Source organism: Methylorubrum salsuginis, assembly GCF_900114375.1.
Taxonomy (GTDB): domain Bacteria; phylum Pseudomonadota; class Alphaproteobacteria; order Rhizobiales; family Beijerinckiaceae; genus Methylobacterium; species Methylobacterium salsuginis.
The window spans coordinates 279,794-392,759 of sequence record NZ_FOSV01000002.1; the positions used below are offsets into that span (position 1 = coordinate 279,794).

A 112,966-nucleotide genomic window follows, 5' to 3' on the forward strand; every position below is an offset into this window, starting at 1 on the left:
TGCATCGAATCGGTCCCGTCCGGCACGTCAATCCACGCCGTCTATGCGCGATCCGTGCCCAATGCGCGAGCCGCCCGTCGGTTCAGGCGTCGAGCCGGTCCGCGACCGCCTCGGCCAGCGACAGCGACGCCGTCAGCCCCGGACTCTCGATGCCGAAGAGGTGAACGAGGCCGGGCAGGCCGTGCTCGGCCGGGCCGTCGATGCGGAAATCGGCGGCCGGCTCGCCGGGACCGGTCAGCTTGGGGCGGATGCCGGCATAGTCCGGCGTCAGGCGGTCCTCGGTCAGCGCCGGCCAATAGCGCCGGATCGCCTCGGCGAAGGTTCGGGCGCGGCCGGGATCGACCGTGTAATCCTCGGCTTCGACCCACGCGACATCGGGGCCGAACCGCATGCGGCCGGCGAGATCGAGGGTGAGGTGGATGCCCAAGCCCCCCTCGACCGGCGCCGGGTAGATCAGCCGCGAGAAGGCGGGCCGCCCGGTGCAGCCGAAATAGCTGCCCTTGGCGAGCACCTGACGCGGCACCCGCTCCGGCGCAAAGCCTTCGATCCGGCGGGCCAGCGCCTGCGCCCCGAGCCCGGCGGCGTTCACGAGCACGTCGACGATGAGCCTGTCCGGCGCCGCGCCGCCGAAGTGGACCTGCCAGCGCCCGTCGCGGCGCTCGGCCGAGAGAATCGGTGTGCGCAGCGCCAGCGCCCCGCCCGCATCCTCGATCTCGCCGAGCAGCGCCAGCATCAACGCATGGCTGTCGACGATGCCGGTGGCGGGCGAATGCAGGGCCGCGACGCACGACAAAGCCGGCTCCAGCGCGAGGGCCTCTCGGCGTTCCAGGAAGGCCAGATCTTCGACGCCGTTGGCCCGACCGCGTGAAAAGATGCCCTCCAAGGCGGCCCGCTCGTCCTCGCCCGTGGCGACGATCAGCTTGCCGCAGAGGCGGTGCGGCACGCCGTGGCTCGCGCAGAAGGCGACGAGGCGGCGGCGCCCCTCGACGCAGTGGCGGGCGCGCAGCGAATCCGGCGGGTAGTACATGCCGCCATGGATCACCTCCGAGCTTCGGGCCGAGACGCCGGTGCCGAACGCGTCCGCCGCCTCGGCGACGATGACGGAGGCCCCGCGAAGGGCGAGCGCCCGCCCGACCGCGAGGCCCACCACTCCGGCCCCGACGACGAGCGCCTCCATCGGCCGCTCAGTTCTTGGTGTCGAGCGGGCGGCCGAGCAGGCGGGCGAACTCGGCCTCGATCTCCTCGACCGAGAACGGGTTCTGCGCCGAGGTCGAGGCGGCCTCGGGCTTCGCGGCGTCCGGCTTCGGAGCCTCGGGCTTCGGGGCCTCGGACTTGGGCGGCGTCGCCTGGGATGCGGGTTTGGTATCCGCGGGCCTCGCTTCCGGCTTGGGCGCGGCCTCGGCCGGCTTGGCGGGTGCAGGAAGCACCGGAGCGGGCTTGGGCGGAGCGGGCGGCGCGGCGGGGACCGGCTCCGCCGGGGCGGGCTTCGGCGCGGCCTCGGATTTCGTCTCCGGAGCGGGGTTCGCGTCCGCGGTGGGCTTGGGTGCGGTGGCCAGCTTGGCGGGGGGCGGCGCAGGCGCGGGAGCCGGCGGCTCGGCCTGGGCGGCGGCCATCGCGGCGGCGAGCGGGTCGGGCCGCAGGTCCGGAGCGGGCGGCAGCGGCGGCGCCTCGGCGCCGCCCGGCGGCGGCGTCACCGCGGAAGACGGGCGCTTGAGCGCGACCTGAAGCTGGCGGGCCATGTCGGACAGGACCGCCGGATCGACCGGCCGCGGCCCGCGCCCGGCGATGACCGGCGGCGTCTCGGGGACCGGCTCGGAGGCCGGCGGCACGGCGGGTTCCGGATCGGCGGGAGCGGGGCTCGGCACGGCCGGCGCGGCCTCCGGCTGCGTTCCGCCGAGCGGGGGCAGCGTGCGCCGGATCAGGCGGCTCACCGGCGAGGCCGGGCGGGTGCGAGCCGGCGCGGAAGCCGGGGCGATGACCTCCGGTTCGAACAGGCCGGGATCGAGCGGCGGCGTGCGCTCGGGATGGGGCGGCTCGGCGCCGGGCATCGCGGGAGGTACGACTTCCGGCATCGCGAAGGCGGGCGGTGCGGGGCTGTCGAGGAATTTGTCCGCCCGCCGGGTTTCCTGGGCGGCCTCGAGGCCGGGGTCGACGGCGTGGTCGGGCTCGGGGGCGTAGCGGGCGCCCGCGCCGCGCTGGATGTTGCGCTCGATCACAACGTCGTTGGGGCCGCCGACGAGGAGCAGGTGCTCCACGTTGTCCCGCCGCAGCAGGATGAGCTGTCGCTGCCGGTCGAGCTCGTAAATGTCGACGATGCCGAGCCGGGGCTGGCGCCCGCGCCCGTTCGCCCCCGCCGTCAACGACAGGCCGCGCCCGGCGAACCGCCGGTACAGCAGAACCGCCCCGATCATCAGAACGAGGATGACGAGGAAGATCACCAAGAACTGGACGACGACCGAACCGTCGGAACCGAAGAACGCTTGCAAGACTCGTGTCTTTCGCCGTCGGGGCCTGGTCCGAGCTTGCTCTTGCCCGGCCCGCTCGTGAGACCGCGCGATTATCGCTGCCGTCGGTTGCGCCCGCAACAAATCCGAATCGTTCGTTAACAGGCCCGTGCGGTCCATCCTGTCCCATTCCGGTGCAGGGCCGGCGGTCACCGGGCAGGATTTGCCGGATTAACGGGTTTTTAACCATGGCGGCGGCATTTTCTGCCGGGTCCGGATCCCGCGTCCCCACACCGCGTGCCGCCGGATTCTTCGGCCGGATTCCAGGGCACGTCCTCCCCATGTCCCTCACCGACCTGCCCATCCTCGGCATGCTGCGCACCCGGATGCACTGGCATCAGGCCCGCCAGGCGCTGCTCGCCGAGAACGTCGCCAACGCCGACCTGCCGGGCTTTCGCCCGCGCGACCTCGCCGAGCCCGCCGGCAACGGCTCCGCCGCCGGGCTCGCGGCCCCGCTCGGCGCCTCGGTCGGCGGCGACGGGCTGGCCCGCACCGAGCCGGCCCATTTCGGGCTCTCGACCCAGGACGGGCCGAATGCCGACCCGCGCCGCTTCAAGGGCTTCGAGGTGCGTCCCTCGGGCAACGGCGTGAATCTCGAGGAGGAGATGATGAAGGCCGGCGACAACCAGTCGGACTATCAGCTCGTCGCCTCGCTCTACCAGAAGAGCCTCGACGCCCTGAAGATCGCCGTCGGCAAACGTTGATAGGGGTTAGGCCATGGACTTCCTGAAGAGCCTCGGCATCGCCGCCTCCGGCCTCAAGGCGCAGTCCGGGCGGATGCGCATCATCGCCGAGAACATCGCCAATGCGGATTCCACCGCCTCGACCGCGGGCGGCGAGCCCTATCGCCGCAAGATCCCGACCTTTTCGAGCCGCCTCGACCGGGAGCTGAACGCCCACGTCGTCGAGGCCGGGCGCGTGCGGCGCGACCCTTCCCCGTTCCGCACCAAGTACGACCCCGGCAATCCGGCGGCCGACGCCCGCGGCGAGGTGCGCCTGCCCAACGTCAACGGCCTGATCGAGAACATGGACATGCGCGAGGCCCAGCGCTCCTACGAGGCCAACCTCAACATGGTCACCGCAACCCGGCGGATGATCTCCAAGACCCTCGAGATCCTGAAGGCCTGACCATGCCGAGTTCCGCCTTCGCCGCGGGCGCCTACGCCGCCGCTCAAGGGATCGCGCGTCCGACCGGCCCCAAGCCGGTCCAGGCGACGGGCGCCTCCGGGTTCACCGGCCTCCTCCAGCAGACCTTGGACAGCGTCGCCCAGTCCGGCGAGAAGGCCGACCGCGCCGCCCTCTCGGCCGCCGCCGGCAAGGCCAACGTGGTCGATGTCGTCACCGCGGTCGCCGAGAGCGAGACCGCGCTCCAGACCCTGGTGGCCGTGCGCGACCGGGTGATCTCGGCCTACGAAGAGATCATGCGGATGCCGATCTAGTTTTTTGTCCCCTCTCCCCGCCCGCGGGGAGGGGGGATGCGCGCTCCGACGATCTGATCTCCGGCAAAGCGAAGTCCCGAAAAACATGACCGGCCTCGCCATCCTCGACGTCGCCCGCGACGGCATCTTCGTCTTCCTCAAGGTGGCCGGGCCCCTGATGCTGGTGGCCCTGCTGGTCGGCCTCGTCGTGTCGCTGTTCCAGGCGCTGACGCAGATCCAGGAACAGACGCTGATCTACGTGCCCAAGATCGTCACCGTGTTCGGCGTGCTGCTGCTGATGCTGCCCTTCATGGGCGATGCCATGGCGGCCTACATGGCCCGCATCGCCGCCCGCATCGCGGCGGGCGGCTGATGCCCCGCGCGGAGCGGTGTAGGGTGGAGGCGCATGAACGCCTCGCTCAACCTGCTGCTGCCGGGCCTCGCCGCGGCCTTCATCCTCACCTTCGCCCGGGTCGGCACGCTGATCATGCTGATGCCGGGGGTGGGCGAACAGCTCGTCTCGGCACGGGTCCGGCTGGCGCTCGCGCTCCTCGTCACGCTGGTGCTGTTTCCCGTGGTGCGGCCGATGCTGCCGGCGGTGAACGGCACGCTCGCCCCGCCGGTGCTGATCGGGCTGCTGTTCAGCGAAATCCTGATCGGGCTGATGCTCGGCCTGTGCGTGCGGATGGTGCTCGCCGCGCTGACGACCGCGGGCAACGTCATCTCGCAGCAACTCGGCCTGTCCTACGCCATGACGGTGGACCCGACGATGGGCGGGCAGCAGGCGGCGGTCGGCAATTTCCTGTCGCTCCTCGGCATCACGCTCGTGATGGCGACCGACCTGCACCACCTCGCCCTGGAGGGGATCGCCCGCAGCTACGTCGTGCTGCCGCCGACCGGCCTGCCGGCGATGGGGGACGCGGCCAAGCTCGCGCTGGACGCCTTCGCCCGCAGCTTCGCGCTCGGCGTGCGGATCGCCGGCCCGTTCATCGTCTTCGCGATCCTGTTCAATCTCGGGCTCGGCGTGCTGTCGCGGCTGATGCCGCAATTGCAGGTGTTCTTCCTCGCGGTGCCGGCCTCGGTGATCATCGGGATGCTGCTGCTCGCTGGGGCGCTGGGGCTGCTCATGAGCCTGTTTCTGGACGATCTCGGCCGCTATCTCGGCCAACTCGTCGGGCGGTGAGGCGCTAGGGCCATGGCCGAGGAGACCGACCAGGAAGACAAGACCGAAGAACCGACCTTCCGCCGCATCGAACAGGCGATCGAGCGCGGCGACGTGCCGAACAGTTCGGAAATCTACACCTTCTTCATCCTGGCGGCGCTGACGCTGGCCCTGATCCTCTCGGCCAAGCCCATTGCGGAAGGGTTGTCGCGGGACATGCGCGGCTTCCTGCTCCATGCCGGCGAGGTGCCGGCCGATCCCGGTACGTTCCTGGGGGTCGCCATGCGCGCCGCCTGGATCGGGCTGAAGGCGCTTGCCGTGCCGCTCGGCCTCGCCGTGGTCGCCGCGCTCGCCGCGGGCTTCCTCCAGCACCGGCCGATCCTGACGGCGCAGAGCCTGGTGCCGCAATTCTCGCGCATCTCGCCGATGGCCGGCATGAAGCGGCTGTTCGGGATGGAGTCCTGGATCAATTTCGGCAAGGGCCTGGCCAAGCTCATCCTCGTCGGCGTCGTGGCCGGCGCCATCCTCTGGGCCGAGCACGACCGGGCGGAATCCTTCGCGCAGCTGGAGCCCGGCGCGGCGCTCGCCGCGACGCTTTCGCTCGCCGTGAAGATGATGGGCGGGATGCTGGCGATCTACGCGGCCATCGCGCTCGCCGACGCCCTCTACCAGCGCCACCGCTGGAAGGCGCGCCTGCGCATGTCCAAGGAGGAGCTGAAGCAGGAGCACAAGGAGAGCGAGGGCAGCCCCGAGGTGAAGGCCCGCCAGCGCCAGCTGCGCCAGGCGAAGGTCAAGAAGCGGATGATGGCCGCCGTGCCCACCGCCACCGTGGTGGTGACGAACCCGACCCACTTCGCCGTGGCTCTGCGCTACGAGGCCGGCATGGCCGCGCCGGTCTGCGTCGCCAAGGGCGTGGACTCCCTGGCCCTTCGCATCCGCGCGGTCGCCAAGGACCACGACGTGCCGGTGATGGAGAACCCGCCGCTGGCCCGCGCCCTCTACGCCACCGTCGAGGTCGACGACGAGATTCCGGCCGAGCATTATCGCGCGGTTGCGGAGGTGATCGGTTTCGTGCTTCGCCTGCGCCGCCGGGCGGCGTAAGGAGACGCTTCGTCCCGAGACGGCGAAGTCCCTCAAATGCCACGGTTTATGCACCATTGTCCGGCACATCTGGCCCCACGGCGCGCCGGAGACGGGCGTGAGGGAATGGGTAGGGCCTGATGGCTGAGGTCAGCGGACCAGCGGTGCCGGCGTCGGGCTCGATCGACCGCTCGGAGCGCCCGGGCCGGGTCGGGCTCCTGCTGATGCTGGCCGGGCTCCTCGTGGGGGCGGCCGTCGGCCTGTCGTTCGTGGCGAACGAACAGGCCCAGCCGCTCATCCTCGGCCTCCTGGCGCTGCTCGCCATGGCCGGCGTGTTCTTCCTGTTCGCGCTCGCCATCGGGGCGATCCAGCTCGCGGGCCCGGCCTCGCGCGACGACATCACCCGCGCCATCGTCGATGCCGCCCCCGAGGGCAAGCTCGTCGTCGAGGACGGCGGGCGGATGATCTACGCCAACGAGGCCTATATGCGCCTCGCGGGCGGTGACAGCTTTTCGAACCTGCGGCCGATCGAGCGGATTTTCGTCGGCGCCCCCGAGGTGTCCGAGGCAGTCTACCGCTTGGCGCAGGCCGCCCGCGACGAGCGCGCCTACACCGAAGAGATCCGCATGTCGCCGCCGCCCGGTGGGGCCGCCGAGCGCGACTTCGCGTGGTACCGCATCGCCGTGCGGCCGATCCCGCGCCCCCGCGGCGCGGCGGCGCTCTGGACGGTGAGCGACATCACCCACGAGCGCGAGCGCCAGGAAAACGTCTTCCAAGAGCTCCAGCACGCGATCGACTATCTCGACCACGCCCCCGCGGGCTTCCTGTCGATCGATGCCGCGGGCGCGATCGTCTACATGAACGCCACGCTGGCCTCCTGGCTCGGCTACGACCTCGCCACCGTCGGATCGGGCGGCTTGAAGCTCCTCGAGATCGCCCCCGGCGCCGACGTGCTGTCGGCCGCCCCCGGCCTCCCCGGCGAGGTCCGCACCGACCGCTTCGACATCGACCTGCGCCGCCGCAACGGCCAGCCGCTGCCGACGCGGCTCTACCATCGCGTCGCCTACGGCCAGGACGGCGCGCCGGGCCCGTCGCGCACCTTCGTGCTCAACCGCTCGGCGGGTTCGGATTCCGACGAGCCGCAGCGCGCGGCGGAGGTGCGGCTCGCCCGCTTCCTCAACACCAGCCCGATCGCCATCGCGACGCTGGACGGCGACGGCCGCGTCATCCGCGCCAACGCCTCGTTCGTGCGCCTGTTCTCCGGCATGCCGCGCCAGCCCTCGGCCGAGGCCGGCCGCGACGCGCACGAGCCGCTGATGCGCGAGGCCGTGCTGGAGCGCGACCGCCACGCCATCGAGGCGGCTTTGGCGCGGGCCGCCAACGGCTTCGGCGGACTCGACCCGATCGAGGTCGGCCTGTCGGGCGAGGGCGAGCGCTCGGCCCGCGTCTGGATGAGCCCGGCCGACGCCGACGGGACGCAACGCGCCGAGTCGGACGCCGACCGCGAGCGGGTGATCCTCTACGCCCTCGACACCACGGCCCAGCGCCAGCTGGAGCAGCAGATCGCCCAGACCCAGAAGATGGACACGGTGGGCCAGCTCGCGGGCGGCATCGCCCACGACTTCAACAACGTGCTCCAGGCGATCATCGGCTACTCGGACCTCCTGCTCGCGAGCCACCGGCCGACCGACCACGCCTTCCAAGACATCATGCAGATCAAGCAGAACGCGAACCGGGCGGCCTCGCTCGTTCGCCAGCTGCTGGCCTTCTCCCGCCGCCAGACCCTGCGGCCGGAGGTGATGGATGTCGGCGAGGCCCTGTCCGACCTGACGCTGCTCTTGAAGCGGCTCCTCGGCGAGCGGGTGCAGCTCGATTTCCGCCACGGCCGCGAGATCTGGCCGATCAAGGCCGACGTGAACCAGTTCGAGCAGGTGATCGTGAACCTCGCGGTCAACGCCCGCGACGCCATGCCCGGCGGCGGGCGCCTGTCGATCCGCACGACGAACTGCGCGGCCGATGCCGAGCGCCCCGTCGGCATCCCGCCGGGCGACCACGTGATGATCGAGGTCGCCGATACCGGCGAGGGCATCCCGCCCGCGGTGCTGCAGAAGATCTTCGAGCCGTTCTTCACCACGAAGGAGATCGGCAAGGGCACGGGCCTCGGCCTCTCGACGGTGTTCGGCATCGTCAACCAGTCGGGCGGGGCCATCGACGTGCAGTCGACGGTGGGGGAGGGCACGACCTTCCGCATCTACCTGCCGCGCCACGTGCCCGGCGTCGAGACCCTGCCGGAGCCGGAGCCCGTCGCGGCCCTGCCCAAGCCCGAGCGGACAACCTCCGAGCCGAGCGAGGCGACGCCGACCGTGGGCGAGCCCGCCGCGCTGGAGGCCAAGCCGGAGCCGAAGCCGGCCCCCAAGCCGGAACCCCAGAAACCCGCCGCCGACCATACCGGCCAGGGCACGGTGCTGCTCGTCGAGGACGAGGATCCGGTGCGCGCGGTCAATTCCCGCGCCCTCTCGGCCCGCGGCTACACGGTGCTGGAGGCCGCCTCCGGCGTCGAGGCGCTGCGGCTCATCGAGGAGCATGCCGACGGCATCGACGTCGTCGTCTCCGACGTGGTCATGCCCGAGATGGACGGGCCGACCCTGCTGCGGGAGCTGCGCAAGCACCGGCCCGACCTGAAGGTGATCTTCGTCTCCGGCTATGCCGAAGACGCCTTCCGCAAGAACCTGCCCGAGGGCGAGGCCTTCAACTTCCTGCCCAAGCCCTTCAGCCTAAAGCAGTTGGTGGAGACGGTGAAGACCACGATGGCGGGGTAGGGCGAGGCCCTCACACCCGCCCGTGCACGAGGTCGTGGATGAAGCCGAGCTTGCGGACCACCGGCGGGGCGATGACGAAGGGGTAGAGGTCGCCCTCGCCCATCGCCCGGTTCATGCTGTTGAGGGCGAAGACCAGCGGCAGCCACGCATCCACGATCTGCTCGACGGTCTGCGCCGCGTAGGGATCGAAGGTGATCTGCGCGGAGATCTCGCCGGAGCGGTCGACATCGGGCTTCACCTGCATCCCGAAGGCCGAGGCCATCTCCAGCGTGTCGACGATGTGGAGATAGTGGGCCCAGGTCTCGGCGAAATCCTCCCAGGGGTGGGTGGTGGCGTAGGCGGAGACGAAGTTCTCCTGCCAGTTGCCGGGCGGGCCCTGGTCGTAGTGGCGTTGGAGCGCCGCGCCGTAATCCTGCGAATCGTCGCCGAACATCGCCCGGCAGGCATCGAGCTTCCCGCCGTCGCGCACGAGGATGTCCCAGTAATGATGGCCGACCTCGTGACGGAAATGGCCGAGCAGCGTCCGGTAGGGCTCGCCCATGCTGGTCCGGCGCTTCTCGCGTTCGGCCGGGTCGGCCTCGATCAGCGCGATGGTGACGACGCCGTTCTCGTGGCCGGTCATCACCTTCGGGCCCTCGGTCGCGGGCGGGTCGGCCAGGAAATTGAAGATCAGGCCGTGCTCGGGGTCCTCGGCACGGGTCTTCAGCGGCAGGTTCCAGCGCAACAGCGTGTAGAACAGCCGATGCTTGGCCAGTTCCATCTCCTGCCAGAAATGCAGGTTCTTCGGGTCGGACACGTCCGGCACCGTGCCGTTGTGGCGGCAGGCGAGGCAGAAGGCGTCGGTCGAGCCCGGCGGCACCAGCCAATTGCAGGTATCGTGCGCCGCGTTGGTGCAGAGGAAGCTCCGGCTCTCCGGCAGCGCCAGCGGGGTCCAGGCGTTGTTGTCGCCCGCGGGCTCCAGCGCCGAGAGCGTGCCGGCCTGCGGCAGGTAGCCGAGCCGATGGCCGCAGCGCTGACAGGTACGGTTCTCGAAATACAGGATGTTGTCGCAGGACTGGCAGCGGAAGAGCTTCATCGAGGCGCGGTTCTCGGCGGAAGGTCGGAAGGCTCCGCCATGCAACGGGCGTGCAATGGCTTGGCCGGACAGGGGAGACGGCCGGCCAACCATGCGCGACCGGGCGTGTTCCCGCCGAGGTGGATTTTCCTTTGCGCGCCGCGCCGCCTCAGCGCGCCGCCTGCCACAGGCTGATCACCCGCGTCCCCTCGCCGGTCTCGTTGCGGGCCTGGCGGGTCAGGGTCTCGATGTCCTCCTTCGGCGCAAGGCGGCGGGCCTTGGCGAGCGCCTTGCGGGCCTCCTCGGCCGGCATCGCGCCGTGGGGGACCATCATGGCGAGGAGCTGCTTGCGGGTCTTCGAGTCGAGGGAGCGGGCGTTGCGCACGTCCTCGAAGTCGCTCATCCGGTGGCGGGCGGCCTTGGCGCCGCGTCCGCGCTCCTCGTGGCCCATGAAGACCTTCGGGCCGGTCGGCATCACCACGATGTCGCCGGGGCGCAGGGTCTCGTCGCGTAAGATGGCGGCGGTGGGGTTGGCCGCGATCGCCTTCTGATCGACCGGCTGCTTGCCGCTGACCCCGGAGACGTCCTCGGCCTTGGGCAGCGCCGCGTAGCGCACCTTGGGCTTGGCGCGACGCTCGGCCCCGCGGGCGTTGCGGCGCCAGCGGTAGCGCTCGTTCACTTCGGCCCCGCCGTAATAAGCGGGGGGCGCCGCCTGCGTCTGGACGGGCGCCGGCGCGGCCTGCCGCGGGGTGCCGCCGAACAGATGTCCGAACAGGCCGCCGAGGCCGGCCTCCTGGGCATGGACGCCGACGACGGTCGACAGCACGAGGGCGGAGGAAGCCAGGACGAGCGCGGCACGCCGTCCGGAGCGGGGCAGGATCGAGGGCATCGGCGGCTCCTGAAGCTGCTTCACGACGCTCCCGGGCCTCGGGAGTCCGTTTTCCGCCGTGGGCGGAAAAGTCGTGAAAGACACTCGGCGAGGTTGGTCGCGTTCGACCGATGCGCACTCAACATGGGGCCGAGCTATGCGGTTCCGGCGGAACGGTGACTGAATTGTGAATTTTTCAAGGCACCGATTTTCCGGTCTCACGCCGATGTGAACCGGGTGCCGCGAGGGCCGGTTGCCTCGTCGCGCCGCCCATCCGCAGCGGCCGGAGCCGACCGATGCCGACGCCAGAGCCCGCCCTCCCGGTGCCCCAGCCCGATCCGCGCCACGCCACCTTGTGGACGCTCGCCGTCTCGGCGGCCTTGTTGGGCCTCGTCGCCCTGCCGCGCCGGCCCGCCCCGCGAGCGGGCGGGGCCTCGCCGACCGGAGACGCGGACAGCGCGCGCCAAGAGTCTCCCTCGCACGAGGGCGCGGACGCGCACCGGGTGGCGCGGGCCGAAAAGCATCGGGGGCGCACGGCCGACAGCCCGGAACAAATCCCGGCCGTCGGCTGGTGGGACATCCTCAAGCGGGCCTATCGCGATGTCGGCGAGAACCGGCTGATGCTGGTCTCGGCGGGCGTGACCTTCTTCGTGCTGCTGGCGATCTTCCCGGCGATTGCCGCCCTGGTCTCGGTCTACGGACTGATCGCCGACGTCTCGACCATCAACGAGCAGATCGAGGCGTTGCGCGGCATCCTGCCCTCGGGCGGACTCGACATCGTCGCCGAGCAGGTCAAGCGCGTGACCGAGAAGGGCGACACCACCCTCGGGCTCACCGCATTCACCGGCATCGCGCTCTCGGTCTGGAGCGCCAACGGCGGCGTGAAACACGTCTTCGACGCGCTCAACCTCGTCTACAACGAGCGGGAGCGGCGGGGCTTCTTCCGGCTCAACCTCGTCTCGCTCGCCTTCACGGCCGGCGCCCTGCTCTTCGTCGTGCTGGCGCTCGTCGGCATCGTCGCCGTGCCGGTGGCGATCCAGACGCTCGGCCTCAGCGCCGAGGGCTGGTGGCTGGCGCTGCTGCGCTGGCCCGCGCTCTTCGTCGTCGTGCTCGGCATGCTCGCCGTGCTCTACCGCTACGGCCCGAGCCGCGACGCGCCGCGCTGGCGCTGGGTCACGCCCGGCGGCACGCTGGCCGCCTTCCTGTGGCTCGCCGGTTCGCTGCTGTTCTCGTGGTACGTCTCGAATTTCGGCTCGTACGACAAGACCTACGGCTCGCTGGGCGCCGCCATCGGCTTCATGACGTGGATCTGGCTCTCGACCACGATCGTGCTGCTCGGCGCCCAGATCAATGCCGAGACCGAGCACCAGACCGCCCAGGACACCACCGTCGGCGCGCCCAAGCCCCTGGGTGAGCGCGACGCGAAGATGGCCGATACGGTCGGCGCGGCGGCCTGAGATCCGAAAAATTCAGTTCCCGGCGCGGCTCGGATCGTCGGCGGGGTTGATGTAATCGACGCCGAACGGCCCGCTGCCGTTGACCTGCAGCACCACTTCCTCGTCGGTGGTCCAGAGCGCGTGCGGCATGGCTTCCGGCAGATAGACGAAGCCGCCGGCCCTCAGGGGCTCGCCCTTGCTCTTGTCCATCGTCGTGCCGTGCTGGTGATAGATCGAGCCCGACAGGATCGTCAGCGTCTCGTCCTTGGAGTGGGTGTGCGGCGCGATCACGGTGTTGGCCGGAAACCTCACCCGCAGGACGAACGGGCCGGGTTTGGCCGGATCGCCCGCCAGCGCTGCGATCTGCGTGCCCTGGGGCAGGTTCGGCGGCCCCGGCTGCCACGGCACGGCGCTGCCCTCCGGTAGGGTCACGGCGGCGGGATGCGCGTGCTCGCCCGCCGCGATGGCGGGAGCGGCGAGCAGTGCGGAGAGACCCGCGATGGCCAGAGGGATTCGAACGGGCATTCCACAGCCTCGGACTGGATTGAGCGACGGGGTCGGGCAGTTTCGCGGCCCAACGCCCGGTCGTCCGCATCGTTGCCGGAGCGCCCGCCGTTCACGCAAAAGGGAACGGCGAGGCTGATCGCCCCGCCGCTCCCCCGTTGGTCGCTCAGGACCAATGGACCTGTTCCGTGCGTCCGGCGGACGCCCGCCGCCCCGCCATTGCGGAGGTAAGTCGCAGTCGCGGGCGCAATCGGCGATGCGTCGGGATCCTCGCCGATCGGTATTAGTAGGCCGGGCCGCCGCTCACGCGGCCGTACTGCGGTACGGTGCGGTCGAGCTGCTCGGCGTTGCCGGCGCGGGCCGAGTAATCGGTGTAGCGGCCGGGGCGCGCGTTGACCGAGCCGGTGACGATGTCGTCGGTCGCGCGGACCGTGCCGCCGACCACGCCGCCCACGACGTTGCCCGCCGCGCCCACGGTGCCGGTGACGATGGTTCCGGCCGCGTTGGTCACGCCGCCGACCACGGAGCCGACGCCGCCGAGGAGGCCGGTGCCCGGACGGGTCGGCTCGATATGCGCGCCCCATACGTTGAGCGTGCCGTCGCGGTTGTAGCTGGGGCTGTCGTAGACGTTGCCGTAGGTGCCGCCGTAGACGCCCTGGGCCAGCGACGGGGTGGCGGCCATGCCGAGCGAGAGGGCGGCAGCGGCGGTGATCTTGGTCAGGGTGTTCATGATCGATCCTTTGACTAAGGGCCTTGAGCGGATCGTCTGGTGCAGTCTGCGTAATCGCGTCCGCATCATCACCGCTCGTTTGCGATGAGCCAGATCTGGTATCGATCGTCGGCCGGGCAATGCACGGTTTGTCGCACCGCACCATCACTATGTTTCGAAATCAACTTGAGACAATGAACTTTGATGCCGCGACAGGATGCGCGTCGAAAATTATGAAGCATTATCAGCTGGTTGCGGGATTGCTGCGTCGCACTTTCGGTGCGTGCGCCGGCGCACAGGGTTGGGGGGACGCCGCACATTTCTCGCCGGCACGGCCGCCCGGGTAGTGGGGTGCGTGTGAGAAGCGGTGGCCTGCGGCATTTCCGGTGGCCCCGGCGATGGCCGGGGACGGCGAAAATGCTTTATGGCTTCGCCCTCCCGTTCCGCCTCGCCGATGATGGCCCGCCCGATGACCGACGAGAACCAGCCTCAAGCGGCCAAGCCCGTCGGAGCCGACGACCGGGTGATTCTTGTCGATGGCTCGTCCTTCATCTTCCGGGCCTATTTCCAGTCGATCAACCAGGACCAGAAGTACAACACCCGGCCCTCCGACGGCCTGCCGACCGGGGCGGTGCGGCTGTTCTGCACCAAGATCGCGCAGTTCCTGCAGGACGGCGCGGCCGGCGTGAAGCCGACCCATCTCGGCATCGTCTTCGACAAGTCCGAGGGCTCGTTCCGCAAGGAGCTGTTTCCGGACTACAAGGGCCACCGCCCCGACGCGCCCGACGACCTGAAGCGGCAGATGCCGCTGATGCGCGACGCGGTGCGCGCCTTCGGCCTGCATGCGGTCGAGCTGATCCGCTACGAGGCCGACGACCTGATCGCCACCTACGCGCGGCAGGCCGAGGCGCGGGGCGCCGAGGTGATCATCGTGTCCTCCGACAAGGACCTGATGCAGCTCGTCTCGGACAAGATCCGGTTCTACGACTTCGAATCCGGCGCCAAGGGCAAGCCCGGCTACCGGCCCGAGCGCAACCTCGACCGCGACGCGATCATCGCCAAGTGGGAGGGGCTGGCGCCGGAGCAGATCGGCGACGCCCTGGCGCTGATCGGCGACACCTCGGACAACGTGCCGGGCGTGCCGGGCATCGGCCTCAAGACTGCCGCCGCGCTGATCAAGGAATACGGCAGCCTCGCCCAGCTTCTGGAGCGGGCCGCCGAGATCAAGCAGCCCAAGCGCCGCGAGACGCTTCTGGCCAACATCGATCAGGCCAAGCTCTCCCGCCGCCTCGTCGCGCTGGAAGAGAGCGTGCCGGTGCCGGTGCCGCTCGACGATCTCGGCGTGCCGAAGCCCGACCCGCAAAAACTCGTCGGCTTCCTCAAGGCGATGGAGTTCAACACCCTGACGCGGCGCATCGCCCAGATGCTCCATGTCGATCCGGAAGCCGTGAAGCCGGATCCCGCGCTGCTGCCGGGCGCACAGCCCCACGCCTACACCAACGCGGCGGGCGGCTCGGACGCGGTGCCGTTCTTCGGCGACGACACCTTGCCCATTGATCCGGAGACGGAAGCTGCCCCCGAGCGCAGGGACGGGGCGGCGCCCCCTGAGTCGGGCGAAGCCGATCCGTTCGCCGATTTCGATCTTCCGGACGCGAGTACGAAAAAAAAGCGCGGTCCCTCGGAGCCCACCCCCTCGACGCTGGTCGCCGCCCGCGCGGCGGAAGCCGTCAAGCCGTTCGATACGGCGGCCTACGAGACCGTCACCACGCTCGCCCAACTGGAAGCCTGGATCGCCGAGAGCTACGAGGCGGGAACAATCGCGGTCGACACCGAGACCGACGCGCTCGACGCCGCCAAGGCCGGGCTGGTGGGCGTCTCGCTCGCCACCGCGCCGGGGCGGGCCTGCTACATCCCGCTGGCCCACGTGGCGGCCGAAGGGAAGGGCGGCGACCTGTTCGGCGACGGTGCGGAGGCCGCCAAGGCACCGGAGCAGATCCCGCTCGACACGGCCCTCAGGCTGCTCAAGCCGCTGTTGGAGGATGCCGGCACGCTCAAAGTGGGCCAGAACCTCAAATACGATCTCTCGGTGCTGCATCGCTACGGCATCGACGTGACGCCGTTCGACGACACGATGCTGATCTCCTACGTGCTCGATGCCGGCAAGGGCGGGCACGGCATGGACGAGCTGGCGCGGCGCCATCTCGGCCACCAGCCCATCACCTTCACGGACGTGTGCGGCACCGGCCGCAACAAGATCACCTTCGAGCGGGTGGCGCTGGATCGTGCCACCGCCTACGCGGCCGAGGACGCCGACGTGACGCTGCGGCTGTGGCGGATGATGAAGCCGCGCCTCGTCGCCGAGCGCCGCGTCACCGTCTACGAGACCCTGGAGCGCCCGCTGGTGCCGGTGCTGGCCCGGATGGAGCGGGCCGGCATCCGCATCGACCGCGAGATGCTGAGCCGCCTCTCGGGCGATTTCTCGCAAATCCTGGCGCGGCTCGAAGAGGAAATTCAGGAGGACGCCGGGGAGAAATTCCAGGTCTCCTCGCCCAAGCAGATCGGCGACGTCCTGTTCGGCAAGATGGGCCTGCCCGGCGCGAAGAAGACGCCCTCCGGCCAATGGGCCACGCCCGCCACGCTGCTGGAGGAACTGGCGCAAAGCGGCCACGAGCTCCCCAAGAAAATCCTGAACTGGCGCCAGCTCGCGAAGCTGAAATCGACCTATACCGACTCGCTCCAGGAACACGCCGACCGCGAGACCAACCGGGTCCACACCTCGTTCGCCCTCGCCGCCACCACCACGGGCCGGCTCTCCTCCTCGGACCCGAACCTGCAGAACATCCCGATCCGCACCGAGGAGGGCCGGCGCATCCGCCGCGCCTTCGTGGCGCCGGAGGGCAAGAAGCTGATCTCGGCCGATTATTCGCAGATCGAGCTGCGGCTGCTCGCCCACATCGCCGACATCCCGCAGCTGCGGGAGGCCTTCGAGCAGGGGCTCGACATTCACGCGGCGACCGCTTCGGCCATGTTCGGCGTGCCGCTCGACCAGATGACCGGGGATCTCAGGCGCCGGGCCAAGACCATCAATTTCGGCATCATCTACGGCATCTCGGCCTTCGGGCTGGCCGACCGCCTCGGCATCGGCCGCGAGGAGGCGTCCGCCTTCATCAAGCAGTATTTCGAGCGCTTTCCCGGCATCCGCGACTACATCGACACGACGAAGCGCGCGTGCCGCGACAAGGGCTACGTCACGACCCTGTTCGGCCGCGTCTGCCACTATCCGCAGATCCGCTCGAACAACCCGTCCGAGCGGGCGAGCGTCGAGCGCCAGGCCATCAATGCCCCGATCCAGGGCACCGCCGCCGACATCATCCGCCGCGCCATGACGCGGATGGAGGATGCGCTCACGGCCGAACGGCTCGACGTGAAGATGCTGCTGCAGGTGCACGACGAACTGGTGTTCGAGGTCCACGACGACGAGGTCGAGCGGGCGATCCCCGTCATCGCCCGGGTGATGGAAGAGGCGCCCGCGCCGGCGCTCACGCTCAGCGTGCCGCTGGTGGTGGAGGCGCGGGCGGCGGGCAATTGGGAGGAGGCGCATTGAGGGCGCCGCCGTCGGCCGCCCCCATTCGCGTCCCCGCCGCGTTTCGCCTCACCGCCCGAGATGCGGCACTTCCGACAGCGGCAGCGGGCTCCAGCGGGTGAGCAGCACGTAGCCGTCGCGGGCGGCGATCACGACCTGGCGGCGGTGACGATGGATCACCGTCCCCGGCGCGTGGCGGTGGGCCTCGCACCAGCCTTCCGCCTCCGCGACGAAGACCCGGTTGTCGCCGAGCTTGGCGATCGTCTCGATCCGGCCGAAGGCGCGGATGCGGCGCAGCACCGCCTCCACGTCCTGGCGGAAGTCGAGGGTGCGGTCGGCATCGGACACCCGCGGCCAGTAGGAGCCGTCGCCCTGCGGCTCGGGCCGGCGCCAGCGCTCCGTGAGGTCTCGGCCGATCGGCCCGAGGGCGAGGCGGCGCGCCGCCATCTGGCACTTGATCAGCAGGGTCTCATGGCTCTCCCGCGGGTCGGTCGGGAAGAGGTCCTGGGCCAGGATGTCGCCGGTGTCGAAGCCCTGCTCGGCCAGCACGTGGGCGGTCACGCCCCAGCTCTCGTAGCGGTCGAGCACGGCGCGAAACAGCGGGTAGGGGCCCCGTCCGGTCGGCAGCGGTGAGGGATGGATGTTGAGGGCGTAGCGAACCCGCCCGTGCCAGCCCCGCACCAGCCAGGGATAGCCCGCCACGACGAGGGCCACGTCGCGCCCGTGTTCCTTGGCCAGACGCTCGATGTCGTCGGGCAGGATGCGCGAGAGCTGGATCGGGATGCGGTGGCGCCGGGCCTGGGCGACGACGACGTCGTTGTGATCGTAGATCGCGTCGCAGGGCCGCGTGAACAGCTTGACCGGCGTCCAGCCCGCCTCGACCAGCCCGTCGAACACGGAGCCGAGGAAGTCGATGCCGGCAAACGCGAATTTCATCTCGGGTCTCGCCTCTTCCGTCCGCCTGCGACCTTACGTGCCGGGGCGGAGCGGCTCCATCCAACTCCACGGCGGGCCGCCGGACCTTAGCTAGCCGATCCGGAACAGAGGTGAAGTCGGAAAGGTGGGCGTCAGATGGATCGCGTGGTGATCTACGGGGGGACGGGCGGCATCGGCGGCGCCACGGCTCGGCTGCTGCGGGCCCGCGGCGTGCCGCTCCACCTCGTCGGCCGCGATGCCGGGCGCCTGGAGCGGGCGGCCTCCGAACTCGGCGAGACCGGCTTCACCGCCGGCGACGTGACGGATCCGGGCCTGTTCGCCCGCGTGGCGCAGGAGGCGGGGGATCGCCTGAGCGGCCTCGTCTACGCGGTCGGCACGATCCAGCTCGCGCCCGTCGCCAAGCTCGCTCCGGAGCGGATCGAGGCGGATTTCCGCATCAATGCGCTCGGCGCCTTCCTGGCGGTGCAGGCCTCGGCCAAAGCGCTCAAGGCCGGAGTCGGGGAGGGGACGGCGGGCGTCGTGCTGTTCTCCACGGTCGCGGCCGCGCAGGGTTTTGCCAACCACGCCTCCGTCGCCATGGCCAAGGGGGCCGTCGAGGGGCTCGCCCTGTCGCTGGCGGCCGAACTCGCGCCTACGATCCGGGTCAACGTGGTCGCGCCCTCCCTCACCCGCACGCCGCTCTCCGAGGCCATCACCCGCAACGAGGCGCTGGCCTCAGGGATTGCCGGCATGCACGCCCTCCAGCGCATCGGCGAGCCGGAGGACGTCGCCGAACTCGCCGCCTTCCTGGTCGGCCCGCAGGCCGGCTACGTCACCGGTCAGGTCATCGGTGTCGATGGCGGGCGCTCGCGCCTGCGCACCAAGGGCTGAGGGGGCGTGGGAACCCTTCGCCTGATCCTCGGCGACCAGCTTCACCGCCGCATCGCGACGCTCTCCGACCTCGATCCCGAGGCCGACATCGTCCTGATGGTCGAGGTCCGGGCGGAGGCGACCTATGTCCGCCATCACAAGCAGAAGATCGCCTTCCTGTTCGCGGCGATGCGCCACTTCGCCCAAGATCTCGAGGCGGAGGGCGTCGGCGTCGATTACGTCCGCCTCGACGATCCCGCCAATACCGGCTCGTTCACGGGCGAGCTGGAGCGGGCCTTCGACCGGCACAAGCCGGATCGCGTCGTCGTCACCGAGCCCGGCGAGTGGCGGGTCTGGGAGATGATGCAGGACTGGCGCGAAAGCCTGCCCCTGGAGATCCGCGAGGACAACCGCTTCCTCTGCTCGCGTGCCCGGTTCGAGGCCTGGGCGGAGGGGCGCAAGAGCCTGCGGATGGAGACGTTCTACCGCGACATGCGCAAGCGCACCGGTCTGCTGATGGAGGGGGCCGAGCCCGAGGGCGGGCGCTGGAACTTTGATACGGAGAACCGCAAGGCTCTGCCGAAATCGCTGGAGCCGCCGGAACGCCTCGCCTTCCCGCCGGACGCGATCACGCGAGAGGTGATCGAACTGGTCGAGGCCGAATTCGGCGCGCATTTCGGCCGGCTCGACGGTTTTGCCTGGCCCGTCACCCGCGCCGACGCGCTGACCGTCCTGGCCGGCTTCCTGAAAGAAGGGCTGCCGCGCTTCGGCGACTATCAGGACGCCATGCGTGACGGCGAGCCGTTCCTCTACCATTCGCTGATCTCGCCGATGCTCAACGCCGGCCTCCTCGACGCGGACGAGGTCTGCCGCGCCGCCGAGCGTGCCTATCGGGAGGGCGGGGTGCCGCTGAACTGCGCCGAGGGCTTCATCCGCCAGATCCTCGGTTGGCGCGAATACGTGCGCGGCCTCTACTGGGCGCGCATGCCCGACTACGCCCGCACCAACGCGCTCTCGGCGAAACGCGACCTGCCGTGGTTCTACTGGTCGGGCGAGACCGAGATGGCCTGCCTGAAGGCCTGCGTCGGTCAGACCCGCGACCACGCCTACGCCCACCACATCCAGCGCCTGATGGTGCTCGGCAACTTCGCCCTGATCGCCGGGATCGCGCCGGCGCAGGTCGAGGAATGGTACCTCGTGGTCTATGCCGACGCCTACGAATGGGTCGAGCTGCCCAACGTCCACGGCATGGTGCTGTGGGCCGATGGCGGGGTGATGGGCTCGAAACCCTACGCGGCGTCCGGCGCCTATATCGACCGGATGTCGGATTACTGCCGGGGATGCGCCTACGACGTGAAGGCCAAGGCGGGGCCGACGGCGTGCCCGTTCAATTATCTCTACTGGAATTTTCTGATCGAGAACGCGGAGCGCCTGTCGGGCAATCCCCGGATGAGCATGCCCTACCGCACCCTGGAGCGGTTCGGACCCAAGCGCCGGGCCGAGATCGCGGCGGATGCGGGCCGCTTCCTCGATTCGCTGGCGACGAGTTAGAGCATCGTCCCGAAAGGTGGTTTCCGGCTTTCGGAAAAAGACGATGCGGCCCAATGACGGAGAGCGTCGTCGTGGATCCGATATCCAGGACGATGCTCTACAGAGCGTTCCAGATCGCCAAGCCGAGATAGGGGCCGGGGCGGGCCCGCCCGTTCGCCTGCCCCTCGAACTGGCAGCCCGCCGACAGGCGGAATCGGTAGCCGCCGAGCGCGTAGTCCGTGGCGTGGAGCCCGAAACTCCATTTGCGGTAGCCGGTGCGGTCGAGGGAGAGGGCGGCCTCGGGGCCGATATAGGCGCCGAACAGGGCATAGCCCCAGGACAGGCGGCCCCAGGCGTCGCCCCGGCCCGAGCCGAGGATCACGGTCGCGGTGGCCAGCGTGGATTCGGTGGGCCGCGCCCAGACTTCGCCGTGCAGACGCAACCCGCTGCGCAGCGGCAGCAGCGCCGCGCCGCTCCCGGTCGTGAGCATCTCGACCGAGAGTTCGGGCCCGGCCAGGATCGTCACCACGCCCCAGGGCTGCACGAACTGGTAGCCGCCGAGTGCCGCGCCAAGCAGCGTGGTCCGCACCAGCACCGGCAGGCGGCCGCCCCCCTCCAGGCGCATCCCGCTGCCGCCGCTCACCAGCACGACCGGCCCATCGCGGTCGAACCGGTCGAAGGCGACCTTGGCGCCGCTGGTCGAGAAGGTCGAGGCGCCGGCCTCTAGGCTGCTGAACAGGATGCTGCGCAGGCCCGCATCCTCGGCGGCGGCCGGGCTCGCGGCTGCGGTCAGGGTCAGCGCCGACAGCCATCGGCGAACGAAGCCTCCGGCCACGCGCCGCGCCCTCGGCGGCGCGCCGTCTCCCCGCCCTGTCTCGGTGCCCCTCCCCATCGGTCGTCGCATGGGTTCGTGTCGAAGGGGCCAATCTCTGGCGCAATCTCAGGCTGTGGCCACAAGTTTATCAAATATTCGATGTTTTTCCTGCGCGGATCATCTTGAGGTTTGTCAATCGAAGGGGCGGCCAACCTCAGGGTTTCGACTGAGAATCGAACCGTCGCTCATGTGATTCGCCGCACGCGGGCAAGGGGCCACAAGGGGGACCCGCATTCGCACCCGCTTGGCGGAACCTTCCGGTTGGGCTAGAGCCGCGCCTGTCCGAAGCCAATGGCCGAGCCGGTTTGTCCTCCGCTGCGCGCACCTCCGATGTTCTCACCTTGCTTGCGAGCCAGGAGAGCGAGCGGCTGACGGTCGGCGATATCATCGCCGTCCTGCGCGACCGGGCGTTCGCGCTGCTCGTGGTGCTGCTCGGCCTGCCCAACTGCCTGCCGATGCCGCCGCCGATCCCGCTGGTCTGCGGCCTGCTGCTGCTGCTCATCGCGGTGCAGATCGTGGCCGGCATGTCCTCGCCCTGGCTGCCCCAGCGCGTGCTCGGCCAGTCGGTCGCCCGCGCGACGGTGGCCAAGGCGGTCACCCGCGCGGTGCCGCTGCTGCGGCGGCTGGAGCGCTGGTCGAAGCCGCGCATGAGCGTGTTCGAGACCGCCATCGGCATGCGCAGCACCGGCGTGCTGATCCTGGCGATGGCGCTGGCCCTGATCGTGGCGCCGCCCTTCTTCGGTCAGATCCCCCTCGGACTCGCCGTCTCACTGATCGGGCTCGGCTTGGTGGAGCGCGACGGCATCGTCGTCCTGATCGGCGTCGCCATCGGCGGCGTCGGCGTCGGCATCTCGATCGGTTTCGTCTACACCCTGTTCGCCAGCGTGATGAGCGCGCTGCACTGGCTCAGCCAGGCGATCCCGGGGCTGGCTTCGTAAGACGATCGGCGATGCCTCATCGCCCCCGCGACTGCGTGGCGGCGGGCGTCCGCCGAGTGCGTAAATCGATGGCCGTCGGACGGCGATTTACGCAACCCAAGAATGCTGTTCACGCCTCCAGATGCCGCCGCCGGACGAGGCGGTGGAGCAGCCCGCCACGGGGGCCGATCAGCATCGAGACGAGATAGAGCGCGCCCGCCGCCAGCACGATCGCCGGCCCGGTCGGGAGGCGGATGCCAGCGTGGTAGGAGACCAGCAGCCCCGTCACGCTCGCCAGCATCGAGATCAGCATCGAGACCGGGATCAGCCCCGAGAGGTCGGCGGCCCAGAACCGGGCGGCGATGGCCGGCAGCAGCATCAGCCCGACGGCGAGCAGCGTGCCGAGCGCCTGGAAGCCGCCGACGAGGTTGATCACCACGAGCGCCAGGAAAGCCGAGTGGACCGGCCCGCCGACCCGTCCGACGCTGCGCAGGAACAGCGGATCGACGCATTCGATCACGAGCGGCCGGTAGAGGACGGCGAGCGCCGCCAGCGTCAGGCTCGCGATGCCGCCGAGCAGCACCAGGGCGTCGTCGTCGAGCGCCAGCACGGTGCCGAACAGGATGTGCAGCAGGTCGATCTGCGAGCCGCGCAGCGACACGAGAAAGACGCCGCCGGCCAGGGAGATCAGATAGAAGGCGGCCAGACTCGCATCCTCCTTCAGCACCGTCGAGCGGGTGACGAAGCCCGCGGCCAGTGCGACCGCGAGGCCGGCGATCAACCCGCCCAGCGTCATCGCCGGCAGGGACAGGCCGGCGACGAGGAAGCCCGCGGCGGCGCCGGGCAGGATGGCGTGGCTCATCGCCTCGCTCATCAGGCTCATCCGGCGCAGCATCAGGAAGACCCCGAGGGGGGGCGCCGACAGCGACAGGGCGAGGCATCCCGCCAGGGCCCGTCGCATGAAGCCGAATTCGACGAAGGGGCCGACGAGAAGATCGGACAGGCCGGCGAGCGTCACGGGGCGGCTCCATGGCCGGCATGGCCGTGAGAGGGGCTGTGGGCGTGAGCGTGGTCATGCCCGTCGTCATGCCGGTGGCCGTGATGATCGTGCGCCGCCGCGGAGGCGGCCTCATCCCCGGTCCCAGCCCTGGTCCCATGCCGGCAGATCGCGGCGGCCTCGTCCCAGGCTTCCGACAGGGCGAGCGCGCGGGCGAGCACCGGCGGCGTCAGCACCTCCGCGGTCGAGCCCCAGGCGATGGGGCGTCGGGCCAGCACCAGGGTCGAGGGGAAATGCGCGCGCACCTGATGCAGGTCGTGCAGGGCCGCCACCACGGTGCGGCCTTCCCCGTGCCAGCCGCGGATCAGGGCCAAAAGGTCGGCGGTGGTGCGCTCGTCGATGCCGGTGAAGGGCTCGTCGAGCAGGATCAGCCGCGCGTCCTGCAGGATCAGCCGGGCGAACAGCGCCCGCTGGAACTGGCCGCCCGAGAGCGTGCCGATCGGCCGGTCCTCGAAGCCGGAGAGGCCGACCGCGGCGAGGGCGTCGAGCAGTCTCGGGCGGTGGCGCTTGAGGCTCGCCCAGGCGCCGAAGGGCCGCCAAAGGCCCATCGCGGCGAGGTCCAGCACGCTGACCGGGAAGCTGCGGTCGATCTCGGCGGCCTGGGGCAGGTAGGCGATGGCCTTGGTGCCCGTCTCGACCGCGCCGTCCAGAGCCCCGACCTCGCCGACGATGCCCTTGAGCAGGGTCGACTTGCCGGCCCCGTTCGGCCCCACCAGCGCCAGCAGGTCGCCGGAGGCGACCGTGCCGTCGAGATGATGGACGGCCGGATGCCGGTCGTAGCCGAGCGTCAGGCCGCGGAAGCGGATTGCGCTCACGCGGCCATCGCCCACAGGATCACGGCCCAGAGCAGCCCCGCCAGAACGAGGGCCGCGGCGAGCCGTAAGGACGCCCCGCTGCGGAACAGGGAGCGGCGCGGGAGACGGTCGGCCCCGCCGGCACGGATCATGGGGCTTTCCCGGACATGTGAGCGGTGTCGAAGCGGGCGCCGCGCCGTCGTTGCCCGATGGCGGGCGGGCGCCTATCTTGAGGCGGCTGATACACTGTAACACGGCCTCGTTTCAATCGGGCCGGATGAGGAGGCCGGGATGCGCGCAGACGCGCAGCACGACCCACGTCACGATCCTCTGCATGAGCATCATCACCACGAGGGGTCGCACGGCCGGCACGGCTGCGGGCAATGCGCCGAGGGCGCGACCGAGCGGGCCGAGCGGCTGTGCCGGCAGCGCGGCCTGCAATTCACGCCGCTGCGCCGCGACGTGCTGGCGGTGGTGGCGGCGGAAGGGCGCCCGCTCGGCGCCTACGACATCGCCGAGCGGATGAGCGGGCAGGGGGGGCGGCGCGTCGCGGCGGTTTCGGTCTACCGGGCGCTCGACTTCCTGACCGAGCAGGGGCTCGTTCACCGCATTTCCAGCCGCAACGCCTTCGTCTCCTGCGGGCACGACCACGGCGAAGGCGCGAGCCTCGTCTTCCTGATCTGCCGCCAGTGCGGCGGCATCGACGAGATGACCGCGCCCGCGGTCGAGAGCGCGCTCGACAAGACGCTCGCGCAGGCCGGCTTCACCCCGACGAGCCGCATCCTGGAGGTCGAGGGGGAGTGCGGAGCTTGTCGGGAGCGCGCGGGCGCGCCGGGGAGCTGACGTTTCGACGGGGCTCTGTTCTTCCGCGCCGTTATCCTGGGGCCGCGCAGCGGAACTCGGGATCCACCCGTGATGCGCGGCCTCACGAAGCGTCGCGCCCCGTCGCCGGATTTCACGCCTCCGGCGCGCCCCTCCGGGGCCGGGTTCGCCCGCGGCGACCCGGAATGACGGGTGGTGAGCTGCGTCTCAAAAGGCGTTGCGGTAGGCGCGCGGCGAGATCACCGTCTGGATGATGATGCTGATGTCGAGCCAGATCGACCAGTTGTCGATGTAGTGCAGGTCGGCCTGGACCCGGGCCTCCATCGCCGCGTCCGTGCGGGTCTCGCCGCGGAAGCCGTTGACCTGGGCCCAGCCGGTGATGCCCGGCTTCACGTTGTGGCGCCGCGCATAGAGGGCGATGCGCCGCTCGAAGCTGCGGTCGTGGGCGAGCGCGTGCGGGCGGGGGCCGACCAGCGACATGTCGCCGAGGATCACGTTGAGGAGCTGGGGCAACTCGTCGATGTTGGTCTTGCGCAGGAGCGCGCCGATGCGGGTGATGCGGTCGTCGCCGCGCGAGGCCTGCCGGAACGGCGCGTCGGCCTGCACCTTCATGCTGCGGAACTTGTAGACCCCGAAGGCCTGCTGGTTGAAGCCGTAGCGGCGCTGCCGGAAGAAGACCGGGCCGGGGCTGTCGAGCTTGATCAGGACGGCGACCGCGAGGAACAGCGGCGCCAGCAGCACCAGCGCGATGCCGGCCAGCGTCACGTCGAAGGCGCGCTTGAGCATCACCTCGCCCGTCGAGAGGGGGCGGCGGCCGATATTGATGCCCGACAGGCGTCCGACGCGGGCGACCTGCAGGTCGGGGAAGCGGTCCATCATCACGCCGGGGCGCAGGTGCAGGGCGGCGGGCACCCGCAGGAAGGCGTCGATGCAGCGCTCGATGTCGGCGGTCTCCGACCACGGCACCAGAACGAACACGTCGTCGGGCCGCAGGAAGCGCACCACCGAGACGGCGAGGTCGAGGTCTTCCCCGAGCAGGGCCTCGGCGCTGGCCGCGCCGGTGCTGGCGTTGAAGCGGCGCAGGTAGCTCGTGCCGACGACCCTGAGCCCCAGGGCCTCGACGTCGTTGTTGGCGTAGAAATTGGCGATGTCCTCCTCGTAGCCGACGAGGTGGACCCGGCTCGCCGAGGCGGAGGCCGGCGTCACGTGGCGGCGCACCAGCGCCACCATCCGGGCACGCACGAACAGGATGGCGGGCAGGCCGACGACGAAGAAGGCCGCCGAGGCGACGCGGGAGAAGTCCGTCGAGACCTTGGTGGCGAAGCCGATCAGCAGGGCGATCGCCCAGGCCAGGAGCCACAGGGTCGCGGTGCGCCGCCGGAGGGGAACCGGCGCGAGGCAGTGCTCGATGCTGTACTCGCCGCGGACGACGTTGGTCAGCAGGACGATCAGGGCCAGAACGCCCGCGGTCTGCAGGTTGCGGCTGGCTGCGAGCGGCAGCAACGCGCCGCCCGTGCTGTAGGCGTAATAGGCGGCGTCCACCGCGTAGCCCGTCGCCAGGATCGCCAGCAGGTCGGCGGCGAGCAGGGCCGAGGAGATGGCGAGGCGCAGGGCCGTGCGCTCGCGCCGCGGCATCAGGGCCGCCCAGACGGCACGCCGCGCCCGCGCCAGGGGGAGGCGCTGGAACTTCTCGGGAGGACGCTCGTGAAACATGTGTCTCGCGCGGGTTTTGCCCGAGGCGGCGCCGAAGTGCCGGCCTGGGCGAAGTCTGTCCCGAAGCGGAACGCCTTACGGCCGTCCCGCCCCTTCTGAGGGGCATCGGCGCAAGCGACGCACCGATCGGCCGTACCGAAAGCGAGACGGCGATTGCCCAGCCCCGGCCGGGCTGCCATGGAGCGCGGCGGGGAGCGGAGGCGGGACGGACGGAGAGCGCGATGGGGGCGGGGGCCGAGGCGCCGGAGGCGGAAGCAGTCTCATCTCGACGGGGTTCGACCGTGCCGGGAGGCGATGCGGCAGTGCCGGGCACGGGGCCGGCGCTCGCCGTGCTCATGGGACTCAGTCTATCGCATCTCTTGAACGATCTCGTACAGTCGCTGCTACCGGCGATCTACCCGTTGCTCAAGCAGAGCTTCCACCTCGATTTCGGGCAGATCGGGCTCCTCACCCTCGCGTTCCAGGCGACCGCCTCGCTGCTCCAGCCCCTGGTCGGGCTCTACACCGACCGGCACCCGCTGCCCTTCTCCCTTGCCGGCGGCATGGTGCTGTCGCTCTTCGGTCTGGCGCTGCTCGCCGCCGCCCCGACCTACGGTGCCTTGCTCGCGGCGGCCGCCCTCGTCGGGCTCGGCTCCGCGATCTTCCATCCCGAGGCCAGCCGGGTGGCGCGCCTCGCCTCCGGCGGGCGCTACGGCTTGGCGCAATCGGTGTTCCAGGTCGGCGGCAATGCCGGCACCGCGCTCGGGCCGCTGCTCGCCGCTTTCGTGGTGGTGCCCCACGGCCAGGGCAGCGTCGCGTGGTTCGGCCTCGCCGCGCTCGTCGGCCTCGCCGTGCTCGGCCTCGTCGGTCGCTGGTACGCGGGCCGGCTCGCCGCAGCGCCGCGGGCGGCCCGTCCGCGCAGCGGTGCCGCCGCCGGGGGGCTCGGCCGGGCGCGGGTCGTGGCCACCATCGCGATCCTGCTGGCCCTGATCTTCTCCAAATTCTTCTACACCGCGAGTTTCTCGTCCTACTACACGTTCTACCTGATCCACCGCTTCGGCGTGCCGGTGGCGCAGTCGCAGCTCTACCTGTTCGTGTTCCTCGGCTCCGTGGCGGCCGGAACGCTGCTCGGTGGGCCGATCGGCGACCGGTTCGGCCGCAAGCTGGTGATCTGGGGCTCGATCCTGGGAGTGCTGCCCTTCACCCTGGCCCTGCCGCATGCCGACCTGTTCTGGACGGTGGCGCTCTCGGTGCCGATCGGCCTGATCCTGGCCTCGGCGATGCCGGCGATCCTGGTCTACGCGCAGGATCTGCTGCCGGGACGGGTCGGGCTCGTGGGCGGGCTGTTCTTCGGCTTCGCCTTCGGCATGGGCGGCCTCGGCGCGGCCCTGCTCGGCGAACTCGCCGACCGGGTCGGCATCGAGCAGGTCTACGCGATTTGCGCCTACCTGCCCTTCATCGGGCTCCTGGCCGTCTTCCTGCCGCGGCTGCGCTGAGGCCGCCGCGGCGGAGGCACGATCAGGCCGCCTGCTCGGCGTCCGGGCGCGCCACGGTCTGGATCGATTCGAAGCCCTCGAACTGGGGATGGCCGAGATAGAGCGGCTTGGTGCCCGGCACCCGGCCATGGGCCTTGCGGAACTGCTCCGAGCGCGTCCAGGCCTCGAAATCGGCCTTCGAGCGCCAGATCGTGTGCGAGGCGTAGAGGATGTGGTCCTCGGCCTCCGGCCCCTTCAGGAGATGGAACTCGACGAAGCCGTCCATCTCGCCGAGATGGCTGTCGCGTCCGAGCCAGACCTGCTCGAAATCCTGCGCCGCGTCCTTCACCACCTTGAAGCGGTTCATCGCGATGAACATGCTCGATCAACTCCCGATCCGTTGGGGCGCCGGCCCGGCGCCGTCTCGCTTCCGTGTCCTGCCGCCGTTCGCGTCCCGGTTGGAACGCCGCCGTCACGCCTGTGACGACCGGCCGAGGGACGCATTCAATCCGACTCTACGTAGTCTTGCCCGAAGGCTGAAGCCCGGAGCCGGCGGTTCATCGCCGCGCCCTGCGCGAGGAGGGGGAATGTACGATATTGGCGAAATCATGCCGCGCCGCATGATTTCGCCATAGGTACATTTCGTGAACGTAGCGTCGGCAATTGCTGAAAACTCCCGGCCATCAACAACGAAGCCCTTGCATTCAACATGCATCTCATGGTGAAGCTAAGCCGAGGCTGCTCCACAGCGATACGATTGTCTCCCGATCTGCAAACCCGGTCCGCTCCGGCGCTGAGACCCGAGATGAGACGTCGCGGAATTGCTGCCGGGAGTCCGAGCGCGGTCCACCTGAGGTCCTTGGGCTGGCCGCGATATCGTCAGGGGACCGTACCGTAAGATGATGCCCAAACAGACCACCGATGTTGACCGCCTCGTCGGCCTCCGGATCACCGCGCTCAGGAAGGCGCGAGGCCTGAGCCAGACCGCTCTGGGCACCGCCGTCGGCGTGACCTTCCAGCAGGTCCAGAAGTACGAGAAGGGTCAGAACCGCGTCGGCGCCGGCCGCCTGCGCGAGATCGCCCGCCTCCTCGAAGTGCCGGTCTCCGCCTTCTTCGACGAGGACAACGCGGCCGGGGGGCAGGAACAGGCCGAGGTGTTCGGCTTCCTGCGCGCCCACGGCGCCGTGGACCTGCTGCGCGCCTTCGCCTCGATCGAGGACGACCAAGTCCGCCGCGAGGTCCTGGCGATCGTGCGCAGCGCCGCCCGCCTCGGCCGCAAGAAGGACGCGCCCCTCGACGCCTGAGGCCGAGGGTCGTCCTCCCGAGAATGAGAGCCGTGCCGGACCCGTCGGGTCGGGCACGGCTTTCGTCTTTTGTGCTGGGTCGGCGTTTCGCGACGGGCCCGCCGCCACCTTCGGCTGAGGCCGCCGGGCCTCCATCCCGGCCTCCCTCCTGGCCCCCGGATGACGGCGGCTGAGAGGATCGTCCTGGATGCCGGATCCAGGACGATCCTCTCCGTCCCTGTGCCGCGTCGTCTGTTTCCGAAAACCGGAAACCACCTTTCGGGACGAGGCTCTAGGCGCCGTCCGCCTCGGCGATGAGGTGGAAGAAGGTCCCGGTCACGCGCCCGCGGCGATGGCCGGCGAAGCCCAGCGGCGTGCCCTCCGCATCCGTCACCCGCGCCAGCGCGTTCGCCGCGTCGGGGGGCGGCGTCAGTTCGCTGGCGTAGTGGAATTCGTGGCCGACGAGCCGCGTGCCCGCCGCGCCGAGGAGCCCCGCCTCGACCACGCGCGCCACCCGGTAGCCGAGATGGAGCCGACGCTTCGCGTATGAGGTCGCCACCGGCAGCAGTCCCGCCATCGGGTGGGTGATCCCGTCGGCATCCTCCAGGCTTTCCCCGAGCACCATGTAGCCGCCGCACTCGCCGTGGACCGGCCGATCTTCCGCGAAACGCCGCAGGCCCTCGCGGAAACGGGATGCGGCGGCGAGGCGCCCGGCATGGAGTTCGGGATAGCCGCCGGGCAGCCAGCAGGCACCGCAGGACAGGTCGGGGGCTTCGTCGGCCAGGGGCGAGAACGGCACGATCTCGGCGCCCGCCGCGCGCCAGCCCGCCAGCATGTGCGGATAGAGAAACGAGAAGGCGGCGTCCCGCGCCACCGCGACCCGCTGGGCCGGCGGGGAGGGGAGGGCGCCCGTGCCGGCTTCCGCGCGTCCGCCCGCGGCGGCCACGATCCCGTCGAGGTCGAGGGAGGCCTCCGCCAGGTCGGCGAGCCGGTCGAGCCGGGCTTCCAGATCGGCGGTCTCGCCGGCCTGGACGAGGCCGAGATGGCGCTCGGGCAGGACGAGCCCGGCCTCGCGGGGAAAGGCTCCGAGCACCTTCATGCCGATTCGACTGAGGCCCGCCTCGACGAGGCGGCGATGGCGCGGGCTCGCGACCTTGTTCAGCACCACGCCGGCCACGCGGATGCGGGGATCGTAGGCGGCGCAGCCCAGAGCGACCGCGGCGGCCGATTGCGCCGCCCCCGACACGTCGAGCACGAGCAGCACCGGCCAGCCGTAACGCGCGGCGATGTCGGCGTTGGCCCCCGTGCGGCCTTCGCCCGCCACGATCCCGTCATGCAGGCCCATCGAGCCTTCCGCGATCACCAGGGCGGCGTCCCGGGTGCTCAGCCCGGCGCAGGCGTCGAGCAGCGGGTCGGGCATCGCGAAGCTGTCGAGGTTGAGGCTCGGATGGCCCGTCGCGGCCTCGTGGAAGGCCGGATCGATGTAATCCGGCCCGCATTTCGCGCCGCGCACGACCATGCCCCGCCGCCGCAGCGCCCGCATGAGCGCCAGCGTCACCGTGGTCTTGCCCGAGCCGGAGCGGGGCGCCGCGATGAGGAGGCCGGGGGCGCTCACGACGCGTCTCCCGGCGCGTTGACGGCACCGTGGGGCCGGAAGCGGCGATCGTAATCGGGAGCGTAGAGGGCGCTCTCGCGGAAATCCGACGGGTCGAGCGCCGGCCCGACCAGGATCAGCGCGGTCCGCTCGATCTTCTCCGTCTTCACCCGCTCGGGGAGCGAGGCGAGGGGGCCGGTCAGCACCCGCTCGTCGGGCCATGTGGCGCGGAACACCACCGCCGCCGGGCAATCGGCGCCGTAGAAGGGCGCGAGTTCGGCCGCGACCGCCTCGATCACGTGGATCGACAGGTGCAGCGCCAGCGTCGCTCCCGTGGCCGCGAAGGCCGCGAGCCGCTCCCGTTCCGGCATCGGGCTGGCCCGGCCGGAGGTGCGGGTCAGGACCAGCGATTGCGCCAGCCCCGGCACGGTCAGCTCGCGGCCCAGCACCGCGGCGGCGGCGGCGAAGGAGGGCACGCCCGGCGTCACCGTGTAGGGGATGCCGAGCGCATCGAGCCGCCGGGTCTGCTCGGCGAGCGCGCTCCAGATCGACAGGTCGCCCGAATGCAGCCGCGCCACGTCGTGGCCGCGCTCATGGGCGGCGGAGATCTCGGCCATGATCGCGTCGAGATCGAGGGGCGCCGTGTCGACGATGCGGGCGCCCTCCGGGCACCACGACAGGATCTCGGGGGCGACGAGGGACCCCGCATAGAGGCAGACCGGGCAGGCGGCGACGCGGTCGCGCCCGCGCACGGTGATGAGGTCGGCCGCACCGGGGCCGGCGCCGATGAAATGGACGGTCATGACGGCCCGCTTACAGCATCGGACCCGGCATTGGGGAGTATCACGCCACGCGCACCCGGTTCCGCCCCGCCGCCTTGGCCGCGTAGAGGGCCGCGTCGGCGCGCTCCAGGGCGGCGTCCAGGCTCTCGCCGCGGCGGCGCATCGCCACGCCGAGGCTGACCGTCACCGGGATCGCCGCCGCCTTCCAGGGAACGGGGGCGCGGCCGACGCCGTGGCGCAGGCGCTCGGCGAGCGCCTCCGTTGCGGATCGATCGTGGTCGGGCAGCAGGATCGCGAATTCCTCGCCCCCGAGCCGGGCGAGATGGCCGCCTCCGGGCAGGACGGTGCCCGCCCGCCGGGCGAATTCCCGGAGCACGGCGTCACCGCCGGCATGGCCGAACCGGTCGTTGACCGCCTTGAAGTGATCGAGATCGGCCAGGATCACCCCGCCTGCGGCCCCGGTCTCGGCCAGCGACAGGCCCTCCCGGTTGAGGGCGCCGGTCAGCGGGTCGGTGCGGGCCATCCGGGCGACGACGGCATGCGCCTTCTCGGCCTCCAGCGCCAGGATCGAAGTCGTCAGGATGATCGAGGCGACGTGATCGACGACGAAGATGAGGACGATGGTGGATTGGGTCCCCGCCTCGCTCAACGGCAGCACGGGCAGGACGATCGCCACCGCCGTCGCCAGCAGGGCGAGGCCGATCAGGCGGCGCAGAGGCGAGCGCGGGGCCGGGAGCGTGCGGGCATGCACGAACACGTCGAGGGCCATCGCGCCCTCGTGCAGGGCGTAGGTGAGCGTGCTGCCGACATTGACCGCGACCGGTCCGAACCCGGCGAGCGAGAGCAGGATATGCGTGGCGGTCGGCAGCACGAACAGGGCGAGCATCGGCCCCGTCGTCCCCCGGCGGCCGTCGAACAGCCGCAGCCCAACCCAGAAGGTCGAGCCGGCAAGCGACCAGCCGAGCGGCGACCAGACGCTGCCATAGGCGCCGAAATCGACGAACCAGACGGCCATGAACGCGCAGACGGCGTAGCTCAGGCCAAACAGCAGGAAATAGGTTTTCTGCCGCTGCAGCCACCACGCGCAGAGGAAGATCGCCCCACAGGAGCCGAACACCAGGAAGTCGGTGAATTGGAGGGTGGGGACCGAGAAATCCATCGTAGTCGCGGGCCGGCGGGAGCGGCGACGCTGGGCTCCGCAGCCTGAAAGGTTCCCTTCGTTTCCCGGACAATGAAGAAACGAGGTGAACGAAGCCTCACCGTCGACCGTCCTGGTCGGGAACCCGAGCGAGGGCGCAGGTCGCGCCCGCGCTGGCGATGCGGGGCAGGACGAGCCGCGCGCCCGGCCCCGCGGCGGCGAGCGCGGCGGCCTCGGCGACCGAGCCGACGCCCCGGCTCGCCGCGATCCGGGCCGAGCGGGTGACGACCTGCGCATCGGCGGCGGCGAGCGCCGTCGGCTCGATCCCGACGGGGGCCAGGTCGAGGGCTGCCGCAACGTCCAGAAAATTCGGCGCGCCGGCCCGGTCGGCCGCGGTGGCGAGCGCGGTGAGGGCATCCGGGGCGAGCCCGGCCTCGTGAAGGGCCCGGCGCACCAGGGCGACGATTTCTTCCGGTGTCGTGGCGGCGCGAAAGCCGACGCCCGCGACGAGGCCGGTCACGGCTTGGTCCAGACCCACTGCGTCACCGGCATGGCCGGGCGCCAGCCGGTGAGCCCGCCGACCGGCGCGGCATGGGCGACCGAGAGCCGCCGCAGGCGTCCGCCGGTCTCGGCATGGGCCGCGAGGAGAGCCGCCTCGCCTTCGAGGGTCACGGCGTTGGCCACGAGTCGACCGGCCGGAGGCAGCGCCGCGCGGCAGGCGGCGAGCAGGCCGGACTCGGCCACGCCGCCGCCGACGAACACCGCCTGCGGGGCGGGCAGATTGGCGAGGGACGCCGCGGAAGCGCCGCGCACCACCGTGACCCGCGCCCCGACGCCGAGATGCCGGGCGTTGCGCCCGATCCGCTCGGCGCGGTCGTCGCGCCGCTCGACCGCGACCGCGCGGTTGGCCGGATGGCGCAGGCACCACTCGATCGAGATCGAGCCGGCGCCGGCTCCGAGATCCCACAGGGTTTCGCCCGCCCGCGGGCGCAGGGCCGCAAGCGTCACGGCGCGAATCTCCGCCTTGGTGAGCTGCCCATCGTTCTCGAACCACGCATCGTCGAGGCCGGGGCTCAGGGAGACGATCCGGGCCTCGGGCGTCGCCTCGACCTCGATCGCGAGGGTGTTGAGCGGATCGATGTCGGAGAGTGCGAAGGTTTTGGCGACCGCCCTGCGCAGCCGTTCGCGCGGGCCGCCCATGGCTTCGAGCACCGTCAGGCGCGAGGCGCCCATGCCCCGCTCGGTCAGCAGGGCCGCGACCGTGGCGGGCGTCGACCCGTCCCAGGAGAGAGCCAGGATCCGCGCGCCGGGCTGGAGATGGGGGACAAGTCCAAGAGAATCGCGGCCGTGCAGGGTGATGCACGCGGTCTCGGGCAGCGACCAGCCCAGCCGAGCCGCAGCGAGGCTGAAGGCTGAGGGCTGGAGGAAGGCGCGGATTTCCGCCGCCGGTACCAGCCGGGCGATCTCGGCGCCGATGCCGAAATGGAAGGGATCGCCGGTGGCGATGAGGCAGGTCGGCCGTCCGCGCCGGGCGAGGATGCCGGGATAGGCTTGCCCGATGGGGCTCGGCCAGGGCCGTTCCTCCGCCGTCAGCGGTGCGGCCAGGGCGAAATGGCGCCGCCCGCCATAGACCACCTCCGCGGCGTCGAGGGCGGCGGCGGCGGCGGGCGAGAGCCCGGCGCGGCCGTCCTCGCCGATGCCGACGATGGTGAGCCAGGGGGCAAGGGCCGGCTCGGGCGCGAGGGGGTCCGTCATGGCCGGAACTGTGCGGGAGGGAGGATCGGGGCGTCCTCCCTGCCGCGAACCGATCCGGCCCGTCAAATCGGCGCGAGGCGAAGTGGCGGGCCGGCACCGGGGCCGGCCCGCCTCCTCGTTACATCGCCGTCCGGACGGTCAGCGGGGCGGCGACGGCCGGCACGGCCGGGCCTTCGACGCCGAGATAGGCGCGGCGGGCGGGCTTCAGGACGAACCACGCGAGCGCCGCCACGACCAGATCGAGGACGATGGCGATGCCGAAGACCGGCACCCAGCTGCCCACCGCGTCGTGGATCAGCGCCGCCACGGGGCCGCCGAGCAGCGAGCCGACGCCCTGCGCCATGTAGAGGAAGCCGTAATTGGTCGTGGCGTGCTTGGTCCCAAAGGTGTCGGTCAGCGTCGAGGGGAAGAGCGAAAAGATCTCGCCCCAGGCGAAGAACACGACGCCCGACAGGAGCGCGAAGGCGTAGGCGTTCTCGCGGAACATCAGCAGCAGGCCGATTGCCACCGCCTCGAGCGCGAAGGCGACCGCCATGGTGTTCTCGCGGCCGACATGGTCCGAGACCCAGCCGAAGAACGGGCGGGTCAGGCCGTTGGTGATGCGGTCGAAGGTGAGGGCGAAGGGCAGCGCGGCGAAGCCGAACACCATCGCGTCGGCGACGCCGAATTCCTTGGCGAAGGCTGCGAACTGCGCCACCACCATCAGGCCGCCGGTCGACATCATCGCCATCATGGCGAACATCAGCCAGAACAGCGGGGTCTTGAGCATCGCGGAAGGGGCGACGTCGCGGGCCGCGCTCGCGACCTTGTGGGCGGGGATCGCGGGCGTCTCGCCGGCCTTCGGGCTGCGCAGGCCCAGCGCCGCCACGACGCCGACGACCGCCATGATCGCACCGAACACGAAGAGCGTGTGGCGGTAGCCGGAGGCCGCCATCATGTCGGTGATCGGGAAGGTGGTGGCGATGGCGCCCATGCCGTAGCCCGCCGCGACGACGCCCGCCGCGAAGCCGCGCCGCTCGGGAAACCAGCGCACCACGAGGCCGACCACGCCGACATAGACGATGCCGGTGCCGAGCCCGCAGAGCAGGCCGTAGGTGGCGTAGAGGCCCCACAGGCTATCGACCTTCGAGGCCGCGACCCAGCCGAGGCCGGACAGCGCGGCGCCGAGCGCGATCATCGCCTTGGCGCTGAACCGCTCGATCAGCCAGCCCTGGACCGGCGAGAAGAAGGTCTGGAGCACGATGAGCAGCGTGAAGGCGACCTGCACGGCGGGCAGGCTCGCCCCGGTGGTCGCCTGGAACGGCTTCACGAAGAGCGTCCAGACATATTGCGGGCTGGAGATCGTCATCATCACGATCAGGCCCAGCGCGAGCTGGATCCAGCGGGTCCGATTGGATTTCGTATCCATCATTCACTCCTTGACGGCTCCGGGCCTGAGCAAGGGGTGTGCCAAACTCTACGTTCGCATCGTCCTCCGTCATCTTGGGTGAGGCTGCGGTTTGACCTGTGTTGCCTCGGGTCTCGGTTCCAGGGCCGGGCAAGACTTGGCCGTTGAGGTTCAAGCCCGCGCCGAGACCAGCCAGCAGGCGGCACCGAGTTCGACGGGGCCGCCGCCCGAGAGCTTCGCGAACAGATCGACGACGGTCCGCAGGGCCGCCTCCTGCACGGCCGGGTCGCGCTCGCGCAGCAGCCGGGCGATGGGCCCGCGCGTGACGACGAACCCGGCGGCCTCCTCCGGTGTCCGGCCCACCCGCATGGTGCGGTTGACCGGCTCGAAGACGATGTCGCGAAAGCCCGCGCCCTCCAGGAGCGGCCGCAGGGTCTCGCGCAGGGCGAAGCGGAACGGGCCCGGCGCGTCGGGCGAAGGGGCCTCGGAGTCGGGCAGGAGCGGCATCACCGCCGCCCGGGGCAGGGCGACCCAGGGGTTCTCGGCCATGGCCCGCCAGCAGAGGAAGCGCAGCCGCCCGCCCTCGACGAGATTCGCCCGGATATTGGCGAAGGCGGCGGCCGAATCGTCGAAGAACATCACGCCGAAGCGCGACAGGGCGTGGTCGAACCGCGCCTCGAAGGCGTGGCTCTGCACGTCGGCCTTGAGCCATTCGATCGCCGCTCCGACCGGTTCCGCCGCCTCCCGCGCTCGGGCCGCGTCGAGCAGCGGCTCGGACACGTCGGCCCCGGTGACGCGGCCCGAAGGGGCGACCTGCCGCGCGGCGAGAAGCGTCGTCTCGCCCGCGCCGCAGCCGATATCGAGCACGCGGTCGCCGGGTGCGAGGCCGGAGGCCGCGAACAGGGCCTGGGTGAGCGGCGCGAACGCGGCGTCGAGCGCGCCGCGATGCTCGGCCCAGCGCTGCCCGACCTCGCCGTTCCAGTAATCGATCTGGGGTTGGTTGCCGGTTTCCATGGAAAGCGTCCTGTTTCCTCAAGGGCTCTGCCCTGGGCCTGCCGGAGGGCTCGGGCACGATGCGGAAACGTAGAGCCGGCTTTCCGAGAGCATCGTGCGAAGACAGGGAGATAGAGCGTGCTGTTTCCGCAGAAGCAGCACGCCCTTGTCCTTCGAGACCCCGTTACAGGCCCTCGGCGCCGCCGTCGGAGCGCGGATCGTGGGCGGCCTCGATGCGGCGGTTGCCCGGGTGGCGCACCAGCATGCCGGCGTGGCCGAGGGAGTCGATATAGGCGCCGCCCAACTCCTCGATGTCGTGGCCCATGCGCTTGAGCGCGCTGATGCAGGCCGGATCGAACCGGTCCTCAACCTTCACCGAGAGCGATTCCGCGCCCCAGGTCCGGCCGTAGAGCAGGCGCGGGGCATCCACCGCGTCGGCGACCGACATCCCGTAATCGGCGTAGCGCGTGAAGATCTGCGCCTGGAATTGCGGCTGCCCGTCGCCCCCCATCGAGCCGTAGGACATGATGCGCCCATCGTCGAAGGCGGCCAGAGCCGGGATCAGGGTGTGGAACGGGCGGCGCCCCGGCTCCAGCGGGTTCACCGCGTTCGGATCGAGCGAGAACGACATGCCGCGGTTCTGCCAGCAGATGCCGGTCGCGGGTAGGACGCAGCCCGAGCCGTATTCCCAATAGACCGATTGGATGAAGGACACGGCCATCCCGTCCGCATCGATGGCGCCCATCCACACCGTGTCGCCTTCGCCAGAGCGCACCGGGATGCTGGCGGCACGATTCATGTCGATCAGCGCCGCCTCGCGGTCGAGCCGGCGCGGGTCGAGGAAGGCGGACGGATCGCCCTTGAGGCGGTCGAAATCGGTCACGAACCGGTCGCGGATCGCGAAGGCCCGCTTCGTCGCCTCGATCAGCCCGTGGTAATGCGCCGTGCTCTCGGCCTGCCGCACGTTGAGCCGCTCGAAGAGCCCGAGGATGATCAAAGCCGCGAGCCCCTGGGTGGGCGGGGGGAAGTTGTAGAGCGTGGCGTCGCGCCGCCGCAGCGACAGGGGCGCCCGCTCCCGCGCCGCGTAGGCCTGGAGGTCGGCCCGCGTCACCGGCGCGCCGAGACGCTCCAGGTCGGCGGCGATCTCGCGGGCGATGTCGCCGCGGTAGAAGTCGGCCAGGCCCGCATGGGCCAGCTGCGCCAGCGTGTCGGCGAGCTTGGGCTGGCGCCGCAGCGCGCCGACCGCGTGGGGCTTGCCCTCGGTGAGGTAGGTCGCGGCAAAATTCGGCTGGTCGTGGAGCGTGTCGAGTTCCTTCGGCACGTAGCGGGCCTCGGAGGCCGAGACCGGGCAGCCCTCGCGGGCATGGCGGATCGCGTCGCCGAGGATCGCGTCGAGCGGCAGCCGCCCGCCGAAGGCGCGCGACATGGCGAGCGCCAGCTCCCAGCCGCCGATCGTGCCGGCCACCGTCACGGCGGCGTCCGGGCCGCGGGAAGGGATCGCCTCGAGTTCCCGCTCGCGGTAGCGCGCCCGCGTCGCGAGGCTACCCGCCGGGCCGCAGGCCTCGATGCCGCGCACCCGCCCGCTCTTCTCGCGGATCAGCCAGAAGCCGTCGCCGCCGATGCCATTCATGTGCGGGTAGACCACGGCGATGGTGGACGCCATCGCGACCATCGCCTCGATGGCGTTGCCGCCCTGGGCCAGCACGCTCTGGCCCGCCTTGGCCGCGAGCGCGTGGGGCGCGGCGACGGCCGCGTGGGCGAAGACGGGGGTCTCAGGCATGAACGGAACTCGGGGTGTCGATACGGGAACGGCACGGAAGGCAGGATCAGGACCACGGGGCGGCCGCGACGGCAACAACCTTCGCGGCATCGCCGCCGTGCCGGCTGGCTTGCACGAGGCTTGGGAAAGGTTCCGCGCAAGCCTCGCGATTTTCGCCGTGTGGCGGAAATGGGACTGTGCAACAGCCCGCCGAATGACATGATGATTCGCGGCGAATCGGCGGGCACTTCCCCACATGAAGCAGAATGAGCGGGCGCTTCTTCAGGAGCGCGTGAGAACACTTGTCTTGCGTCACGCACTCGAAGCAGCGCTTCAGCGTGTTGCCGAACTGTCCGGCTTTCGCGCCGAGGAAGACCTTTTGAAACTCGAACACGCCATCGTCGGCGCGACCCGCCGGGTGGGCGAGATGCCGGGCGACGTGAAGCTCGCCACCCTGGTCGCGGTCGAGGATGCCGTCGCGGTCGTCCGCGCCGCCTTCGATACGGTGCATCAGGCCGTCGAGGTCGCGCCGGCCCCGGCCCTCGCGGCCTGAGGCGTCCGAAACTTTCCATCGCTCCATCCGCGCGCGGCGATTGAATTGCCGCGCCGTCATGCGCATATCGCCCCCGCTTTTTTTGCGAAGCGGGAGGCATCTGCGTGAGCGAGACGGTGGAGCGGCACGAGTTCGGTGCCGAGGTCGGGCGCCTGTTGGATCTGGTCGTCCACGCGCTCTATTCCGACCGCGAGATCTTTCTGCGCGAACTCGTCGCCAACGCGGCGGACGCGACCGACCGGCGCCGGTTCGAGGCGCTGACCAACGAGGCCCTGGCGCTTCCCTCCGACGCCAAGGTGCTGATCGCCCCCGACAAGGCGGCGCGCACCCTGACCATTTCCGATGCCGGCATCGGCATGGCCAAGGAGGATCTTGCCCAAAACTTGGGCACCATCGCCCGTTCCGGCACCCGCGCCTTCTCGCAGGCGCTCGGCGAGAAGGCGGGTGAGGGCGAGGACCTGCGCCCGAGCCTGATCGGCCAGTTCGGCGTCGGCTTCTACTCGGCCTTCATGGTGGCCGACCGGGTCACCGTCACCTCGCGCCGCGCCGGCACCGACGAGGCCTGGACCTGGGCCTCCGACGGCAAGGGCAGCTACACCCTGGAACCCGCCGCCCGCGAACAGGCCGGCACCGACATCGTCCTCCACATGAAGGACGACGCCGACGAGTATCTGGAGAGCTACCGGCTCGACCACGTCGTGCGCAAATGGGCCGACAACATCGCCGTGCCGATCGCGATCCGCGACGAGGAGGGCAAGGAGGAGGCGGCCAACCGCGGCACCGCGCTCTGGCGCAAGCCCAAGTCCGAGGTGACGGACGAGCAGTACAAGGAATTCTACCGCACCGTCAGCCACGGCTTCGACGAGCCCTGGGCGACCCTGCACTGGCGGGCCGAGGGCGCGCTGGAATTCACCGGCCTCCTGTTCGTGCCGAGCATGAAGCCGTTCATGGCGGTGGAGGACGACCGCCGGTCCAAGGTGCGGCTGCACGTGCGCCGCATGTTCATCACCGACGAGGCCGAGCTGCTGCCGAACTGGCTGCGCTTCGTCCACGGCGTGGTCGACACCGACGACCTGCCGCTCAACGTCTCGCGCGAGATGCTGCAATCGACGCCGACGCTGCAGAAGATTCGCCGCGCGGTGACGACCCGCGTCATCAACGAGCTGTCGAACCGCTCCAAGAACGCCGAGAAGGCCGAGGACTACCAGAAATTCTTCGAGAATTTCGGCCCGATCCTCAAGGAGGGCATCTACGAGGATTACGAGCGCCGGGCCGAGATCGCGCCGCTGCTGCGCTTCCGCTCGTCCACGGAAGCCGGCTGGACCTCGCTGCCCGACTACGTGTCGCGGATGAAGCCCGAGCAGGAGGCGATCTACTACCTCGTCGCCGACGACGTGGAGGCGCTCAAGAACTCCGCCCAGCTCGAAGGTTTTCGCGCCCGCGGCGTGGAGGTGCTCTTGCTCTCCGACCACGTGGATGCGTTCTGGCCCGAGCAACTCGGTAAGTTCGAGGACAAGCCGCTGCGCTCGGTCACGCAGGGCGCGGCCGACCTGTCGAAGTTCAAGCCCGAGGGTGAGACCGGCGAGGCGCCGGCCGCCGACAAGCTGGTGGCCGCGCTCAAGCTCGCGCTCGGCGCCGACGTGTCGGACGTGCGCACGACCGACCGCCTCGTCGACAGCGCGGTGGTGCTCGCCGCCTCTGGTTCGGGGCCCGACCTTCAGATGCAGCGTCTGCTGCGCCGGGCCGGGCGCGGCTTCGGGGGCGGCGCGCCGATCCTGGAGATCAACCCGCGCCACGCCCTGATCCGCGCGCTCGACGCCCGCGCCGAGGCCGGCGACGACCTCGCCTCCGAGGCCGGCACCCTGCTCGACCTCGCCCGCGTGCAGGACGGCGACACCCCACGCGATCCGGTCGCCTTCGCCCGCGCGGTCGCGGCCGCGCTCGCGGGGACATCGGTACCGTCGGCGTGAGGAAGGATGGGGCGCGGATCAGATCCGCGTCCCGTCGTCCCTCGGCGGGGAGCCGCAGCGAAAGCGGGCGACCCGCCAGCGGTCGCCGTGCTGGTTCTGCCACGCCGCCATCTGCGGCTGGGCCACCGCGAGGCATTGCTGCGGCGTGACGATGTCTTCGTTGAAGCGGTGGACCCGCATCACGCAATGGGTGGGGTTGGCGACCATGCAGGTCATGAAGTAGAGGCCGTAGAGCATGCGGTGAGGCTCCGTGACGTCGTGAGCATCGCCTCCCGGGCCGTGTCGTTTCTTGATGGTTTGCCGAGAAAGCACATCGCAATCGGCGTGCCGAAGGTTCCGCTGCACCTTGCCGGAATTGCACTGGTGGATTGCTGTTGTCGCGCTGCAACATCTCGGATGATGCAACCGGCTCCGGCGCCCGACGTTGACAGCCTCGCTCTCCTCAAGCGAACAGCGACGCATGACCGCCGACCCTTCCCGCGATCCGCAGACCGCCCGCCGCGACAAGCGGATCGCCCTCGGCATCCTCGGCCTCGTCGGCGCGACCGTGCTGATCGGTGCGCTCGCGCCGATGGGACAGTCCGCGGGGCATAAGGCCGCCGTGCTGGCGCCCGCCGACGATCCGGCCTGCGCCGAGTGGGGCGACGGCTGCAAGGTCTGCCGCCGCCTCGAGACCGGACCCGCCTGCTCGCTGCCGGGCATTGCCTGCACGCCGGGAAAGGTCGCCTGCCTGCGCGGCACCGGAGAGCCGTGAGCCGGCCGACCCTTCGCTTCGCGCCGAGCCCGAACGGTCGTCTCCATCTCGGCCATGCCTTCTCCGCCCTGACCAACGCCCGCATCGCCCAAAATCTCGGCGGAAGGCTCCTGCTGCGGATCGAGGACATCGATCTCGGCCGGACCCGACCCGAATTCGTGCAGGCGATCTTCGACGACCTGGCGTGGCTCGGCCTGAACTTCGACGGCCCGGTGCGGCGCCAGTCCGGGCATTTTTCGGAATATGTTCGGGCGCGGGATGCGCTCGCCGTGCGAAAACTCCTTTATCCGTGCTTCTGCTCGCGCGGGCGGATCGCGGCGGCCATTACCGAGCGCGAGGCGTCAGGCGCGCGGGTCGCGCGCGATCCCGACGGCGCGCCGCTCTATCCGGGCACCTGCCACGCGCTCCCCGGCGACGAAGTCCGGGCCCGCATCGACGGTGGCGCGCCGCATACGTGGCGTCTCGACAGCGCGGCGGCCCTGGCCGAGATCACCGCTCCTCTCGTCATCCGTCGTTTCGCCCCGGACGGCTCGCAGGATACCGTCCCGGCCGACCCGGCCCGCTGGGGCGACGCGGTGATCGCCCGCCGCGACGTGCCGACGAGCTATCATCTCGCCGTGGTCTGGGACGATGCGGAGCAGGGCATCAGCCACGTGGTCCGCGGCCAGGATCTGGAGGCGGCGACCGACCTGCACGTCCTGTTGCAGCACCTGCTCGGCCTGCCGAGCCCGGCCTATCACCACCACGGGCTGATCCGCGACGAGACCGGCGACAAGCTCGCCAAGTCGAAGGGCTCGGAATCGCTGGCGGACCTGCGCGCCCGCGGCGTCACCCCGGGTGCCGTGCGCGCCATGCTGGGCTTCGCCTGACGCGCGAGTTCGGGCAGGCGGTCGAAATCCCCGTCGGAACCCGGCTTCCCATACGTCGCCCCGAAAGCCGATAACCGCCTTTCGGGACGACGCCCTAAAGGGAGCCGAGCCGGATCACGAGGGCGAGCGCTTCGGCGAAGGCGGCGTCGGCGTCGAGGTCGGTCGTGTCCAGCACCACCGCGTCGGCGGCGGCCTTGAGCGGGGCGGCGGTGCGGCTCGAATCGCGGGCGTCGCGGGCGCGGATGTCGGCGAGGATCGCCTCCGGCGCGGCGGCCTCGCCCCGGCCGGCGAGTTCGCGATGGCGCCGCCGCGCCCGTTCCTCGGGGGTCGCGGTGATGAACAGCTTCACCCGCGCGTCGGGGCAGACCACCGTGCCGATGTCGCGCCCGTCGAGGACGGCGCCCTCGGGCCCCCCGGCGAAGCGCTGCTGCCAGGAGAGGAGCGCGGCGCGCACCTGCGGCACCGAGGAGACCCGCGAGGCGGCCTCGCCCATCGCCCGCTCGCGCAGGCGCGGATCGTTCAAGCCCTCGGCCGAGAGCGCGGCGGCGGCGCGGGCGGCGGCCGCCTCGTCGCCGAGATCGGTGCCGGCATCGATGAGGGCGAGGGCGACCGCGCGGTAGAGCAGGCCGGTGTCGAGATGCGGCAGGCCGAAATGCGCGGCGAGCCGCTTGGCGAGCGTGCCCTTGCCGGAGGCGGCCGGGCCGTCGATGGCGATGACGAGGGGGGCGCCCATCAGCGGTTCGCTCCCTCGACGATCTCGGCGCCCAGAGCCGCCATGGTCGGGCGGAAGGTCGGGAAGCTCGTGGCGATCATCGCCCCGTCATCGACCGTGACCGGGTTTTCCGAGGCCATGCCCATGACGAGAAAGGCCATGGCAATGCGGTGGTCGAGATAGGTCTCGACCGTGCCGCCGCCGCGCGCCGCCGCGCCCGTGCCGGTGACGATCAGGTCGTCGCCCTCGATGACATGGTCCACGCCGTTCTCCGCGAGTCCCGCCGCGACCGCGGCCAGGCGATCCGATTCCTTCACCCGCAACTCGTGCAGGCCGTTCATCCGAGTGGTGCCCTCGGCGAAGGCCGCGGCGACGGCGAGCACCGGATACTCGTCGATCATCGACGGCGCGCGCTCGGCCGGCACGTCGATGCCGTGCAGGCGGCTCGCCCGCACGCGAAGGTCGGCCACGGTCTCGCCGCCCTCCTCGCGCTCGTCGAGGCGTTCGATGTCGGCGCCCATCTCGATCAGCGTAGTGATGAGGCCGGTGCGCAGCGGGTTCATCATGACGCCGCGCAAGGTTACCTCGGAGCCCGGCACGATCAGCGCCGCCACCAGCGGGAAGGCCGCCGAGGACGGGTCGGCGGGCACGATCACCTCGGTGCCGCGCAGGGTCGGCTGGCCGGTGAGCGCGATGCTCCGGCCGTGGCCGCCCTCGCCATGGGGCTCCACCCTGACCTCGGCGCCGAACAGGCGCAGCATCCGCTCGGTGTGGTCGCGCGAGGCGGCCTTCTCGATCACCGTCGTCACGCCCGGCGCGTTGAGGCCGGCGAGCAGAACCGCCGACTTGATCTGCGCCGAGGCGACGGGAAGCTCGTAGCGGATCGGGATGCCCTCGGGCGGGCCCTTGATCGTCAGCGGCACGCGCCCGCCCTCGGCTTCGGAGACGACCCGCGCCCCCATCTGCAGCAGCGGATCGAGGATGCGCCGCATCGGCCGCTTGCGGAGGGAGGCGTCGCCGTCGAAGGTCGCGGTCACGGGCTGGCCGCCGACCACGCCCATCATCAGCCGCGAGCCGGTGCCGGCATTGCCGAAATCGAGCACGTCCGCCGGGTCCTGCAGCCCGCCGATGCCGGTGCCGACGACGCGCCAGCGCCCCTCGCCCTCGCGGGTGATCGTGGCGCCGAGCGCGCGGGCGGCCTCGACCGTGCGCAGCACGTCGTCGCCCTCCAAGAGGCCTTCGACCCGGGTCTCGCCGATGGAGAGCAGCCCGAAGATCATCGCCCGGTGCGAGATCGACTTGTCGCCCGGCGGCTTGAGTTCGCCGGCAAGCGCGTGGCCCGGACGCGCGGTGAGGGGCTGCGGAGCGGAATCGTGCGACACGGGGAGGCCAGGGCTTCCGGCGAGAGGGCGGGACGGCCCCGCACGATGTGTTCGTAGACACGGGGCCGTTGCCGAGCGCGGGGCCCGGCCGAGTTGCGGCCCGTTACCATGCGGGCCCGGCGGCGTCATCCGTAAGCCCCTCCGTGAGCGACGGGTTTACCAAGGGATGGGGTGAGCGTACCGACGACTCGACAGGACCCAACATATGTTTATTGTTCGGCGCATGACCCACATGCGTCGCTGTCTCCGCAAGGTCGAACAAGCCGCTGCGGCCGCCGATCCGGCTCTCGCCGAGCGCATCCGCGAAGCCTTGGACGAGTTGGAGGCGGCCTATCTCCGCCCCAGCGAGCGCATCGTCGCCCTCGAAGCCCTCCTTCATGGATTCGAGCATAGCCATCTGGCTGAAAACGCGTGGCTCGGCCGGCTCCTGCGCGTGGCCATCGATCGGCGCCAGGGAGACTTGGCCCGCTCCGCCGCCCCGCGTGTCGCCCCGCAAGCCCTTCGGCCGACCGCGTCGCTGCAGGCCAATCCTCTGTGACGGATCGATGACGGCGGCACCCCGTGAGCCTGTTGCATCTCGGGCACAGCGAAGCTCGGAGCGAAACGGTAACGCTTTCGTCAGTTCCTTGATGAGACCCGGAACCACCTGAAGGCGCGCACATCCATCCGGGATGGCGCGCCTTGCTTTTTCGCGCGGCCGCCGGCCCGGGCACGGGTCTATTTGACATGGGCTGAGGCTGCGACTAACGGGGCCGCTCCTCCCCGACCCCCTTCGACATCTGCCCAGAGGTTCGCTGCCGTGGCTAGACCGGAACTCGGCGTCAAGCGCCAGTGCATGAATTGCGGTGCCAAGTTCTACGACCTCGACCGCGATCCGGCGACCTGCCCGAAATGCGGTACGATCTATCAGGTCGCCACCAGCCGCGTCGCCCCGCCGATCGCCAGCCGCGCGGCGGACGACGACGAGGAGGAAGAGGAGAAGGCCGGCCCGGAGATCGTCTCCCTGGATGAGGCCGAGTCGAACGACGACGCCGACGACATCAGCGTGGACGACGACGAGAGCGGCGACGACGCCGGCACCGGCGGCGACGACGACACCTTCCTGGAAGAGGAAGACGGCGACGACGACGTCTCGGATCTGATCGACAACGATTCCGACAACGACGAAGAGGGCTGAGGCCCGCCTCGTCTCGTCAACGGGTCTCGGGCCCCCCCGGGATCCGTCCGGTCCGATCGATGGACCTGAAGCCGGAGGCGCTCGGGCGGCGCTCCGGCCTTCAATCCCGAACCCGTCCCCGCCTCCTCTCCGTCGTTCGGGCCGGGCTACGGCGGTTGATTCGCCCGCCGGTGGCCTCCTTGGCCCGGACAGGCTGGGCCGCTTTCGCCGCGGCGATCCCCGCCGGCTGGCCCTCCGGCCGCGACACGGCCCGCTTCGGCACCGATCGCTCCCGCCCGCCAGACTCTCCCGGATCGGCACGGTCCCGCTCGGCAAGATCCGGGCGCGGCGCCGGGTCTCATTGCGAATTGTCCTGGGTACCGGATCCCGGCAGACCCCCCAGGTGCTTGTGCCGCATCGGCTTTTTTCCGAAACTCGGTATCCGCCGTTCGGGCCGACTCCCGGGCGCAAACGCCTGACGCTCCCATTTCTGTCCCTGGACGGCACATCGCAACCGGCAACACCCTTGCACTTCCTCCGGTCAATACTCGGGCCTGTCCCGGGCGGAACGGACGGGCGGTCGCTTGCGGTCGCCGAGATGAGAGGAACCGGACCAGGGCCGGTTTTGTGGAATGACGAGCCACCTCAGCATGCGTGGAGCCGTGCCGCTGTCCTCCTTCGACTGGCGCGCCGAGACCGCCGGGCAATCGCGGTCGGTCAGCCCCGCTCAGGTCATGGGGATGCTCCGTCGGCGGCGCTGGCTGATCGGCTTCGCCCTCGTCCTCGGCCTCCTCGGCGCCGTGGGCGTCGTGGCCACGATGGAGCCGCGCTACGTCGCCACCGCCCAGGTCATCATCGATCCGCGCGGCCTGCGCGTGGTCGAGCGCGAGGTGACACCGAGCGTCGACAATGCCGACGCCCAGATCGCCACCGTCGAGAACGAGATGCGGGTGCTGCGCTCCAGCGCGGTGTTCGACGCGCTGATCACCCGCGAAGGGCTCGATCAGGATCCCGAATTCGTCGGAAACCCGCCGGGATTGCTGCGCCGGATGCGCGGCGCGATCACGGATTTCCTCGGCGCCGCCCCGGCCCGCACGCCGGACCCGCGCCGGAGCGCGCTCCAGGCCCTGGAGCGCAAGGTCGCCGTGCGCCGCGCCGAGCGCAGCTTCGTCATCGAGGTGACCGTCGCCACCCGCGACCCCGACAAGTCGGCCCGCATCGCCAACGACCTCGTCGCGATCTACACCGAGCAGGCGAACAAGACCCGCGCCGACCTCGCCCGCCGCTCCGGCGCCTCCCTCGACGACCGGCTGGCGGAACTGCGCGCCGCCGTGCGCAAGGCGGAGGACAAGGTCGAGACCTTCAAGAGCAAGAACGACCTCGTCAGCGCCGACGGTACCCTCACCCGCGACCGGCGCCTGCGCGACCTCAACGCCCAGCTCGTCACCGCCCGCGCCCGCTCGACCGAGGCGCTCGCCCGGATGGAGCAGGTGACCGCGCTGCACGGCAAGCTCGACGGCCTGACCGAGGCGGTGCAGTCGCAAGCCGTGCTGCAACTGCGCGGCCAGATCGCCGAGGCGCGCCGCCGCCGGGCCAACCTCGCCAACGTGCTGGGGCCGCGCCATCCCGATCTGGCCTCGGTCGGCCGCGAGATCGACGTGCTGCAGGACCAGCTCGATCAGGAGCTGCGCCGCATCGGCGAGGCCGCCCGCAACGATTACCGCCGCGCCAAGCAGACCGAGGAGCAGCTGCGCCGCACCGTGGAGTCGATGTCGCGGGCCTCCTTCGCCGACAGCCGGGCGCTGACCGAGCTGCGCGAGCTGGAGCGCGAGGCCGAGACCCGCCGCACTTTGTACTCGCAGTACCTCGCCCGCGCCCGCGAACTGGCCGAGCAGACCCAGGTCGATCTCAACAACGTCCGGGCGATCGGCGCCGCGATCCCGCCCGACCAGGCGGCCAACCTGAGCAAGGCGGTCATCCTCGCGCTCGGCACCCTGATCGGCGGCGTCCTCGGCATCCTCGCCGCCATCGCCCTCGGCGTCCTGCGCGGCGAGGCGCGCCCGGCGAGCGAGGCGCCCGGCCCCCGCCCGGCCGCGACCGAGCCGCCGCGCGAGACCGTCGCCTGGACCCCGCGCGACTTCCGCTGACACCGGCTCGGTTAAGCCTGTCCGGCGAAACTCCCCGGCCGCCCGCCGTTTCGGCCTCCGAGGCGACGGTGCGGCAGGAGTTCCGTGAAAGGCTGCTCGCACACCGGTCCGCCCGCCCACGCGTGCGGCCGAAAGCGCCACAATCACGAGCGCGACGATCACGAGCGCCACGACCATGAGCGACACGGCCTTTCCGTCTTCCACCGCGCCGGCCCTGGCCGCCCCGATGTCGGCCGCGCCGCGCCGCACCACCGGCGAGCTGTGGCGCACGCTGTTCGTCGTCTTCGCCGTGCTGATGTGCGTGAACGCCTTCTACGCGACGTTTGCGGGCGGCAGCGACGAACTCGGCGGCGACAAGGCCCACGTGCCGTCGAACCGCGGCAACCTGCTCTATGTCGGCCTCTGGCTCGCCCTCTATGGCTGCTCCGCCTGGGTGGTGTTCCGCGATTTCCTGCGCAACGGGCTCGATCTGTGCCTCGTCGGGATCATGCCGCTCGCCGGCTACATCATGCTCTCGTCCACGTGGTCGTACGACCCCTGGGCCTCGATCGTGCCGGCCACGATGCTGGCGCTCAACATGGTCATCGCCGCCGCTCTCGCCTCGGTGGTCCATCCGGCGCGGTTCCTGCGCATCTTTGCCTGGACCAACGTGATCCTCGTCGCGATCTCGCTGGCCCTGGTGGTGATCACCCCGGACACGGTGCGTACCGACATCAACCGGCCGGGCCTCCTGATGACGGGCGAATTGTTCGGGGCCTACCCCAACAAGACCATCCACGGCATGTCGGCCTCGATCGCGATCCTCGTGCTGTTGTTCCTGCCGGGTTCGAGCCCCCGCGGCCTGCGCTGGCCGGCGCTCGGCATCCTGACGCTGGGCCTGATCCTGTCGAACTCGGCCGCCTCGGTCGGCGGGACCCTCGCGGCGGGGGCGACGCTGTTCGCCGCCCGGCTCCTGCCGCGGTTCGGCCGCCCGATCTTCGCAGGCGTCACCGGCCTGTCGATCCTGTTCGCCCTCAGCCTGCCCTTCGTCGGCATCGGCGAGATCGCCACCGCCCTCGGCCGCAGCGCCGACTTCACCGGCCGCACCAGCTTCTGGCCCTACGGCATCGAAGCCATCAAGGAGCGCCCCCTGTTCGGCTACGGTTACCTGAGCTTCTTCAGCACCGACCCGTTCTCGAAGGTGTGGCGGCTGTGGGAGCAGGAGCTGTATTTCTTCACGCCCGAGTTCCACAATACCTTCCTCGACATCCTCATCGCACTGGGGCTGGTCGGCGGCGTCCTCTACCTCGGCTTGCTGTTCGTCTCGTCCGCCGTCTTCGCTCATCCGACCTTGGAGCGCCGCTGCGCCTTCCTGCTCTCGGCGATCCTGATCCTGTTCATCCTCAACAGCGCCACGAACTACATCTTCTTGGCGCATAACCGGCTGCCGGCGATCTTCCAGTTCTACTGCCTGTTCGTGCTGTGCCGCAGCTACCGATCGGCTCCGCCGGGCTTGTGGGTCGGCCTCGTCCCGCCCCTCCGCGGTGCCGTCCGATGAGGACGCATCGACCCGAAAGGGGGCCGCCGGCTTTCGAAAGACGCCGATGCGGCGCACCGATCCAGCCCTGCGCGGATGGGAGCGCGCCCACGACATGCAGGACCGCGACAGGAGCCCGACGTTGAAACCCAGCAGCATGCCGCATCTGCCGCAGCTCGACGGCATCCGTGCGCTCGCGGTCGGGCTGGTGTTCCTGTCCCATGCCGGGCTCGGGCATATCGTGCCGGGCGGGCTCGGGGTCACGATCTTCTTCTTCCTGAGCGGCTACCTCATCACCACGCTGCTGCGGTTCGAGGCGCTGAACACCGGCGGCGTCAGCCTGCGGAATTTCTATCTGCGCCGCGTCTTCCGCATCTTCCCGCCGCTCTACCTGACGCTCCTGTTCTGCGGTGCGCTCTACGCCTTAGGCCTGCTCAAGGGGCCCTACGACGCCGGCGTGGTGCTGATGCAGGCGACGTTCGCCGGCAACTACGTCACGATGCTGGGCGGCGACATCGCCCACGCCCTGCCGGTGCCGCTGTGGTCGCTCGCCGTGGAGGAGCATTTCTACCTGCTCTTCCCCCTCGTCTTCCTGCTCGCGGTCGGCCGGATCTCGGCGGCGCGGCTCGCGCTCTTCTGCCTGATCGCCTGCTTCGTCGTCCTGTCGTTCCGGGTCGCCGCGGTGATGACGCTGGCGGATGCCTCCGACACCTACATCTGGACCCATACCCGCGCGGACTCGATCCTGTTCGGCTGCTGCCTCGCGCTCTGGCGCAACCCGCTCCTCGACGGCGAGGCCGGCTACCGTCCGGGCGGCTGGCAGGCTCTGGCCGCGCTCGGTGTGATCGGCGCCACCCTGGTGGTGCGGGACGAGACCTTCCGGCAGACCCTGCGCTACACGGTCCAGGGCGGCGCCCTGTTCGTGCTGTTCGCCTGCATCCTGCAGCCGGCGCGGGGGAGCGCCTGCGGTCGCGCGGCCCGGCTTCTGTCGGCGCCGCTGCTGACCCGGATCGGCCTCTACTCGTACACGATCTACCTCGTGCACGCGGCGATGATCGAGGCGATGGCGGAGTTCACGGATTCCCACCTCGTCCAGGGCATCGCGGGGGCCGCGCTGACCTTCGTCTACGCGGCGCTGATGCACCGCCTCGTCGAGCGCCCGTTCGCCCGGTTGCGTCGCCGCCTCGACGCGCCCGGCGCCGGCGTGCCGGCACGAGAAGCGCCGCTGGCGGCCCCGGCGCGCTGACGCCGGTTCACCAGCCGCGGGCGACGAGCGCGTCGTGCACCAGCACGGCGATGACGGCCTGACCGGCGTCGTTGAGGTGGATGTGGTCGGCTCTCAGCGTCTGGGCCGGCACGTCATCCACGATGTCGGCCCGGTCCCGTGCGGTCGGGTTCAGCCCGTTCATCGCGAGGCCGCGCTCGACCAGGGGGCCGCGCACGTCGAGGAAGCGAAAGCCGTGGTCGTCGCGCAGGGCGTCGTTGAGCGCGCGGATCGCCCGGTAGCCGGGGCGCCCCCGATGTTCCTCGGGCACGTCGGCGTTGATGATCGACAGGACGAGGCTGCGTTCGCAGCGCGCCGCCATCGCCTTCAGATCGGCCCGGACCCGGTTGGGATCGTCGTAATTGTTGCGGCCCGCCCAGATCACCGCGACGCCCTCGCGCGAGCGCGGATCGGACAGCATCCGGCGGGCGACCTGCGTGGAGGTTTCCCCGCCGATCCCGGCATTGCGCACGGCACGCGGTGGGGCGAAGAGCCGACCCAGGACGGTCGGGTAGCGTCCGCCATTCGTCTGCACCCCGGCGCCGAAGGTCAGGCTGTCGCCCCAGCAGACGATCGGCGCGGCCGCGGCTTCGGCCCGCCCGGCAAAGCCCGCGGCCAGCAGGCCCAGGCCGAAGCGGCGGCGGTCGAGGATCGGTGTCGAAGGCGGCATGACCACTCCGGCGCAGCGCTATGGGCGCCTTACGCTCCGAACAGAACGATCTCCGTATAGGACAGATCCCCCGCCATCGGCGGGTTGGGGCCGCGGGCGAATTTGGGCGCGCGCCCAGGAAAGTAGCGGCCGGGGAGGTCGGCGCGGCGCTCGACGGCGTCGAGGACGAACCAGGGCATCGCCCGGCGCAGCAGCAGGGCGCGGCCGACCGCGCCGAGGCAGGACGCCAGATCGAGGCCGGGCGAGTGATAGACCAGCTGGAGGCCGGGAAAGCGCAGCCAGCCGAGCCGGCCCGGCAGCACCTTGATGGCGCGGCGCTGGAACAGCAGCGCGCCGGCCTTCGCGCCGTCCGACCAGACGAGGCCGAGGCAGCCGTAGGAGACGTGGTCGGCGACCAGCCGGGCTTCTGCCTCGGGTAGCAGCGCAAGCGTCTCGGGCGAGACGGGGCGCGCCCGGCCCCGGTGGCGGCCGAGGATCGGCAGGGTCAGCATCTGGCCGGCGCAGATCGTCCTGAAGCCGCGGGCCTTGTGCATCGCCCAGGTCTGGGGCGCGGGTGAGACGTTGACATAGGTCACCGTCCGGTCGCGCATGGCGAAGCCGTCGAGCAGGGTGCCGAGCGAGCGGAATTCCGGCTTCACGTACCAGCTCGACAGGTTGCAGCGCAGAGATGGGCCGGCTTCGTCCTCGACCACGCGGTAGAGCGCCAGCAGCACGCCGACCGCCTCGCCGTCCCGCTCGACGAGATAGCCGTAGCGCGGCACGCCGTCGGGTAGGGGTTGGGCGCGGTGCCGCGCCAGACCCCGGCGCCAATAGCCCTCCGAACGGTCGGCGAATCCGGTGCGCAGCAGCGCGATCACCGCGTCGAGGTCGTCCTCCTCGATGGTCCGGCAGCGCGTCTTCGGACGCTCGCGCTTCGGCGTCGCCGGGGCGGGATCGGACGCGGAGACGAGGGGGACTTCTTCGGATTCGGACAGGGCGAACATCGGCGACACTCTCGGAGCTTCGCTGAGCTTGAGGCCGGGGCGGATGCGTGGGCCGCGTCCGTTCGGATCGGGAGTCAGGTCGGCGGAAGGAGGGGGGCGAGGGGAGGGGATCGGCCCGAGCCGAAGGCTCAGGCGGTGCTTCCGGCGTCGATCGTGAGCACCGTGCCGGTGATGTTGCGGGCTTTGTCCGACATCAGGTAGGCGACGGCGTCGGCTACGTCCTGCGGTTCGGCCAGGCGCTTGAGGGCGCTGCGGTTGGCGACGCGCGATCGCTCGGCCTCGTCCATCCCCTCCGTCAGGGCCGTCTCGATGAAGCCGGGCGCCACCGCGTTCACCGTGACCCCGAGGCGACCGACCTCGCGGGCGAGGGACTTGGTGAAGCCGATCATCGAGGCCTTGGTGGCGGCGTAGACCGAGAGCGCGTTGTATCCCGTGAAGGCGATGATCGAGCTGACATTGACGATGCGGCCGGCGCCGGCCGTCATCATCCCGCGGGCGAGATACTTGGTGAGCACCATCGGGGCGACGGTGTTGAGATGGACCAGTTCGGCGATCTTTTTCGCCGGCATGGTGGTGAGCAGGCCCGGCGTGCCGATCGCGGCATTGTTGACGAGGCCATAGACCGGCCCGTGCTCTGCCTTGATCCGCTGGACGAGCCCTTGCAGCGCGTCGATCTCGCCGAGATCGGCGGCCATGAACCGGATCGCGCCGAAGGGCGCGACCTCGCAGGCCGCCTCCAAAGCTTCGCTCGGGCGGCGGGCCAGGGCGATCACGCGGAACCCTTCGTTCGCCAGCGTCGAGGCCATGGCGAGGCCCAAGCCCCGGCTCGCTCCGGTGACGACGACGAGGCGGCCTTCACGGATTTCGGTCACGGCATCCTCCGCACCAGCTTGCCGCCCGAGGTGAGCGGCAGGTCCTCGACGAAGCGCACGCTCGCCGGCACCTTGTGGCCGGAGAGCCGCGGGCGGCAATGGGCGATGATCGCCTTCTTCAGCGCCGCCGGATCGGTGGCGTCGGTGCCGGCGCGCAGCACGACTTCCGCCTCGACCACGGCGCCGAGGATCGGGTTGGGCCGCGCCCGCACGCGGGACATCGACACGCTGGAATGCAGGTTGACGACGGCCTCGACCTCTTCCGGCTGCACCTTGGCGCCGCCGACATTGATGACGCCGCTGCGCCGCCCCAGGAAGTGGTAGCGCTCGCCCCGGCGCTCGACGAGGTCGCCGGTATCGACGAAGCCGTCCTCCGCCATCAGCGGCTCGGGCGTGGCGCCGAGATAGCGCCGGCCGGTGCGGCCGGAGCGGACGTAGAGCGCGTCGTCGCGCACCGCGATCTCGATGCCGGCGCGTGCGCCGATCAGCGCGGCGGGGAACCCCTCGCACCCGTCCTCGACGGTGAAGCCGACGCCGCCCTCGGTCGAGGCGTAGGCATGGGCCATGCGGGCCTCCGGGAAGGCGGCGCGCAGCAGATCGAGCACGGTCTGGTCGGCGATCTCGCCCGAGAGCCGGACGTAGCGCGGCGCGAGCCGGCTCAGCGCATTGCTCATCAGGGCGAGCCGCCAATGCGAGGGCGTGCCGAGGATGTGGGTCACTTGCCGCTCGCTCGCGCGGATCAGATAGTCGCGCACCGGCTCGTGCCGGTCGGACAGCACCAGCGAGGCCGGCGCCAGCATCGCGCGCAAGAAGACCTGGAGGCCGCCGTAGCGGCGGATGTCGTAGAAGGTCGACCAGACCGTGCCGGGTTCGGGCGCGGCCGCCGTGTTGATGCCGCCGGCCAGCCCGTCGAGGGTGTGGGCGACGAGCTTCGGGGCGCCGGTGGTGCCGGAGGTGGCGAGCGCCCACTCGGTTTCCTGGCCCTTCTCCGCAGCGGCTTGGGCGGCTGCTTCGACAGCGATGCGGGGGAGGCCCGGCAGATCGCCCTCGGGCAGGCCGTCGGCGTCGCAGACCGCGATCTCGGCCTCGGAATCCGAGGCGATGCGGGCGACGTGCTCCGGCGCGAGGCCCGGCGGCACCAGGGCGAGGCGCGCGACGAGGCCGTCGAGGGCCAGCATCGCGCGGGCCGCCGCCATCTGCCCGCCGACGGCGAGCAGCACGCGTTTGCCGGCAAGCCGCTCGCTCACCGACGCGTCGCGCGGTCCGCCGACGATCCCGGCGAGATCCCTTTTCTCGCGAGGGTCGGACAGGAACAGGCCCTCCAGCCCGCCCGCCGCAAGGAGTGTCTCGCGCAGGATCATGGCGCTTACGCCGCCTTCTTGGCCGCGGCGCGGTCGTAGAGAGCGACGAGGTCGCCGACCGTCACGGGCAGGTCGTCGGCCTCCATCTCGGAGAACGGATCGGCCCCGGTCAGATCCTCCATCCGGGCGACCAGCAGGGCGAAGCAGAGCGAGTCGAACTCGGTCTCCAGCATCACGAGATCGTCGGTGATCGGCGGCATCCGCTTCTCCTGCTCGGCGGCGACGGCGGCGATCTCGGCGTGGACGGTGGAACGCAGGGACATGGGAGACTCCACAGGTCGAAAGGTGAGGTCAGACGGTCGGGGTGGGCGCGCGCAGCAAATCCGAAAAATCGCGCGCGATCTCGGACAGGATCGGCCGGGAGCGGGGCACGAGGCGCCCGAGGCCGTAGAAGAAGTGGATCATGCCGGCGTGGCGGGCGTGGACGACCGGCACGCCCGCGCGGGTCAGGCGCTCGGCGTAGGTCTCGCCGTCGTCGCGCACGGGGTCGTACTCGGCGGTGTGGATGTGGGCCGGCGGCAGGCCGGTGAGATCGGTCTCGCGCAGCGGGCAGAAGCGCGGGTTCGGCAGGGCGTCGGGTCCGCAGGCGATCAGGTCGCCCTGGATCGTCGCCTCGTCGAGGAAATAGCCGCGGGCGAAGTCGCGGCGCGAGGCGCCGACGCCGTGCACGTCGAGGACCGGGCAGATCAGGAGCTGGGCGGCGAGTGCTTTGCCGGCTCCCAAAAACTCCTGGCAGACGCGGGCGGCCAGGCCGGCGCCGGCCGACTCGCCGCCGACGGCGAGCCGCGTCGGATCGATGCCGAGGTCGGCCGCGTGCTCCGTCACCCAGCGGGTCGCGGCGAGCGCGTCGTCGAGGCCGGCCGGAAACGGATGCTCGGGGGCGAGCCGGTACTCGACCGCGACCACCCGCATCCGGCCCGCGTCGCAGAGCGTGCGGCATAGTGCGTCGTGGGTGTCGAGATCGCCGGTGACGAGGCCGCCGCCATGCAGGAAGACGAGGCCGGGGCCGGGTGTCTCGCCCTCTGGCGCCTCGCCCTCCGGCGCGTAGAGGCGAAGTGCCAGCGCGCCGCCGGGACCGGGCATGGTGAGGTCGCGCACGCGCACCGGCCCGGTCGCGAGACCGGCGGCGGCGAGCTTCGAGAGCCCGCGCAGTCCCTCGCGCCGGGCGGGCAGATCGATGCCGTTCGAGCCCCCGAGCGCCATCATGTCGAGGAAGCGGCTGACATGCGGGTCGAGGGCCATCGCGGCGGCGTCCTCAGAGCTTGAGCGCGGCGCGGATCGCGGCCGGCCAGTCGGCGAGAGCCGCGCCGTGGGTGGCGAACATCGCCACCGCCAGACGGTCCATGCCGAAGGCGACGCAGCCGGTATGGGCCGGCTCGCCGTCGGCGAGATGGAGGCCCCAGGTCGTGCCGAAATGCTCGCGGTGATAGTTGAAGCTCATGCAGGCGGTGCCGGCGGCGGCCCCGCGGAGCGGGATCAGCAGCTCGAACTTCAGCGCCTGTTCGAGCTGGCTGAAGGCCATGATCTGGCCCAGCCGCCCGAAGAACGGATCGCTCGCGGTCTCGACCGTGTAGGTGAGCCCGAGTTCGTCGGCCATGGCGGTGGCGGTCTTGATCCAGCTTTCACGGAAGGCGACGATCTGCTCCGGCGTGCCGATGCGGACGTATTCGCGCATCCGGAAGGATTGCAGCCGGTCGAGATGGCGCGAGGGCTCGCGGCGGAAGCAGTCGCAGGCCACGTCGAAGCGGTAGCCGGCCTCCGGCACTGGCCCACGGGCGGCGGCGATCGGGTAGACCGGGTAGCAGGCAGCCGGCGTCAGGACGAGGTCGGCGGTCTCCAGGCCCTCGGTCCAGTCGCCGCCGTTCAGGTGACGGTCGGCATAGCCGCGGATCTCGGTCTCCGACCCCTCCAGGCACGAGACACATCCCAAAAGATTCGGAAAGCTCTTGAGGTAGCCGTGGCGCTCGAGATGGGCGCGGCTCATCACCGGCGGGAAGCGGAACACCTCGGTGCCCTCGTCGCGGCGGGCCGAGATGAAGGCGGCCAGCGCCTCGACCACCGACTCGTAGGCGCCGGTGCGGGCGTAGACGCCGAGGGCGTCCATCGGCTTGAACATCGCGTCGAACAGGGAGTCGAGCGGATCGGTCGCGGGCGGGGCGGCCGGCGCGTTCATCACGGGCATGTTCATGGCGGGAGACTCTTCGGAAGAGGGCGGAAGAGGAGGGATCAGGCGCCGAGGGAGGCGGCGACCGGGGACATCAGGGTCGCGGTGGCGAGGTTGGCGACGATGCGGTCGTTGTGGATCATGATCGGCGCCGAGAGGATGTCGCGCAGGGCCCGGCCGACGCTGAAGGCGCCGTCCTGGCGGTAGCCGGCGAGCCCGTTGGCCCGCAGCGCGCTCGACACCGCCGCGACGGCGAGTTCGGAGACCTCGACCTTGAGCATCGTGATCGCGGTCTGAAAATCGAGGGCGGCCAGGGCCGTCGCGTCGTCGCCCGCGGCCTCGAACCGGTCGAGCCCCTGGACGATGAGCGCACGGGCCTGCTTCAGGCTGGAGACGGCGCGGGCGTAGTGGAGCGCGCCGGGCGGGGCGACGCCGCCCGCGCCCCGCATGGCGGTGCGGGTGAAGGCTTGAGCCCGATCCACGGCGCTGGCCGCGATGCCGGCCCAGGCGCTCGACCAGAGGATGTGCGAGACCGGCGTCATGGTCTGATTGTGGACATCGCCGTAGCGGGCGGAGAGCACCTGCTCGGGGCGGCCCTTGGCGACGAGGCGGAAGCCGCTGCTGCAGGTGCCGCGCATCCCGAGTGTCTCCCAGCCGCTCAGGCGCTCCAGGACGTAGTCCTCCTTGAGGAAGACGCAGAGCACCTGATCGGAGGCGGCGGCCTCGGCGTTGCGGCGGGCGACGGTGACGACGCCGTCGGCCTGGGCGCCGTAGGAGATCACCGTGGCGGCCCGCTCCAGGCTGACGCTCGCGCCGTCGGTCTCGATGGCGGCGGCCGAGGAGCGGACGTTGCCGCCGCCCTGGCCTTCCGTGGTGGAGGAGGCCAGCAGCAGCTGCTCGTCGGCGATGCGGCGGATCAGGCCGTCGCGCCACACGTCGCCGCGGCCGTGCCGGGTCAGGCAGGCGACCTTGGTCTGGTGCATGGCGAAGATCATCGCGGTCGAGGCGCAGGCACGGCCGAGGGTGTAGCAGATGTCGGCGAGCGCCCGGATCGTGGCGCCCTCGCCGCCGAGTTCGATCGGCACCGCCGCGCCGAGCAGGCGCTGGGATTTCAGGGCGGAGACCGCCTCCTCGGGGAAGCGCCCGTCGCGGTCCACCGCCTCGGCGTGGAGGGCGGCCACCGCAGCGACAGCCGCGGCGCGGGCGGTGAGGTCGGTGGCGAGGGCGGTGTCGTCGGGACCGGTCATCGGCTGGATGGTCATGGCGTGGCTCCCCAGATCTGAAGCCGGCCGTGCCGGCAGTTCTTTCGTTCTCGTCAGGTCAGGCGGACGGGGCCGCCTTCACGGTCTCGACCATCCGGGCGATGGTCTCGATCGAGTAGAAGTTCTTCGGGGTGAGCGCCGCGGGCGGGATCATGATGTCGAACTCCGCCTCGACTGCGATCATCAGGTTGACGAGATCGAGCGAGGACAGCCCGACATCGACCAGCGCATCGCCAGGGCCGAATACCGGCTTGATCGCGTGCCGCCCGGCGATCTCATAGGCCAGACCCATCGTCCGGTTGGCCACGCTCTGCGTCATCGTCTCCGACATGGTGTCTCGCGCCTCTTGTCTGTTGCAGTCTGTTGGAGGGGCTGCGACCCATCTGATGGCGATACAATCATCGCCGCGATAAGGTCTCTTCCGGATTTTCGAATCAATCTGAATGTGATCGTTAAATGGTTGTTCAGTTAATCGAACACTGTCATCCTCACGGTGGTGACAGGTCGATGAAGCTGCCGCGGCCGTAGACCAGCGCGCCGGCCGCCTCGCCACCCAGCCGCACCTCGCGCACGGCGCCGAGCAGGATGGCGTGGCTGTGCCGCTCGATGACCTCTTCGAGGTCGCAATCGATGATCGCCTGCGCCTCGGTGAGGCCGGAGGCGCCCGACGCCATGGTGGTCCATTCGGCGCCGGCGTAGCGGGCGGGGCCGCGCAGCGCCCCGATCCCGGCGAAGCGCTCGGCGACGGGGCGGTGCCCGGCGGCCAGGATGCTGACGCAGAAATGCTGGCGCTTGACGATCACCGGCCAGGTCGAGGAGGCGCGGTTGACGCAGACCAGCATGGTCGGCGGATCGACCGAGAGCGAGACCGCCGAGGTGGCGGTGAGCCCGACCCGGTCCTCGCCGCTGCCGGCGGTGACCACGACGACCCCGCCGACGAGGCGGCGCATCGCCTGCTTCAGCAGGCCGGCATCCGCGAAAGGCGGGGGCGGGGCATCGGGCGTGAGGCTCATGAGTGTGGCTTCCGGCGGCTCGAGCCGAAGGTCGGTGGCAAGAGAGCTCCGGTACGCGGCCATGGCATCGACCATCCGAAAGAGCGTGGATTTCGTTCGAGGTCCGACCGGATGACGCCCGCCTCAGGTCCGGTTCGAAACCGGACGTTATCGGTTGGCGCCTATGCCCGATGCGGTCCTCGCAGGATCTTCTGCAAAGGAGAGGCCTGCTCGAAGGGGCCGAAACCTGTTCACCCGCGGCACGATTCCGGTTGCGGGCGCAGGGCCGGTCCCGATCCGGAACAGCTTTTCGGGCGGATGTCGCCCCAATCCGAGGTGCGCGCGATGTCCGATCCGATCTCCCGTACCGCCGCCCAGGCGCTCGTGGACCAGCTCGTCGCCAACGGCGTCGGCCACGTCTTCGCGGTGCCCGGCGAGAGCTACCTGCCGGTGCTCGACGCGCTGCACGAATCCGGCATCAAGATCACCGTCTGCCGCCAGGAGGGGGGCGCGGCGATGATGGCCGAGGCTCACGGCAAGGCGACGGGCCGTCCGGGCATCTGCTTCGTCACCCGCGGCCCCGGCGCCACCAACGCCTCGGCGGGCATCCACATCGCCCAGCAGGATTCGACGCCGATGATCCTGTTCGTCGGCCAGATCGAGCGGGGCTTGCGCGACCGCGAGGCGTGGCAGGAGGTCGATTACCGCGCCGCCTTCGGGCCGATCTCCAAATGGGCGACCGAGATCGAGACCGGCGCGCGGGTGCCCGAATACGTCTCCCGCGCCTTCCACGTGGCCTGTGGCGGTCGCCCCGGCCCGGTGGTGATGGCGTTGCCGAAAGACATGCTGAAGGATCCCGTCTCCGGGCCGATCGCGCCGGCCTTCGTGCCGGTCGAGGCGGCGCCGGGCGTCGAGGATCTGGAGCGGCTGGCCGAACTCCTGGCGGAGGCGGAAAATCCGTTCCTCGTGCTCGGCGGCAGCCGCTGGGACGAGCGGGCCTATTCCGACATCCGCGCCTTCGTGGAGCGCTTCGATCTGCCGGTGGCGACGAGCTACCGCCGCCTGCCGCTGTTCGACCCGCTGCATCCGAACTACGCCGGCGACCTGGGGCTGGCCGCCAACCCCAAGCTCGTCGCGCGGGTGAAGGCCGCCGACCTGCTGATCGTGCTCGGCGGGCGGCTCGGTGAGGTGGCGAGCCAGATGTACTCGCTCCTCGACATCCCGGCTCCGCGCACGCGGCTCGTCCACATCCATCCGGGCCCGGAGGAACTCGGCCGGGTCTACGTCCCGCATCTGGCCATCAACGCCGGCCCGACCCGCACGGCCGCCGCGCTGGCGCGCCTGCCCGCCCCCGCCGCGACGCCGTGGTCGGAGCGTGCGCGGGCGGGCCATGCCGAGTACCTCGCCTGGAGCGAGACGGCGACGCCGCAGCCCGGCGCGGTCAATTTCGGCGAGGTGATGATCGCGTTGCGCGAGGCGCTGCCCTCGGACGCGATCCTGTGCAACGGCGCGGGCAACTACGCCGCCTGGATCCACCGCTTCTATCGCTTCCGGCGGCTCGCCACCCACATGGCGCCGACCTCCGGCTCGATGGGCTACGGCGTGCCGGTCGCCGTGGCGATGAAGCGGCTCTACCCCGAGCGCATCGTCATCTCGCTCAACGGCGACGGCGACTTCCTGATGAACGGCCAGGAATTCGCGACCGCCGTGCAGTACGGGCTCAACATCGTCTGCATCGTCGCCGACAATGCGAGCTACGGCACGATCCGGATGCATCAGGAGCGCGATTTCCCCGGCCGCGTCTGCGCCACCGATCTCGTGAACCCGGATTTTGCGGCCTACGCCCGCGCCTTCGGCGGGGTGGGGTTCACGGTCGAGCGGACGGAGGATTTTTCGGCCGCGCTCGACGCGGCTTTGGCCGCGAAACGCCCGGCGATCATCCACGTCAAGATCGCGGTCGATGCCATCGCGCCGGGCCTGACTCTGACGGCGATCCGAGAGAAGGCGCTGGCGGGGCAATAAAAACCCTCCCCCTCCGCGGGGGAGGGTGCCTCGCGGATGCGAGGCGGGAGAGGGGAGCCACGCTTCCGGAGACTTCACGGGCGACGGCGGCCAAGCGGCACCGTCGCTCCCCTCTCCCGACCCCCTTCGGGGGCCACCCTCTCGCAGAGGGGAGAGGGCTTGGCGGCGCGCTTAACCCAGGCGCCCGTGCGCAAAATCCCAATACAGCTGCCGCGCCTGCCGGAAGACCGGTCCCGGCTCGAACCGGACATCATCGAGCCCGGTCACCGGCGCGACCTTGGCGAAGTTGCCCGCGGTGAACACCTCGTCGGCGCTCAGAAAGTCGTCGTAGCGCAGCGTCTTCTCCACCACCTCGACGCCCGCGCCCCGCAGGAGCGCGATGACCCGCGCGCGGGTGATGCCGGCCAGGAACACGCCGTTGGGGACGGGGGTGTAGACCACGCCGTCGCGGGCCAGGAAGGCGTTGGCGTTGGCGAATTCGGCGACGTTGCCGAGCCCGTCGAGCATCAGGCAATTGCCGAAGCCGCGCGACAGCGCCTCGGTCAGGGCGCGGGCCCCGTTCGGATAGAGGCAGCCCGCCTTGGCATCGACCGGGGCGACCTCGATCGAGGGGCGGCGGAAGGGGGAGAGCGTCGCCCGCACGCCCGACGGCAGCGGCATCGGCGCGGTGTAGATCGATAGGCACCAGTTGGTGGAGGCGGGATCGAACCGGACGCCGCCGGCGAATCCGCTCTCGGCCCAGTACATCGGCCGGATGTAGAGCTCGGCATCCGGTGCGAAGCGCGACAGCCCTTGCGCGACGAGGTCGCTCCACTCCGACACCGACACCTTCGCTTCGAGGCCGAGCGCCACCGCCGAGCGGTTGACGCGGGCGAGATGCAGGTCGAGGTCGGGGGTGACGCCCTCGAAGGCGCGGGCGCCATCGAACACCGTCGAGCCGAGCCACGCGCCGTGGCTGCGCGGGCCCATGATCCGGACGTTGCCGGGATGCCACGCGCCCTCGAAGAAGGTCCAGGTGTCGGTGTCCTGCGTCATGGCGCGCCTCGAAGGATGGGGAAGCGGGGCCGATGAGCGGCCCCGACGCTGACTCAGGCCGCTTCGAGCAGGCCGCCGCCGACCGTCGGCGCGGACTTGCGGCGCAGCAGCTTCTTGACCTTGTTGAACGCCCGCAGGGCCAGGGCGAGATATTTCGGCTGGGTCTGGCGGCAGAAGGCGACCTTCCGCACGTAGCTTTCGACATGCCAGTGGCAGACCGCGCCGCGGGGGATGAACAGCACGTCGCCGGCGACGAACGTCTTGGCCGGGTTGATGCCGTCGCTGATCGTGGCCGAACCTTCGAGGAAGTGGATCGTCTCGTCGATGTCGTAGTGCCACTCGAACTTGCCCGCGGTGCAATCCCAGACCAGCGTCCAGGCCAGGCGGTCGGCGCTGCGCGACAGCATGGTGTTGCGCGCGATCGGCATCCCCTCGTGAATCCAGCTCGGCTCGATCGGAGCCGGCCGCAGGTCGCCCGTCGTCACGGACGCAATCATCGGGGTCGTAGACACGTCATCCTCGCTTCGAGTCGTCGGGGACGTCCAGGACCACTCCGGAGGCGCCCCGATTCAGCAGCACCACAGATGACTTGATCTGGCAAGGTCGTCTTTATCATATGGCTAACGCGGCAAACGCCAGGACTGGAATTCGGGCCAAAGCGTGACTTGGCTTTAAAGTAGAGTGGTCGAAACGGCACGTTCGCTTCACCCCGAGACACCGCTTCTACGTAGAATTCCGCAACCATGCGGCGGGAAAGTTGGGTCCGGGGCGGTGCGCCCGGCGGCCATCCCTCTGATCTTTCAACAAAATCAACCGGCGGCCGCGATCCTGCGGGCCTTGCCGGGCACTGCCGATCGCGTGCCGTTTCGGCACATCCCGGCGTGGTCCCGGCCTTGCGGCAGGCCCGCCGACCCTCGGGTTCCGTAGGACGACACAGCACCATGCGCAGCGAAACGATCGCGGTCCACGCCGGCTTCGAGCACGATCCGACCACCCACGCGGTCGCCGTGCCGATCTACCAGAGCGTCGCCTACGCCTTCGACAGCGCCGATCACGGTGCCGCCCTTTTCAATCTGGAGGAGGAAGGTTTCCGCTACAGCCGAATCGCCAACCCGACGGTGAACGTGCTGGAGCGGCGGGTGGCGGAGCTGGAGGGCGGCCATTCGGCGCTCGCCGTCGCCACGGGGCAGGCCGCGCTCCACTACGCCATCGCGACGCTGGCCGACCACGGCGGCAACATCGTCTGCGTGCCCCAGCTCTACGGCACCACCCACACGCTGCTCGCCCACGTGCTGCCGCGCCAGGGCATCGTCACCCGCTTCGCCGCGAGCGACCGGCCCGAAGACATCGAGCGGCTGATCGATGGCGAGACGCGGGCCGTCTACTGCGAGTCGATCGGCAACCCGGCCGGCAACATCTGCGATATCGAGGCGCTGGCGAAGGTGGCCCACGCTCACGGCGTGCCGCTCGTCGTCGACAACACCGTGCCGACGCCGATCCTGATGCGGCCGATCGATTACGGGGCCGACATCGTCATCGCCTCGCTCACCAAGTTCATGGGCGGGCACGGCACCACCCTCGGCGGCATCGTCGTCGATTCCGGCAATTTCGACTGGGCCGCGTACCCTGAGCGCTTTCCGCAATTCTCGACGCCGGACGTGTCCTATCACGGCCTCGTCTACACCGAGCGCTTCGGCCGCGGCGCGTTCGCGGCCCGCGCCCGCAGCGTCTACCAGCGCACCACCGGTGCGGTGCTGCCGGCGATGTCGGCCTTCCTGCTGCTCCAGGGCATCGAGACGGTGGCCCTGCGCGTCGAGCGCCATGTCCAGAACGCCCGCAAGGTCGCCGAGTATCTCCGGGCGCATCCCGGCATCGAGTGGGTGAACTATGCGGGCTTCCCCGACAGCCCCAACCACGCGATGGCCCAGAAGTATCTCGGCGGCGAGGGCTCGTCGCTACTGACCTTCGGCGTGAAGGGCGGGTTCGAGGCCGGCAAGACCGTCTACGACGCGCTGAAGCTGGTGAAGCGCCTCGTCAACATCGGCGACGCCAAGTCGCTCGCCTGCCACCCGGCCTCGACCACCCACCGCCAGATGACGCCGGACGAGCAGCGCGTCGCCGGCGTCCTGCCCGAGACCATCCGGATCAGCGTCGGCATCGAGCACATCGACGACATCGTCGCCGACCTCGATCAGGCGCTCGCCGCCGCTCGCACCCTGGCGCGCGCGGCCTGACACGCCAGAGACGCCGACCTGACTGCATCAGGTCGGCGTCTCTAAGGTCTTGTTTTGCCGCGCATTCTTTCGACGAACCGGCATCCAGTTCGTCGGAATGCGCTCTAGCCGGGCGCGCCCGGTCCCATCCCGTTCGAGAGGAGTGACGCATGCTGGAACACGCTGCCTCCGGCGAGGCCGGCTTCGCCGAGACCGCTCCGCCGCCCCGGTTCGAAGCGGCGGCCCCCGCGCCGCGCCTGCGGATCGGGCTCCTCAACAACATGCCGGACACCGCTTTGGTCCAGACCGAGCGGCAGTTCCGGCGCCTCATCGGCGGGGACGTGGAGTTGAGCTTCTTCAGCCTCGCCTCGGTGCCGCGCGGGCCGCTGGCACGCGCCCATCTCGACCGGTTCTACGCGCCCCACACCGCGCTCGCCTCGGCCGGGCTCGACGCCCTCGTGATCACCGGCTCCGAGCCCAAGGCCGCCCGCCTCGACGCCGAGCCCTATTACGCCGACTTCACCGGAGTGGTGGATTGGGTGGCGCAAGGCACCGTCTCGACGCTGTTCTCGTGCCTGGCCGCGCATGCCGCGGTGCTGCACCTCGATGGCATCGAGCGCCGGCCGATGGCGACCAAGCTCTCGGGCGTCTATTCCTGCGCCACATCGAGGGTGCATCCGCTGCTCGCCGGCCTGAGCCCGGTGATGCCGGTGCCGCATTCCCGCTGGAACGACCTGCCCGAGGCCGGACTCCTCGCCAAGGGCTACGCGGTCCTGCGCCGCTCGGACGCCATCGGCGTCGACCTGTTCGTGCGCGACGCTTCGAGCCTGATGGTGTTCCTCCAGGGGCACCCGGAATACGAGACCGATACGCTCGCCCGAGAGTACCGCCGCGACATCGGCCGCTTCCTCGACGGCAGCCGCGACACCTTCCCGGACCTGCCGGAGAACTACTACACCGACGATGCGGCCGCGCAGTTGGACGCCTTCGCCGACCGCGCCCGCCGGCACCGCGCCCCCGCGCTCCACGCCGACTTCCCCGCCATGGACGCCACCCCACCCCGCCCGGCCGCGTGGCAGGACGGCGCGGCGCGGCTGTTCAGGAACTGGCTCGCGCTGGTGGCGGCCAACCGCGCCCTGCGGATGGCGAGCGAGGCGGTGGCGTAACGCACTTCTCCTTTCCCTTGCGGGGAGGGGCAGGGGGCGGGCAGGATCGAGCGTTCCGCTTCCTCCGGCACCACCTCCGCTTCCCACCTCCTCCCCGCATGGGGAGGAGAGGCCCGGCGGCCAACGGCGCGATGAATCGGAAACTCCCATGACGACCCTCGATAGCGCCTCTGCCGTATCCGCCGCCCCCCCGCCGCGTGCCTCCTCCACCGCCGGCTGGATCGGCGCGCTGGAGCGCACCGCGCGCATCGACGCCAACCCGGAACGCATCTTTCCGCTGGTCCTCGACGCGGTCGCCGCCGAGCGGGCCGGCGCCCCGGCGCTCATCGGCACCGACGAGACCCTGACTCACGGCGATCTCGCCGCGCGCCGCCACCGTTACGCCCGCTGGGCGCTGGCCGAAGGCTTGGCCAAGGGCGACACCGTCGCGCTGATGATGCGCAACCGGCCCGATTATCTCGCGATCTGGCTCGGGCTGACCCGAATCGGCGTGCGGGTCGCGCTGCTCAATACGAATCTACGCGAGCGCGGGCTCGCCCACTGCATCCAGGCCGCCGCGCCGCGCATCCTGATCGCCGCGACCAACCTCGCCGAGGCGGTCGAGGGCGCGTGGCCCCATCTCGCGTCGCCGCCCGAACTCTGCTGGCAGGGGGAGGGGGCCGAGGCCTCGCTCGCGGCGCAGGCCGCGCGGTTTAGCGGTGAGCCTTTGAGCGCCGACGAAGCGCCCGCCGTCACGCTGCGCGACCCGGCGCTGCTGATCTACACCTCCGGCACCACCGGTCTGCCGAAGGCCGCCCGCGTGAGCCACCATCGCATCATGATGTGGACCCACTGGTTCGCGGGGCTGGCCGATCCGGGGCCGGACGACCGCATGTACGATTGCCTGCCGCTCTACCACAGCGTCGGCGGCGTCGTGGCGCCGGGCAGCGTCCTGCTCGGCGGCGGCTCGGTGGTGATCCGCGAAAAATTCTCGGCGAGCCGGTTCTGGTCGGACGTGGCGGAAACCGGCGCGACCCTGTTCCAGTATATCGGCGAGCTGTGCCGCTACCTGACGCTGGCGCCGCCCGACCCGCAGGAGCGGGCGCACAGCCTGCGTCTCTGCACCGGCAACGGCCTGCGCCCGGAGGTGTGGGAGCGCTTCCAGGAGCGGTTCGGCATTCCCCGCATCTTGGAGTTCTACGCCGCCACCGAGGGCACGCTCTCGCTCTACAATGTCGAGGGCAAGGTCGGCGCGGTCGGCCGCGTGCCGAGCTTCATGGCGCGGCGCTCGCCCGCCCTGATCGTCAAGCACGATGTCGCCACCGGCCTTCCCTTGCGGGATGCCGAGGGGCGCTGCGTTCCCACCGAATTCGGCGAGGCCGGCGAACTCCTCGGGCGTCTGTCGGACAAGGCGGAATACACCTTCGAGGGCTATACCAGCGCCGCCGAGAGCGACCGCAAGGTGCTGCGCGACGTGCTGAAACCGGGTGACGCCTGGATGCGCACCGGCGACCTGATGCGGCGCGACGCGCAGGGCTACTACTTCTTCGTCGATCGCATCGGCGACACCTTCCGCTGGAAGGGCGAGAACGTCGCCACCACCGAGGTCGCCGAGGCGCTCGGCCGCACCGAGGGCGTCATGGAGGCCTGCGTCTACGGCGTCGCGGTGCCGGGTACGGACGGCCGCGCCGGCATGGCGGCGCTCACGGTCGAACCCGGCTTCGATCTCGCCCGGCTCCACGCCGACATGGCCGAGCGGCTGCCGGCCTACGCCCGGCCGCTGTTCCTGCGCCTCACCGAGGAACTCGGCCACACCGAGACGTTCAAGCAGAAGAAGGCGGTGCTGGCGGAGGAAGGCTACGACCCGGCCCGCACCGCCGACCCGCTCTATATCGACCGCGACGGCGCCTACCGCCCCCTCGATCCGGCGCTGTACGGACAGATCGCGGCGGGCGCCCTGCGGCTCTGAAGCATCGGCCCGAAAGGTGGGAACCGGCTTTCGGAAAAGCCGATGCGGCACAACCAAACAGAGCATCGTTCCGGATCCGAGATCCGGAACGATGCTCTGGGCTCGGTTCCCTGTCGTCAATCCGCCACATCTCCACCGCTTCCTGAGGCCCGGCTGTCTCTCGCGGCGGCCCGGTGCTGGACGGACCCCCGGCTTCGCGCTTCTTGGGAAGCGCAAGCGGGCCCGAGCGGAAGACGACGGTGCAGGCAGGGGCGCACAGCACGGACGCGACCGGGGGCGGCGACCTCCTCGCCTTCCTGCGCGCCCGCCACGGCGCCGAATCCGGCGAGGCGCGCGGCACGCGGGCCGGCGCGGGCGCAGCGGAAGCGATCTGGCGTGAGGGCCGGCTTCCCCCCGGCGATCTGGCCGACGCCATCGCGGCCTTCCACCGCCTGCCGCGCGCCGACATCAAGCGCGTCGCCGAATGGCCCCACCTCCTCGACGGGCTGTCGCGCCGCTTCCTGCGCGAAGCCTTCCTCTATCCGGTCTCCGAGGCGGGGCGCCCGCTGCTGTGCGTCGCCGACCCCTCGCTCGCCGAGCCGATCCAGGCCACGAGTCTGGCGCTCGGCGCATCCGTTTCGCTCGCGGTGCTCTCGTTCGAGGAGATCGAGGCCCTGTTCGAACGCGGCGGCATGGAAGCCTCGCCGGAGCCTGAAGACGTCCCGGCCGAGATCGCTTTTTCCGACGATGTCGAGACGCTGCAGGACCTCGCCCGCGGCGCCCCGATCGTGCGTGCCATCGACACGATGCTGGAGCGCGCCGTCGAGCAGGGCGCCACCGACATCCATATCGAGACCGGCCGCGAGGACCTGCGCGTCCGCTTCCGCATCGACGGGCATCTGCGTGCCCAGCAGACGCTGGCCAAGCACATGGCGCCCGCCATCCTCTCGCGCGTCAAAATCCTGGCCGGGCTCGACATCGCCGAGCGGCGCCTGCCGCAGGACGGGCGCACCAACGTCAAGGTCGGCTCGCAGGAAGCGGATCTGCGCGTCGCCGTGATGCCGACCCTCTACGGCGAGACGGCGGTGCTGCGTATCCTGCTCAAGGACACCCGCCTGCTCGAATTCAAGCGCATCGGCATGTCGCTGCGCGATCAAGCCGCGATGGAGCGCCTGCTCGCCGAGCCGCACGGCATCCTGATCGTCACCGGCCCCACCGGCTCCGGCAAGACCACGACGCTCGCCACCGCGATCTCGATGCTCAACGACCCCTCGCGCAAGATCGTGACGGTGGAGGACCCGGTCGAGTACCAGTTGGCGGGCATCCACCAGACCCAGGTGAAGCCGCAGATCGGGCTCACCTTCGCGACCGCGCTCCGCTCGTTCCTGCGCCACGACCCCGACGTGATCATGGTCGGCGAGATGCGTGATCGCGAGACGGCGGCGATCGGCATCCAGGCCGCACTCACCGGCCACCTCGTGCTCACCACGCTCCACACCAACACCGCCGCCGACGCAGTGGTGCGCTTGGCCGATATGGGCGTCGAGCCGTACCTGATCGCGGCCTCCTTGCGCGGCGTGCTCGGCCAGCGGCTGGTGCGGCGGCTGTGCGAGAAGTGCAAGGCGCCCGATCCGCGGGCCGCGGACGCCGCCCTCGACATCTGCGCCCGGCGCGGCACGCCGGCCCCGGAGCGGCGCGATTTCTTCAAGGCGGTGGGCTGCCCGCATTGCGGCGGCACCGGCTATCGCGGCCGGGTCGGCGTGTTCGAGGTGCTGACGATCGACACGGAGATCGAGCCGCTGGTGCGGCGCGAGCCCGACCCGTCCCGCATCCTGGAGGCGGCGCGCGCCCGCGGCATGACCACCATGCTCGACGACGGCATCACCAAGGCGGGGCAGGGTCTCACCTCCCTCGACGAAGTGATGCGGATCACCGGCTAGCGAGGCGGCGATGACGGCCTCGATCCGCATGGCTGGGTTTTCGGCACAGGCCGCGGCCCTGAAACGGCGCCTCGGCGGCTCGCCGCTCGTCGCCCAGGCGGGCGGCGCGGTCTCGCTCCTGCTCGACGCTTTCGTCGCCGCCATCGAGCCGCGCCTCGGCCGCTTCCTCGACCGCAGCCGCCGGATCGCGGTGGTGGAGGGCGACGGGCTCGCGCTCTACGAGGTGCGCGACGGACGCGTGAGCGCTCGCGGCCTCTTCGACGGTGCGGCGCCCCAAAACTTCGCCGGGCGCGGCCTCGAACTGCGCCTGCCGCCCCATGTCTTCCTCGCCCGCACCCTGCGCCTGCCGGATGCCGGTCGCGACTATCTCGGACCGATCCTGTCCCACCGCCTGGAGCGCCTGACGCCCTGGCGGCCCGACCGGGTGCTCTACGGCTACGACGTGCCGGAGCCCGCCGGCCCCGACGGCACCATCGCGGTCGATCTGCTGGCCACCTCGTCCGACCTCGTCGCGCCCCATCTCGATGCGCTGAATGCGGCCGGCCTCAAGGTGACGGCGCTCGGCAGCGCGGCGGCGCCCCTCGATACGCCGCTCGCCATCGACCTCTATCGCGGTCGACCCGGCGCAAGCGGGGGCAGTCCGCTGCGTCGCCCGGTGGCCCTGGCCGCCGCCCTCGCCTTCGGTCTCCTCGTCCCGGCCTGTCTCGCGGCCGCGCTGCTGGCGGCCTCGGCCGAAGCAGAGCAGGCCGAGGCCGGGGCCCATCTCGCGGCCCTGCGCTCGCGGCTCGCCGCCCGGTCCGGCACCGGCGGGACCCGCGAAGCCGCCTTGCTGGCCGCCAAGCAGCCGGATTCCAGCATCCTCGTGCTGATCGACCGGCTCAGTACGGCGCTCCCCGACGGCACGGTGCTGCGCGAACTCGACGCCGACGCGACGAAGGTCCGGCTCGTCGGCCGCTCGGACGACGCCGCCGCGCTCATCGGCCTGCTCGAAGGCCAGGGCGGGCTGTCGGCGGTGCGCTTCGCCGCCCCGGTGATCCGCGACGCCGAGCGCCGCGAGGCCTTCGACATCGTGGCGAGCCGGGTCCCCGGCACAGTGCCGGGCCAGCGGGCGGAGGCCGGGCGATGAGCGCCGACCCGCGCGTTCCCGCCGCCCTGCGCCGCTGGCTCGGGCCGCTCTCGATCGCGGTCTTCGTCGGCCTGCCGCTGCTTCTGGCCGCGCTGACCTTCGACCGGCTGTCCGCATGGTGGGACGCCACCGGCACGATCGAGGAGAGCCGCGCCCGGATCGGCCAGATCGAGGCCCGCATCCGCCGCCTCGCCGCCGAGCAGGCCAAGGCGCGGGAAACGGAGGGCGCGGAGGCGACCCGGACCCATTCGATCTATCTCGATGCCGCCGCGCCGGGCCTCGCCCGGGCCGAGATGCAGCGCCGCCTGAGCGCGCTGGTCGATGCCGCGGGCGGTCGCCTCATCGAGGTGCGCGGCGAGGACGAGGCCGATGACGGCCGCAGCGTGCTGCTGCGGGCGAGCCTCGACATCGCCAATGACGGGCTGTTCGATCTCCTGGCCACGCTCGAGGCCGGGATGCCGCTGCTGACGGTCGAATCGATCAACATCCGCACCCAGGCCGGCCGCGGCGCCGCGGTCGAAGACCCCCAGCCGACCCTGCGGGTGGCGCTGGCGATCCGCGGCCATCGCCGGGAGGGCCGCACGTGACGTTTTGCGTGCTGCGCGCCCTGAGCACCTCGGCCGTCCTTATCGCCGTGGCGGGCCCTGCCCTGGCCGATAGCCCGTTCGGTTCGCCCGCCTGGGTCCGCGAGCAGGAGGCCCTGCGGCAGGTCGAGGACGCGCGTCGCGGGCGCAAACCCGTTGCGCCGCCCGCGCCGGCGCCCGCTTCCCCCGATGCCCCGTCTCCGGTGGCCCGCCCCGAAGCGGCGGCCGTCGCGCCGTCCGAGCCGGAGGCCGCCGCCGAAACCGTTCCGACCGAGCCTCCGCCGGAGCCGGACCTTCCGCTGCCGTCGATCGCCCCGTCCGCCAATCCCTTGAGCCGCATGGCGTTCAAGGATCTCGGCGGCTTCCGGCATCGCCCGCTCTTCGCGCCCTCGCGTCGCCGCCCGGACCGGCCCGTGGCCTACATGCCCCCGCCGCCGCCACCGCCGATCGAGGCTCCGGCGAGCCCGCCGCCGGAACTGCGCCTCGTCGGGATCGTGGCCGGCGTCGATCGGGCGGTGGCGCTCGTCAGCCGGCAGGAGGGCCCCTCGCTCAGCCTGCGGGTCGGCGATCAGGTCGATGCGTGGCGGGTGGACCGGATCGCGCCGGACCGGGTCGTTCTGCGCGAAGGCGAGCGCGAGCAGACCTACCGCCTGTTCGCCCTGCCGCCCGCCGCCGCGCCGGGCGCCCATCTTCCCGCCGGCGCCGTCGTCCGCGTTCCCTGAACCGGCGGGTCGCGATCCCGTGACTGCATTCGGGGTCGGATGCGCTGCCGTGCATTGAAGTTAACGAGTTCTCAACGCGTTAACCAAAATTTACTAAATTGTGTGTCATATCGAGCACTGCGCGGTTGAAAGCGGTGGTTCGGGGCACAGCCGAGATGGGCAGGAGCGCAACCCACCGGTAAGTTGAAAATCGGACTCATCCAGAGAACCCGATGCCTTCGCTCCGGCGCGCCTTGCTTCCGTCCCTGCTGCTGGTGCTGGCCGCCCTCGCGCCCGCCGCCGGACAGACCTTGCCGCGGACCGGCCTGACCGGGCCGGAGGTCGCCATGGACCTCTCCGCGAAGCCGATCCGCGGGGGCGCCGTCCGCCCGGCCGCGGATGCGGTGACCCAGCCGGCCCGGGGCGTGGGGCGCAGCCGCTATTTCCGCCCCGACGATGTCGACGGCACCGCGGGCACCGGCCTCGGCGGGCTGCCCGAGCAGGCCGAGGCGATCGAGATCGGCGGCGGGCCGGCGCAGGACGCGGTGAACGGCGGCGGCTTCCGTCTCAACTTCGAGCGAGCCGAGATCAAGGACGTCGTCCACGCGATCCTCTCGGACACGCTCGGCCTCAACTACACCATGGGCGCCGACGTCTCGGGCCAGATCACCATCTCCTCGCCCCGTCCGCTCTCGCGCAACGAGCTTCTGGCCTCGCTGGAAAGCGTGCTCGCCGGCCAGGGCTTCTCGATGAGCAAGGCCGGCACCGGCTACCGCATCGTCCCGTCCGCCGCCGGGCTCGGCACCGTGAATCTCGGTGCGGGCGGGCCGGGTTACGGCGTCTCGGTCGTGCCGTTGCGCTACGTCTCCGCGGCGACGATGTCGAAGCTCGTCTCCGGCTTCGTGGCCGATGCCGACGGCCTGCGGTTCGATGCGACCCGCAACACCATGATCGTCAAGGGCCCGGGCCCGAAGCGGCAGGAGGCGGTGAGCGCGATCCTGGCCTTCGACGCCGACTGGATGCGCGGCCAGACGGTCAGCCTGTTCGAGCTCAAGAGGGCGCGGCCGGAGGCGGTGGTGGCCGAGCTGACCCAGCTGTTCGACACCGGCGAGAACGGTTCGGGCCAGGGGCTGATCCAGTTCAAGCCGATCGGCCGCCTGCGCGCCGTGCTGGCGACCTCGAAGAATGCCGGCCTGCTGCGCCGCGCGGAAGGGTTCGTGCGCGAACTCGACGGCACGGCGGAGGCCGCCGAGGAGACGGTCTTCGTCTACAAGGCGCGCTACCGCAACGCGGTGGAACTCGCCCGCGTCGTCAACGGCCTGTTCGGCGGCGGTGGCGGCTCCGGCCTGACGAGCGGACTCGGCGCCGGCCTGCCCGGCAGTGGGCTCGGCGGCGCCCGCTCGGGTCTGTCGAACCAAGCGGGTTCCGGCCTCGGCGGCTCGGACAGCGGCCTGGGTGGTGGCATCGGCGGCGGGATGTCGTCGGGGGGGATGTCGTCCGGCGGCTCCGGTCTCGGCGGCACGGGCGTCGGCAGCGGCTCCGGCGGCGGGTTGAACCAGAGCGGCGGCAGCGGCGCCGACCTCCTCAAGGCGCGCTTCGCTTCGGCCTTCGGCGATCCCACCGGGCAGGGTGGCGGAAGCGGCGTCGACGGCGCGATGATGGGCGGCGGCAGCCTCGACCTGACGCAGCGCTCCGGCACCAAGCGCGTCTCGATCAGCGCCGACCCGGCCCAGAACGCGGTCGTCACCTATACCGACGGCGAGACCTACCGGAAGATTCACGCGGCGCTCCAGCGCCTCGATGCGACCCCGGTGCAGGTCGCCATCAACGTCACCATCGCCGAGGTGCGGCTGACCGACCAGCTGAAATACGGCGTGCAGTACTTCCTCGACTCGACCCGGCTCGGCCTCGGCAACAACAAGGGCTCGATCGGTCTGCTCAGCGCCGCCGCGGCGGCGAGCAATGGCACCATGAACGTCCTGACGCCGCCCGGTGCCGGCTTCAACTTCCTCTCCGGCCGCTACGGCGGGCCCGACATCGTCATCAACGCGCTCGACGGCTTCACCGACGTGAAGATCCTGTCCTCGCCCTCGCTCGTGGTGCTGGAGAACCAGCCGGCCACCCTTCAGGTCGGCGATTCCGTGCCGATCACCACGACCCAGGCGACCAGCGTGACGGTGCCGGGCGCCCCGCTCGTCAACCAGGTCGAGATGCGCGACACCGGCATCATCCTCAACGTCATCCCCCGCATCGGCCAGAACGGTGCGGTGACGATGCAGGTCGAGCAGGAGATCTCGGCGGTCGTCGACACGGTCAAGACGCTGACGCCGACGATCTCGAAGCGGCGCGTCGCCAGCATGATCTCGGTGCCCAACGGCCAGACCGTGCTGCTCGCCGGCCTGATCCAGGAGCGCAACAAGCGCGGGCGCGACGGCATCCCCTTCCTGAGCCGGCTCGCCAATGTCGGCGAGCTGTTCTCCTCCACCGACAACGCCGCCGACCGCACCGAACTCGTCGTGTTCATCCGCCCCGTCGTGGTGCGCTCGGGCCGCGACGCCCAGCGCGTCGCCGAGGATTACCGCGGACAGCTCTACGACGCCGCCGCCCGCCGCGGCGGGCGCGTCCCCGCCGCCGCGCGGCCCGCGGTCGTGAAGCCGTGAGGCCGGAATGGCCCGGCCCGTCAGTGCGGACGATCACGGCCCGGCCTGCCTGATCCTGGCGGGCACCGGGGCGCTCGCCCTCCTGCCCCTCGGCACCGGGGCGCTCGGGCTCGCGGCCCTGGGTAGCGCGCTCGCCCTGCTCGTGGCCCGGATCGCGTGGCAGGATCTGACCGACTTCACGATTCCCGACAGCGCCACGCTGTCGCTCGCTCTCCTCGGCCTCGCGTGGCGCGTGGCCGTCGCGGGCGAGGCCGGCGAGGGCGTCGTCGCCGAACTCACCCTGATCGCCCTCGACGGCTTGCTCTGCGGCGGCGCGCTGCTGGTCCTGCGCGAGGCCTATTTCCGCCGCCGCGGGCATGACGGGATCGGGCTCGGCGACGTGAAGCTCGCCGCCGCCGGAGGCATCCTCGTCGGCACCGGCGGCTTCGCGTGGTGCCTGCTCGGCGCGAGTGTTTTCGGGATCGTGCTGCTTCTCGGGCGCCGGGGGCTGGCGGTCCCCGACGGAACCACCGAGGCGCGCCTCGCCTTCGGTGCGGTGCTGGCCCCCGCTCTGGCGTTCGGCTGGCTCGTGGCCGCGATCCCGGTCGGCTGATGCCCGCCTTCGAGTATCAGGCGCTGGATGCGACCGGTAAGCTCCTTTCCGGCACCATGGAGGCGGAGTCGCGCGCCGAGGTGATGGCGCAACTCGACCGCAGCGGCTGGACGCCGATCGCGGCCAAGCCGAAGCCCGCTGCCACGGGGCGCTCGCTGCGCGACCTACTGACGCCGGAGCCGCGCCCGGAAGAGATCACCGCCATGACCCTCGATCTGGCCATGCTGCTGAAGGGCGGCGTGGCGCTGAACGAGGCGCTGGCGATCTTGGTCCAGATGGAGGGAAAGCGCTGGCTCGCCGCGGTCCTGCGCGAACTCAACGTCGCGCTTTCCCACGGCAAGAGCCTGTCGCAGGCGCTGGCCCAGCACCCGACACTGTTCCCGCCGATCTACGTGAAGATGGTCGAGGTCGCCGAGACCGCGGGCCGCCTGGAGGAGGCGCTGACGGCGCTTGCCGCCGAGCGCCAGCGCGGCGAGCGGCTTAAGAAACGCTTCGTCTCGGCTATTTCCTACCCGCTCTTCCTCGTCGGCGCGGCGATCGCGGTGCTGTTCTTCGTGCTGATCTACCTGATCCCGAAATTCGAGGTGGCGCTTCAGGGCTTCCGCGAGCGGATCGATCCGAGCGCACTCGTCGTCTTCAACATGTCGGCCTTCCTCAACCGCAACCTCGATGCCGTCGTGATCGGCATGGCGGCGCTCCTCGGGGGCGCGATGCTGGTCAACCGCTTCGGGCGCGAGCGCGGCCTGTGGCTGCGGCTGGTCGCGGCGCTGCCGCTGTCGAAGACCGTGCTGGCGCACGAACTCACCGTCACCTTCTGCCGCACGCTCGCCATCCTGGTGCGCAACGGAGTCGACATCTCGACGGGCTTACGCCTGATCCGCGGCGTCGTGCGCCTGCCCGGAGCCGGGGTCGAGATCGACCGGGTGACGGCGGACGTGCGCCAGGGCAAGCGCCTGTCCGAGGCGCTGACCCGCGGAAAGCTGTTTCCGCGCCACGTCGTGCAGATGCTGCGCGTCGGCGAGGAGGCGGGCGACCTCGCCGACAGTGCGAGCCGGGTCGCCCTGTTCTACGAGGCCAAGCTCGACGCCGCGCTCGGCCGGGTGATCGCGGTGGTCGGCCCGGCGGTGATGGTGGTGGTGAGCGTGCTGATCGCGTGGCTGATCATTTCGGTGATGACCGCGCTGATGAGCATCAACGACATGCTGATGTGACGGGTGGTTTCGAGGTTCCCATGCGCTCCTTCCTCACCGCATTCCGCCGCGACCGGCGCGTCGTCCGCGATCGCCGGGGCGGCTTCACCCTGGTCGAACTCCTCGTCGTGCTCGTGATCCTCGGCCTCGTCATGGGCCTCGCCGGTCCCCGCGTCCTCGGCTATCTCGGCAGCTCCCGGGAGAAGACCGCGCGGCTCCAGATCGAGTCGTTCTCCTCGGCGCTCGACCTCTACTTCCTCGACAACGGCCGCTATCCCTCCACCAGCGAAGGACTGGAGGCGCTCGTGAAGCGCCCGCCGGCGGCGGAGGCCTGGAGCGGGCCCTATCTCAAGCAGTCGAACGTGCCGGCCGACCCCTGGGGCCGTCCCTACGAGTACCGGGCGCCGGGCAAGTCCGGCCCCTACGCCATCGTCTCGCTGGGCGCCGACGGCCAGCGCGGTGCCGGCATGATCGGCAAGGACTAGGTTTTCGCGGGCATGGCCGGCCGGCAGGACGGCTTCACCCTGATCGAGGCGCTCGTCGCCTTCGCGATCGTGGCGGCGCTGAGCCTCGTCGTGCAGCGCGGGCTGATCCAGTCGCGGGTCGGCTGGGCCGCGGTGGAGGACCGCACCGGCGCCGAGCGCCTCGCCCGCTCCCTCCTCGAAGAACCCCTGACGCCCGCCGCCGTCGCCGCGGGGGGGCGCGAGGGTGTCACCGACGGCCGCCGCTGGCGCATCGGCCTCCAGACCCTCGACCTGCCGCTGCCGAATCCGCCGGAGCCGGAAACCGGTGCCGCCCCACCGCCGCAGCCGGCGCAGGAGGGCCCCCGCTGGCTGCCGTTGCGGGTGCGGATCGAAGTCGCGACCGCGCGGGGGCGTTCGGTCGAGGTCGAGACGGTGCGGCTCGCCCCTTTCCCGGCCCGGGGGCCGTAGAGCATCGTCCTGAAAGGTGGCGTCCGGCTTTCGGAAAACGACGATGCGGCGCACGGGTCTGGAGCATCGTCCCGAAAGACGGTGCTCTCGCCGGACTCAGCCGGCGAGACGCGCGTGGGCGACGTGGATCTCCTGCTCGGCATGGGCCAGCAGGTAGGCGACGCGGTCCGCGTCCAAATTGGCATCCTTGAGCGTGCGGCGCAGGTCGCTCTCATAGGTGCCCGCGTCGCCACGCAGGGGGGCCGGCAGGAGCCGCAGCAGCAGCGGGCTGGTGATCTCCCGACGCACGAGGCCGCGATGGTTCGCGAGCCGCCGCAGCCGGATCGCCAGATCTTCGAGCTTCGATTCCGGAAGGTAGTTACGGGCCGCGGTACGGTGGCCGGGACGGGACATGGGACGGGGCTTCCTGCCATCGACGGAGGCAGGATAGCCGACGATGCGTCAGCGTTTCGTTTCCGGCACCCACGAAAAACCAGGATGCGGTCGCGACCCTTTGGCTTGGCCGCAGGCGCGCGGGGCGCCCCCGAGGTTCAGGTGGGCCATGCGCCGGAATCGCGGTTCCTGTTCCCCGCGCCTCCGACACGCCTGCAGCCACTCGGCCCACTAAGCCTCACAGGTGCGGTGCAGAGAACTGGTCCGCACCGTCCCGTCACTGCCGGCCCCGCTGCCACGCCGGCCCGAGAGGGCTCGCGAAACCATCGGGCGCCTCGGCCGCGGGGAGGGCCGATGTAGAGGGCTGCGCCGCCGCGGGCAACCTTCGCCGCGGCGACCTTTGGTCCGTTGCGGCGCTTCGTCCGCTCGCAAAGCCTACCGCAGCGAGCCGCAGAAGCGCTGGATGCGGCGGCAGGCTTCCTCGAGAACCGTGTTCGAGGTGGCGTAGGAGATGCGCAGGTTCGGGCCCAGACCGAAGGCCGAGCCGTGGACCGCCGCGACCCCTTCCGCCTGAAGCAGTTCGGTCACGAAATCCTCGTCGGTCTCCAGCGTCTTGCCGGTCTCGGTCTTGCGGCCGATCAACTCGGCGCAGGACGGGTAGACGTAGAAGGCGCCCTCCGGGGTCGGGCACTTCAGGCCGCTCGTCTGGTTGAGCATCGAGACGACGAGGTCGCGCCGCTCCTGGAACGCCGCCTTGAAGCGGGCCAGATGCTCCTGCGTGCCGTCCAGCGCCGCCACCGCCGCCCATTGCGAGATCGAGGAAGCGCCCGACGTCTGCTGGCCCTGGACGAAGTCCATCGCCTTGATGAGCGGCTCCGGGCCGGCGGCGTAGCCGATGCGCCAGCCGGTCATGGCATAGGCCTTCGATACCCCGTTCATGGTGAGCGTGCGCTCGTAGAGGCCGGGCTCGACCTGGGCCGGGGTCACGAACTCGAAGGCGCCGTAGGTCAGGTGCTCGTACATGTCGTCGGTCAGCACCCAGACATGGGGGTGCCGCATCAGCACGTCCGTCACCTTCTTCAACTCGTCGCGGCTGTAGGCGGCGCCCGAGGGGTTCGAGGGCGAGTTGAGGATGATCCACTTGGTCTTCGGCGTGATCGCCCGCTCCAGATCCTCCGGCTGGAGCTTGAAGTCGTGGGCCATGTCGGTCTCGACGAAGACCGGGGTGCCGCCGCACAGCACGACCATCTCCGGGTAGGACACCCAGTAGGGGCGCGGGATCACCACCTCGTCGCCGGGGTTCAGGGTGGCCAGCAGGGCGTTGTAGATGACGTGCTTGCCGCCGGTGCCGACGATGGTCTGCGAGGCCTTGTAGTCGAGGCCGTTCTCGCGCTTGAACTTCTTCACGATGGCCTCGCGCAGGGGCACGATGCCGGAGACGGGCGGATACTTCGTCTCGCCGCGGCGGATCGCGTCGATCGCCGCTTCCTTGATGTGGTCGGGCGTGTCGAAGTCCGGTTCGCCGACCGAGAGGCTGATCACGTCGACGCCCTTGGCTTTCAGCTCGCGGGCCTTCTGCGTCATCGCGATGGTCGCGGACGGCTTCACGCGGGAGAGGGCGTCGGCGAGAAAGCCCATGGGAAATCTCCGAGAATTCTGACGGTTGCTGCCGGGCTCCGGGTGTCGGCCCGGATTGCGCGGCCGTCCTAGTCCCGCCGTGCCGGAGCGACAAGACCGGGGAACGGATACCCGTCCCCCGATCCTGGCATTCTTCACACCACGAAGAAGTCCGAGGCCGACACGCCGCTCAGCACGCCCGGCTGGCTGAGATCGAGATCGGCGACCGCCACGGCAGCCTTCGAGCCGGAGCCGTCGGCGTCGTAATAGACGTAGCCGTTCCAGGACGAGACGATGATGCGGTCGTCGGCGTCGAGGCCCGTCGGCATCGCGGTATCGACGATCTTGAAGGCGCTCGCATCGAGGGCGCCGCGCTCCAGCGCCGTAAAAATCGCGTCGTCGAGATGGATCACGTCGTCGACCGGGCGGAAGTCGGTGATCTTGTCGGGATTGGCCGGGCCGTTCGGCGCTGTGTTGAACAGGAAGGTGTCGGAGCCGGTGCCGCCGCTCAGGATGTCCCGGCCGAGGCCGCCCACGAGCACGTCGTTGCCGCCCGCGCCGCTCAGGGTGTCGTTGCCCTGGCCGCCCTCGATCCGGTTGTCGGCGCTCGAACCGGTGATGCGGTCGTCGAAGCGTGCGCCCTTGATGTTCTCGATCGAGACCAGGGTGTCGGTACCGATGGAGTGGAACTCCATGCCCGAATTGACCCGGTAGATGCCCTCTTCCTGCGTGGCGGTGCCGCGGGCGAGGTTGGCGATCACCTGGCCATAGAACTCGGAATAATCGACCGTGTCGGTTCCGGTGCCGCCGTCCATGCGGTCGTTGCCGATGAGATCGCGAAACGTGTCGTTGTTGTCCCCGCCATACATCCGGTCGTTGCCGGCACCACCGAGCAGGGTGTCGTTGTCGGCGCCGCCGTACAGCACATCGTTGTGGTTGCCGCCGTCGAGGATGTCGGCGCCTTCGCCGCCGTGCAGGCGGTCCTCGCCGTTGCCGCCGAAGAGCCGGTCGTTGCCGCCGCCGCCGAGGATGAGGTCGTTGCCCTCAAGGCCGTAGATGAAGTCCTGGCGGCTCGTGCCGGTCAGTTCGTCGTCCCGGAAGAACCAGTTCTGGTCGCCGCGGATGGTCGCCATGTGTGCCTCCTGTGCTCGCCGGGTCCGAAGCGCCGGTCCCGTGAGAGGCACTGTGCCCCCGCAGCCGGGGACCTTCCGTGATCCGGGTCACACAAGCCCGGTGGGCGGCTCAAACGTCCGCCAGCACCACGTCGAGGGGGGCCTGCCGGCCGCGGATCGCCACCGTCTTCTCGGTCGCCGGGCCGGGGAGGGGAGTCTGCGCGGCGCGGGCGGCCAGGAGGGCTGCGGAGAGCACCACGACGGCGCCCTCGGCCTTGGCCACGTCGAGGAGTCGCGCGGTCGTGTTCACCGTGTCGCCGGTCGCGGTGATGTGCTGGTTGCGCGCCCCGCCGAGCCGCGACAGCACGACCGGTCCGGCATGGGCGCCGATCCGCACGCCCGCGGGCGCCTCGCCGGGCGCCAGCCCCGCGAGCCACGCGCGCATCGTGTCCGCGAGGTCGAACGCCGCCGCGACCGCCCTGTCCGCATCGTCGGGGCGCATTTCGGGCAGGCCGAACAAGGCCATGGCCCCGTCGCCCATGAAGCTCGTCACCGCGCCGCCGCGGGCCGTCACCGCCTCCTCGACCCGGTCGTGCATCGCCTTGAGCATCGCCTGCGTCCGGACCGGGCCCAGACCCTCGCTCGCCGAGGTGAAACCCGACAGGTCGAGGAACAGCACCGCCGCCCGCTGCTGCACCGGCACGGCGAGGAAGTCCGGCGCCTCGGTGAGTTTTTCGGCGACCGCGGGCGGCAGGAAGCGCAGCAGCCCGTCGCGTGACTCCGTCAGCCTCCGCGCCTCCGCTCGGTCGAGCCAGAGGCGGGCGCCGAGATAAGGGCCGAGCGGGGCGAGGCCGGCGAGCGGCAGGGACATCGACAGCCAGATCCCGTGGGCGAACGACACGACGGATGCCACGAGGAACACCGCCAGCGGCAGGGCCGCCAGCGCGAGTCCCAGACCCACCCGAGTCAGGGAGAGGGCGGCGAGCATCAGCGCCGGCAAGGCAAGGGTGATCACGGCATCTGCCCTTCGCACGGCCGTGTCGCGGCGCAGGGCATCTCCGTGGATCAGATGCGACAGGCCGGTGGCCAGCACCTCGACACCCGGCAGCACCGGATCGAACGGCGTGCTCAGGCTGTCGCCGCTGCCGAGCGCCGTTGCGCCGACGACGACGATCTTCTCGCGGATGGCCGCATCGGCTTCGCCCGTCAGCACCGCGGCGCCGCTCACCGTCGGCACGCTGCCCTGTGGGCCGTAGAACCGCAGGGCCAGCGCCGCACCGAGATCGAGCGGCGTGCGGGTTTCGCCGAGGCGCACGGCATCGGCCTCCCATTCGGGCCTGCGCCCGGTGGCCAACATCGCCGCCCGCAGGGGCAGGCTCGGCAGCACGGCGCCTGCATGCGCCACGAGCAGCGGGATGTGCCGGGGCGTGCCGCCGGCATCGGTCGCGACGTTGACGAGTCCTGCCTGCGCCGCCGCGCGCAGCCGCTCGGTCGGCCGGGCCAGGGTCCCGGCCACCGGCAGGCCGGTCAGCGGTCCGAGGCTCGCCTGTCGGCCGGGGTCGGTTCGGGAAAAGGTCGCCGCCATGCCGAACGCCGCGGGCAGATCGGCGAGCGCGGCGGCGAGGGCCACATCCGCTGCCTCGGGGCCGGGATCGAGGAGCAGCATGTCGAGGGCGACCGCCCGCGGCGCCCCCTGGTGGAGCGCCTCCATCAACCGCGCCAGGGAGGCGCGCGGCAGCGGATATCCGCCGGCCGCCGACACGGTGCGCTCGTCGATGGCCACGATCACCACACCCACCGGCACCGGGCGCGGACCGGCGACGAGGAAGCGCAGGTCGGCCAGCATCGCCTCGGCCCGGTCGAGGACGGAGGCTTCGCCCGACAGGTGCGACAGGGACAGGAACAGGCCGAAGCCGAGCGAGGCCAGGAGGGCGAACGCCGTGAGCGCCGGCCGCGGAGCCGCCCGCCGCATCAGCGGCCGAAGCGGGCGAGGAGGTGGAGGCGCCGCTCCCGCGACCAGCGCTTCACGTCGAGCGCCCCACCGCCCGCCGCGACATCGACACCGTCGCCGGCCCGCAGCGTCACCGAAGCCGGCTCGCCCCGGCGAACGACCTGCACGGCGCCCTCCTCGACGAAGACGGCGGTGGCCGCCGCGCCCGCCTCCACCGCCCAGATGGTGCCCCGCACCGAGGCGACGGCATGGGGCGTCCGGATCTGGAATCCGGAGCGACGGGGGGCGACCTCGATCAGGAGCGCCTTGCCGTCGAGTTCGACCGCTTCAGGCCGGCCGTCGCGGTTGGCGTCGATCAAGCGGTAGGCCGCGCCCTTCTCGGCGGTCACCGACACGCCACCGGGGCAGTCGAGCACGTCCCGCGGCGGGTCGGTGAAGGTCGTCACCCGGCAACCGTCACGGGTCTGCGCGGCGGCCGGCACAGCCGCCGCCGCCGCCAGGGCGACACCGAGTCCGCCGATCGTCAGGACCCGCATTCCGGCCCATCGCCGCGTCGTCCCTCGCATCGTCTTTCGCATGCTCACTCTCCCGTTACGGCGCCCGCCCGCCGCATCAGGGCATCGGGGTCGAGGATGTCGATCCGGCCGCGACCGAGGCCGATCAGGCCCTCCCGCTTCCAGATCTGGAGCTGGCGGTTGACGCTCTCGCGCGCGGCGTCGACGAACCGGGCCAGCTCCTCCTGCGAGACCGTGATCGGGCTGCCGTAATCCTCATGGAGCCCGGCGAGGCGGCGCAGAAGCCGGTCCTCCAGGCTGAGGAAGGAAGCCTCCTCCGCCCGCCGGCTCAGCCAGCGGATGCGTGCGCACAGGAAAGCGATGAGCCGGATCGCCACCTGTGGGCGCCGCTCGATGAGGGCGAGGAAGTCGCGCCGCAGGATCGCGAACAGCTCGGTCGCCTCCACCGCGACGGCGCTCGCGGTGCGGGGTTCACCGTCCAGCAGCGCCACCTCGCCGAACACGTCGCCGGGGCCGAGCAGGTTGAGGGTCGCGTTCTCTCCGTCGGGACCCTCCGCGACGATCCGGATCTGGCCGCGCCGGACCGCGTAGAGGGCGTCGCCCGGATCGCCTTGGCTGAACAACGTGCGCCCGGCCTCGAGCCGCCGCGTCACGCACAGGCCCGCCAGCGCGGCGACCGATTCGGCCCCGAGACTCGCGAAGAACGGATTGACCGATAGGAGCCGCCCGAGGTCGCCGGGCCCAACCTCTTCGGGGCAAGTGCGCGGCGCGTCCATGCTCGGATCTCCTGGGGCGCGGGCCGCGCGACGACTCGGAGTGCGGGCGGTGCGGTCCCATCGAGCCTAAACACGGAACCGTGTCCGTGATACCGCTCACACGAGCCCCGCGGGTCCTTTGCCGATATCCGTCTCCGGCACGTGCCCCCTTCCGCAAAAGCTCCCTTTGAAGCCCCCTTGCGGCGAGCGCCCGTGAGCGGAAGGACCGATTCGGCGGGTCACGCAATTTTTCTGATCGGGGGTAGAAGAGTTTTTCAGGCGCGGCAGCAGAGTTTTGCGGTATTGTCGGCAGTAAGAGATGCATTTTCTTGCAGTGCCGAAGCATTTTCGATGCACTGCAATATCAAATGCATTCAAAATCCAGCCGACACCGCAGGCCGGAACCTTCCGGCCTGCGGTGTCGGCCTGCATCGTTTCGGGTGGAACGGGGAGGGGCGGGATCAACCGCCCCGCCGGGCCGGAAGACGCGGAGGACAGCGGTTTCCATGAAGAAGAACAAGGTCATCACGGCGGAAGAGGCGATCGCGCTGATCCGCGAGAACGACGTCGTGACCACCACGGGCTTCGTCCAGAGCTGCATCCCGGAGGCCCTGCACGCCGCGCTGGAGAAGCGCTTCGTCGAGACCGGAAGCCCCCGCGGTCTCACCCTGATCATGACCGCGGGCGCGGGCGATTCGAAGGGGCTCGGCACCGGGCGCCTGCACCATGACGGCCTGCTGTCGCGGGTCATCGCCGCCAATTTCGGGCGCATGCCCAAGGTCGCGCAGGCTGCGCAGGCCAACCGGATCCGCGGCTACAACCTGCCCCAGGGCGTGATCTCGCAGCTCTACCGCGCCTGCGCCGCCGGCCAGCCGGGTCTGTTCTCGAAGGTCGGCCTGAAGACCTATGTCGATCCGCGCCACGGCGGCGCCAAGGTCAACGAACTGACCACGGAGGACATCGTCAAGCTCGTCGAGGTCGATGGCGAGGAGTGGCTGTTCTACACCGCCACCAAGATCGACGTGGCCTTCATCCGCGCCACCTCGTCCGACCCGTCGGGCAACCTTTCCTTCGAGAAGGAGGCCCTGACCCTCGACTGCCTCGCCCAGGCGATGGCGGCGCGCAACAACGGCGGCATCGTCATCGCCCAGGTCGAGCGCATCGTCGATGACGGCTTCCTGCTGCCGAAGGACGTCCGCGTACCGGGCATCCTCGTCGATTGCGTGGTGCTGGCCGAGCCCGAGATGCACCGCATGAACTACGGCGTGATGCACGATCCCGCGCTCGCCGGGCAGATCCGCGTGCCGGTGACGGGTATCAAGCGGATGGCGCTCAACGAGCGCAAGATCATCGCGCGCCGCGCCGCCTTCGAGCTGCCGCCGAACGGCGTGGTCAATCTCGGCGTCGGCGCGCCGGAGGGCATCTCGTCGGTCGCCAACGAGGAGAAGATCACCCCCTACATCACGCTGACGACGGAGGCCGGTGCCGTCGGCGGCGTGCTGGCCTCGGGCTCGAGCTTCGGCGCGGCGACCAATGCCGACTGCATCATCGACCAGAACCAGATGTTCGACTTCTACGACGGCGGCGGCCTCGACATGACCTGTCTCGGCATGGCCGAGTGCGACGAGGCCGGCAACGTCAACACCTCGAAGTTCGGCGGCAAGCTCAACGGCTGCGGCGGCTTCATCAACATCTCGCAGAACGCCCGCTCGGTCGTCTTCGCCGGCACCTTCACGGCGGGCGGCCTGGAGATCGCCGTGCAGGACGGTCAGGTGAAGATCGTCCAGGAGGGGCGGGCCCGCAAATTCGTCACCGCGGTCCAGCAGAACACCTTCTCGGGGCCCTACGCGGTCGAGCGCTCGCAGCCGGTGATCTACGTGACCGAGCGCTGCGTGTTCCAGCTGACCCGCGAGGGCCTGGAGCTGATCGAGGTGGCGCCGGGCATCGACATCGAGCGCGACATCCTCGCTCACATGGATTTCAAGCCGGTGGTGCGCAATCCGGTGCCGATGGATGCCCGCATCTTCCGCGAGGAGCCGATGGAGCTGATCTCCGATCTGCTCAACCTCGATCTGAAGTCCCGCGTCAGCTACGATGGCGAGCGCAACATCCTCTTCATCAACCTCGAAGGCTGGTATTGCCGGGTGAAGAGCGACATGGACGAGCTGCGCATGACCATCGTCGAGGCGTGCCGCAAGGCCGGCCAGCGCGTCAACGCGGTGATCAACCACGACGGCTTCCGTCTCAACGAGAACCTCTACGACGATTACGCCGGGATGGTGCAGTATCTCCAGGCGAACTACTACGCGACCACGACCCGCTACGCGACCAGCGCCTTCCTGCGTCTCAAGATGGAGGAGGCCCTGACCAAGCGCGGCGTCGCCCCCCACGTCTTCGAGCGCAAGGAGGAGGCCCAGGCCTTCGTCGGCACCACCGAGGACAAGCGCGCCCGCAAGAAGATCTCGCCGGCGGTGGCTTCGGCGGCGTGAGCGCACGCTGCTTCATGGCAGCATTGAGCGGGCCGCCGCCACGGTTTTGGCAAGCGGCGGCCCGACAATATACTGTCGCTTGATGTTGCCGAAATTAACGCCGGGACGGCGATCGGTATCGAAATGCGCGGTCTAGGTCGCAGACTCATTAAGCTCGGAGCCAGACGCGGACAGCTGCGAGCTTGACGCTGGCGAGGAAGTTTTCCGGATCCTTGTCGTATCGGGTCGCGACCGCGCGGAAGTGCTTGATCTTGCTGAAGAACCGCTCGACCAGATTGCGGTACTTGTACAGGAAGGCGCTGAAGGCGAGCACGTTCTTGCGGTTGGGCATCGGCTTCACGTTGGCCCACGCTCCCTGCTCGGCCAAGCGCTCGCGCCGCGCATCACTGTCGTAGGCGCGATCACCCAGAAGGGTCTGCCCTGGGCCGAGATCGCCGAGCATGTCGTCGGCCGCCCGACCGTCATGCGCTTGGCCTTCGGTGATCTTGAGCGCGATGGGCCGGCCCTCGGCATCCACCAGCGCGTGGATCTTGCTCGTCAGGCCGCCGCGCGAGCGACCTATGCCACGGGATCGGTCGTCTTTTTTTTAGCGCAGCCCGCGTGCTGATGCACCCGCACGCTGGTGGCGTCGATCATCTGCAGGTCGCCCTCGTAAGTCTCTGACACGGCTTTCAGAAGTCGATCCCAGACCCCGCGCTTGCGCCAACGCCGGAAACGGTTGCCGCACGTCGTGTGCGGGCCGTAGCGCGCCGGGATGTCGGCCCAGGGCGCGCCCGTGCGCAGCCGCCAGAAGATCCCGTTCAGCACCCGCCGGTCGTCCGCCCGCTCCTTGCCGCGAACGTCCGTCGGAAGAACCGGCTCGATCGCCGCCCACTCCGCATCCGTCAGGTCAAACCGCGCCATTCGTGATCCTCCAGTCCTGAAGGACCAACGACACAGCCGCTCAACCGTGCCGCCGTTATGAGTTCACGACCTAATCTCGCAACTCATCCAGCACGGCTGCTTCAAAGTTGATTGCTGGGTCTAGTATAGTGCAGAAGGCCGCGCGGTAGGCTGCTGCATCGTAATTCCACTCTGGCTTGCGGCCAAAAGCGTCGGCCTCGCGGCGCACCGTTTCGGCGACGTCAGCCGGCGTCATGAGCTTTTCCATCGCTTCGCGCAGCCCGTCGAGGTCGTATGGATGTGCGCCACCCCAGAAGCGGTTGAGCACAGCATAGATTCCGAATCGTACGGTCTCGGCATCATGCCAGCCTTGCCGGTTGAAATAGGCCGGCAGCACCGTGCCCCAGCAATAGCCTTCGTGTTCGCCGTCGCGTTTCTCCAGATACACGCGGACGATATCGAGTGCGTCGGAATCCAAGACCGCCAGCGCGTGCAGTGCGGAGCCGAGGGCGCCGATCCCCTCGTCCGGGTCTTCCCAGGGTTGTACGTCCTCGCCACCGTCGCCCATTGCTTCGAGGTAGGCGTTCAACAAGGCTCGAAGTTCGGGCACCACGGGGACGTTGCGCTCGACGAGGCCGGCGAAGAATGACGCTTCGTCCATGGTCGATTTGCCGACCCTATAAGTAAAATTAAGCCGTCCTGTGCTCGCGATGACCATGTCGTTGAAGCCGTTGCGTAGCAACTTTGTTTGCTTTTGCAACGCAGCGGCGCAGCTTTCCGGCGTCCAGTCTGACATCGTAAAGCGCTTGCGCGTCTGTCGGCGCGCGAAAGCCGCGAAGGCTTTCTCATGGTGGTGCATCGGAGTATCCGGTGCCAAGGGCTCAATCGAGACCGGGCCCGCGATGTCGTCAAATTGCCCGGGATCGAAGCGGTAGATTTTGAGTACCGGCAGATGTCCGCTGAAGGTGAACCGATGCACAGAAATGGACCCATCACTCAAGTGTGTCACATTCGGACCATGACGGTGACTTGGCTCTCCTGCGAGCCGGATCAGCGGGCCGAGCCGGCCGTTACGATCCAGGCTTCTTAGGCAATCGTCCGCGAATGATATCCAGATCGTTCCATCGCTTGGACTTTCTGTGATCTGGGTGATGAAGGCGTGTGCGGCCAGTGACCAACTTGCGTCATCCTGCAAGCTCAGGACCGACGGCAAAGTGTCGAGCATCCGCAGGGCTCGGTTGCGTGCGGAGGTTGCCTCTGAATCGTAGAAGTTTCCTACTTCCAGTCCACGCTTCCAATTTGAAGCAGGCTCCGACCGCACTACGACCGTTATTGGAGAGGCGTTGACATCGGCAAGAGACCAAAGATGCACGGAAAGCCCATAGCAGGGCTCGCCGGTATTCGAGTCTTCGGTTGAGGCTGTGTGAGGCTGTAGGATTCCTTCGCGTCTCGCGTTCGGAGGCGACGGTGCGAACGCGCGATAGATTGCGGTTTGCCTGCTGTCGACAAAGGCAAGATCTGCTTGGGGGTCGATCCGGCTCAGAGGACTCGTGCTGTTGGCGTCGAGAAGGACGCGGGCATGAACCTGATCGGATCGGATATCGATGGTCAGCGCCTGCTGAATGTCTCCAGGCGCATCGGATCGGCGACGAGGCACCAATCCTTTCACAAGTATGATTTCGCCGTCTTTGATCTCCCCGAACTGATGGGCGTATTGGATATTGATATGTTTCCATCCTTGCTGCTGCGCATCGCTGAAGCCGCCTTCCCAGTCGCCGTAGGAGGCGGCTCGGCCTGCATGTGCGTCGATCTTATAGCATTCGTAATGCTTAAGGATCGTAAAATAATGGAGATCAATGATTGTAATGCCTTTGCCCGCTATGAACAGTCGATTCCTGTTGCGCGAGAGCAAATGGTGCATTCGTAAGACGCCGGGAAACTCTGCACGCCGTGTAAAGCGCTTCAAGCGTAGGTCGTAGACGCCCAGAAGGAGCACATCTTGTGGATCATTATGATGCTCGCGGCCGACGAAAAGCACCGTGTCGGCGTCGAGAATTTCAGCCCGGCAAAGACAGCCTTTGGGGAATGGAATGACGAAAATGGGCTTTGCGCCCGTGCCCTGCTCGATCGCCACGCCATCCGGGTCTGTATACTGTTCGATTCTGACTGCCATACGATTCCAATGCCCGTTCAAAGTGTATATCTTTATTGGTCCTGGCCATGGGAGTTCATGCCTATGGCGGATTGATCATGTCTCAAATGCAACGACTCTTAAGCGGCTTCTGGCGCGATCAATGGGGGCATGCAGGTGCCTCTATATCAATTTATGCTATATAATGAGCGGAATGGAAATGCAACGACATTCGATCGCGGGCTTTATCTCGAAAAATCGGTCTGTGGAGCTGTAATATCTCGATATTATAACAGATTGGAGTCGAAAAGTCTCTCGGGCGGAACGTAGGTTTGAGAGAGGCGTCCGTCATCTTGCGGTGATGGCCGATCCCTCGGTCCGTTCGATCGTCGCAAGGCGTCTTCCTTCCCCGGTGACACGGACGAAAGCCCGCCTCCGCCTTGCGCGATCCGCCGCTCTCTGCTAACGCCCCGGCCCATTCCACACGCGGAGTGGCCTCATGCCTGAATGAGGCGTCCCCGGTGGCCGGCACTCAGCCGGCTGCACCCTCCGCGGCGGTATAACCGGAGAGCACAAAGACCATGGCCGTCGATTTCTCTATGCGCCAGCTCCTCGAGGCCGGCGCCCATTTCGGGCATCAGTCGCATCGCTGGAACCCGAAGATGCAGCCCTACATCTTCGGTACCCGCAACAACATCCACATCATCGATCTCGCCCAGACCGTGCCGGCGCTCCACGCCGCGCTGCAGGCGGTGAGCGACACGGTCGCCCGCGGCGGTCGCGTGCTGTTCGTCGGCACCAAGCGCCAGGCGGCCGATTCGATCGCCGAGGCCGCCAAGCGCTCGGCCCAGTACTACGTCAACTCCCGTTGGCTCGGCGGCATGCTGACCAACTGGAAGACCATCTCCGGCTCGATCCAGCGCCTGCGCAAGGTCGACGAGACGCTCGAGGGCGGGGCCGTCGGCCTCACCAAGAAGGAGCGCCTCATGCTGACCCGTGAGAAGGACAAGCTCGAGAAGGCGCTCGGCGGCATCAAGGACATGGGCGGCGTGCCGGACCTCCTGTTCGTGATCGACACCAACAAGGAGCAGCTCGCGATCAAGGAGGCCCAGCGCCTCGGCATCCCGGTCGCCGCCATCGTCGACACGAACTGCAACCCGGACGGCATCTCCTACATCGTCCCGGCCAACGACGACGCCGGCCGCGCCATCGCGCTCTACTGCGACCTGATCGCCCGCGCGGCGATCGAGGGCATCGGCCGCGGCCAGGGTGCGCTCGGCATCGATGTCGGCGCCTCCGAGGAGCCGACCGCCGAGGAGCTTCCCACGGCCAACGACGACGATGCCGCGGTCTCCGTCGCCTCCGACGCCATCGCCCCGGCCGACGTCGCGGCGCTCGCCGAGTCGACCGAGCATTTCGAGCAGCTCGCCGCCCCGCGCGGCGCGCCCGACGACCTGACCAAGCTCAACGGCGTCGGCCCGCAGCTGGTGCAGAAGCTCAACGACGCCGGCGTGTGGCACTACTGGCAGATCGCCGCCATGCAGCCCGAGGACGTGGCCAAGCTCGACGCCGACCTGAAGCTGAACGGCCGCATCGAGCGCGACGGCTGGATTGCTCAGTCCCGCGGCTTCGTCGAGGCCGCCGCGGCCTGAACCGCCCATATGTTCGCCGCCGGGACCTTCTCGGCGGCGGCACTGTCATAAACCTGCAAAGCCCGGTGCTTTCAACGAGCGCCGGGCTCACTCGCTTCCAGACCTTGAGAGGATCGCCATGGCCAACATCACCGCCGCACTCGTGAAGGAGCTTCGCGAAAAGACCGGCGCCGGCATGATGGATTGCAAGGGCGCGCTCAACGAGACGAACGGCGACCTCGAGGCGGCGGTCGATTGGCTGCGTAAGAAGGGTCTCGCCAAGGCGGCCAAGAAGGCCGGTCGCGTCGCCGCCGAAGGCCTCGTGGCCGTCGAGTCCGCCGGCCGCCACGCCGCCATCGTCGAGGTGAACTCCGAGACCGACTTCGTCGCCCGCAACGACGGCTTCCAGTCCTTCGCCCGCGAGGCCGCCAAGCTCACGCTCAACACCGACGGCACCCTGGAGGGCCTCGAGGCCGCGACCTTCCCCGGCTCGTCCGCGACCGTGAAGGACACGCTCTCGAACCTCATCGCCACCATCGGCGAGAACATGACGCTCCGTCGCGTCGCCAAGCTGGAAGTGGCCAAGGGCGTAATCGCCTCCTACGTCCACGGCCAGATCAGCGAAGGCCTCGGCAAGATCGGCGTGCTCGTCGCGCTCGAGTCCGAGGGCGACGTCGAGGTGCTCTCCACGCTGGGCCGCCAGATCGCCATGCATATCGCGGCGACCAACCCGGCGGCGCTCGACGCCTCGGGCATCGACCCGGCCGTGGTCGAGCGCGAGTCGAACATCCTGCGCGAGAAGAACGCCGGCAAGCCGGACCATGTGATGGCCAAGATCGTCGAGAGCGGCCTGAAGAGCTACTACAAGGAGGTCACCCTCCTGGAGCAGCCCTTCGTTCACGACGGCTCCAAGACCATCTCCCAGGTGCTCAAGGAAGCTGCGGGCAAGGCCGGCGGCGAGGTCGCCATCAAGAGCTTCGTCCGCTACGCCCTCGGCGAGGGCATCGAGAAGGAAGAGGGCCCGGACTTCGCGGCGGAAGTCGCGAGCATGTCGCGGTAATTTTTCTCCCTCGGTGCGAGGGCTCCGACCTTGGGTCGAAGCCCTCGCGTCCGGCGGATGCCTGCTGCCCTGCCGTTGCAGGAGCGACCGGCGAGCCGGTCGGTTTGAGGTCAAGTCTTGTCAGGGGCGACGGCAGCGATGCCGCCGCCCCTCGACGTTCGGGCCCTCGTCTTGCTAGAAGCCGGCGCCAGCAGCCAAGCCGACGAGGATCCGATGCCGGAGACGACGCCCTACCGCCGTGTCCTGGTCAAACTCTCGGGCGAGGCGCTCGCCGCCCCCGACGGGTTCTGGCTGCATCCGCCGATGCTGGCGGCTCTGGCCGAGGACATCCGCGAGGCCATCGGCCACGGCATCGAGATCGCCATCGTGGTCGGCGGCGGCAATCTGATCCGGGGCGCGCGCATCTCGCAGGCCGGCTGGATCGACCGGGCGACCGGCGATTCGCTCGGCATGATGGCGACCGTGATGAACTCCCTCGCCATCGAGACCGCGCTCAACGCCGCCGGCGTCCAGGCGCGCACCATGTCGGCGGTGTCGATGCCGACGATCTGCGAGACCTATGCGCGCCAGCCGGCGCTGCACCACCTCGACAAGGGGCAGGTCGTGGTCCTCGCGGGCGGCACCGGCAACCCGTACTTCACCACCGACACCGCCGCCGTCCTGCGCGCCGCCGAACTGCGCTGCGACGCGGTTCTGAAGGCGACGCAGGTCGATGGCGTCTACTCGGCGGATCCGAAGCGCGATCCGGAGGCGATCCGCTACGACACCATCACCCACGACGAGGCCATCGCCCGCGACCTCAAGGTGATGGACACCGCCGCCTTCGCGCTGGCCCGCGAGAGCAAGCTGACCCTCGTGGTCGGTTCGGTCCACGCGCCGAGTTCGGTCACGGCGATTCTCACCGGCCGCTCGGTCTCGACCCGCGTTGTGCCGTAGGCGAAACCTCCGCCTCCTCTATTTGCGGCCCCGGGGTTTTTCGTTCATGTAGCGCCACCGCGACGGAGGCCTCGCGCCTTCGCGCCGATCTGCCACCCGAACGCGTCGGGATTTTCAAAGCCATGGCCACACCGGATTTCGATCTCGGCGATATCAAGCGCCGCATGCAGGGCGCCATCGCCTCGCTCAGCAAGGATCTGGGCTCGCTGCGCACGGGGCGGGCGACGCCGAGCCTGGTCGAGCCGATCAACGTCGAAGCTTACGGATCGATGATGCCGATGGCGGGCGTCGCCACCGTCAGCGTGCCCGAGCCGCGCCTGCTCTCGATCTCGGTCTGGGACCGCTCGATGGTCACCGCCGTCGAGAAGGCGATCCGCGAATCCGACCTCGGCCTCAACCCGATGACCGAGGGCCAGACCATCCGCCTGCGCATCCCCGAGATGAACGAGCAGCGCCGCAAGGAGATGGTGAAGGTCGCCCACAAATATGCCGAGGAGGCCCGTATCGCCGTGCGCCACGTGCGCCGCGACGGTCTCGACATCCTCAAGAAGCTGGAGAAGGACGGCGCCATCAGCCAGGACGACGAGAAGCGTCAGGCCGGCGACGTGCAGAAGGCCACCGACGACGCCATCGCGGAAGTCGATCAGGTGCTGGCCGGCAAGGAAAAGGAAATCATGCAGGTCTGAGAACCTGTCTGATCGTTCGTAAGGGGTTCCCAAAGGGCAAGCCCTTTGGCGGGGTCTCGGGGCGCGGAGCCCCGAGATGGCTTCGCCGACCGGGGCTCCGCCCTGGACCCGCGAAAGGTCTTGGTCCTTTCGAAACCATGACGATACGGGGAGACGCGGGTGGTTCGCTCGGAGGGCGCGCGGCAGATCGGGGCGGATGCCGCCGCCGACGGGACGGCGCGCCAAGCCTCACCCGAAGCTCCCCGCCACGTCGCCATCATCATGGACGGCAACGGGCGCTGGGCCGCCCGCAAGGGGCTGCCCCGCTTCGAGGGCCATCGCCGCGGGGTCGAGGCGGTGCGCCGTGCGGTGCGCTCGGCGATCGAACTCGGTGTCGCCTACCTCACGATCTACAGCTTCTCCTCCGAGAACTGGCGCCGCCCGCCGACGGAGATCATGGAACTGATGGGCCTGCTGCGCCTGTTCGTGCGCGGCGACCTCGCCGACCTCCACGCCAACAACGTCCGCGTCCGGGTGATCGGCGAGCGCCAAAGCCTCTCCGCCGACATCGCCGCCCTGCTCGACGAGGCCGAGACGCGCACCCGCGACAACACCGGCCTCACGCTGGTCGTCGCGTTCAACTACGGCGGTCGCCAGGAGATCCTGCGCGCCGTCCAGCGCCTTGCCGCATCGGTTGCGGAAGGCCGGCTGCGCCCGGAAGACATCGATCTGCCGACGATCGCGGACGCCCTCGACACGGCCGGGATTCCCGATCCCGACCTCGTGATCCGCACCTCCGGCGAGCAGCGCCTGTCGAACTTCCTGACGTGGCAGACGGCTTACGCCGAGTACGTGATCGAGCCGGGCTTCTGGCCGGATTTCGACCACGCGGCCTTCGTGGCGGCGCTGACCGAGTATCATCGTCGCGACCGCCGCTTCGGCGGCCTCGGCAGCGGGGCCGGCTGATGGCGGAATCCCCACCCGTGCGGGCGGCGCGCTCGCCCTTTGCCACCCGCGAGTTCCGGCTTCGCACGGTCTCGGCCCTGGTGCTGGGCACGGCGGTGATCGGCACTTTGCTGATCGGCGGCTGGGCCTTCGCCCTGGTCTGGCTCATCGCCGGCACCGTCGGGGCCGCCGAGTGGCTGGCCATGACCCGCTCGGAGCCGTTGCTGCCGCTGCTCGGCGTCACCGGAGCGACGCTCGCCGGGCTCGCCGCCGCCGCGCTCCTCGGCGCGCCAGCCCTGACCTTCCTTCTCATTCTCATCGCCGGCTGCGTCGGCCTCGTCGTGCTGGGGCGCGGCATCACCCGGCGTAAGGCGGTCTGCGGTCTGCTGGGCGGCGCCGTCGTCGCGCTGGTGCCGACGCTGCTGCGGATCGACCCCGCCATCGGCCTCGTCGGCCCGGCCTGGATGTTCGCCGTGGTCTGGTCCACCGACATCCTGGCCTACATCACCGGCCGCCTCGTCGGCGGGCCGAAGCTGATGCCGCGGGTGAGCCCGAACAAGACCTGGTCGGGGGCGATCGGTGGGCTCACCGCCGGCATCGTCGCCGGCACCGTGACGGCGGCCATCGCCCGGGGCCACGGCTGGGACGCGCTGCCCGCCATCTCGCTGCCGGTCGTCGCTCTGTTCAGCGGGATCGCCTCGGTGCTCAGCCAGGGCGGCGACCTCGTCGAATCCTCGCTCAAGCGGCGCTACGGCGTGAAGGATTCCGGCCGCTCGATCCCCGGCCATGGCGGTGTCATGGACCGGCTCGACGGCTTCTTCGCCGTGGCGTTGCTGGCCGGCCTGTGCTTTGCCGTGATGCGGCTCACTGCCTGAGCGCCGGCCGCTATCCAAGGAACGTTTCTCGTGAGCCTCACCGTCACCGTCCTCGGCGCCACCGGATCGATCGGCCGCTCGACCACCGACCTGCTCGCCCAGCATGCCGGCCGCTTCCGCGTCGGCGCGCTGGTCGGCGGCAAGGATGCGGCGGCGCTCGCCAAGCTCGCCCTGGAGATGCGCCCCGACTTCGCCGCGCTCGCCGACGAGAGCGCCGGCCCGGCGCTCGCCGAGGCGCTGACGGGTTCCGGCATCCCCAACGGGGCGGGGGAGGACGCGGTGCTGGAGGCGGTCGCCCGCGAGGCCGACATCGTCGTCGCCGCGGTGAGCGGGGCGGCGGGCCTCAAGCCCACCCACGCGGCGCTCCGGCTCGGCCGCACGATCGCGCTCGCCAACAAGGAGAGCCTCGTCTGCGCTGGCGACGCCTTCATGCGCGATGCCGCCCGCTACGGCGCCAGAATCCTGCCGGTCGATTCCGAGCACAACGCGCTCGCGCAAGCGATGGGCGACGGCCGCGTCTCCGACATCGCCAAGATGACGCTCACGGCGTCCGGCGGCCCGTTCCGCACCTGGGCGCAGGAGCGCATCGCCGCCGCGAGCCCCGCCGAGGCCGCCGCCCATCCGACGTGGTCGATGGGCATGAAGATCAACATCGATTCCGCCTCGCTGATGAACAAGGGGCTGGAACTGATCGAGGCCCACCACCTCTTCGGCATTGAGGCGGCCCGGCTCGACGTGATCGTCCATCCGCAATCGATCGTGCACGGGCTGATCGCGTGGCGCGACGGCGCGGTCACCGCCGGCCTGGCCATGCCGGACATGCGGGTGCCGATCGCCCATTGCCTCGGCCTCGGCGACCGGCTGGAGATCGCCCGCGGGCGCCCGCTCGATCTCGCGACGACGGGCAGCCTCACCTTCGAGCCGGCTGACGAGGCCCGCTTCCCCTGCCTGCGCGTCGCCCGCGCGGCGCTGGCCGAGGGGGGCGCGGCCCCGACCGTGATGAACGCCGCCAACGAGATCGCGGTCGCAGCCTTCATCCGCGGCGCGATCCCCTTCTACGGCATCGCTGAACTGGTCGAGCGGGCCTGCGAGCGCTTCGCACCGGTCTATGTCCGCGCGCCCGAGGACGTCGAGGAAGCGCTGGCCATCGACGCAGAGGTCCGGGCCTGGAGCCTGGAGGCGGTCCCACAGGCGCGCGCCGCCGGTTAACCCTGGTTCGGGCTTGCCGGGGAGCGGCCGGCCGGGCCTGCAACGAAATAACCAAAAGCTCTCGCGCCGGGCCGCGCGGCGTGCGACGATCCGCGACTTGCGGCTCGGGGGGCCGCCCTGTCAGGGCGGAGACGAGACGATCGCGGCCAAAAGGGTGCCGGAATGGATTTCCTCAGCAGCATGGGCGGCAACGCGGCCGGTTTCTTCGGCGCGGTGATCCCGTTCCTGTTCGTGCTGACCATCGTGGTCTTCGTCCACGAGATGGGGCACTTCCTCGTCGGCCGCTGGTGCGGCGTCGGCGTCAACGCCTTCTCGATCGGCTTCGGGCCGGAACTCGTCGGCTTCAACGACCGGCGCGGTACCCGCTGGAAGCTGTGCGCGATCCCGCTCGGCGGCTACGTCAAGTTCGTGGGCGACGCCAACGGCGCCAGCGTGCCCGATCCCGAGGCCGTCGCCCGGATGAACCCGCACGAGCGCGCGATCAGCTTCCCGGCCCAGCCGGTGGCCAAGCGCGCCGCCATCGTCGCCGCCGGACCCATCGCCAACTTCATTCTGGCCATCGCGGTGTTCGCGGGCGCGATCTACCTCAACGGCCGCTACGAGACGCCGGCCCGCGTCGAGGCGGTTCAGCCCGGCAGTGCCGCCGAGCGCGCCGGCTTCCGGCCCGGCGACGTGATCCGCTCCATCGACGGGCAGGCCATCGCGACCTTCGGCGAGATGCAGCGCGTCGTCTCGGGGGCCGCCGGCTCCTCGCTCTCGGTCACCGTCGATCGGGGCGGCACGGAAACGACGCTGACGGCGGTGCCCGACAAGATCGAGGACCGCACCCCGTTCGGCCGCCACCGCTTCGGCCGGCTCGGCATCAACGGGCCGCGGGGCGATGCGGCCAAGCTCGTGCATTACGGCCCCTACGAGTCGCTCAAGCTCGGCGTCGCCGAGACCTACTTCGTGGTCGAGCGCACCTTCGACTATATCGGCAAGCTGGTGACGGGCCGCGAATCCGCCGACCAGCTCTCCGGGCCGATCGGCATCGCCCGCGTCTCGGGTGAGGTCGCCCGCGTCGGCGGCGTCGGCGGCCTGATCGGGCTGATCGCGCTGCTCTCGGTCTCGATCGGCCTGCTCAACCTGTTCCCGATCCCGCTGCTCGATGGCGGCCACCTGCTGTTCTACGCCTTCGAGGTGGTGCGCGGTCGCCCCCTGAGTGAGCGCGCCCAGGAAATCGGCTTCCGCATCGGCTTGGCCTTCGTGCTGATGCTGATGCTGTTCGCCGCCTGGAACGACATCCTCAATCTCGGTGCCTCCTTCAGCCGCGGAACCTAGAGCATCGGTCCGAAGGCCGGAAGCCGACTTTCGGGACGATGCTCCAGCGCAGCGCCCTCGCGGCAGCGCCACAAGGCCCGGTCCTTCGACCGGGCCTTTTTCGTGGATGAAGGCCCCACTTCCGATTCGAAGCCATGGTTAACAGGGTGTTGCGGTGATCCGGCTCCGCTCCGAAAAGCCGTGATCGGGGCCGCATTTACGCCCTATTCACCTTGATCCACGATCCTGTGGGCAAGTGCTGCGCCGTTAAGTGGCGCGAAGGCCACGACCCCCCAAAATCCCTTAACGGCGGACCTCCCCCGCGTTGCGTCGCAGGGGAATCCCGATACAAGCGTGGCTGGGACCAGAGGGCGGCCCGTCTCTGACAAGGACGGCGGCCCGCGGGTGCGAACCCGTGCTGAGATAAAAAGAGACGGGCGATTACATGATGTCGATGACGGGAAAGCGCCGGCGCAAGTCGGCGGAGCGGGCCATCGTTCTGGTCGCCACCGCCGCCGGTGTGATCCTCGGCGGTGAGGTCGCTCACGCCCAGCAGATCGTCGTTGAAGGCAACAAGCGGGTCGATTCCGGCACGATCCGCTCCTACGTCACCGGCACCGCCTCCGGTTCGCCCGAAGAGGCGCGGCGCAATCTCCTCTCCACCGGCCTCTTCTCCGACGTGCAGGTCTCGGCGCGCGGCGGCACGACCGTGGTGCGGGTGCGCGAGAACAGCATCGTCGGCCGTGTCTTCTTCGAGGGCAACAAGAAGGTCGAGAAGGCCACGCTCGAAGGCGTCGTCGAGTCGAAGGAGCGCGGCGCCCTCAGCCAGGCGGTCATCGCGGCCGATGTCGAGCGCATCCGCGACGTCTACAAGCGCTATGGCCGCGGCACCGCCAAGGTCAGCTACCGCCTCGTCGATCTCCCGAATGGCCGCTCCGACGTCGTCTTCACCATCGACGAGGGCGACAAGACCGGCATCCGCTCGATCAACTTCGTCGGCAACCGCGCCTATTCCGAATCGACGCTGCGTGGGCTGATGACCTCGACGCAGATGAACTTCCTGTCGTTCATCAAGACCTCCGACGTCTACGATCCGGACCGCATCGCGGCGGACGTGGAGCTGGTGCGTCGCTACTATCTCAAGAACGGCTATGCCGACTTCCGCGTCGTCAACGCCGATGCGCGCTACGTCGAGACCCCCGAGGATGCCGGCTGGGTCGTCACCATCACGGTGGACGAGGGTGAGCAATACACCGTCGGCGCCGTCGCCGTGGATCCGCGCATCCCCGGCGTCGACCGCGAGGCCCTCGACGGCGAGATCCGCGCCCGCGTCGGCGACGTCTACAACGCCGAGGACGTGGAGAAGTCGCTGGTCGGCGTGACCAACGAGGTCAACCGCCAGGGCCATCCCTTCGCGCAGGTGCGCCCCACCGGCCAGCGCGACCCGGCCACCCGTCAGGTCTCCCTCGGCTTCGTGGTCGAGGACGGCCCGCGCGTCTACGTCGAGCGCATCAATATCCGCGGCAACACCCGCACCCGCGACTACGTCATCCGCCGCGAGCTCGACCTCACCGAGGGCGATGCCTACAACCGCGTGCTGGTCGACCGCGCCGAGCGCCGCCTCAACGGCCTGGGCTTCTTCAAAAAGGTCCGCTTCTCCAACGAGCCGGGCTCCTCGCCCGACCGCGTGATCGTGAACATCGACGTTGAGGATCAGCCCACGGGCTCGTTCTCGGTGGCGGGCGGCTACTCCACCCAGGACGGCATCATCGGCGAGGTCTCGGTCTCCGAGTCCAACTTCCTCGGTCGCGGTCAGTACGTCCGCGTCGCCGCCCAGGGCGGCCAGTACGCCAAGGGCTTCGACTTCTCGTTCACGGAGCCGTACTTCCTCGGCTACCGCATGGCGGCCGGCTTCGACGCCTTCTACAAGTACTCGGACCTGACCCGCTACTCGCGCTACGAGACGACCGTCTACGGCGGCCAGCTCCGCGTCGGTCTACCGATCACCGAGGATTTCGGCGTCACCTTCCGCTACTCGCTCTACAACACCGAGCTGACGATCCCGAACACGGTCAAGCGGCCCTACAACGACTGCTCGATCCCGATCCCGGGCTATACGCAGCTGAACCCCGCCAATGCGGTCGATCCGACGACGGGTCGTTCCGTGGCCGGACTGCCGGCCTATCCGAACTGCGCTTATGACGGCGAGGCCTCGATCGCGCTCAAGGGCTCGACCGGCTCGACCCTCACCTCGCTCGCGGGCGTGACGCTGGCCTACTCGACGCTCGACAACCTGCAGCGGCCGACCAACGGCTTCTACGGCGAGCTGAAGCCCGACGTGGCCGGCATCGGCGGCGACTCCAAGTTCTTCCGCGTGACGGGCGACGCCCGTTACTACAAGGAACTCTGGGAGGACGTGATCGGCTTCGTCCGCCTCCAGGGCGGTCACATCTCGGCGCTCGACGGCAACCCGCTGCGCATCACCGACCAGTTCTTTCTCGGCCCGTCGTTGGTCCGCGGCTTCGCCCCGAACGGTCTCGGCCCGCGCGACGTCGGCAGCGCCGATGCCCGCTCCAACGCCATCGGCGGCACGACCTATGTCGGCGCCACGGTCGAAGTTCAGTTCCCGATCTGGGGTATCCCGAAGGATCTCGGCCTGAAGGGCGCGGTCTTCGCCGATGCCGGTACGCTGTTCGGCTATTCCGGCCGGCGCACCTTCAACGTGAACGGCGATGCCTTCATCAACGGTCAGGGGCCGACGGGCTGCACCTATTCCAGCTTCGGCGCGGGCGCGATCAACGTCGAGCCCGAATGCGTGAACGTCCGCGACAAGGCGACGATCCGTTCCTCGGTCGGTGCCTCGATCCTGTGGAACTCGCCGCTGGGCCCGATCCGCTTCGACTACGCCTACGCCCTGACCAAGGACGAGGGCATCAACAACGGCTTCGGCCGGGTCGGCAAGGACCAGCTCCAGGCGTTCCGCTTCTCCGGCGGCTCGCGCTTCTGATCCCATGACGCGGCGACCCTTGGCGGGCCGCCGCGTTATCGTCTCATGTCAGATCCCATCTTCATCACGCCGCAAGGCGGTCTGAGCCTCGGCGATGTCGCCGGGGCTTGCGGCGTTTCGCTGCCCGAGGGCGCCGATCCGTCCCGTCCCGTCACCGGCGCGGCCCCGCTCGAATCGGCGGGACCGTCCGAGATCGCCTACATGGACAACGCCCGCTACGGCGAGGCGCTCTCCGCCACCCGGGCGCTCGCCTGCCTCGTCTCGCCGCGCTTTGCCGCCCGCGTGCCCGAGGGCACGGTGGCGCTCGTGCTGCGCGATCCCTATCGCGCCTATGCCGGCCTGCTCGCCCGCCTCTACGGCGAGGCGATGCGGCCGGGCTCGCTGTTCGCCGCCGCCGGCATCTCTCCCGGCGCCCACATCCATCCGCAGGCCCGGCTGGAGGACGACGTCCGGATCGATCCCGGCGCCGTCGTGGGTCCCGGCGCCGAAATCGGCTCGGGCTCGGTGATCGGGCCCAACGCCGTGATCGGGCCGAATGTCCGGATCGGCCGCGACTGCTCGATCGGGGCGGGCAGCACGCTGACCCACGCGCTGGTGGGCAACCGTGTCATCGTTCACCCAGGCGCCCGCATCGGCCAGGACGGGTTCGGCTTCGCCATGGGGCCGGGCGGCCATCTCAAGGTGCCGCAGATCGGCCGGGTGATCGTCCAGGACGATGTCGAGATCGGCGCCAACACCACGATCGACCGGGGCGCCTCGCGCGACACGGTGATCGGGGAGGGCACCAAGATCGACAACCTCGTGCAGATCGCCCACAACGTGGTGATCGGCCGCCACTGCGTGATCGTCTCCGGCGTCGGCATCTCCGGCTCGACCACCTTGGAGGATTATGTCGTGCTCGGCGGGCAGGTCGGCGTCGTCGGCCACCTGCGCATCGGCATGGGCTCGCAGATCGCCGGCTCCTCAAACGTCAACCGCGACGTTCCGCCGGGCTCGCGCTGGGGCGGTACGCCGGCCAAGCCCGTGCGGGCATGGTTCCGCGAACTGACGACGCTCGCCCGCTTGGCCGAGCGCTCCGGCAGCGATTCCAAGGACGAAAAGTAGAGGTTCCCGAAGGACAAGTCCTTCGGCGGGGTGCAGGGGCAGAGCCCCTGCATGTCACTCTCTTCGCAGCAACCGATCGACGACGAGATCGGACCAGAACCCCGCGCGAAAGTCCCGCTTCAGCGCCTCCGGGTCGTAGCTGTGCTCGACCCAGTCCAGAAAGGTCTGGCCGCGCGGCTCGCCCTCGCGGAGATAGGCGGCGAAGAACGCATCGAGGATGCCGGTCTTGGCGAAGCGGAAATGGCCGTAGCGCGGCGAGAGCTGGCGCAGGGCCTCCCGCACCGGGCGGTCCTCGTGCAGGATCAGGAACAGGGCGGCGGCGAGCCCGGCCCGGTCCGCGCCGGATTTGCAATGCATCACCGCCGGGTACTCGATGCCGGCGAAGAAGGCCTTGGCGGCCATCAGGGTCTCGCGCGAGGGCGCTTCGCGGGAGCGCAGCACGAACTCGACCAGCCGCAGCCCCTGCCGCTCGCACGCCTCCCGCTGCAGCGGCCAGGAGCCGTGCTCGCGACCGCCGCGCAGGGAGACCACGGTGCGCACGCCCTGGCGCTTGAACCAGGCGAGCTGGTGGGGCGTCGGCTGGGCCGAGCGCCAGACGAGGCCGGTCCCGATGCGATGCCGGTTGAGATAGGCCAGCCGGAACACGCCGTGATCGACGAGCAGCATGTTCGCCCACGCCTTGGCGCGGGAGACGGGGCCGGCGATCGGCTTCTCGAACTTCGCGATGCGCGCCATGCGCCGCGCGTAGCGCGTCTCGGGGGGAAGGAAGCGGTTGAACACGGGACGCGGGGCTGGCCTGACGGAATGTCCGTCTAACAGGCTGCCATTCGGCCGACAACGCGAGCGGGTCCATCCCCCGTTTCCCGTTGCCGAACCGCGACCTTTGCCGGCATCATGCCAGGCAATTCCCTTAGCGGAGCCGGCCATGGCAACGAACACGGTGAGCATCCGCCGCGCCCGGTCCGCCGACGCGACCGGCCTCGCCGGCGTGTTCGACGCGTCCTGGCGCGAGGCCTATCAGGGCGTGATCCCCGGCGTCGCGCTGGAGCGCTTCCTGGCGCGGCGGGGCGGGGCGGCATGGCGGGCGATGATCGGTGGCGGGCGCGGCCTCGCCGTGGTGGAGTTCGGCGAGCGGATCGCGGGCTACGCCGCCTATGGCCGGGCCCGCGAGCGGACGATCCGGGCGGACGGCGAGATCGACGAACTCTACATCGCTCCCGAGTTCCAGGGGCTCGGCTTCGGCACGCGGCTGTTCCGGGCGGTGCGCAACGACCTGATCGACCGCGGGCTGACCCGCATCGGCGTCTGGGCGCTGGCCGACAATGCCCGCGCCTGCGCCTTCTACGAGAGGCTCGGCGGCGTGGCGGGACCGGAGGGGTTCGAGCGCGTCTCGGGCTTCAGCCTGCCGAAGACCGCCTACCTCTTCACCTGAAAGCTTTGGCGAGGCGGCAACGGCAAGGCGGCAACACTCGGCCGCTCCTGTCCGAACGGCCGATTTTCTTTCGCGCGCGCTCGCCCTAAGACAGCGAACCGTTGCCGTCCCCGACCGGGTCGGGCCGATGCGGCCGAAAATCTAGAAAGCAGACGCTATGGACATCAACGCCATCTCGATCGGCAAGACCCCGCCGCACGACGTCAACGTGATCATCGAGGTTCCGATCGGCGGCGAGCCGATCAAGTACGAGATGGATAAGGAGGCCGGCGCCCTCGTCGTCGATCGCTTCCTCTATACGGCGATGCATTACCCGGGCAATTACGGCTTCATCCCACACACCCTGTCGGGTGACGGCGACCCCTGCGACGTGCTGGTAGCCAACACCCGCGCCATCGCGCCGGGCGCGATCATCAGCGTGCGCCCCGTCGGCGTGCTGGTGATGGAGGACAATGCCGGCGAGGACGAGAAGATCATCGCCGTCCCCTCGCGCCACCTGACCAAGCGCTACGACCGGATCGAGAACTACACCGACCTGCCCGACATCACGCTGCACCAGATCCAGCACTTCTTCGAGCACTACAAGGATCTGGAGCCGGGCAAGTGGGTCAAGGTCGTCCGCTGGGGCGACAAGGACGAAGCCTACCGCCTGATCCTCGAAGGCATCGAGCGCGAGAAGGCCAACAAGACCAAGTGATTCCAGGTTTCGAAAGGACAAGTCCTTTCGTGGGTCCAGGGCGCAGCCCTGGACTCGAAGGGAAGCCGGGGCTCTGCCCCGGTGCCCCGGCGAAGGGATGATCCCCTTGCGATCCCGGACGTTTACAACGCTTCGCCGCGGAGCAGCCGGGGGCCTTGGGCCCGCCGGCCCGCGGCTTGGCCGATGAAGAAGTCCTTCAGGCCCGGCAGGCGGTCGACGAGGCCGAGGCCGAAGTCGCGGGTGAGCCGCAAGGGCAGGCTGTCGTTCGAGAACAGCCGGTTGAGCCCGTCGGTGGCCGCCGCCATCGCCACCGTGTCGAACCGGCGCGCCCGTTCGTAGGCCTTCAGCACGTCGTCGGTCCCCGGATCGAGCCCGAGCCGCAGGGCCTCCGTCACGGCCTCCGCCAAGGCCGCCGCTCCGGCAAGCCCGAGATTGAGCCCCTGGCCCGCCACCGGATGGATCACGTGGGCGGCGTCGCCCAGCAGCGCGAGGCGTGGCGCCCGGAAGCTGCGGGCGATGCCGAAGGCCAGCGGATGCGCTGAGGGGCCGTGTTCCAGGGCGATCCGCCCGAGCTCCGCCCCGAACCGCCGCTCGATCTCGGCCAGCGTCTCGGCCTCGTCCCCGCCCAGCAGCGCCGGCACGTCGGCGCTGCGCTCGGTCCAGACGATGGAGGAGCGGTGGCCGAGGTCGCCGCCGGCCTTGAGCGGCAGGATCGCGAACGGGCCGCTCGGCAGGAAATGCTCGAAGGCCCGGCCCTCGTGGTCGCGTTCGTGCCGGACCGTCGCGACGATGCCGGATTGCGGGTAGGACCAGCCGACCCAGCCGATCCCGGCCGCCTCGCGCAAGGCCGAGCGGGCGCCGTCCGCGGCCACCACGAGCGAAACCTTCTCGGAGGTGCCGTCGCCGAACGCGGCGCGGATGCCGCCAGCCTCCGGCACGGCCGCGCGCACGCCCTGCGACACCAGCCGCACCCCGGCCGCGCGGGCGGCCTCGAACAAAGCGGCGGCCATCGGCTCGGCCTCGACCATGTGGGCGAAGGGCTCGCCGTCGGGTGTCGCGTCGGCATCGTGGCCGAAGGTGAGGAAGACCGGCCGCACCGGATCACCCACGCGGCTGTCGCTGATGACGAGGCGGCGCATCGGCTCGGCCACGGGCGCGATGGCCTCCCAAAGGCCCAGCCGCTCCAGCATCCGCCGCGGCCCCGCCGCCACCGCATAGGCGCGCCCGCGATGGCGCGCGGCGCCGGCCGGCAGGCCGGGATCGCAGACCGCGAGGTCGAGGGCCGGGCCGTGCGCCCGTTTCAGCGCCACCGCCAGCGTCAGGCCGGGCAGGCCGGCGCCCGCGACGAGCAGGCTGCGGCTCCCGGAACGGCGACCCATCTCGCCCATCGGCGTCTCTCCTCAAGCGATACCGCTCTCCCATGCCCTTGCCGGGGGGCCGCGTCGAGTGATAGCCGCGCCGCGGCCTGTCCTCGTCACTGCCGGTCCTTCATCGTCTTGGAAGCTCCCATGCCCGATCCCGTCGACGGACTCCTCGCGATCCTCGACCTGGAACGCCTGGAAACCGACCTGTTCCGCGGCGTCTCGCCGCCGATCGGATGGCCGCGGGTGTTCGGTGGGCAGGTGGTGGCCCAGAGCCTCGTGGCCGCCTCGCGCACGGTGATCTCGGCGCGGGTGCCGCACTCGATGCATGCCTATTTCCTTCTCGGCGGCGACCCGGCGGTGCCGATCGTCTACGAGGTCGAGCGCATCCGCGACGGCGGCAGCTTCACCACGCGGCGCGTCAAGGCGATCCAGAAGGGCCGGGCGATCTTCGCCATGTCGGTCTCGTTCCACGAGCCGGAGGACGGCTTCGACCATGCCGCCGAGCGGCCCGACGTGCCGGGCCCCGACGCGCTCACCGATGCCCGGACGCTCGCGCAGGCCGAAGGCAGCATCGTGCCCGCGCCGATGCTCGCCTACTTCACCCAGGCCTGGCCGATCGAACTGCGCCCGGTCGAGACCGACCGCTACCGCGACCGCACCCCGCGGCCGGGGCGCTACCATGTCTGGATGCGCACCACGAAGGCGCTGCCGGACGATCCGGCGCTGCACCGCGCCGTGCTGGCCTACGCGTCCGACATGACGCTGCTCGACGCCACGCTGATCCCGCACGGCCGCACCGTGTTCGATACGGACATCCAGTCGGCGAGCCTGGACCACGCCCTGTGGTTCCACCGGCCGTTCCGGGCCGATTCCTGGCTGCTCTATTCGCAGGACACGCCGAGCGCCTCCGGGGCCCGGGGGTTCGCGCGGGGCACCCTGCACGACGAGGCGGGGAATCTCGTCGCCTCCGTCGCCCAGGAAGGGCTGATCCGCCGACGCCGCTGAATCCTTTCCGGCGAAACGCCGGCGGTGCCGTCGCGACCGCGGAATGCCGGCGCCCAGCGGGATTTTGCGCAGCATCCGAAGAACGCTCATCTTGGAGGCGTTTCAGCGCCGATCGGAGCGCGGCCGCATGTTTTGCGGCCGAAATTGCCTCTGTGATCGCCCGTATGCCTAAATCGAGGGCACGGCGGATCCGGCAGCTGCCCGCCCGGCGCGCGATCCGCGCTCAGCCCTTGGGCAGAAACGCCAGATCGAAAATGGTTCCGCTTGGCATGGTCCTTGAATGAAGGCGCCCGGCTGCAGGGTCATCCCGACTTCTGCGAGCCGGTGGGTCTCGGCCGGTGCGCGGCCGGCACGAACGAACAATCAGGGGGCGCCGCCCATGAAAATCGTGATGGCGATCATCAAGCCGTTCAAGTTGGAGGAGGTCCGCGACGCCCTGACCGGGATCGGGGTCCACGGCCTGACCGTGACCGAGGTCAAGGGCTACGGCCGGCAGAAGGGTCATACCGAGATTTACCGCGGCGCCGAATACGCCGTGAGCTTCCTGCCCAAGCTGAAGATCGAGGTGGCGGTGGCCGGCGACCTCGTCACTAGCGTCATCGACGCCATCGCGGGCGCCGCCCGCACCGGCCAGATCGGCGACGGCAAGATCTTCGTCATGCCGCTGGAGAAGGCCGTCCGCATCCGCACCGGCGAGACCGACGTCGACGCCCTCTAGAGCCTCACGCGCTTCGTCGGCCCGCGCGGCCGCCTGAGAAGAACATTTCGCAACGCTCTCGCAGAACGCGATCAGGAGCTTCCCGTCCCATGAAACTTCGTACCCTTCTCGCGCTCGGGCTGGGAGGGGCCGCACTCGGCCTCCTCCTCGTCGAGCCGTCGCTGGCCCAGACTCCCGCTCCCGAGGCCGTTCCGGCCGCCGCGGCCGCCGCGCCCGTCCCGAACAAGGGCGACACCGCCTGGATGCTGCTCTCCTCGGTCCTCGTCCTGCTGATGACGGTGCCGGGCCTCGCGCTGTTCTACGGCGGCCTCGTGCGCACCAAGAACATGCTCTCGGTGCTGACCCAGGTCTTCGCCATCGCCTCGATCGTCTGCCTCCTGTGGGTCGCCTACGGCTACAGCCTCGCCTTCACCAACGGCGGCGGCCTCAACGACTTCATCGGCGGCTTCTCCAAGGCCTTCCTTAAGGGGGTCGACGCCAACTCGGTCGCGGCCACCTTCTCCAACGGTGTCGTGATCCCCGAATACGTCTACATCTGCTTCCAGATGACGTTCGCGATGATCACCCCCGGCCTCATCGTCGGCGCCTTCGCCGAGCGGATGAAGTTCTCGGCGCTGATCGTGTTCACGATCCTCTGGGTCACGCTGATCTACTTCCCGATGGCCCACATGGTCTGGTACTGGGGTGGCCCGGACGTGTTCGCCGAGGCCGCGAAGAAGCTCGCCGCCGCCGGTGGCGCCGCCAACGCCGCCGCCCAGGCCGAGTACGACGCGACGCTCGCCGACGCCGGCCTGCTGTTCAAGTGGGGCGCCCTCGACTTCGCCGGCGGCACCGTCGTGCACATCAACGCGGGTATCGCCGGCCTCGTCGGCTGCCTGATGCTCGGCAAGCGCATCGGCTACGGCCGCGACCTGCTCGCCCCGCACTCGCTGACCATGACCACCATCGGCGCCTCGCTGCTCTGGGTGGGTTGGTTCGGCTTCAACGCCGGCTCGAACCTCGAGGCCAACGGCACCACCACGCTCGCCATGATCAACACCTTCGTGGCCACCGCCGCCGCCGCCGTGTCCTGGCTGTTCGTCGAGTGGGCCGCCAAGGGTAAGCCGTCGCTGCTCGGCATGCTCTCGGGCGCCATCGCCGGCCTCGTCGCCGTCACCCCGGCCGCGGGCTTCGCCGGCCCGATGGGCTCGATCGTCCTCGGCCTCGTCGCCGGTGCCGCCTGCTTCGTGATGTGCTCGACCGTCAAGAACGCGCTCGGCTACGACGACTCCCTCGACGTGTTCGGCGTCCACTGCGTCGGCGGCATCCTCGGCGCGCTCGCCACCGGCATCCTGGTCTCGCCCGATCTCGGCGGCGCCGGCATCCCGGACTACACCACCAAGCCCGGCGAGCTGGTGCTCGGCGCCTACGACATGACCGCCCAGCTCATCACCCAGGCCAAGGCGGTCGGCTTCACCATCCTGTGGTCGGGCATCGGCTCGGCGATCCTCTACAAGCTCGTCGACCTGACGATCGGCCTGCGCGTCACGCAGGAAGAGGAGCGCGAGGGCCTCGACATCGCCGATCACGGCGAGCGCGCCTACAACTACTGATCGTCCGATCGGACCGAGCCTCGTCCCGAGCCTCCCGCTCGGGACGAGGCCAGTCGAAGAGGGCCCCGGCGCATCCCGCGCCGGGGCCCTTCGCGTTCGGGGGAGAGCCGTCGGCGAGACGGCGGTGCCGGGCGCGCGGGGGGGGGGCAGCTGTCGTCGGCAGGCCGACGCTCGAGGCCTCGGCCTCGCATCGATTTGATTCGACGGGCCGGCGGTCACACTCCAGGCCGATGCGCCAAGTCTTGTGGGACTTATGGTAGTCGGGAGGCAGGACGGTTCAGAGCTGTCGTTCCGGCGGCTGCCACAGATGTGGTTCCACGGCAACAGTTCCGTGGCATCGCCGAAGCTCGGCCGCAATTGCCTATGTTTTGGGCAGTTGCCTCAATCTTCGTTTTGCGATGCACCGCCGTCTTCGGCACCTTGGCCGTATCAACGAACCGGGGCTGAACGCGATGACCGTCCGACTGACACTTAAGGCCTCCGTGGCCGCACTGGCCGCCTTCACGGGCGGCTCGGCGCTCGCCGCCGACCTCCCGGCGAAGGTGCCGCCGGTCATCGCCGTCGAGCATTGCAAGGCCGCGATTTCGACCCCGGCCTTCGGCGGCCTGATCAAAGCGAACCCGAACCCGGCCTGCTTCACCACCGGCATCGGCGACATCTATGTCGGCGGCGCGATCACCGGCTTCGCCTACACCCAGACCAACGCCTTCGGCATCCTCTCCCCCGGCGGCGAGCAGGACCGTTACGGCCGCGTCGACTTCTCGAACCTCCAGGCCTGGATCCAGAAGGCCGACGGCCCGCTCCAGTTCTACGTCCATACCGGCCTGTACTCAATCCCGGCGCTCGGTCTCCCGCTCTACTCCTCGTTCGAGCAGACCGAGTCGCTGTTCGGCCCGGTCCCGGTCGCCTACGGCAAGTGGCAGATCAACGACGAGTGGTCGATCCAGGGCGGCCGGATGTTCACCAACATCGGCTCCGAGCTGCTGTTCTCCTACCAGAACCTGAACATCTCCCGCGGCCTGGTGTTCAACCAGGAGAACTTCATCAACCAGGGCGTCCAGGTGAACTACGCCAGCGGCCCGTGGGCGGCGTCGCTGTCGGTCAACGACGGCTTCTACTCGGGCCAGCTCAACTGGGTGACCGGCCTCATCACCTACAAGATCGACGATTCGAACACGATCGGCGTCAACGGCGGTACTCACTTCGCCGACTTCGACTCCTCGACCCGCAGCCCGCGGTTCCAGTTCGCGACCATCAACTCGCTGCAGAACAGCAGCATCGTCAGCGTCAACTGGACCTACGCCAATGGCCCGTGGATCGTGACGCCGTACTTCCAGTACACCAACGTCGCCTCCAAGCCGAACTACTTCTCCCCGATCGTCGGCGCCGAGACCTACGGCGGCGCGCTGCTCGCGGGCTACTCGTTCAACGAGAACTTCGGCCTCGCCGGCCGCGTCGAGTACATCAAGCAGTCCGGCACCCGCGGCGACTTCGCCGGCATCAGCGCCACCAACGTGCTCTACGGCCCGGGCAGCTCGGCCTTCTCGTTCACGATCACCCCGACCTTCACCTGGGACCGCTACTTCATCCGCGGCGAGTTCGCGACGGTGCAGGCCTACGACGTCGCCAAGGATTTCGGGCTCGGCTTCGGCTCCGGCTTCGGCCGCAACGGCCTCAAGAACTCGCAGGAGCGCTACCTGCTCGAGACCGGCTTCACCTTCTGATCGCGTATTCCGTCGGCGATGCCTGATCGGCATCGACGGCGGCCCCCGCGACGGCGGGGCGGCGGGCGTCCGCCGGGCGCATGGAAGCCGATCGCAGATCGGGTTCCATGCACATGAAGAGACGAAGATCGAAGCCCCGGATCATGTCCGGGGCTTCTTTCGTTTCCGGGAGCGTTTGCTTAGCCCGCCGTTAACGGGGTCGCGTTAGCCTTACCGTACCGTTGCCATTGGTCCGGTAGTTTGCATGCGTTCCCTTCGCCGCTCCGCGTCGCCCTACGATACGTTCGTCGACAGCCTGCGGCCGTTCCTGGCCAAGCGGCTGACGGAGTGCGGCGGCCTCATCCTGTTTGCCGGCGCCGTCGCCCTGATCGTCGCGCTGGCGACGTGGTCGATCGACGATCCGAGCCTCAACCACGCCACCGACCACCGGGCGCACAACGTGCTCGGCCGCGCGGGCGCCGTGGTGGCCGACCTGGCCATGCAACTCCTCGGCCTCGGCTCGATCGCGCTGGCGCTGCCGCCCGCCCTGTGGGGCATGCGGCTGATGCGCGAGCGCGACCTGCCGCATGGCGGCGTGCGCCTCGTCCTGTGGATCCTCGGCGTGCTCTGCGTCAGCGCGGTCGCAAGCGCCCTGCCGCCGACGGCGCGCTGGCCGCTGCCGACCGGGCTCGGCGGCGTGGCGGGCGATGCCCTGCTCGCCGGCACCCGGCGGCTGATCGGCCCGTTCGCGGCCTTTGCCGGCTTCGCCTTCGCCGCGATCGCGATCCTGAGCCTCACCGCCGCCTGCCGCGTCGCCAAGCCCGACCCGGAGGACGAGGAGGAGGTCGCCTACAGCCCGGCCCGCCCGGTCTCCCGCCCGCCCTCCCGCGCCTACGAAGAGCGCCACGATGCCGACGAGCCGAGCCTCGGCATCCTTTCCCTCGGTGCGCTCGCCCATGCGGTGATGCGCGGTCGCGCGTCGCTGCGCGACCGGGTGGAGGCCTGGAAGGCGCCGGCGGACGGTCGTGACGGGCTCGCCTATGCCGGTGCTTCGCCCGCGCTCGCGGCCCGCCGCGCCTTCGAGGACGAGGAAGCCCCCTGGGCGGCCCATGCCCCGGCGCGTCCCGCTGCCGCCCGCCGCGAGCCCGTGTTCGACAACGAGGAGATCGACGCGGACGAGGCGCCGCCCGCCGTGCCCCTCGCCCGCGCCGCCGCGCCGCCGCGCCCGGCCGCGATCCTCGAGGACGACGAGGCGGCCGAGACCGAGGCCCCGGTCTCGCGCGTGTCGCGGCCCGCGCCCCAGCCGCAGCCGGCCCGGCCGCGTCCGGCCCCCGAATTCCGCCCCGAGCCCGGCGCCTACCAGCACCCGGCCCTCGAACTGCTGGCCCGTCCGCGCGAGGCGGCGCCGGGCTCCGAGGTCTCGGCCGAGGCGCTGGAGCAGAACGCCACCATGCTGGAGGCCACCCTCCAGGATTTCGGCGTGCGCGGCGACATCCTCGCCGTGCGCCCCGGCCCGGTCGTCACCCTCTACGAGCTGGAGCCGGCTCCGGGCACCAAATCCTCGCGCGTGATCGCGCTCGCCGACGACATCGCCCGCTCGATGGCCGCCGTCTCCGCCCGCGTCGCCGTGGTGCCGGGCCGCAACGCCATCGGCATCGAGCTGCCGAACATGAAGCGCGAGACGGTCTTTTTGCGCGAATTGCTCGCCTCGTCCGACTTCGCCGAAACTAAGCACAAGCTCGCTTTGTGTCTGGGCAAGAACATCGGCGGCGAGCCGATCATCGCCGACCTCGCCCGGATGCCGCACCTGCTGGTGGCCGGCACCACGGGCTCGGGCAAGTCGGTCGCCATCAACACCATGATCCTGTCGCTGCTCTACCGGCTCAAGCCCGAAGAGTGCCGCCTGATCATGGTCGATCCCAAGATGCTGGAACTGTCGGTCTACGACGGCATCCCGCACCTCCTCTCCCCCGTCGTCACCGACCCCAAGAAGGCGGTCATCGCCCTCAAATGGGCCGTGCGCGAGATGGAGGAGCGCTACAAGAAGATGTCCAAGATCAGCGTGCGCAACATCGACGGCTACAATGCCCGCATGAAGGAAGCCCGCAACCGCGGCGAGACCATCACCCGCACGGTCCAGACCGGCTTCGACCGCACCACCGGCGAGGCGGTCTACGAGGACCAGGACATGGACCTCAACCCCCTCCCCTACATCGTCATCGTGGTCGACGAGATGGCCGACCTGATGATGGTGGCCGGCAAGGACATCGAGGGCGCGATCCAGCGTCTCGCCCAGATGGCGCGCGCGGCGGGCATCCACCTGATCATGGCGACGCAGCGTCCCTCGGTCGATGTCATCACCGGCACGATCAAGGCGAACTTCCCGACCCGGATGAGCTTCCAGGTCACCT

General features: G+C 70.2%; 104 protein-coding genes (2 of these 104 cut by a window edge). 55 read left to right on the plus strand and 49 right to left on the minus strand.

Features of this window, described 5'->3' with window-relative positions:
- From dgcN to BM140_RS04035, 3 genes are all read right to left on the minus strand, one after another.
- Positions 1–5, minus strand: partial view of an N-acetyltransferase DgcN gene (gene dgcN / locus BM140_RS04025; RefSeq protein WP_091942699.1) — the beginning only. The gene continues 1,006 nt to the left of window position 1, outside the view; the window shows 5 of its 1,011 coding nt (coding positions 1–5); its start codon is at positions 3–5; the stop codon falls past the left edge of the window.
- Between the two features lie 77 nt (positions 6–82).
- A complete protein-coding gene (locus BM140_RS04030) occupies positions 83–1,177 on the minus strand; it encodes an NAD(P)/FAD-dependent oxidoreductase (RefSeq protein WP_091942212.1) in 1,095 nt (364 codons plus the stop codon).
- Positions 1,178–1,184: 7 nt separating this feature from the next.
- Positions 1,185–2,486 carry a hypothetical protein gene (locus BM140_RS04035; RefSeq protein ID WP_091942214.1) on the minus strand — a complete coding sequence of 434 codons (1,302 nt, stop codon included), beginning with the start codon at positions 2,484–2,486 and terminating at the stop codon, positions 1,185–1,187.
- Between the two features lie 299 nt (positions 2,487–2,785).
- On the opposite strand from BM140_RS04035, the gene flgB reads away from it, so the two are divergent.
- The 7 genes from flgB (at position 2,786) to cckA (ending at position 8,983) form a co-directional block, all read left to right on the plus strand.
- Positions 2,786–3,208 (plus strand): flagellar basal body rod protein FlgB, encoded by a 423-nt coding sequence (gene flgB, locus BM140_RS04040; RefSeq protein ID WP_091942216.1) that lies wholly within the window; start codon positions 2,786–2,788, stop codon positions 3,206–3,208.
- A gap of 13 nt (positions 3,209–3,221) precedes the next feature.
- On the plus strand, positions 3,222–3,632 hold the full coding sequence (gene flgC, locus BM140_RS04045) for a flagellar basal body rod protein FlgC (protein WP_056247540.1): 411 nt from the start codon (positions 3,222–3,224) through the stop codon (positions 3,630–3,632).
- Positions 3,633–3,634: 2 nt separating this feature from the next.
- Positions 3,635–3,943, plus strand: coding sequence for a flagellar hook-basal body complex protein FliE (fliE, locus tag BM140_RS04050; RefSeq protein ID WP_091942218.1), 309 nt, complete (start codon positions 3,635–3,637; stop codon positions 3,941–3,943).
- 85 nt (positions 3,944–4,028) lie between these two features.
- Positions 4,029–4,295 (plus strand): flagellar biosynthesis protein FliQ, encoded by a 267-nt coding sequence (gene fliQ, locus BM140_RS04055; RefSeq protein ID WP_056247544.1) that lies wholly within the window; start codon positions 4,029–4,031, stop codon positions 4,293–4,295.
- Positions 4,296–4,328: 33 nt separating this feature from the next.
- Positions 4,329–5,105 carry a flagellar biosynthetic protein FliR gene (gene fliR / locus BM140_RS04060; protein ID WP_091942220.1) on the plus strand — a complete coding sequence of 259 codons (777 nt, stop codon included), beginning with the start codon at positions 4,329–4,331 and terminating at the stop codon, positions 5,103–5,105.
- 12 nt (positions 5,106–5,117) lie between these two features.
- Positions 5,118–6,185, plus strand: a complete 1,068-nt coding sequence (gene flhB / locus BM140_RS04065) for a flagellar biosynthesis protein FlhB (protein WP_091942222.1) — start codon at positions 5,118–5,120, stop codon at positions 6,183–6,185.
- 119 nt (positions 6,186–6,304) lie between these two features.
- A complete protein-coding gene (gene cckA, locus BM140_RS04070; RefSeq protein ID WP_091942224.1) occupies positions 6,305–8,983 on the plus strand; it encodes a cell cycle histidine kinase CckA in 2,679 nt (892 codons plus the stop codon).
- 10 nt (positions 8,984–8,993) lie between these two features.
- On the opposite strand, the gene BM140_RS04075 is transcribed toward cckA, so the two are convergent.
- Positions 8,994–10,058 carry a zinc-binding metallopeptidase family protein gene (locus tag BM140_RS04075; protein WP_091942226.1) on the minus strand — a complete coding sequence of 355 codons (1,065 nt, stop codon included), beginning with the start codon at positions 10,056–10,058 and terminating at the stop codon, positions 8,994–8,996.
- Between the two features lie 148 nt (positions 10,059–10,206).
- The gene (locus BM140_RS04080) at positions 10,207–10,950 is read right to left on the minus strand and encodes a hypothetical protein (RefSeq protein WP_244535276.1); all 744 of its coding nucleotides are present in this window, start codon (positions 10,948–10,950) and stop codon (positions 10,207–10,209) included.
- 251 nt (positions 10,951–11,201) lie between these two features.
- Here BM140_RS04080 and BM140_RS04085 point away from each other — a divergent pair, with 251 nt between their 5' ends.
- On the plus strand, positions 11,202–12,362 hold the full coding sequence (locus tag BM140_RS04085) for a YihY/virulence factor BrkB family protein (RefSeq protein WP_091942228.1): 1,161 nt from the start codon (positions 11,202–11,204) through the stop codon (positions 12,360–12,362).
- A 12-nt stretch (positions 12,363–12,374) separates the two neighbouring features.
- Here BM140_RS04085 and BM140_RS04090 read toward each other — a convergent pair whose 3' ends face one another.
- Positions 12,375–12,866: a cupin domain-containing protein gene (locus BM140_RS04090; RefSeq protein ID WP_091942230.1), complete on the minus strand. Its 492-nt coding sequence runs from the start codon at positions 12,864–12,866 to the stop codon at positions 12,375–12,377.
- 262 nt (positions 12,867–13,128) lie between these two features.
- Complete coding sequence (locus BM140_RS04095; RefSeq protein ID WP_091942232.1) at positions 13,129–13,575, minus strand: hypothetical protein; 447 nt, start codon at positions 13,573–13,575, stop codon at positions 13,129–13,131.
- A 448-nt stretch (positions 13,576–14,023) separates the two neighbouring features.
- Between BM140_RS04095 and polA the strand changes: the two genes are divergently transcribed.
- The gene (gene polA / locus BM140_RS04100) at positions 14,024–17,158 is read left to right on the plus strand and encodes a DNA polymerase I (RefSeq protein WP_091942703.1); all 3,135 of its coding nucleotides are present in this window, start codon (positions 14,024–14,026) and stop codon (positions 17,156–17,158) included.
- Positions 17,159–17,206: 48 nt separating this feature from the next.
- Here polA and BM140_RS04105 read toward each other — a convergent pair whose 3' ends face one another.
- A complete protein-coding gene (locus BM140_RS04105) occupies positions 17,207–18,073 on the minus strand; it encodes a methionyl-tRNA formyltransferase (protein WP_091942234.1) in 867 nt (288 codons plus the stop codon).
- Between the two features lie 135 nt (positions 18,074–18,208).
- Here BM140_RS04105 and BM140_RS04110 point away from each other — a divergent pair, with 135 nt between their 5' ends.
- Together BM140_RS04110 and BM140_RS04115 are read left to right on the plus strand one after the other, a co-directional pair.
- On the plus strand, positions 18,209–18,943 hold the full coding sequence (locus tag BM140_RS04110) for an SDR family NAD(P)-dependent oxidoreductase (RefSeq protein ID WP_091942236.1): 735 nt from the start codon (positions 18,209–18,211) through the stop codon (positions 18,941–18,943).
- A 6-nt stretch (positions 18,944–18,949) separates the two neighbouring features.
- The gene (locus BM140_RS04115) at positions 18,950–20,473 is read left to right on the plus strand and encodes a cryptochrome/photolyase family protein (protein ID WP_091942238.1); all 1,524 of its coding nucleotides are present in this window, start codon (positions 18,950–18,952) and stop codon (positions 20,471–20,473) included.
- Positions 20,474–20,570: 97 nt separating this feature from the next.
- Here BM140_RS04115 and bcsS read toward each other — a convergent pair whose 3' ends face one another.
- Positions 20,571–21,344: a cellulose biosynthesis protein BcsS gene (bcsS, locus tag BM140_RS04120; protein ID WP_091942240.1), complete on the minus strand. Its 774-nt coding sequence runs from the start codon at positions 21,342–21,344 to the stop codon at positions 20,571–20,573.
- A gap of 287 nt (positions 21,345–21,631) precedes the next feature.
- On the opposite strand from bcsS, the gene BM140_RS04125 reads away from it, so the two are divergent.
- Positions 21,632–22,264 (plus strand): exopolysaccharide biosynthesis protein, encoded by a 633-nt coding sequence (locus BM140_RS04125; protein ID WP_280142580.1) that lies wholly within the window; start codon positions 21,632–21,634, stop codon positions 22,262–22,264.
- A gap of 109 nt (positions 22,265–22,373) precedes the next feature.
- Here BM140_RS04125 and BM140_RS04130 read toward each other — a convergent pair whose 3' ends face one another.
- The 3 genes from BM140_RS04130 to BM140_RS26540 are packed head-to-tail and all read right to left on the minus strand — an operon-like array spanning position 22,374 to position 24,246.
- Positions 22,374–23,204, minus strand: coding sequence for a metal ABC transporter permease (locus tag BM140_RS04130; RefSeq protein WP_091942707.1), 831 nt, complete (start codon positions 23,202–23,204; stop codon positions 22,374–22,376).
- A 53-nt stretch (positions 23,205–23,257) separates the two neighbouring features.
- A complete protein-coding gene (locus BM140_RS04135) occupies positions 23,258–24,130 on the minus strand; it encodes a metal ABC transporter ATP-binding protein (protein ID WP_091942242.1) in 873 nt (290 codons plus the stop codon).
- A complete protein-coding gene (locus BM140_RS26540; RefSeq protein ID WP_280142581.1) occupies positions 24,112–24,246 on the minus strand; it encodes a hypothetical protein in 135 nt (44 codons plus the stop codon). Before BM140_RS26540 ends, BM140_RS04135 begins: the two co-directional genes overlap by 19 nt.
- Positions 24,247–24,385: 139 nt before the next feature.
- Between BM140_RS26540 and BM140_RS04140 the strand changes: the two genes are divergently transcribed.
- Positions 24,386–24,937, plus strand: coding sequence for a Fur family transcriptional regulator (locus BM140_RS04140; RefSeq protein ID WP_244535279.1), 552 nt, complete (start codon positions 24,386–24,388; stop codon positions 24,935–24,937).
- A gap of 186 nt (positions 24,938–25,123) precedes the next feature.
- Here the strand turns inward: BM140_RS04140 and BM140_RS04145 are convergent, their stop codons facing one another.
- Positions 25,124–26,629, minus strand: a complete 1,506-nt coding sequence (locus BM140_RS04145; protein ID WP_091942243.1) for an exopolysaccharide biosynthesis polyprenyl glycosylphosphotransferase — start codon at positions 26,627–26,629, stop codon at positions 25,124–25,126.
- Between the two features lie 335 nt (positions 26,630–26,964).
- Here BM140_RS04145 and BM140_RS04150 point away from each other — a divergent pair, with 335 nt between their 5' ends.
- A complete protein-coding gene (locus BM140_RS04150) occupies positions 26,965–28,104 on the plus strand; it encodes an MFS transporter (RefSeq protein WP_244535304.1) in 1,140 nt (379 codons plus the stop codon).
- 22 nt (positions 28,105–28,126) lie between these two features.
- Here BM140_RS04150 and hmuQ read toward each other — a convergent pair whose 3' ends face one another.
- Positions 28,127–28,462 carry a heme-degrading protein HmuQ gene (gene hmuQ, locus BM140_RS04155; RefSeq protein ID WP_091942247.1) on the minus strand — a complete coding sequence of 112 codons (336 nt, stop codon included), beginning with the start codon at positions 28,460–28,462 and terminating at the stop codon, positions 28,127–28,129.
- 520 nt (positions 28,463–28,982) lie between these two features.
- Here hmuQ and BM140_RS04160 point away from each other — a divergent pair.
- Entirely contained in the window at positions 28,983–29,387 is a 405-nt protein-coding gene (locus tag BM140_RS04160; RefSeq protein ID WP_091942249.1) for a helix-turn-helix domain-containing protein, read from the plus strand.
- Positions 29,388–29,658: 271 nt separating this feature from the next.
- On the opposite strand, the gene BM140_RS04165 is transcribed toward BM140_RS04160, so the two are convergent.
- From BM140_RS04165 to BM140_RS04200, 8 genes are all read right to left on the minus strand, one after another.
- Entirely contained in the window at positions 29,659–30,981 is a 1,323-nt protein-coding gene (locus tag BM140_RS04165) for a cobyrinic acid a,c-diamide synthase CobB (RefSeq protein WP_091942251.1), read from the minus strand.
- Positions 30,978–31,763 carry a precorrin-4 C(11)-methyltransferase gene (gene cobM / locus BM140_RS04170; RefSeq protein ID WP_091942253.1) on the minus strand — a complete coding sequence of 262 codons (786 nt, stop codon included), beginning with the start codon at positions 31,761–31,763 and terminating at the stop codon, positions 30,978–30,980. Before cobM ends, BM140_RS04165 begins: the two co-directional genes overlap by 4 nt.
- A gap of 40 nt (positions 31,764–31,803) precedes the next feature.
- Positions 31,804–32,901 carry a GGDEF domain-containing protein gene (locus BM140_RS04175; RefSeq protein ID WP_091942255.1) on the minus strand — a complete coding sequence of 366 codons (1,098 nt, stop codon included), beginning with the start codon at positions 32,899–32,901 and terminating at the stop codon, positions 31,804–31,806.
- A 97-nt stretch (positions 32,902–32,998) separates the two neighbouring features.
- Positions 32,999–33,418 carry a cobalamin biosynthesis protein gene (locus BM140_RS04180; protein ID WP_091942257.1) on the minus strand — a complete coding sequence of 140 codons (420 nt, stop codon included), beginning with the start codon at positions 33,416–33,418 and terminating at the stop codon, positions 32,999–33,001.
- Complete coding sequence (gene cbiE / locus BM140_RS04185; protein WP_091942259.1) at positions 33,397–34,635, minus strand: precorrin-6y C5,15-methyltransferase (decarboxylating) subunit CbiE; 1,239 nt, start codon at positions 34,633–34,635, stop codon at positions 33,397–33,399. Before cbiE ends, BM140_RS04180 begins: the two co-directional genes overlap by 22 nt.
- Before the next feature lie 118 nt (positions 34,636–34,753).
- Positions 34,754–36,043, minus strand: a complete 1,290-nt coding sequence (gene oxlT / locus BM140_RS04190; RefSeq protein WP_091942710.1) for an oxalate/formate MFS antiporter — start codon at positions 36,041–36,043, stop codon at positions 34,754–34,756.
- 150 nt (positions 36,044–36,193) lie between these two features.
- Positions 36,194–37,036 (minus strand): class I SAM-dependent methyltransferase, encoded by an 843-nt coding sequence (locus tag BM140_RS04195; protein ID WP_091942261.1) that lies wholly within the window; start codon positions 37,034–37,036, stop codon positions 36,194–36,196.
- Between the two features lie 163 nt (positions 37,037–37,199).
- Positions 37,200–38,795: a gamma-glutamyltransferase family protein gene (locus tag BM140_RS04200; RefSeq protein ID WP_091942263.1), complete on the minus strand. Its 1,596-nt coding sequence runs from the start codon at positions 38,793–38,795 to the stop codon at positions 37,200–37,202.
- 358 nt (positions 38,796–39,153) lie between these two features.
- Between BM140_RS04200 and BM140_RS26195 the strand changes: the two genes are divergently transcribed.
- Positions 39,154–39,327: a hypothetical protein gene (locus BM140_RS26195; RefSeq protein ID WP_244535280.1), complete on the plus strand. Its 174-nt coding sequence runs from the start codon at positions 39,154–39,156 to the stop codon at positions 39,325–39,327.
- A 104-nt stretch (positions 39,328–39,431) separates the two neighbouring features.
- Positions 39,432–41,297, plus strand: a complete 1,866-nt coding sequence (htpG, locus tag BM140_RS04210) for a molecular chaperone HtpG (protein ID WP_091942267.1) — start codon at positions 39,432–39,434, stop codon at positions 41,295–41,297.
- An 18-nt stretch (positions 41,298–41,315) separates the two neighbouring features.
- On the opposite strand, the gene BM140_RS04215 is transcribed toward htpG, so the two are convergent.
- On the minus strand, positions 41,316–41,534 hold the full coding sequence (locus BM140_RS04215) for a hypothetical protein (RefSeq protein ID WP_091942269.1): 219 nt from the start codon (positions 41,532–41,534) through the stop codon (positions 41,316–41,318).
- Between the two features lie 223 nt (positions 41,535–41,757).
- Between BM140_RS04215 and BM140_RS04220 the strand changes: the two genes are divergently transcribed.
- Both BM140_RS04220 and gluQRS read left to right on the plus strand, forming a co-directional pair.
- On the plus strand, positions 41,758–42,051 hold the full coding sequence (locus tag BM140_RS04220) for a hypothetical protein (protein ID WP_091942271.1): 294 nt from the start codon (positions 41,758–41,760) through the stop codon (positions 42,049–42,051).
- Positions 42,048–42,920 (plus strand): tRNA glutamyl-Q(34) synthetase GluQRS, encoded by an 873-nt coding sequence (gluQRS, locus tag BM140_RS04225; RefSeq protein ID WP_091942273.1) that lies wholly within the window; start codon positions 42,048–42,050, stop codon positions 42,918–42,920. The genes BM140_RS04220 and gluQRS overlap by 4 nt, the downstream gene beginning before the upstream one ends.
- Positions 42,921–43,014: 94 nt before the next feature.
- Here gluQRS and cmk read toward each other — a convergent pair whose 3' ends face one another.
- Complete coding sequence (cmk, locus tag BM140_RS04230; protein WP_091942275.1) at positions 43,015–43,653, minus strand: (d)CMP kinase; 639 nt, start codon at positions 43,651–43,653, stop codon at positions 43,015–43,017.
- Complete coding sequence (aroA, locus tag BM140_RS04235) at positions 43,653–45,014, minus strand: 3-phosphoshikimate 1-carboxyvinyltransferase (protein ID WP_091942277.1); 1,362 nt, start codon at positions 45,012–45,014, stop codon at positions 43,653–43,655. The genes cmk and aroA overlap by 1 nt, the downstream gene beginning before the upstream one ends.
- Positions 45,015–45,246: 232 nt before the next feature.
- Here aroA and BM140_RS04240 point away from each other — a divergent pair, with 232 nt between their 5' ends.
- From BM140_RS04240 to BM140_RS04260, 5 genes are all read left to right on the plus strand, one after another.
- Positions 45,247–45,552, plus strand: a complete 306-nt coding sequence (locus BM140_RS04240; RefSeq protein ID WP_244535281.1) for a hypothetical protein — start codon at positions 45,247–45,249, stop codon at positions 45,550–45,552.
- 261 nt (positions 45,553–45,813) lie between these two features.
- The gene (locus BM140_RS04245; protein ID WP_091942278.1) at positions 45,814–46,191 is read left to right on the plus strand and encodes a TIGR02300 family protein; all 378 of its coding nucleotides are present in this window, start codon (positions 45,814–45,816) and stop codon (positions 46,189–46,191) included.
- A 629-nt stretch (positions 46,192–46,820) separates the two neighbouring features.
- Positions 46,821–48,317, plus strand: coding sequence for a GumC family protein (locus BM140_RS04250; protein WP_244535282.1), 1,497 nt, complete (start codon positions 46,821–46,823; stop codon positions 48,315–48,317).
- 175 nt (positions 48,318–48,492) lie between these two features.
- Positions 48,493–49,854 (plus strand): O-antigen ligase family protein, encoded by a 1,362-nt coding sequence (locus tag BM140_RS04255; RefSeq protein WP_091942282.1) that lies wholly within the window; start codon positions 48,493–48,495, stop codon positions 49,852–49,854.
- A 46-nt stretch (positions 49,855–49,900) separates the two neighbouring features.
- Positions 49,901–51,079 carry an acyltransferase family protein gene (locus BM140_RS04260; RefSeq protein ID WP_091942284.1) on the plus strand — a complete coding sequence of 393 codons (1,179 nt, stop codon included), beginning with the start codon at positions 49,901–49,903 and terminating at the stop codon, positions 51,077–51,079.
- Between the two features lie 7 nt (positions 51,080–51,086).
- Here BM140_RS04260 and BM140_RS04265 read toward each other — a convergent pair whose 3' ends face one another.
- The 10 genes from BM140_RS04265 to BM140_RS04310 form a co-directional block, all read right to left on the minus strand.
- Entirely contained in the window at positions 51,087–51,767 is a 681-nt protein-coding gene (locus BM140_RS04265; RefSeq protein WP_091942285.1) for an SGNH/GDSL hydrolase family protein, read from the minus strand.
- A gap of 29 nt (positions 51,768–51,796) precedes the next feature.
- Complete coding sequence (locus tag BM140_RS04270; RefSeq protein WP_091942287.1) at positions 51,797–52,750, minus strand: GNAT family protein; 954 nt, start codon at positions 52,748–52,750, stop codon at positions 51,797–51,799.
- 128 nt (positions 52,751–52,878) lie between these two features.
- The gene (locus BM140_RS04275; RefSeq protein WP_280142582.1) at positions 52,879–53,622 is read right to left on the minus strand and encodes an SDR family NAD(P)-dependent oxidoreductase; all 744 of its coding nucleotides are present in this window, start codon (positions 53,620–53,622) and stop codon (positions 52,879–52,881) included.
- The gene (locus tag BM140_RS04280; protein WP_091942288.1) at positions 53,619–54,983 is read right to left on the minus strand and encodes a class I adenylate-forming enzyme family protein; all 1,365 of its coding nucleotides are present in this window, start codon (positions 54,981–54,983) and stop codon (positions 53,619–53,621) included. Before BM140_RS04280 ends, BM140_RS04275 begins: the two co-directional genes overlap by 4 nt.
- A gap of 5 nt (positions 54,984–54,988) precedes the next feature.
- The gene (locus BM140_RS04285) at positions 54,989–55,246 is read right to left on the minus strand and encodes an acyl carrier protein (protein ID WP_091942290.1); all 258 of its coding nucleotides are present in this window, start codon (positions 55,244–55,246) and stop codon (positions 54,989–54,991) included.
- Positions 55,247–55,274: 28 nt separating this feature from the next.
- Positions 55,275–56,225 carry an alpha/beta hydrolase gene (locus BM140_RS04290; protein ID WP_091942292.1) on the minus strand — a complete coding sequence of 317 codons (951 nt, stop codon included), beginning with the start codon at positions 56,223–56,225 and terminating at the stop codon, positions 55,275–55,277.
- A gap of 13 nt (positions 56,226–56,238) precedes the next feature.
- A complete protein-coding gene (locus tag BM140_RS04295) occupies positions 56,239–57,171 on the minus strand; it encodes an amino acid--[acyl-carrier-protein] ligase (RefSeq protein ID WP_091942294.1) in 933 nt (310 codons plus the stop codon).
- Positions 57,172–57,209: 38 nt separating this feature from the next.
- Positions 57,210–58,409, minus strand: a complete 1,200-nt coding sequence (locus BM140_RS04300) for an acyl-CoA dehydrogenase family protein (protein ID WP_091942296.1) — start codon at positions 58,407–58,409, stop codon at positions 57,210–57,212.
- Positions 58,410–58,467: 58 nt separating this feature from the next.
- Positions 58,468–58,740: a phosphopantetheine-binding protein gene (locus BM140_RS04305; RefSeq protein WP_091942298.1), complete on the minus strand. Its 273-nt coding sequence runs from the start codon at positions 58,738–58,740 to the stop codon at positions 58,468–58,470.
- Positions 58,741–58,897: 157 nt separating this feature from the next.
- On the minus strand, positions 58,898–59,422 hold the full coding sequence (locus tag BM140_RS04310; protein ID WP_091942714.1) for a flavin reductase family protein: 525 nt from the start codon (positions 59,420–59,422) through the stop codon (positions 58,898–58,900).
- 324 nt (positions 59,423–59,746) lie between these two features.
- On the opposite strand from BM140_RS04310, the gene BM140_RS04315 reads away from it, so the two are divergent.
- A complete protein-coding gene (locus BM140_RS04315) occupies positions 59,747–61,423 on the plus strand; it encodes a thiamine pyrophosphate-binding protein (protein ID WP_165616387.1) in 1,677 nt (558 codons plus the stop codon).
- Between the two features lie 171 nt (positions 61,424–61,594).
- Here the strand turns inward: BM140_RS04315 and BM140_RS04320 are convergent, their stop codons facing one another.
- A complete protein-coding gene (locus BM140_RS04320; protein ID WP_091942302.1) occupies positions 61,595–62,458 on the minus strand; it encodes a branched-chain amino acid aminotransferase in 864 nt (287 codons plus the stop codon).
- A gap of 53 nt (positions 62,459–62,511) precedes the next feature.
- Positions 62,512–62,955: a cupin domain-containing protein gene (locus BM140_RS04325; protein WP_091942304.1), complete on the minus strand. Its 444-nt coding sequence runs from the start codon at positions 62,953–62,955 to the stop codon at positions 62,512–62,514.
- A gap of 444 nt (positions 62,956–63,399) precedes the next feature.
- Between BM140_RS04325 and BM140_RS04330 the strand changes: the two genes are divergently transcribed.
- From BM140_RS04330 to BM140_RS04385, 12 genes are all read left to right on the plus strand, one after another.
- Entirely contained in the window at positions 63,400–64,692 is a 1,293-nt protein-coding gene (locus tag BM140_RS04330) for an O-acetylhomoserine aminocarboxypropyltransferase/cysteine synthase family protein (RefSeq protein ID WP_091942306.1), read from the plus strand.
- Positions 64,693–64,841: 149 nt separating this feature from the next.
- The gene (metA, locus tag BM140_RS04335; RefSeq protein WP_091942309.1) at positions 64,842–65,837 is read left to right on the plus strand and encodes a homoserine O-succinyltransferase MetA; all 996 of its coding nucleotides are present in this window, start codon (positions 64,842–64,844) and stop codon (positions 65,835–65,837) included.
- A 148-nt stretch (positions 65,838–65,985) separates the two neighbouring features.
- Positions 65,986–67,785, plus strand: coding sequence for a long-chain-acyl-CoA synthetase (locus tag BM140_RS04340; RefSeq protein WP_091942311.1), 1,800 nt, complete (start codon positions 65,986–65,988; stop codon positions 67,783–67,785).
- Positions 67,786–68,024: 239 nt separating this feature from the next.
- Positions 68,025–69,704, plus strand: coding sequence for a GspE/PulE family protein (locus BM140_RS04345; RefSeq protein WP_244535283.1), 1,680 nt, complete (start codon positions 68,025–68,027; stop codon positions 69,702–69,704).
- A gap of 10 nt (positions 69,705–69,714) precedes the next feature.
- Positions 69,715–70,830: a PilN domain-containing protein gene (locus BM140_RS04350; protein ID WP_244535284.1), complete on the plus strand. Its 1,116-nt coding sequence runs from the start codon at positions 69,715–69,717 to the stop codon at positions 70,828–70,830.
- The gene (gene gspM / locus BM140_RS04355; protein ID WP_091942313.1) at positions 70,827–71,417 is read left to right on the plus strand and encodes a type II secretion system protein GspM; all 591 of its coding nucleotides are present in this window, start codon (positions 70,827–70,829) and stop codon (positions 71,415–71,417) included. Before BM140_RS04350 ends, gspM begins: the two co-directional genes overlap by 4 nt.
- The gene (locus tag BM140_RS04360; protein ID WP_091942315.1) at positions 71,414–72,136 is read left to right on the plus strand and encodes a type II secretion system protein N; all 723 of its coding nucleotides are present in this window, start codon (positions 71,414–71,416) and stop codon (positions 72,134–72,136) included. Before gspM ends, BM140_RS04360 begins: the two co-directional genes overlap by 4 nt.
- Before the next feature lie 212 nt (positions 72,137–72,348).
- On the plus strand, positions 72,349–74,775 hold the full coding sequence (gene gspD / locus BM140_RS04365) for a type II secretion system secretin GspD (protein ID WP_091942316.1): 2,427 nt from the start codon (positions 72,349–72,351) through the stop codon (positions 74,773–74,775).
- Positions 74,776–74,782: 7 nt separating this feature from the next.
- Positions 74,783–75,367, plus strand: a complete 585-nt coding sequence (locus tag BM140_RS04370; RefSeq protein ID WP_091942318.1) for a prepilin peptidase — start codon at positions 74,783–74,785, stop codon at positions 75,365–75,367.
- Entirely contained in the window at positions 75,367–76,578 is a 1,212-nt protein-coding gene (locus tag BM140_RS04375) for a type II secretion system F family protein (protein WP_244535285.1), read from the plus strand. Before BM140_RS04370 ends, BM140_RS04375 begins: the two co-directional genes overlap by 1 nt.
- A 20-nt stretch (positions 76,579–76,598) precedes the next feature.
- Positions 76,599–77,042: a type II secretion system major pseudopilin GspG gene (gene gspG, locus BM140_RS04380; protein WP_091942320.1), complete on the plus strand. Its 444-nt coding sequence runs from the start codon at positions 76,599–76,601 to the stop codon at positions 77,040–77,042.
- Between the two features lie 12 nt (positions 77,043–77,054).
- Complete coding sequence (locus tag BM140_RS04385) at positions 77,055–77,489, plus strand: type II secretion system protein (RefSeq protein WP_091942322.1); 435 nt, start codon at positions 77,055–77,057, stop codon at positions 77,487–77,489.
- Positions 77,490–77,585: 96 nt separating this feature from the next.
- On the opposite strand, the gene BM140_RS04390 is transcribed toward BM140_RS04385, so the two are convergent.
- From BM140_RS04390 to BM140_RS25330, 7 genes are all read right to left on the minus strand, one after another.
- Positions 77,586–77,882 (minus strand): hypothetical protein, encoded by a 297-nt coding sequence (locus BM140_RS04390; RefSeq protein WP_091942324.1) that lies wholly within the window; start codon positions 77,880–77,882, stop codon positions 77,586–77,588.
- Positions 77,883–78,296: 414 nt separating this feature from the next.
- Entirely contained in the window at positions 78,297–79,499 is a 1,203-nt protein-coding gene (locus BM140_RS04395) for a pyridoxal phosphate-dependent aminotransferase (protein ID WP_091942326.1), read from the minus strand.
- Positions 79,500–79,633: 134 nt separating this feature from the next.
- A complete protein-coding gene (locus BM140_RS04400; RefSeq protein ID WP_091942328.1) occupies positions 79,634–80,611 on the minus strand; it encodes a calcium-binding protein in 978 nt (325 codons plus the stop codon).
- A 109-nt stretch (positions 80,612–80,720) separates the two neighbouring features.
- Positions 80,721–82,562 (minus strand): CHASE2 domain-containing protein, encoded by a 1,842-nt coding sequence (locus BM140_RS04405; RefSeq protein ID WP_091942330.1) that lies wholly within the window; start codon positions 82,560–82,562, stop codon positions 80,721–80,723.
- Positions 82,562–83,077 (minus strand): FecR domain-containing protein, encoded by a 516-nt coding sequence (locus tag BM140_RS04410; protein ID WP_244535286.1) that lies wholly within the window; start codon positions 83,075–83,077, stop codon positions 82,562–82,564. Before BM140_RS04410 ends, BM140_RS04405 begins: the two co-directional genes overlap by 1 nt.
- Positions 83,078–83,121: 44 nt before the next feature.
- On the minus strand, positions 83,122–83,832 hold the full coding sequence (locus BM140_RS04415) for a Crp/Fnr family transcriptional regulator (protein ID WP_091942332.1): 711 nt from the start codon (positions 83,830–83,832) through the stop codon (positions 83,122–83,124).
- Between the two features lie 96 nt (positions 83,833–83,928).
- Positions 83,929–84,243 (minus strand): hypothetical protein, encoded by a 315-nt coding sequence (locus tag BM140_RS25330; protein WP_131803739.1) that lies wholly within the window; start codon positions 84,241–84,243, stop codon positions 83,929–83,931.
- 74 nt (positions 84,244–84,317) lie between these two features.
- Between BM140_RS25330 and BM140_RS04420 the strand changes: the two genes are divergently transcribed.
- Positions 84,318–86,300 (plus strand): acyl CoA:acetate/3-ketoacid CoA transferase, encoded by a 1,983-nt coding sequence (locus tag BM140_RS04420; RefSeq protein ID WP_091942334.1) that lies wholly within the window; start codon positions 84,318–84,320, stop codon positions 86,298–86,300.
- Positions 86,301–86,448: 148 nt separating this feature from the next.
- On the opposite strand, the gene BM140_RS04425 is transcribed toward BM140_RS04420, so the two are convergent.
- Both BM140_RS04425 and BM140_RS25335 read right to left on the minus strand, forming a co-directional pair.
- Positions 86,449–87,203, minus strand: a protein-coding gene (locus BM140_RS04425) for an IS5 family transposase (protein ID WP_091942379.1) whose coding sequence is annotated in 2 segments (ribosomal slippage) — positions 86,449–86,888 and positions 86,888–87,203 — 756 coding nt in all. Because the reading frame shifts where the segments join, the coding sequence is not laid out codon by codon here.
- A 70-nt stretch (positions 87,204–87,273) separates the two neighbouring features.
- Complete coding sequence (locus BM140_RS25335) at positions 87,274–89,355, minus strand: hypothetical protein (protein WP_131803740.1); 2,082 nt, start codon at positions 89,353–89,355, stop codon at positions 87,274–87,276.
- A 539-nt stretch (positions 89,356–89,894) separates the two neighbouring features.
- Between BM140_RS25335 and BM140_RS04440 the strand changes: the two genes are divergently transcribed.
- The 10 genes from BM140_RS04440 to lpxD all read left to right on the plus strand — a co-directional run bounded on the left by BM140_RS04440 (position 89,895) and on the right by lpxD (position 102,044).
- Positions 89,895–90,965, plus strand: a complete 1,071-nt coding sequence (locus tag BM140_RS04440) for a 30S ribosomal protein S2 (protein ID WP_091942385.1) — start codon at positions 89,895–89,897, stop codon at positions 90,963–90,965.
- A gap of 118 nt (positions 90,966–91,083) precedes the next feature.
- On the plus strand, positions 91,084–92,004 hold the full coding sequence (gene tsf, locus BM140_RS04445; protein WP_091942387.1) for a translation elongation factor Ts: 921 nt from the start codon (positions 91,084–91,086) through the stop codon (positions 92,002–92,004).
- A gap of 213 nt (positions 92,005–92,217) precedes the next feature.
- Positions 92,218–92,940 (plus strand): UMP kinase, encoded by a 723-nt coding sequence (gene pyrH / locus BM140_RS04450; RefSeq protein WP_091942726.1) that lies wholly within the window; start codon positions 92,218–92,220, stop codon positions 92,938–92,940.
- Positions 92,941–93,062: 122 nt separating this feature from the next.
- Entirely contained in the window at positions 93,063–93,626 is a 564-nt protein-coding gene (gene frr / locus BM140_RS04455) for a ribosome recycling factor (protein WP_091942389.1), read from the plus strand.
- A 159-nt stretch (positions 93,627–93,785) separates the two neighbouring features.
- The gene (locus BM140_RS04460) at positions 93,786–94,571 is read left to right on the plus strand and encodes an isoprenyl transferase (RefSeq protein ID WP_091942390.1); all 786 of its coding nucleotides are present in this window, start codon (positions 93,786–93,788) and stop codon (positions 94,569–94,571) included.
- A complete protein-coding gene (locus tag BM140_RS04465; protein ID WP_091942391.1) occupies positions 94,571–95,425 on the plus strand; it encodes a phosphatidate cytidylyltransferase in 855 nt (284 codons plus the stop codon). The genes BM140_RS04460 and BM140_RS04465 overlap by 1 nt, the downstream gene beginning before the upstream one ends.
- Before the next feature lie 30 nt (positions 95,426–95,455).
- Positions 95,456–96,634 carry a 1-deoxy-D-xylulose-5-phosphate reductoisomerase gene (gene dxr / locus BM140_RS04470; RefSeq protein ID WP_091942393.1) on the plus strand — a complete coding sequence of 393 codons (1,179 nt, stop codon included), beginning with the start codon at positions 95,456–95,458 and terminating at the stop codon, positions 96,632–96,634.
- Between the two features lie 162 nt (positions 96,635–96,796).
- Positions 96,797–97,954: an RIP metalloprotease RseP gene (rseP, locus tag BM140_RS04475; RefSeq protein WP_091942395.1), complete on the plus strand. Its 1,158-nt coding sequence runs from the start codon at positions 96,797–96,799 to the stop codon at positions 97,952–97,954.
- Positions 97,955–98,378: 424 nt separating this feature from the next.
- Positions 98,379–100,940 carry an outer membrane protein assembly factor BamA gene (gene bamA / locus BM140_RS04480; RefSeq protein ID WP_091942397.1) on the plus strand — a complete coding sequence of 854 codons (2,562 nt, stop codon included), beginning with the start codon at positions 98,379–98,381 and terminating at the stop codon, positions 100,938–100,940.
- Positions 100,941–100,985: 45 nt separating this feature from the next.
- On the plus strand, positions 100,986–102,044 hold the full coding sequence (gene lpxD / locus BM140_RS04485) for a UDP-3-O-(3-hydroxymyristoyl)glucosamine N-acyltransferase (protein ID WP_091942399.1): 1,059 nt from the start codon (positions 100,986–100,988) through the stop codon (positions 102,042–102,044).
- 54 nt (positions 102,045–102,098) lie between these two features.
- Here the strand turns inward: lpxD and BM140_RS04490 are convergent, their stop codons facing one another.
- Positions 102,099–102,824, minus strand: coding sequence for a fused DSP-PTPase phosphatase/NAD kinase-like protein (locus BM140_RS04490; protein ID WP_091942401.1), 726 nt, complete (start codon positions 102,822–102,824; stop codon positions 102,099–102,101).
- A gap of 145 nt (positions 102,825–102,969) precedes the next feature.
- On the opposite strand from BM140_RS04490, the gene BM140_RS04495 reads away from it, so the two are divergent.
- A complete protein-coding gene (locus tag BM140_RS04495) occupies positions 102,970–103,476 on the plus strand; it encodes a GNAT family N-acetyltransferase (protein ID WP_091942403.1) in 507 nt (168 codons plus the stop codon).
- Positions 103,477–103,633: 157 nt separating this feature from the next.
- On the plus strand, positions 103,634–104,173 hold the full coding sequence (gene ppa / locus BM140_RS04500) for an inorganic diphosphatase (protein ID WP_091942405.1): 540 nt from the start codon (positions 103,634–103,636) through the stop codon (positions 104,171–104,173).
- Positions 104,174–104,295: 122 nt separating this feature from the next.
- Here the strand turns inward: ppa and BM140_RS04505 are convergent, their stop codons facing one another.
- Positions 104,296–105,561 carry an FAD-dependent monooxygenase gene (locus BM140_RS04505; RefSeq protein WP_207549425.1) on the minus strand — a complete coding sequence of 422 codons (1,266 nt, stop codon included), beginning with the start codon at positions 105,559–105,561 and terminating at the stop codon, positions 104,296–104,298.
- A 120-nt stretch (positions 105,562–105,681) separates the two neighbouring features.
- Here BM140_RS04505 and tesB point away from each other — a divergent pair, with 120 nt between their 5' ends.
- The 4 genes from tesB to BM140_RS04525 all read left to right on the plus strand — a co-directional run bounded on the left by tesB (position 105,682) and on the right by BM140_RS04525 (position 110,576).
- Positions 105,682–106,542, plus strand: coding sequence for an acyl-CoA thioesterase II (gene tesB / locus BM140_RS04510; RefSeq protein WP_091942407.1), 861 nt, complete (start codon positions 105,682–105,684; stop codon positions 106,540–106,542).
- Between the two features lie 379 nt (positions 106,543–106,921).
- A complete protein-coding gene (locus tag BM140_RS04515; protein WP_091942409.1) occupies positions 106,922–107,260 on the plus strand; it encodes a P-II family nitrogen regulator in 339 nt (112 codons plus the stop codon).
- A gap of 89 nt (positions 107,261–107,349) precedes the next feature.
- Positions 107,350–108,852 carry an ammonium transporter gene (locus BM140_RS04520; protein WP_091942411.1) on the plus strand — a complete coding sequence of 501 codons (1,503 nt, stop codon included), beginning with the start codon at positions 107,350–107,352 and terminating at the stop codon, positions 108,850–108,852.
- A 452-nt stretch (positions 108,853–109,304) separates the two neighbouring features.
- Complete coding sequence (locus BM140_RS04525) at positions 109,305–110,576, plus strand: outer membrane beta-barrel protein (RefSeq protein ID WP_091942413.1); 1,272 nt, start codon at positions 109,305–109,307, stop codon at positions 110,574–110,576.
- Here BM140_RS04525 and BM140_RS25725 read toward each other — a convergent pair.
- Positions 110,566–110,721, minus strand: a complete 156-nt coding sequence (locus BM140_RS25725; protein ID WP_165616389.1) for a hypothetical protein — start codon at positions 110,719–110,721, stop codon at positions 110,566–110,568. The two genes, BM140_RS04525 and BM140_RS25725, sit on opposite strands and share 11 nt — an antisense overlap.
- A 99-nt stretch (positions 110,722–110,820) precedes the next feature.
- On the opposite strand from BM140_RS25725, the gene BM140_RS04530 reads away from it, so the two are divergent.
- Positions 110,821–112,966, plus strand: the 5' portion of a protein-coding gene (locus BM140_RS04530) for a DNA translocase FtsK (protein ID WP_091942415.1). The gene runs 488 nt beyond the window's last position; only the first 2,146 of its 2,634 coding nucleotides appear in the window; its start codon is at positions 110,821–110,823; the stop codon falls past the right edge of the window.

Bases quoted from the DNA above. Each gene is read 5' to 3' on its own strand.
- BM140_RS04030 (WP_091942212.1), bottom strand. From the start codon at position 1,177: ATGGAGGCGCTCGTCGTCGGGGCCGGAGTGGTGGGCCTCGCGGTCGGG.
- flgB (WP_091942216.1), top strand. From the start codon at position 2,786: ATGTCCCTCACCGACCTGCCCATCCTCGGCATGCTGCGCACCCGGATG.
- flgC (WP_056247540.1), top strand. From the start codon at position 3,222: ATGGACTTCCTGAAGAGCCTCGGCATCGCCGCCTCCGGCCTCAAGGCG.
- fliE (WP_091942218.1), top strand. From the start codon at position 3,635: ATGCCGAGTTCCGCCTTCGCCGCGGGCGCCTACGCCGCCGCTCAAGGG.
- fliQ (WP_056247544.1), top strand. From the start codon at position 4,029: ATGACCGGCCTCGCCATCCTCGACGTCGCCCGCGACGGCATCTTCGTC.
- fliR (WP_091942220.1), top strand. From the start codon at position 4,329: ATGAACGCCTCGCTCAACCTGCTGCTGCCGGGCCTCGCCGCGGCCTTC.
- flhB (WP_091942222.1), top strand. From the start codon at position 5,118: ATGGCCGAGGAGACCGACCAGGAAGACAAGACCGAAGAACCGACCTTC.
- cckA (WP_091942224.1), top strand. From the start codon at position 6,305: ATGGCTGAGGTCAGCGGACCAGCGGTGCCGGCGTCGGGCTCGATCGAC.
- BM140_RS04075 (WP_091942226.1), bottom strand. From the start codon at position 10,058: ATGAAGCTCTTCCGCTGCCAGTCCTGCGACAACATCCTGTATTTCGAG.
- BM140_RS04085 (WP_091942228.1), top strand. From the start codon at position 11,202: ATGCCGACGCCAGAGCCCGCCCTCCCGGTGCCCCAGCCCGATCCGCGC.
- BM140_RS04090 (WP_091942230.1), bottom strand. From the start codon at position 12,866: ATGCCCGTTCGAATCCCTCTGGCCATCGCGGGTCTCTCCGCACTGCTC.
- BM140_RS04095 (WP_091942232.1), bottom strand. From the start codon at position 13,575: ATGAACACCCTGACCAAGATCACCGCCGCTGCCGCCCTCTCGCTCGGC.
- polA (WP_091942703.1), top strand. From the start codon at position 14,024: ATGACCGACGAGAACCAGCCTCAAGCGGCCAAGCCCGTCGGAGCCGAC.
- BM140_RS04105 (WP_091942234.1), bottom strand. From the start codon at position 18,073: ATGAAATTCGCGTTTGCCGGCATCGACTTCCTCGGCTCCGTGTTCGAC.
- BM140_RS04110 (WP_091942236.1), top strand. From the start codon at position 18,209: ATGGATCGCGTGGTGATCTACGGGGGGACGGGCGGCATCGGCGGCGCC.
- bcsS (WP_091942240.1), bottom strand. From the start codon at position 21,344: ATGGGGAGGGGCACCGAGACAGGGCGGGGAGACGGCGCGCCGCCGAGG.
- BM140_RS04130 (WP_091942707.1), bottom strand. From the start codon at position 23,204: ATGCGACGGGCCCTGGCGGGATGCCTCGCCCTGTCGCTGTCGGCGCCC.
- BM140_RS26540 (WP_280142581.1), bottom strand. From the start codon at position 24,246: ATGATCCGTGCCGGCGGGGCCGACCGTCTCCCGCGCCGCTCCCTGTTC.
- BM140_RS04140 (WP_244535279.1), top strand. From the start codon at position 24,386: ATGCGCGCAGACGCGCAGCACGACCCACGTCACGATCCTCTGCATGAG.
- BM140_RS04145 (WP_091942243.1), bottom strand. From the start codon at position 26,629: ATGTTTCACGAGCGTCCTCCCGAGAAGTTCCAGCGCCTCCCCCTGGCG.
- BM140_RS04150 (WP_244535304.1), top strand. From the start codon at position 26,965: ATGGGACTCAGTCTATCGCATCTCTTGAACGATCTCGTACAGTCGCTG.
- hmuQ (WP_091942247.1), bottom strand. From the start codon at position 28,462: ATGTTCATCGCGATGAACCGCTTCAAGGTGGTGAAGGACGCGGCGCAG.
- BM140_RS04160 (WP_091942249.1), top strand. From the start codon at position 28,983: ATGATGCCCAAACAGACCACCGATGTTGACCGCCTCGTCGGCCTCCGG.
- cobM (WP_091942253.1), bottom strand. From the start codon at position 31,763: ATGACCGTCCATTTCATCGGCGCCGGCCCCGGTGCGGCCGACCTCATC.
- BM140_RS04175 (WP_091942255.1), bottom strand. From the start codon at position 32,901: ATGGATTTCTCGGTCCCCACCCTCCAATTCACCGACTTCCTGGTGTTC.
- cbiE (WP_091942259.1), bottom strand. From the start codon at position 34,635: ATGACGGACCCCCTCGCGCCCGAGCCGGCCCTTGCCCCCTGGCTCACC.
- oxlT (WP_091942710.1), bottom strand. From the start codon at position 36,043: ATGGATACGAAATCCAATCGGACCCGCTGGATCCAGCTCGCGCTGGGC.
- BM140_RS04195 (WP_091942261.1), bottom strand. From the start codon at position 37,036: ATGGAAACCGGCAACCAACCCCAGATCGATTACTGGAACGGCGAGGTC.
- BM140_RS04200 (WP_091942263.1), bottom strand. From the start codon at position 38,795: ATGCCTGAGACCCCCGTCTTCGCCCACGCGGCCGTCGCCGCGCCCCAC.
- BM140_RS04215 (WP_091942269.1), bottom strand. From the start codon at position 41,534: ATGCTCTACGGCCTCTACTTCATGACCTGCATGGTCGCCAACCCCACC.
- BM140_RS04220 (WP_091942271.1), top strand. From the start codon at position 41,758: ATGACCGCCGACCCTTCCCGCGATCCGCAGACCGCCCGCCGCGACAAG.
- cmk (WP_091942275.1), bottom strand. From the start codon at position 43,653: ATGGGCGCCCCCCTCGTCATCGCCATCGACGGCCCGGCCGCCTCCGGC.
- BM140_RS04240 (WP_244535281.1), top strand. From the start codon at position 45,247: ATGCGTCGCTGTCTCCGCAAGGTCGAACAAGCCGCTGCGGCCGCCGAT.
- BM140_RS04250 (WP_244535282.1), top strand. From the start codon at position 46,821: ATGCGTGGAGCCGTGCCGCTGTCCTCCTTCGACTGGCGCGCCGAGACC.
- BM140_RS04255 (WP_091942282.1), top strand. From the start codon at position 48,493: ATGAGCGACACGGCCTTTCCGTCTTCCACCGCGCCGGCCCTGGCCGCC.
- BM140_RS04260 (WP_091942284.1), top strand. From the start codon at position 49,901: ATGCGGCGCACCGATCCAGCCCTGCGCGGATGGGAGCGCGCCCACGAC.
- BM140_RS04265 (WP_091942285.1), bottom strand. From the start codon at position 51,767: ATGCCGCCTTCGACACCGATCCTCGACCGCCGCCGCTTCGGCCTGGGC.
- BM140_RS04270 (WP_091942287.1), bottom strand. From the start codon at position 52,750: ATGTTCGCCCTGTCCGAATCCGAAGAAGTCCCCCTCGTCTCCGCGTCC.
- BM140_RS04280 (WP_091942288.1), bottom strand. From the start codon at position 54,983: ATGATCCTGCGCGAGACACTCCTTGCGGCGGGCGGGCTGGAGGGCCTG.
- BM140_RS04285 (WP_091942290.1), bottom strand. From the start codon at position 55,246: ATGTCCCTGCGTTCCACCGTCCACGCCGAGATCGCCGCCGTCGCCGCC.
- BM140_RS04290 (WP_091942292.1), bottom strand. From the start codon at position 56,225: ATGGCCCTCGACCCGCATGTCAGCCGCTTCCTCGACATGATGGCGCTC.
- BM140_RS04295 (WP_091942294.1), bottom strand. From the start codon at position 57,171: ATGAACATGCCCGTGATGAACGCGCCGGCCGCCCCGCCCGCGACCGAT.
- BM140_RS04300 (WP_091942296.1), bottom strand. From the start codon at position 58,409: ATGACCATCCAGCCGATGACCGGTCCCGACGACACCGCCCTCGCCACC.
- BM140_RS04305 (WP_091942298.1), bottom strand. From the start codon at position 58,740: ATGTCGGAGACGATGACGCAGAGCGTGGCCAACCGGACGATGGGTCTG.
- BM140_RS04310 (WP_091942714.1), bottom strand. From the start codon at position 59,422: ATGAGCCTCACGCCCGATGCCCCGCCCCCGCCTTTCGCGGATGCCGGC.
- BM140_RS04315 (WP_165616387.1), top strand. From the start codon at position 59,747: ATGTCCGATCCGATCTCCCGTACCGCCGCCCAGGCGCTCGTGGACCAG.
- BM140_RS04320 (WP_091942302.1), bottom strand. From the start codon at position 62,458: ATGACGCAGGACACCGACACCTGGACCTTCTTCGAGGGCGCGTGGCAT.
- BM140_RS04325 (WP_091942304.1), bottom strand. From the start codon at position 62,955: ATGATTGCGTCCGTGACGACGGGCGACCTGCGGCCGGCTCCGATCGAG.
- BM140_RS04330 (WP_091942306.1), top strand. From the start codon at position 63,400: ATGCGCAGCGAAACGATCGCGGTCCACGCCGGCTTCGAGCACGATCCG.
- metA (WP_091942309.1), top strand. From the start codon at position 64,842: ATGCTGGAACACGCTGCCTCCGGCGAGGCCGGCTTCGCCGAGACCGCT.
- BM140_RS04340 (WP_091942311.1), top strand. From the start codon at position 65,986: ATGACGACCCTCGATAGCGCCTCTGCCGTATCCGCCGCCCCCCCGCCG.
- BM140_RS04350 (WP_244535284.1), top strand. From the start codon at position 69,715: ATGACGGCCTCGATCCGCATGGCTGGGTTTTCGGCACAGGCCGCGGCC.
- gspM (WP_091942313.1), top strand. From the start codon at position 70,827: ATGAGCGCCGACCCGCGCGTTCCCGCCGCCCTGCGCCGCTGGCTCGGG.
- gspD (WP_091942316.1), top strand. From the start codon at position 72,349: ATGCCTTCGCTCCGGCGCGCCTTGCTTCCGTCCCTGCTGCTGGTGCTG.
- BM140_RS04370 (WP_091942318.1), top strand. From the start codon at position 74,783: ATGGCCCGGCCCGTCAGTGCGGACGATCACGGCCCGGCCTGCCTGATC.
- BM140_RS04375 (WP_244535285.1), top strand. From the start codon at position 75,367: ATGCCCGCCTTCGAGTATCAGGCGCTGGATGCGACCGGTAAGCTCCTT.
- gspG (WP_091942320.1), top strand. From the start codon at position 76,599: ATGCGCTCCTTCCTCACCGCATTCCGCCGCGACCGGCGCGTCGTCCGC.
- BM140_RS04385 (WP_091942322.1), top strand. From the start codon at position 77,055: ATGGCCGGCCGGCAGGACGGCTTCACCCTGATCGAGGCGCTCGTCGCC.
- BM140_RS04390 (WP_091942324.1), bottom strand. From the start codon at position 77,882: ATGTCCCGTCCCGGCCACCGTACCGCGGCCCGTAACTACCTTCCGGAA.
- BM140_RS04395 (WP_091942326.1), bottom strand. From the start codon at position 79,499: ATGGGCTTTCTCGCCGACGCCCTCTCCCGCGTGAAGCCGTCCGCGACC.
- BM140_RS04400 (WP_091942328.1), bottom strand. From the start codon at position 80,611: ATGGCGACCATCCGCGGCGACCAGAACTGGTTCTTCCGGGACGACGAA.
- BM140_RS04405 (WP_091942330.1), bottom strand. From the start codon at position 82,562: ATGCGGCGGGCGGCTCCGCGGCCGGCGCTCACGGCGTTCGCCCTCCTG.
- BM140_RS04410 (WP_244535286.1), bottom strand. From the start codon at position 83,077: ATGCGGGTCCTGACGATCGGCGGACTCGGTGTCGCCCTGGCGGCGGCG.
- BM140_RS04415 (WP_091942332.1), bottom strand. From the start codon at position 83,832: ATGGACGCGCCGCGCACTTGCCCCGAAGAGGTTGGGCCCGGCGACCTC.
- BM140_RS25330 (WP_131803739.1), bottom strand. From the start codon at position 84,243: ATGCAGGCCGACACCGCAGGCCGGAAGGTTCCGGCCTGCGGTGTCGGC.
- BM140_RS04420 (WP_091942334.1), top strand. From the start codon at position 84,318: ATGAAGAAGAACAAGGTCATCACGGCGGAAGAGGCGATCGCGCTGATC.
- BM140_RS25335 (WP_131803740.1), bottom strand. From the start codon at position 89,355: ATGGCAGTCAGAATCGAACAGTATACAGACCCGGATGGCGTGGCGATC.
- BM140_RS04440 (WP_091942385.1), top strand. From the start codon at position 89,895: ATGGCCGTCGATTTCTCTATGCGCCAGCTCCTCGAGGCCGGCGCCCAT.
- tsf (WP_091942387.1), top strand. From the start codon at position 91,084: ATGGCCAACATCACCGCCGCACTCGTGAAGGAGCTTCGCGAAAAGACC.
- pyrH (WP_091942726.1), top strand. From the start codon at position 92,218: ATGCCGGAGACGACGCCCTACCGCCGTGTCCTGGTCAAACTCTCGGGC.
- frr (WP_091942389.1), top strand. From the start codon at position 93,063: ATGGCCACACCGGATTTCGATCTCGGCGATATCAAGCGCCGCATGCAG.
- BM140_RS04465 (WP_091942391.1), top strand. From the start codon at position 94,571: ATGGCGGAATCCCCACCCGTGCGGGCGGCGCGCTCGCCCTTTGCCACC.
- rseP (WP_091942395.1), top strand. From the start codon at position 96,797: ATGGATTTCCTCAGCAGCATGGGCGGCAACGCGGCCGGTTTCTTCGGC.
- bamA (WP_091942397.1), top strand. From the start codon at position 98,379: ATGATGTCGATGACGGGAAAGCGCCGGCGCAAGTCGGCGGAGCGGGCC.
- lpxD (WP_091942399.1), top strand. From the start codon at position 100,986: ATGTCAGATCCCATCTTCATCACGCCGCAAGGCGGTCTGAGCCTCGGC.
- BM140_RS04495 (WP_091942403.1), top strand. From the start codon at position 102,970: ATGGCAACGAACACGGTGAGCATCCGCCGCGCCCGGTCCGCCGACGCG.
- ppa (WP_091942405.1), top strand. From the start codon at position 103,634: ATGGACATCAACGCCATCTCGATCGGCAAGACCCCGCCGCACGACGTC.
- BM140_RS04505 (WP_207549425.1), bottom strand. From the start codon at position 105,561: ATGGGCGAGATGGGTCGCCGTTCCGGGAGCCGCAGCCTGCTCGTCGCG.
- tesB (WP_091942407.1), top strand. From the start codon at position 105,682: ATGCCCGATCCCGTCGACGGACTCCTCGCGATCCTCGACCTGGAACGC.
- BM140_RS04515 (WP_091942409.1), top strand. From the start codon at position 106,922: ATGAAAATCGTGATGGCGATCATCAAGCCGTTCAAGTTGGAGGAGGTC.
- BM140_RS04520 (WP_091942411.1), top strand. From the start codon at position 107,350: ATGAAACTTCGTACCCTTCTCGCGCTCGGGCTGGGAGGGGCCGCACTC.
- BM140_RS04525 (WP_091942413.1), top strand. From the start codon at position 109,305: ATGACCGTCCGACTGACACTTAAGGCCTCCGTGGCCGCACTGGCCGCC.
- BM140_RS25725 (WP_165616389.1), bottom strand. From the start codon at position 110,721: ATGATCCGGGGCTTCGATCTTCGTCTCTTCATGTGCATGGAACCCGAT.